Source organism: Micromonospora sp. NPDC000316, assembly GCF_042898885.1.
Taxonomy (GTDB): domain Bacteria; phylum Actinomycetota; class Actinomycetes; order Mycobacteriales; family Micromonosporaceae; genus Micromonospora.
In genome coordinates, this window is sequence record NZ_JBIAZG010000009.1 from 57,672 (window position 1) to 171,736 (window position 114,065).

Annotated in this window: 99 protein-coding genes and 1 pseudogene (2 of these 100 cut by a window edge); 39 read left to right on the forward strand and 61 right to left on the reverse strand. The window is 71.8% G+C overall.

Going from position 1 to position 114,065, the window contains the following annotated elements; genetic code table 11:
* Together ACFY2Q_RS18845 and ACFY2Q_RS18850 are read left to right on the forward strand one after the other, a co-directional pair.
* A protein-coding gene (locus tag ACFY2Q_RS18845; RefSeq protein ID WP_387131739.1) for a GNAT family N-acetyltransferase crosses the window boundary here: on the forward strand, positions 1–218 show its final stretch. The gene continues 268 nt to the left of window position 1, outside the view; the window shows 218 of its 486 coding nt (coding positions 269–486); its start codon lies beyond the left edge, outside the window; it ends in the stop codon at positions 216–218.
* A gap of 514 nt (positions 219–732) precedes the next feature.
* The gene (locus ACFY2Q_RS18850; RefSeq protein WP_387131741.1) at positions 733–1,197 is read left to right on the forward strand and encodes a MarR family winged helix-turn-helix transcriptional regulator; all 465 of its coding nucleotides are present in this window, start codon (positions 733–735) and stop codon (positions 1,195–1,197) included.
* 35 nt (positions 1,198–1,232) lie between these two features.
* Here the strand turns inward: ACFY2Q_RS18850 and ACFY2Q_RS18855 are convergent, their stop codons facing one another.
* The 7 genes from ACFY2Q_RS18855 to ACFY2Q_RS18885 all read right to left on the reverse strand — a co-directional run bounded on the left by ACFY2Q_RS18855 (position 1,233) and on the right by ACFY2Q_RS18885 (position 10,800).
* Positions 1,233–3,566, reverse strand: coding sequence for a beta-L-arabinofuranosidase domain-containing protein (locus tag ACFY2Q_RS18855; protein ID WP_387131743.1), 2,334 nt, complete (start codon positions 3,564–3,566; stop codon positions 1,233–1,235).
* Positions 3,567–3,785: 219 nt separating this feature from the next.
* A complete protein-coding gene (locus ACFY2Q_RS18860; protein WP_387131745.1) occupies positions 3,786–4,286 on the reverse strand; it encodes a DUF1772 domain-containing protein in 501 nt (166 codons plus the stop codon).
* A gap of 34 nt (positions 4,287–4,320) precedes the next feature.
* Positions 4,321–6,159 carry an IucA/IucC family protein gene (locus ACFY2Q_RS18865; protein ID WP_387131746.1) on the reverse strand — a complete coding sequence of 613 codons (1,839 nt, stop codon included), beginning with the start codon at positions 6,157–6,159 and terminating at the stop codon, positions 4,321–4,323.
* Entirely contained in the window at positions 6,156–6,734 is a 579-nt protein-coding gene (locus ACFY2Q_RS18870) for a GNAT family N-acetyltransferase (RefSeq protein WP_387131748.1), read from the reverse strand. The genes ACFY2Q_RS18865 and ACFY2Q_RS18870 overlap by 4 nt, the downstream gene beginning before the upstream one ends.
* Complete coding sequence (locus ACFY2Q_RS18875; RefSeq protein WP_387131749.1) at positions 6,731–8,020, reverse strand: lysine N(6)-hydroxylase/L-ornithine N(5)-oxygenase family protein; 1,290 nt, start codon at positions 8,018–8,020, stop codon at positions 6,731–6,733. The genes ACFY2Q_RS18870 and ACFY2Q_RS18875 overlap by 4 nt, the downstream gene beginning before the upstream one ends.
* A 66-nt stretch (positions 8,021–8,086) precedes the next feature.
* Positions 8,087–9,658: a pyridoxal phosphate-dependent decarboxylase family protein gene (locus ACFY2Q_RS18880; protein ID WP_387131750.1), complete on the reverse strand. Its 1,572-nt coding sequence runs from the start codon at positions 9,656–9,658 to the stop codon at positions 8,087–8,089.
* Positions 9,659–9,768: 110 nt separating this feature from the next.
* Positions 9,769–10,800 carry an ABC transporter substrate-binding protein gene (locus ACFY2Q_RS18885; RefSeq protein WP_387131751.1) on the reverse strand — a complete coding sequence of 344 codons (1,032 nt, stop codon included), beginning with the start codon at positions 10,798–10,800 and terminating at the stop codon, positions 9,769–9,771.
* Positions 10,801–10,957: 157 nt separating this feature from the next.
* On the opposite strand from ACFY2Q_RS18885, the gene ACFY2Q_RS18890 reads away from it, so the two are divergent.
* From ACFY2Q_RS18890 to ACFY2Q_RS18910, 5 genes are read left to right on the forward strand one after another with little or no spacing between them, the layout of a single operon-like run.
* Positions 10,958–11,992, forward strand: coding sequence for a FecCD family ABC transporter permease (locus ACFY2Q_RS18890; RefSeq protein WP_387132082.1), 1,035 nt, complete (start codon positions 10,958–10,960; stop codon positions 11,990–11,992).
* Positions 11,993–12,047: 55 nt separating this feature from the next.
* Complete coding sequence (locus ACFY2Q_RS18895) at positions 12,048–13,076, forward strand: FecCD family ABC transporter permease (protein WP_387131753.1); 1,029 nt, start codon at positions 12,048–12,050, stop codon at positions 13,074–13,076.
* A gap of 29 nt (positions 13,077–13,105) precedes the next feature.
* Positions 13,106–13,927, forward strand: a complete 822-nt coding sequence (locus tag ACFY2Q_RS18900; protein ID WP_387131754.1) for an ABC transporter ATP-binding protein — start codon at positions 13,106–13,108, stop codon at positions 13,925–13,927.
* Complete coding sequence (locus tag ACFY2Q_RS18905; RefSeq protein ID WP_387131756.1) at positions 13,924–15,978, forward strand: penicillin acylase family protein; 2,055 nt, start codon at positions 13,924–13,926, stop codon at positions 15,976–15,978. Before ACFY2Q_RS18900 ends, ACFY2Q_RS18905 begins: the two co-directional genes overlap by 4 nt.
* Positions 15,968–16,582 carry a GNAT family N-acetyltransferase gene (locus ACFY2Q_RS18910; RefSeq protein WP_387131757.1) on the forward strand — a complete coding sequence of 205 codons (615 nt, stop codon included), beginning with the start codon at positions 15,968–15,970 and terminating at the stop codon, positions 16,580–16,582. The genes ACFY2Q_RS18905 and ACFY2Q_RS18910 overlap by 11 nt, the downstream gene beginning before the upstream one ends.
* Before the next feature lie 19 nt (positions 16,583–16,601).
* Here the strand turns inward: ACFY2Q_RS18910 and ACFY2Q_RS18915 are convergent, their stop codons facing one another.
* From ACFY2Q_RS18915 to ACFY2Q_RS18925, 3 genes are read right to left on the reverse strand one after another with little or no spacing between them, the layout of a single operon-like run.
* On the reverse strand, positions 16,602–17,207 hold the full coding sequence (locus ACFY2Q_RS18915; protein WP_387131759.1) for a bifunctional 4-hydroxy-2-oxoglutarate aldolase/2-dehydro-3-deoxy-phosphogluconate aldolase: 606 nt from the start codon (positions 17,205–17,207) through the stop codon (positions 16,602–16,604).
* Positions 17,204–17,947 (reverse strand): IclR family transcriptional regulator, encoded by a 744-nt coding sequence (locus ACFY2Q_RS18920; protein ID WP_387131760.1) that lies wholly within the window; start codon positions 17,945–17,947, stop codon positions 17,204–17,206. The genes ACFY2Q_RS18915 and ACFY2Q_RS18920 overlap by 4 nt, the downstream gene beginning before the upstream one ends.
* Before the next feature lie 3 nt (positions 17,948–17,950).
* Positions 17,951–18,967 carry a sugar kinase gene (locus ACFY2Q_RS18925; RefSeq protein ID WP_387131761.1) on the reverse strand — a complete coding sequence of 339 codons (1,017 nt, stop codon included), beginning with the start codon at positions 18,965–18,967 and terminating at the stop codon, positions 17,951–17,953.
* A 174-nt stretch (positions 18,968–19,141) separates the two neighbouring features.
* Here ACFY2Q_RS18925 and ACFY2Q_RS18930 point away from each other — a divergent pair, with 174 nt between their 5' ends.
* Positions 19,142–20,311, forward strand: coding sequence for a low temperature requirement protein A (locus tag ACFY2Q_RS18930; protein WP_387131762.1), 1,170 nt, complete (start codon positions 19,142–19,144; stop codon positions 20,309–20,311).
* 9 nt (positions 20,312–20,320) lie between these two features.
* On the opposite strand, the gene ACFY2Q_RS18935 is transcribed toward ACFY2Q_RS18930, so the two are convergent.
* Positions 20,321–20,893 (reverse strand): nucleosidase, encoded by a 573-nt coding sequence (locus ACFY2Q_RS18935; RefSeq protein WP_387131763.1) that lies wholly within the window; start codon positions 20,891–20,893, stop codon positions 20,321–20,323.
* A gap of 149 nt (positions 20,894–21,042) precedes the next feature.
* Here ACFY2Q_RS18935 and ACFY2Q_RS18940 point away from each other — a divergent pair, with 149 nt between their 5' ends.
* On the forward strand, positions 21,043–21,474 hold the full coding sequence (locus ACFY2Q_RS18940) for a Rieske (2Fe-2S) protein (RefSeq protein WP_387131765.1): 432 nt from the start codon (positions 21,043–21,045) through the stop codon (positions 21,472–21,474).
* Between the two features lie 17 nt (positions 21,475–21,491).
* On the opposite strand, the gene ACFY2Q_RS18945 is transcribed toward ACFY2Q_RS18940, so the two are convergent.
* The 8 genes from ACFY2Q_RS18945 to ACFY2Q_RS18980 form a co-directional block, all read right to left on the reverse strand.
* Positions 21,492–24,260 (reverse strand): Hsp70 family protein, encoded by a 2,769-nt coding sequence (locus ACFY2Q_RS18945; protein WP_387131766.1) that lies wholly within the window; start codon positions 24,258–24,260, stop codon positions 21,492–21,494.
* A gap of 128 nt (positions 24,261–24,388) precedes the next feature.
* Complete coding sequence (locus ACFY2Q_RS18950; RefSeq protein WP_387131767.1) at positions 24,389–25,096, reverse strand: RibD family protein; 708 nt, start codon at positions 25,094–25,096, stop codon at positions 24,389–24,391.
* The gene (ribA, locus tag ACFY2Q_RS18955; protein WP_387131769.1) at positions 25,093–25,776 is read right to left on the reverse strand and encodes a GTP cyclohydrolase II; all 684 of its coding nucleotides are present in this window, start codon (positions 25,774–25,776) and stop codon (positions 25,093–25,095) included. The genes ACFY2Q_RS18950 and ribA overlap by 4 nt, the downstream gene beginning before the upstream one ends.
* Positions 25,777–25,834: 58 nt before the next feature.
* Positions 25,835–26,773 (reverse strand): lysylphosphatidylglycerol synthase transmembrane domain-containing protein, encoded by a 939-nt coding sequence (locus tag ACFY2Q_RS18960; protein ID WP_387132084.1) that lies wholly within the window; start codon positions 26,771–26,773, stop codon positions 25,835–25,837.
* Positions 26,774–26,837: 64 nt separating this feature from the next.
* Positions 26,838–27,638, reverse strand: coding sequence for a class I SAM-dependent methyltransferase (locus ACFY2Q_RS18965; protein ID WP_387132086.1), 801 nt, complete (start codon positions 27,636–27,638; stop codon positions 26,838–26,840).
* 11 nt (positions 27,639–27,649) lie between these two features.
* A complete protein-coding gene (locus ACFY2Q_RS18970) occupies positions 27,650–28,723 on the reverse strand; it encodes a glycosyltransferase family 4 protein (protein WP_387131770.1) in 1,074 nt (357 codons plus the stop codon).
* Positions 28,720–29,118, reverse strand: coding sequence for a 6-pyruvoyl tetrahydropterin synthase family protein (locus ACFY2Q_RS18975; protein ID WP_387131772.1), 399 nt, complete (start codon positions 29,116–29,118; stop codon positions 28,720–28,722). Before ACFY2Q_RS18975 ends, ACFY2Q_RS18970 begins: the two co-directional genes overlap by 4 nt.
* Positions 29,119–29,121: 3 nt before the next feature.
* The gene (locus tag ACFY2Q_RS18980) at positions 29,122–30,105 is read right to left on the reverse strand and encodes a dehydrogenase (RefSeq protein ID WP_387131773.1); all 984 of its coding nucleotides are present in this window, start codon (positions 30,103–30,105) and stop codon (positions 29,122–29,124) included.
* A gap of 93 nt (positions 30,106–30,198) precedes the next feature.
* Between ACFY2Q_RS18980 and ACFY2Q_RS18985 the strand changes: the two genes are divergently transcribed.
* Together ACFY2Q_RS18985 and ACFY2Q_RS18990 are read left to right on the forward strand one after the other, a co-directional pair.
* On the forward strand, positions 30,199–31,134 hold the full coding sequence (locus ACFY2Q_RS18985) for a CDP-alcohol phosphatidyltransferase family protein (protein WP_387131774.1): 936 nt from the start codon (positions 30,199–30,201) through the stop codon (positions 31,132–31,134).
* Positions 31,131–32,879 carry a sulfatase-like hydrolase/transferase gene (locus ACFY2Q_RS18990; RefSeq protein WP_387131776.1) on the forward strand — a complete coding sequence of 583 codons (1,749 nt, stop codon included), beginning with the start codon at positions 31,131–31,133 and terminating at the stop codon, positions 32,877–32,879. Before ACFY2Q_RS18985 ends, ACFY2Q_RS18990 begins: the two co-directional genes overlap by 4 nt.
* Before the next feature lie 38 nt (positions 32,880–32,917).
* On the opposite strand, the gene ACFY2Q_RS18995 is transcribed toward ACFY2Q_RS18990, so the two are convergent.
* Entirely contained in the window at positions 32,918–33,739 is an 822-nt protein-coding gene (locus ACFY2Q_RS18995) for an NAD-dependent epimerase/dehydratase family protein (protein ID WP_387131778.1), read from the reverse strand.
* Positions 33,740–33,775: 36 nt separating this feature from the next.
* Here ACFY2Q_RS18995 and ACFY2Q_RS19000 point away from each other — a divergent pair.
* Both ACFY2Q_RS19000 and ACFY2Q_RS19005 read left to right on the forward strand, forming a co-directional pair.
* Positions 33,776–33,883 (forward strand): annotated as a pseudogene (locus tag ACFY2Q_RS19000) (sigma factor); the annotation flags it as partial.
* Positions 33,884–34,006: 123 nt separating this feature from the next.
* Entirely contained in the window at positions 34,007–36,712 is a 2,706-nt protein-coding gene (locus ACFY2Q_RS19005; RefSeq protein WP_387131780.1) for a collagen-binding domain-containing protein, read from the forward strand.
* A gap of 86 nt (positions 36,713–36,798) precedes the next feature.
* On the opposite strand, the gene ACFY2Q_RS19010 is transcribed toward ACFY2Q_RS19005, so the two are convergent.
* The gene (locus ACFY2Q_RS19010) at positions 36,799–37,392 is read right to left on the reverse strand and encodes a helix-turn-helix domain-containing protein (protein ID WP_387131782.1); all 594 of its coding nucleotides are present in this window, start codon (positions 37,390–37,392) and stop codon (positions 36,799–36,801) included.
* 75 nt (positions 37,393–37,467) lie between these two features.
* On the opposite strand from ACFY2Q_RS19010, the gene ACFY2Q_RS19015 reads away from it, so the two are divergent.
* Both ACFY2Q_RS19015 and ACFY2Q_RS19020 read left to right on the forward strand, forming a co-directional pair.
* Positions 37,468–39,033: an FAD-dependent oxidoreductase gene (locus ACFY2Q_RS19015; protein WP_387131784.1), complete on the forward strand. Its 1,566-nt coding sequence runs from the start codon at positions 37,468–37,470 to the stop codon at positions 39,031–39,033.
* A 234-nt stretch (positions 39,034–39,267) separates the two neighbouring features.
* Positions 39,268–40,884: a hypothetical protein gene (locus tag ACFY2Q_RS19020; protein WP_387131785.1), complete on the forward strand. Its 1,617-nt coding sequence runs from the start codon at positions 39,268–39,270 to the stop codon at positions 40,882–40,884.
* A gap of 124 nt (positions 40,885–41,008) precedes the next feature.
* Here the strand turns inward: ACFY2Q_RS19020 and ACFY2Q_RS19025 are convergent, their stop codons facing one another.
* Together ACFY2Q_RS19025 and ACFY2Q_RS19030 are read right to left on the reverse strand one after the other, a co-directional pair.
* A complete protein-coding gene (locus tag ACFY2Q_RS19025) occupies positions 41,009–42,397 on the reverse strand; it encodes a hypothetical protein (RefSeq protein ID WP_387131787.1) in 1,389 nt (462 codons plus the stop codon).
* 4 nt (positions 42,398–42,401) lie between these two features.
* A complete protein-coding gene (locus ACFY2Q_RS19030; RefSeq protein ID WP_387131788.1) occupies positions 42,402–42,869 on the reverse strand; it encodes a hypothetical protein in 468 nt (155 codons plus the stop codon).
* A 102-nt stretch (positions 42,870–42,971) separates the two neighbouring features.
* Here ACFY2Q_RS19030 and ACFY2Q_RS19035 point away from each other — a divergent pair, with 102 nt between their 5' ends.
* The gene (locus ACFY2Q_RS19035; protein ID WP_387131791.1) at positions 42,972–43,808 is read left to right on the forward strand and encodes a copper resistance protein CopC; all 837 of its coding nucleotides are present in this window, start codon (positions 42,972–42,974) and stop codon (positions 43,806–43,808) included.
* A gap of 18 nt (positions 43,809–43,826) precedes the next feature.
* Here ACFY2Q_RS19035 and ACFY2Q_RS19040 read toward each other — a convergent pair whose 3' ends face one another.
* Positions 43,827–44,213: a DUF2267 domain-containing protein gene (locus ACFY2Q_RS19040; protein ID WP_387131792.1), complete on the reverse strand. Its 387-nt coding sequence runs from the start codon at positions 44,211–44,213 to the stop codon at positions 43,827–43,829.
* A gap of 168 nt (positions 44,214–44,381) precedes the next feature.
* On the opposite strand from ACFY2Q_RS19040, the gene ACFY2Q_RS19045 reads away from it, so the two are divergent.
* The 3 genes from ACFY2Q_RS19045 to ACFY2Q_RS19055 all read left to right on the forward strand — a co-directional run bounded on the left by ACFY2Q_RS19045 (position 44,382) and on the right by ACFY2Q_RS19055 (position 45,596).
* Positions 44,382–44,714 (forward strand): nuclear transport factor 2 family protein, encoded by a 333-nt coding sequence (locus ACFY2Q_RS19045; protein WP_387131793.1) that lies wholly within the window; start codon positions 44,382–44,384, stop codon positions 44,712–44,714.
* Positions 44,715–44,841: 127 nt separating this feature from the next.
* A complete protein-coding gene (locus ACFY2Q_RS19050; RefSeq protein ID WP_387131795.1) occupies positions 44,842–45,174 on the forward strand; it encodes an STAS domain-containing protein in 333 nt (110 codons plus the stop codon).
* Positions 45,174–45,596 (forward strand): ATP-binding protein, encoded by a 423-nt coding sequence (locus ACFY2Q_RS19055; RefSeq protein WP_387131797.1) that lies wholly within the window; start codon positions 45,174–45,176, stop codon positions 45,594–45,596. The genes ACFY2Q_RS19050 and ACFY2Q_RS19055 overlap by 1 nt, the downstream gene beginning before the upstream one ends.
* Before the next feature lie 10 nt (positions 45,597–45,606).
* Here ACFY2Q_RS19055 and ACFY2Q_RS19060 read toward each other — a convergent pair whose 3' ends face one another.
* Entirely contained in the window at positions 45,607–47,151 is a 1,545-nt protein-coding gene (locus tag ACFY2Q_RS19060; RefSeq protein ID WP_387131798.1) for a PP2C family protein-serine/threonine phosphatase, read from the reverse strand.
* A 119-nt stretch (positions 47,152–47,270) separates the two neighbouring features.
* On the opposite strand from ACFY2Q_RS19060, the gene ACFY2Q_RS19065 reads away from it, so the two are divergent.
* Positions 47,271–47,648, forward strand: a complete 378-nt coding sequence (locus tag ACFY2Q_RS19065; RefSeq protein WP_387131800.1) for a nuclear transport factor 2 family protein — start codon at positions 47,271–47,273, stop codon at positions 47,646–47,648.
* 12 nt (positions 47,649–47,660) lie between these two features.
* On the opposite strand, the gene ACFY2Q_RS19070 is transcribed toward ACFY2Q_RS19065, so the two are convergent.
* From ACFY2Q_RS19070 to ACFY2Q_RS19100, 7 genes are all read right to left on the reverse strand, one after another.
* Entirely contained in the window at positions 47,661–48,146 is a 486-nt protein-coding gene (locus ACFY2Q_RS19070; protein WP_387131803.1) for a molybdenum cofactor biosysynthesis protein, read from the reverse strand.
* Positions 48,147–48,205: 59 nt separating this feature from the next.
* On the reverse strand, positions 48,206–48,901 hold the full coding sequence (urtE, locus tag ACFY2Q_RS19075; protein WP_387131805.1) for an urea ABC transporter ATP-binding subunit UrtE: 696 nt from the start codon (positions 48,899–48,901) through the stop codon (positions 48,206–48,208).
* On the reverse strand, positions 48,898–49,788 hold the full coding sequence (gene urtD / locus ACFY2Q_RS19080) for an urea ABC transporter ATP-binding protein UrtD (protein WP_387131806.1): 891 nt from the start codon (positions 49,786–49,788) through the stop codon (positions 48,898–48,900). The genes urtE and urtD overlap by 4 nt, the downstream gene beginning before the upstream one ends.
* Positions 49,785–50,972 carry an urea ABC transporter permease subunit UrtC gene (urtC, locus tag ACFY2Q_RS19085; protein WP_387131808.1) on the reverse strand — a complete coding sequence of 396 codons (1,188 nt, stop codon included), beginning with the start codon at positions 50,970–50,972 and terminating at the stop codon, positions 49,785–49,787. The genes urtD and urtC overlap by 4 nt, the downstream gene beginning before the upstream one ends.
* Positions 50,969–51,856, reverse strand: coding sequence for an urea ABC transporter permease subunit UrtB (urtB, locus tag ACFY2Q_RS19090; protein ID WP_387131809.1), 888 nt, complete (start codon positions 51,854–51,856; stop codon positions 50,969–50,971). Before urtB ends, urtC begins: the two co-directional genes overlap by 4 nt.
* A gap of 75 nt (positions 51,857–51,931) precedes the next feature.
* Positions 51,932–53,176, reverse strand: coding sequence for an urea ABC transporter substrate-binding protein (gene urtA / locus ACFY2Q_RS19095; protein WP_387131810.1), 1,245 nt, complete (start codon positions 53,174–53,176; stop codon positions 51,932–51,934).
* A 414-nt stretch (positions 53,177–53,590) separates the two neighbouring features.
* Positions 53,591–54,673, reverse strand: coding sequence for a substrate-binding domain-containing protein (locus tag ACFY2Q_RS19100; RefSeq protein ID WP_387131812.1), 1,083 nt, complete (start codon positions 54,671–54,673; stop codon positions 53,591–53,593).
* Between the two features lie 96 nt (positions 54,674–54,769).
* On the opposite strand from ACFY2Q_RS19100, the gene ACFY2Q_RS19105 reads away from it, so the two are divergent.
* The gene (locus tag ACFY2Q_RS19105; RefSeq protein ID WP_387131813.1) at positions 54,770–55,225 is read left to right on the forward strand and encodes a MarR family winged helix-turn-helix transcriptional regulator; all 456 of its coding nucleotides are present in this window, start codon (positions 54,770–54,772) and stop codon (positions 55,223–55,225) included.
* A 738-nt stretch (positions 55,226–55,963) separates the two neighbouring features.
* Here ACFY2Q_RS19105 and ACFY2Q_RS19110 read toward each other — a convergent pair.
* The 6 genes from ACFY2Q_RS19110 to ACFY2Q_RS19135 all read right to left on the reverse strand — a co-directional run bounded on the left by ACFY2Q_RS19110 (position 55,964) and on the right by ACFY2Q_RS19135 (position 60,649).
* Positions 55,964–56,686 carry an urease accessory protein UreD gene (locus ACFY2Q_RS19110; RefSeq protein ID WP_387131814.1) on the reverse strand — a complete coding sequence of 241 codons (723 nt, stop codon included), beginning with the start codon at positions 56,684–56,686 and terminating at the stop codon, positions 55,964–55,966.
* A complete protein-coding gene (gene ureG, locus ACFY2Q_RS19115) occupies positions 56,686–57,357 on the reverse strand; it encodes an urease accessory protein UreG (protein ID WP_387132088.1) in 672 nt (223 codons plus the stop codon). The genes ACFY2Q_RS19110 and ureG overlap by 1 nt, the downstream gene beginning before the upstream one ends.
* A 157-nt stretch (positions 57,358–57,514) precedes the next feature.
* Entirely contained in the window at positions 57,515–58,309 is a 795-nt protein-coding gene (locus tag ACFY2Q_RS19120; RefSeq protein ID WP_387131815.1) for an urease accessory protein UreF, read from the reverse strand.
* The gene (locus ACFY2Q_RS19125) at positions 58,309–60,012 is read right to left on the reverse strand and encodes an urease subunit alpha (protein ID WP_387131817.1); all 1,704 of its coding nucleotides are present in this window, start codon (positions 60,010–60,012) and stop codon (positions 58,309–58,311) included. The genes ACFY2Q_RS19120 and ACFY2Q_RS19125 overlap by 1 nt, the downstream gene beginning before the upstream one ends.
* The gene (locus tag ACFY2Q_RS19130; protein WP_387131818.1) at positions 60,009–60,350 is read right to left on the reverse strand and encodes an urease subunit beta; all 342 of its coding nucleotides are present in this window, start codon (positions 60,348–60,350) and stop codon (positions 60,009–60,011) included. The genes ACFY2Q_RS19125 and ACFY2Q_RS19130 overlap by 4 nt, the downstream gene beginning before the upstream one ends.
* The gene (locus ACFY2Q_RS19135; protein WP_357000165.1) at positions 60,347–60,649 is read right to left on the reverse strand and encodes an urease subunit gamma; all 303 of its coding nucleotides are present in this window, start codon (positions 60,647–60,649) and stop codon (positions 60,347–60,349) included. The genes ACFY2Q_RS19130 and ACFY2Q_RS19135 overlap by 4 nt, the downstream gene beginning before the upstream one ends.
* A 327-nt stretch (positions 60,650–60,976) precedes the next feature.
* On the opposite strand from ACFY2Q_RS19135, the gene ACFY2Q_RS19140 reads away from it, so the two are divergent.
* A complete protein-coding gene (locus ACFY2Q_RS19140; RefSeq protein WP_387131820.1) occupies positions 60,977–61,381 on the forward strand; it encodes a hypothetical protein in 405 nt (134 codons plus the stop codon).
* A gap of 202 nt (positions 61,382–61,583) precedes the next feature.
* Here the strand turns inward: ACFY2Q_RS19140 and ACFY2Q_RS19145 are convergent, their stop codons facing one another.
* On the reverse strand, positions 61,584–62,435 hold the full coding sequence (locus ACFY2Q_RS19145) for an alpha/beta fold hydrolase (RefSeq protein ID WP_387131822.1): 852 nt from the start codon (positions 62,433–62,435) through the stop codon (positions 61,584–61,586).
* Positions 62,436–62,575: 140 nt separating this feature from the next.
* Here ACFY2Q_RS19145 and ACFY2Q_RS19150 point away from each other — a divergent pair, with 140 nt between their 5' ends.
* Complete coding sequence (locus ACFY2Q_RS19150) at positions 62,576–63,442, forward strand: metallophosphoesterase family protein (RefSeq protein ID WP_387131824.1); 867 nt, start codon at positions 62,576–62,578, stop codon at positions 63,440–63,442.
* Between the two features lie 171 nt (positions 63,443–63,613).
* Here the strand turns inward: ACFY2Q_RS19150 and ACFY2Q_RS19155 are convergent, their stop codons facing one another.
* The 9 genes from ACFY2Q_RS19155 to ACFY2Q_RS19195 form a co-directional block, all read right to left on the reverse strand.
* Positions 63,614–66,001 (reverse strand): discoidin domain-containing protein, encoded by a 2,388-nt coding sequence (locus tag ACFY2Q_RS19155; RefSeq protein ID WP_387131826.1) that lies wholly within the window; start codon positions 65,999–66,001, stop codon positions 63,614–63,616.
* Positions 66,002–66,182: 181 nt separating this feature from the next.
* Entirely contained in the window at positions 66,183–68,036 is a 1,854-nt protein-coding gene (locus ACFY2Q_RS19160) for an adenylyl cyclase (RefSeq protein ID WP_387131829.1), read from the reverse strand.
* A 418-nt stretch (positions 68,037–68,454) separates the two neighbouring features.
* Positions 68,455–68,997 carry a hypothetical protein gene (locus ACFY2Q_RS19165; RefSeq protein WP_387131832.1) on the reverse strand — a complete coding sequence of 181 codons (543 nt, stop codon included), beginning with the start codon at positions 68,995–68,997 and terminating at the stop codon, positions 68,455–68,457.
* Positions 68,998–69,092: 95 nt separating this feature from the next.
* Complete coding sequence (locus tag ACFY2Q_RS19170) at positions 69,093–70,967, reverse strand: S9 family peptidase (protein ID WP_387131834.1); 1,875 nt, start codon at positions 70,965–70,967, stop codon at positions 69,093–69,095.
* Positions 70,968–72,746 (reverse strand): N-acetylglutaminylglutamine amidotransferase, encoded by a 1,779-nt coding sequence (locus ACFY2Q_RS19175; RefSeq protein WP_387131836.1) that lies wholly within the window; start codon positions 72,744–72,746, stop codon positions 70,968–70,970.
* Positions 72,747–72,843: 97 nt separating this feature from the next.
* Entirely contained in the window at positions 72,844–75,513 is a 2,670-nt protein-coding gene (locus tag ACFY2Q_RS19180; protein WP_387131838.1) for a glutamate--cysteine ligase, read from the reverse strand.
* Between the two features lie 312 nt (positions 75,514–75,825).
* Entirely contained in the window at positions 75,826–76,308 is a 483-nt protein-coding gene (locus ACFY2Q_RS19185) for an SRPBCC family protein (RefSeq protein WP_387131840.1), read from the reverse strand.
* Positions 76,308–76,655: an ArsR/SmtB family transcription factor gene (locus tag ACFY2Q_RS19190; protein WP_387131842.1), complete on the reverse strand. Its 348-nt coding sequence runs from the start codon at positions 76,653–76,655 to the stop codon at positions 76,308–76,310. The genes ACFY2Q_RS19185 and ACFY2Q_RS19190 overlap by 1 nt, the downstream gene beginning before the upstream one ends.
* A gap of 105 nt (positions 76,656–76,760) precedes the next feature.
* Positions 76,761–77,627, reverse strand: coding sequence for a hypothetical protein (locus tag ACFY2Q_RS19195; protein WP_387131845.1), 867 nt, complete (start codon positions 77,625–77,627; stop codon positions 76,761–76,763).
* A 159-nt stretch (positions 77,628–77,786) separates the two neighbouring features.
* Between ACFY2Q_RS19195 and ACFY2Q_RS19200 the strand changes: the two genes are divergently transcribed.
* Positions 77,787–78,761 (forward strand): aldo/keto reductase, encoded by a 975-nt coding sequence (locus ACFY2Q_RS19200; RefSeq protein WP_387131847.1) that lies wholly within the window; start codon positions 77,787–77,789, stop codon positions 78,759–78,761.
* 67 nt (positions 78,762–78,828) lie between these two features.
* On the opposite strand, the gene ACFY2Q_RS19205 is transcribed toward ACFY2Q_RS19200, so the two are convergent.
* A complete protein-coding gene (locus ACFY2Q_RS19205; protein WP_387131850.1) occupies positions 78,829–79,569 on the reverse strand; it encodes a YqjF family protein in 741 nt (246 codons plus the stop codon).
* A gap of 239 nt (positions 79,570–79,808) precedes the next feature.
* On the opposite strand from ACFY2Q_RS19205, the gene ACFY2Q_RS19210 reads away from it, so the two are divergent.
* From ACFY2Q_RS19210 to ACFY2Q_RS19220, 3 genes are all read left to right on the forward strand, one after another.
* On the forward strand, positions 79,809–80,753 hold the full coding sequence (locus ACFY2Q_RS19210; protein WP_387131852.1) for an RNA polymerase sigma factor: 945 nt from the start codon (positions 79,809–79,811) through the stop codon (positions 80,751–80,753).
* Positions 80,754–80,868: 115 nt separating this feature from the next.
* On the forward strand, positions 80,869–81,753 hold the full coding sequence (locus ACFY2Q_RS19215; RefSeq protein WP_387131854.1) for an alpha/beta fold hydrolase: 885 nt from the start codon (positions 80,869–80,871) through the stop codon (positions 81,751–81,753).
* A 35-nt stretch (positions 81,754–81,788) separates the two neighbouring features.
* Entirely contained in the window at positions 81,789–81,905 is a 117-nt protein-coding gene (locus tag ACFY2Q_RS19220; RefSeq protein ID WP_387131857.1) for a DUF5709 domain-containing protein, read from the forward strand.
* Between the two features lie 61 nt (positions 81,906–81,966).
* Here the strand turns inward: ACFY2Q_RS19220 and ACFY2Q_RS19225 are convergent, their stop codons facing one another.
* Positions 81,967–83,547 carry a DHA2 family efflux MFS transporter permease subunit gene (locus tag ACFY2Q_RS19225; protein ID WP_387131860.1) on the reverse strand — a complete coding sequence of 527 codons (1,581 nt, stop codon included), beginning with the start codon at positions 83,545–83,547 and terminating at the stop codon, positions 81,967–81,969.
* A gap of 551 nt (positions 83,548–84,098) precedes the next feature.
* Here ACFY2Q_RS19225 and ACFY2Q_RS19230 point away from each other — a divergent pair.
* Entirely contained in the window at positions 84,099–85,523 is a 1,425-nt protein-coding gene (locus ACFY2Q_RS19230; RefSeq protein WP_387131862.1) for an aldehyde dehydrogenase family protein, read from the forward strand.
* 397 nt (positions 85,524–85,920) lie between these two features.
* Complete coding sequence (locus ACFY2Q_RS19235) at positions 85,921–86,754, forward strand: helix-turn-helix transcriptional regulator (RefSeq protein WP_387131865.1); 834 nt, start codon at positions 85,921–85,923, stop codon at positions 86,752–86,754.
* On the opposite strand, the gene ACFY2Q_RS19240 is transcribed toward ACFY2Q_RS19235, so the two are convergent.
* Positions 86,732–86,995, reverse strand: coding sequence for a helix-turn-helix transcriptional regulator (locus tag ACFY2Q_RS19240; protein ID WP_387131867.1), 264 nt, complete (start codon positions 86,993–86,995; stop codon positions 86,732–86,734). The two genes, ACFY2Q_RS19235 and ACFY2Q_RS19240, sit on opposite strands and share 23 nt — an antisense overlap.
* A gap of 72 nt (positions 86,996–87,067) precedes the next feature.
* Here ACFY2Q_RS19240 and ACFY2Q_RS19245 point away from each other — a divergent pair, with 72 nt between their 5' ends.
* On the forward strand, positions 87,068–88,681 hold the full coding sequence (locus tag ACFY2Q_RS19245; protein ID WP_387131870.1) for a ricin-type beta-trefoil lectin domain protein: 1,614 nt from the start codon (positions 87,068–87,070) through the stop codon (positions 88,679–88,681).
* A gap of 44 nt (positions 88,682–88,725) precedes the next feature.
* Here the strand turns inward: ACFY2Q_RS19245 and ACFY2Q_RS19250 are convergent, their stop codons facing one another.
* Positions 88,726–91,257: an FtsX-like permease family protein gene (locus ACFY2Q_RS19250; protein ID WP_387131872.1), complete on the reverse strand. Its 2,532-nt coding sequence runs from the start codon at positions 91,255–91,257 to the stop codon at positions 88,726–88,728.
* Positions 91,254–92,012 carry an ABC transporter ATP-binding protein gene (locus ACFY2Q_RS19255; protein ID WP_387131875.1) on the reverse strand — a complete coding sequence of 253 codons (759 nt, stop codon included), beginning with the start codon at positions 92,010–92,012 and terminating at the stop codon, positions 91,254–91,256. Before ACFY2Q_RS19255 ends, ACFY2Q_RS19250 begins: the two co-directional genes overlap by 4 nt.
* Positions 92,013–92,160: 148 nt before the next feature.
* On the opposite strand from ACFY2Q_RS19255, the gene ACFY2Q_RS19260 reads away from it, so the two are divergent.
* The 8 genes from ACFY2Q_RS19260 (at position 92,161) to ACFY2Q_RS19295 (ending at position 101,616) form a co-directional block, all read left to right on the forward strand.
* On the forward strand, positions 92,161–93,360 hold the full coding sequence (locus tag ACFY2Q_RS19260) for a sensor histidine kinase (protein WP_387131878.1): 1,200 nt from the start codon (positions 92,161–92,163) through the stop codon (positions 93,358–93,360).
* Positions 93,357–93,995 (forward strand): response regulator, encoded by a 639-nt coding sequence (locus ACFY2Q_RS19265; RefSeq protein ID WP_387131880.1) that lies wholly within the window; start codon positions 93,357–93,359, stop codon positions 93,993–93,995. Before ACFY2Q_RS19260 ends, ACFY2Q_RS19265 begins: the two co-directional genes overlap by 4 nt.
* A gap of 436 nt (positions 93,996–94,431) precedes the next feature.
* Positions 94,432–95,835 carry a Si-specific NAD(P)(+) transhydrogenase gene (gene sthA, locus ACFY2Q_RS19270; protein ID WP_357000067.1) on the forward strand — a complete coding sequence of 468 codons (1,404 nt, stop codon included), beginning with the start codon at positions 94,432–94,434 and terminating at the stop codon, positions 95,833–95,835.
* Between the two features lie 89 nt (positions 95,836–95,924).
* Positions 95,925–98,672 carry an AAA family ATPase gene (locus tag ACFY2Q_RS19275; protein ID WP_387131882.1) on the forward strand — a complete coding sequence of 916 codons (2,748 nt, stop codon included), beginning with the start codon at positions 95,925–95,927 and terminating at the stop codon, positions 98,670–98,672.
* Between the two features lie 46 nt (positions 98,673–98,718).
* Positions 98,719–99,003 (forward strand): hypothetical protein, encoded by a 285-nt coding sequence (locus tag ACFY2Q_RS19280; protein WP_387131886.1) that lies wholly within the window; start codon positions 98,719–98,721, stop codon positions 99,001–99,003.
* Positions 99,000–99,515, forward strand: coding sequence for a hypothetical protein (locus ACFY2Q_RS19285; protein ID WP_387131889.1), 516 nt, complete (start codon positions 99,000–99,002; stop codon positions 99,513–99,515). The genes ACFY2Q_RS19280 and ACFY2Q_RS19285 overlap by 4 nt, the downstream gene beginning before the upstream one ends.
* 47 nt (positions 99,516–99,562) lie before the next feature.
* Positions 99,563–100,141: a hypothetical protein gene (locus ACFY2Q_RS19290; RefSeq protein ID WP_387131892.1), complete on the forward strand. Its 579-nt coding sequence runs from the start codon at positions 99,563–99,565 to the stop codon at positions 100,139–100,141.
* 17 nt (positions 100,142–100,158) lie between these two features.
* Positions 100,159–101,616 (forward strand): hypothetical protein, encoded by a 1,458-nt coding sequence (locus tag ACFY2Q_RS19295; protein WP_387131894.1) that lies wholly within the window; start codon positions 100,159–100,161, stop codon positions 101,614–101,616.
* Positions 101,617–101,724: 108 nt separating this feature from the next.
* Here the strand turns inward: ACFY2Q_RS19295 and ACFY2Q_RS19300 are convergent, their stop codons facing one another.
* Together ACFY2Q_RS19300 and ACFY2Q_RS19305 are read right to left on the reverse strand one after the other, a co-directional pair.
* Positions 101,725–103,164, reverse strand: coding sequence for an endo-1,4-beta-xylanase (locus ACFY2Q_RS19300; protein WP_387131897.1), 1,440 nt, complete (start codon positions 103,162–103,164; stop codon positions 101,725–101,727).
* A 41-nt stretch (positions 103,165–103,205) separates the two neighbouring features.
* A complete protein-coding gene (locus ACFY2Q_RS19305) occupies positions 103,206–104,582 on the reverse strand; it encodes a PHB depolymerase family esterase (RefSeq protein ID WP_387131899.1) in 1,377 nt (458 codons plus the stop codon).
* A gap of 316 nt (positions 104,583–104,898) precedes the next feature.
* Here ACFY2Q_RS19305 and manD point away from each other — a divergent pair, with 316 nt between their 5' ends.
* A complete protein-coding gene (gene manD / locus ACFY2Q_RS19310; RefSeq protein WP_387131901.1) occupies positions 104,899–106,107 on the forward strand; it encodes a D-mannonate dehydratase ManD in 1,209 nt (402 codons plus the stop codon).
* 16 nt (positions 106,108–106,123) lie between these two features.
* On the opposite strand, the gene ACFY2Q_RS19315 is transcribed toward manD, so the two are convergent.
* The 6 genes from ACFY2Q_RS19315 to ACFY2Q_RS19340 all read right to left on the reverse strand — a co-directional run.
* Positions 106,124–108,220, reverse strand: coding sequence for an alpha-glucuronidase (locus ACFY2Q_RS19315; RefSeq protein ID WP_387131903.1), 2,097 nt, complete (start codon positions 108,218–108,220; stop codon positions 106,124–106,126).
* Positions 108,221–108,252: 32 nt separating this feature from the next.
* Complete coding sequence (locus ACFY2Q_RS19320) at positions 108,253–108,939, reverse strand: DUF624 domain-containing protein (RefSeq protein WP_387131905.1); 687 nt, start codon at positions 108,937–108,939, stop codon at positions 108,253–108,255.
* Positions 108,936–110,477 carry a xylan 1,4-beta-xylosidase gene (locus tag ACFY2Q_RS19325; protein WP_387131908.1) on the reverse strand — a complete coding sequence of 514 codons (1,542 nt, stop codon included), beginning with the start codon at positions 110,475–110,477 and terminating at the stop codon, positions 108,936–108,938. The genes ACFY2Q_RS19320 and ACFY2Q_RS19325 overlap by 4 nt, the downstream gene beginning before the upstream one ends.
* Positions 110,478–110,594: 117 nt before the next feature.
* On the reverse strand, positions 110,595–112,232 hold the full coding sequence (locus ACFY2Q_RS19330) for an extracellular solute-binding protein (protein WP_387131910.1): 1,638 nt from the start codon (positions 112,230–112,232) through the stop codon (positions 110,595–110,597).
* 39 nt (positions 112,233–112,271) lie between these two features.
* Complete coding sequence (locus ACFY2Q_RS19335) at positions 112,272–113,180, reverse strand: carbohydrate ABC transporter permease (RefSeq protein ID WP_387131913.1); 909 nt, start codon at positions 113,178–113,180, stop codon at positions 112,272–112,274.
* Positions 113,177–114,065 carry the 3' portion of an ABC transporter permease gene (locus ACFY2Q_RS19340; RefSeq protein ID WP_387131916.1) on the reverse strand. Its footprint extends 101 nt past the window's final position, so 889 of the gene's 990 nt are visible here — the last part of the coding sequence; its start codon lies beyond the right edge, outside the window — the gene reads right to left on this strand; the stop codon is at positions 113,177–113,179. The genes ACFY2Q_RS19335 and ACFY2Q_RS19340 overlap by 4 nt, the downstream gene beginning before the upstream one ends.

A 114,065-nucleotide genomic window follows, 5' to 3' on the forward strand; every position in this document is an offset into this window, starting at 1 on the left:
GCCAGGGCGTCGGCACCGCGCTGTGCCGCGACGCCCTGACCTGGGCCCGCCACCAGGGGTACGCCGGCATGCAGTTCAACGCCGTGGTCGAGAGCAACCGGTCGGCGGTGGACCTGTACCGGCGGGAGGGCTTCGAGGTGGTCGGCACCGTGCCGGGCGCGTTCCGCCACCCCACTCTCGGCCGGGTCGGCCTGCACGTCATGTACCAGGAGTTCTGACCGGTCCGGCCCCCCTCCGCGCAGCCACCGACGGATCCGGCTTGGGCCTGGGCCTCCTGAGCGCGCGCCCGCGCCCGCGCGAAGCCCTCTGGACCTGATGGACGGCAAGCCCGGCCCGCATGGCAAGCCCGATCCGCATGGCATGCCCGGCCCGTAGACGAATCGGCTGCCCGCCGTACCTACCGAAGACGCTTTGGAGCTGATGTCGTAGACGAATCGGCAGCACGCCGGCACGCCTGAATCGTTTACGACATCAGCTCCAAAGGACGCCAACCACTTGTGGTGCCGCCCGTCGTGACCGGCTGGACTCCTGACAGACCCGAGGGCAGGCAGAGCCAGCAGGACCAGCGGGACGGCCGAGCCAGCGGCGGGACGGCTGGCGCCTTCAGAAGGTCCTTGTCGGTGTGCCGCCGGAACGCTAGCCACTCCTTGACTGGTCAAGCAGATGTCGCTCTCGTGGCTGTGATCACACTGAGCGTGAGCACTTGCTCAAGCAAGCAACTATGCTGGGTCGATGTCCGACCACCGCGCCGAACCTCCGCGACCCCTCGGCCCCGACGAGGAGGCCCTGGTCCGCGCCCTGGGCCAGATGATGAACGTGCTGCCCCGCACGATCGACGCCGACATGACCGGTGACCGGCAGTTACCGCTCACCGAGTACACCGCCCTGATGAACCTCTCCGAGGCGCCGGGCCGGCGGATGCGCATGCACGAACTGGCCTCGGTCTGCCACCTCTCGCTGAGCGGTATGACCCGCACCGTCATCCGGCTGGAGAACCAGGACCTGGTCAAGCGCGAGCGGTGCGAGGAGGACGCCCGAGGCTGGAACGCCGTCCTCACCGACGCGGGCCTGGCCCGCCTGGAGGAGTCCTGGCCGAGCCATCTGGCAGCCGTACGCCGGCGGTTTCTCCGGCACTTCGAGGGCCTCGACCTGGCTCAGTTGGCCCGCGCGTTCGAGCGGGCCGGGTCGGCCGACTGAGCCAGGCCGGGCCTCGACGTGGCCCTGCCCTGCCGTCAGGCGTTGGGCACGAGCCGCCAGCGGTTGTCCGCGCTGCCGTTGTCCGGGTCCTGCACGGCCTGCGCGCCCCAGGCGGTCGAACCGTTCAGGATGCCCAGCAGCTTGCCGCTGTTGACGTTGCGGATCCGGTAGGTGCCGTCCCCGTTGTCCACGAGGGTCCACCTGTGGTCGGCGGTGCCGTTGTCGGCCCACTGCAGGACGCGCGCGTTGTCGGCGGTGGACATGTTCTCCACCCCGAGGACCTTGCCACTGTTGACGTTGCGGAACCGCACCGCGTTGCCGTCGGTCACCACCACCCAGTTGTGGTCGGCGGTGCCGGTGTCACCCCACTGCACGGCGAGCCCACCGTCGGCGGTGGACATGTTCTGGACACCGAGGACCAGGCCTGTGCCGACGTTCACCAGCCGGTGACTGCCGCCGCCGCCGCTGCCCGCGGTGTTCCAGTAGACGGTGTAGTTGTAGCCGTGGGCGTCCTGGAACGGCCCGAGGTTGACTGTCGTCCCGTTCGCGGTGGCGGTGAACGCGAGCGAACTGGTGCTGGTCCGGGCGATGGACGAGACGGCGAGCGCCGGCAGCGCGTTGAGCGTGGTGTTGCCGTAGTTGCCGCAGAGCACGCTCGGCCCGTACGTGACGGCGGCGACTGACGCGTTGTCGTTTGCCGCCCGCATGATCACTCGCATCGGCAGGCGTACGGTGATGGTGTCGCCCGCGGCCCAGGCCCGGGTGATCGTCGCGTAGCTGCCGGGCGTGGTGGTGACCGACTGCGCCACACCGTTGACGCTTATCGTCGCGCCGCTGGTCCACGCCGGAATGCGGACCCGGATGCCCCACGAGCCGCTCATCGTGCCCGACAGGGTGAGCGTGGTGGTGTCACCCACCGGGTAGCTGGTGGTCTGGGTGACCGTGACACCCCGCTGCGACCAGGTCAGCACCGACGGCACGAACAGGTTCACCGTCAGGGTGGTGCCGTTGTAGAAGTAGATGGAGTCCATCAACTTCGTGTTGATCTCCAGGCCGGTGCCCTGGCAACACCAGAACGAGTTGTAGTCGGTGCTCCACGTGCCGCCGCCCCACGCTGGGCCCACACCTCGACGCCCGCCCGGTCGCAGCGGCGTGAAGTAGGTGATGTGGCCGTGGCTGTCGGCCGGGTTCTGCCCTCCGATCAGATGGTTGATCAGGGCACGCTCGTAGAAGTCGAAGTAGTCGGTCCGGTTCGGGTCGAGCAGCCACAGCTCCCGGGTCAGTTTGAGCATGTTGTAGGTGTTGCACTGCTCGCAGGTGTCGTTGCTGAGGTAGCCGGCTATCGCGTTCGGCGCGCGGAAGTGCTCCGCCTGGCTGTTGCCGCCGATGGCGTACGTGTGCGCGCCGACTGTGATGTTCCAGGCGTTGGAGGCGATGTCGCGGTACCGGGTGGTGCCGGTGGCCTTGAACTCCCGGGCCGCGCCCACCCACTTGGGCACCTGCGTGTTGGCGTGCAGCCCGTTGAGCTGGTCCTGGTTGGAGGCCAGGGGGTTGAACACGCTTGCGTGGTCGAACCGCTGGGCGGTGGTGAGCCAGCGCGCGTCGCCGGTCTGCTGGTAGATGTCGGTGAGCACCTCGTTCATGCCGCCGAACTCGGTGCCCAGCATCGACTGCATCTGGCTGGCGCTCAGCCGGCTCGTCCGTGCGTCGACCCAGCCCGCCAGTGCCAGCAGCACCGAGCGCGCCTGCGTGTTGCCCGTGTAGCGCCACACGTCGAGCAGCCCGGCGAGGGTCTTGTGGATGCAGTAGTAGGGCACGTTGCCGTTGGACAGCGTCCGTGCCTCAAGGGCTGCGAAGTCGGACTCCGGGAAACCGGAGAGGTATCCCGTGCCGAATCCGGCAGCGCCGTTGTTCGCCTGGCACTTGGCCAGCTCGGCCACCATGTAGTTCGCCTTGTCCCGGCAGGTGGTGTCGCCAAGCACGGCGTAGCCGTGGGCCCAGGCGGTCAGGAAGTGCCCCTGCATGTGGGTCCGGAAGGGAAAGTTCGGCGCGTCCCAGCCGCCGTTGGTGGCGGCGCCGTTGGTGGACAGCCGGTGGTTGGCACGGAAGTTGTAGAGCAGCCTGTCGACGTCGACGAAGCGCAGGTAGTTGAGGGTCCGGTTCTGGTTGTCCAGCCAGCGGCCGGAGGTCAGTCGCACCTGACCGAGCTCGAAGGGGTACGCCCCGACGCCGAGGTCGGCGCGCGCCGGCGGGACGACGGCAGCGGCGGCGGGGCCAGCGCCCAGGACTGTCCCGCCGGTGGCGGAGATGACGGCGGTGGCGCCGGCGGCTTGCAGCACGCGGCGGCGGCTGATGGGCAGGGGTGACATGGAACCTCCACGGAGAGCGCAACAGGCGACGGAGCACAGCCGGGCGGGACGGGCTCGACAGGGCGGTCGGATACGAGCGTTAGCGCTCACATCCGTGTCCGGCATGTTACGTCTGATGACCGCTTTCATTCAAGACAATGAGTACGGTTTAAGCGTTGATCAGCGCTGTTACCGGCGACGTCGCGCTGGCATCACAGGTGTTATCGATAACACCGCGCCTCAGGCGGGCAGGCTCCCGGCCTCGACCAGAGCCCACGCGAGCAGCCCGAACGCGCCTGTCGACGCGATGGCACGGACCACGTTGCCGCGTACCCAGGGCGTCTCGAAACGCTCTCGGAGCGCCGCCGGGTCGGCGACCCGGTCGACGTCGCCGGCCCCTGCCAGCACGTTGTTGAGCGGGACGTTCACCACTGCGGTGACGCCGAGCACGACCAGGTAGGACAGCAGTCCCGCGACGATCCACGGCAGCACCGCCCGGTGCTCGGCGTCCAGGTGCAGCGCCGCCGCCAGAAGCGTGAACACCAGTGCGCCGCCGAAACAGACGGCGAACCATCCGTTGAGGATCGACTCGTTGATCCGCTGCATCGCGAGCACCACAGTGCGGCCGTCGGTGCGGCGGAGACCCGGCATCACCGCGTAGGCGAAAGCCGCGAAAAGGCCGGCTGTCAGACCTGTGGTGAGGGTGGCGGCGAGCAGACTCGCGGTACGGAGAAGATCCATGTCCCCCACACTGCACCACCCGACGCGGGCGCCATCAGCGGCCTGGTGCGTGGGCAGCCAATGGGTTGGCGAGGGTGCCGACGAACTGGAGCGCTGCCGACGGGTCGGCGAGGTCGATCATCTGCTGGTTGTCGCGCAGTTGCAGCCGGTTGAGGCAGGACAGGGTGAATTCCGGTGCGAACAGGTCGTAGTGGCGGACCCGCTCGGTCAGGTGCGGCACCCGGTCGAAGTAGTCGGACGCGCACGCCGCGACAGCCCGCCAGAAGTCGTCCTGGGGCAGCACCCCTGCCTCGACGAGCACCGCGTTGAGGTGGCGCAGGAAGCAGTCGACAACATCGGTGAAGATGGTCAGCAGCTTGGTGTCGTCGGGCACCTCGACGCGGATCCGCTCGACCGCCTCCGGCAACTCCACCTCGGCACTCATCACCGCGATCTCCTCGGCGATGTCCTTGAAGATCACCCGTTGGACTGTGGACTGCTCGTCGAGGACCAGGATGACGTTCTCGCCGTGCGGCATGAAGGCCAGGTCGTGGGCGTAGAAGCTGTGCAGCAGCGGGGTCAGGTAGGCGTCCAGGTAGCGGCGCAGCCACACCTCGGGCGCCAGCGGCGACCGGGCGATCAGCTCCGCCGCCAGCGAACCGCCGTCGCTGTCGACGTGCAGCAGCGCGGCCATCGTGGTCAGTCGCTGCCCCGGCGCGAGGCCGGGCACCGGGCTCTCCCGCCACAGGGCGGCAAACATCTTGCGGTACGGGGAGGTGCGCTCGGTGGCCGCCTCGTACTGCCGGTGCCGGTAGCCCACCGCGGCCCGCTCCCGGATCACGGTCAGGCCGGTGCCGGTCAGCACCTCGTCGTTCGCGATGAGGTCGGCCAGCCAGTCGTTGATCGCCGGGGTGGCGGCCATGTACGCGGCGGACAGCCCGCGCATAAAGCCCATGTTCAGCACCGACAGCGCCGTCTTGACGTAGTGCCGGCTCGGCTCGGTGACGTTGAAGAACGTACGGATGGACTGCTGGGCGAGGTATTCGTCCGGCCCGGGGCCGAGGTGCACAAGCCGGCGCTGCGCCAGCTCACCGGCGAAGGTGACCGCCAGCTTGTTGAACCACTGCCACGGGTGCGCGGGGATCAGGTGGTAGTCGGCGAGGTCCAGGCCGAGACCGGCCATCGTGGCCGCGAACCGGGCCCGGGTCTGCGGGTCCAGCTCCCCCGCGATCAGCGTGTCGTAGTCGAGGTCGGCGGCGCTGCTGAACGTCGAGTGGTCGCGGTGCGCGGCCAGCCACTCCAGCCGGATCGGCGTAGCGGTTTCCGGGGCGTACCTGTGGTATTCGTCGACGCCGAAGCCGAGCCGGCCGTTGTTGGCAACGAAGCAGGGATGCCCCTCGGTCATCGACGTCTCGATGGTCTGGAAATCCGCCACGGCCAACTCGGCGGCGCTCGGCGCGGCCTGGGCCAGCTTGTACGCGGTGCCCGCCAGCGTGGAGGTGATCTCCTCCAGATAGACCGGCAGCACCCGCGCGGAGAGTCCGAGGGTGTCGCGCAGCTCGACGATCAGGTCCACCGCGTCGGGCGGCAGCGGGGTGCCGTCGCGGTGCCGGGTGATGCTGTCGGCGTCGATCTGCCAGTGCTCCAGAGCGAGCAGCCGGGCCGCGAACCGGTAGGTGACTGTGCCGTCGTCGCTGCGGACCTCGTACCACTGCCTGTCGTCGTGGCCGGGCGCCGGCGCGGGCGTGATCAGCCGTTCGTGGGTGAACTCGGCGAGCGCCTTGCGGACCAGCAGCCGGTTGGCCCGAGCCCAGCGCTGCGGGGTGAGGTGCCCGACCGGGTCGCCGGGGGCGGCGGGCGCGGAGGTCGGGGTGGGGACGGCGGTGGCGGTCACGCCTGGGCTCCTTCGACTGTGGTGACGGCGGCCTGGAACTGGGCTCGGGTGCAGACGCTGAGCAGCGCGTCCTTCTCGGGCTTCGCGACGGTGCCGACGACCTCGAAGCCGACGGCGGCGTTCAGCGCGTGCACGGCGGTGTTGCGCACGTCCGGCTCGACCACCACCCGCCGCGTCGCCGGATCGGCGAACAACCATGCCAGCACTGTGGTGATCACCGCTCGGGTGAAGCCGTGCACCGGAGCGCCAGTGGGTGCGCAGAGGAAGTGCATGCCCACGTCACCCGGCTGAGCGTCGTACAAGCCGACCAGCTCGACGTGCGCTGGGTCGTACCGCTCGGCCAGAAACGCCGGACTCCCCCGCCACAGGCCGAGGTACGCGTCGTGGTGCGGATGCTCGGCGATGCGCCGGTACTCCTCGGCCACGCCGGCCTCGTCGGCGTCCTGCATCAGCCAGAACGCCGCCTTCGGGTGGGTCACCCAGCCGTGCAGCAGTGCGGCGTCGGCCTCCGGATCGAGGGTACGCAGGGCGAACTCGCCGAGCCGCTCGTCGGCGCGGGTGAAGACGACGCTCACGACGACACGCCGGCCGGTGCGCCGAACTCCTGGAAGGTGATGCTCTTCTCGATTGGGTAGTGCTCCCGGCCGAGCAGCTCACGGATGATCCAGGAGTTGCGGTACGGGCCCATGCCCAGGTCGGGCGAGGTGATGCTGTGGGTGTGGGTGCCCGCGTTCTGCAGGAAGATGCCCCGCCCGGTGTGGTCGATGCTGTAGTTGCGGGCCACGTCGAACCGGCCGTGCGCGTCCCAGCGGATCCGGTCGCGCACCGGGGCGAGGAAATCCGGCACCCGGTAGTGGTAGCCGGTGGCCAACACCAACCCCTCGGTGCGCACTGTGAAGTCCCGCTCCTGCTCCACGTGCCGCAACCCCAGGGTGTACGCGCCATCGTGGTGCTCGGCGCTGACCAGCTCGGTGTTTGTCAGCAGCCGGGTGTTCACCGGCCCGTCGACGCTGTGCGCGTAGAGCAGGTCGAAGATGTCGTTGATCAGATCGGCGTTGATGCCCTTGAACAGGCCCTTCTGCTCGGCCTCCAGCCGGTAGCGGGTCTGCTCGGGCAGCGCGTGGAAATAGTCCACGTAGTCCGGTGACGTCATCTCCAACGTCAGCTTGGTGTATTCGAGGGGGAAGAACCGCGGCGAGCGGGTGACCCAGTTGAGCTGGTAGCCGTACCTGTCAAGGTCACCGAGCAGGTCGTGGTAGATCTCGGCGGCGCTCTGCCCGCTGCCCACCACTGTGATGCTGCGCTTGGTGCGCAGCATGTCCCGGTGCTCCAGATAGCGCGAGTTGTGCACCGCGTCGCCGGGCAACCCGTCCACGGCGGCGGGCAGGTGCGGTGGGGTGCCGGTGCCGAGCACCAGGTGCGCGGCGCGGTACTCGACGCTCTCCCCCGTGCCGGTGTCGGCCCGCACGACGTACCGTCCGTCGGCAGGGTCGTACTCCACTGTGGTCACGGACTGGCCGAAGCGCAGGTTCGGCAGCTTGGCAGCCGCCCACCGGCAGTACGCGTCGTACTCGCTGCGCAGCGGATAGAAGCTCTCCCGGATGTAGAACGGGTAGAGCCGGCCGATCTCCTTGAGGTAGTTGAGGAAGGAGTACGGCGAGGTGGGGTCGGCGAGGCTCACCAGGTCGGCGATGAACGGGGTCTGCAGCCGGGCCGACTCCAGCAGCATGCCCGGATGCCAGGCCAGGCTGGGCCGGGCCTCCAGGAACACGCCGTCCAGCTCGTCGATCGGCGCGGTGAGGCAGGCCAGGCCCAGGTTGTAGGGGCCGAGCCCGATGGCGATGAAATCGTGGGTGGACATCCGGGCCTCCCGGCGCGGTTTCGGAGTCACGGGGTCAGGGGACGCGGCGGTTTCGGGGTCACGGCGTCAGCAGACGTGGCAGGTCAGGTCGGCGGCGGTGCGCTCGGCCACGTACCGGCCGGCGTGGCCGGCGATCAGTTCGAGCACGTGGCCCACGTCCGCGACTGTGGTGGCCGGGTTGAGCAGTGTGAACTTCAGGAAGTGCCGGCCGTCGACGCGGGTCCCGGCGACAAGCGCGGCGCCGGACGCGGCAAGCGCCTCCCGGGCGTGCAGGTTTGCCGCGTCGGCGAACTCGCGGCCCAGTCCGGTGGGCAGGTAGCGGAACACCACGGTGCTCAACTCGGAGCGGGTCACCACCTCGAAGCGGGGGTCCTCGCTGATGAGGTGCCAGGCCTCGGCGGCCCGGTCCACCACCTCGTCGAAGAGCGCGCCGAGGGCGTCCGGACCCATCACCCGCAGCGTCAGCCACAGCTTCAGCGCGTCGAAGCGGCGGGTGGTCTGCAGGCTCTTGTCGACCTGGTTGGGGATCTGCTGCTCCACCATCCGCGCCGGGTTGAGGTAGTCGGCGTGGTAGGTGGCGTGCCGCAGCACCCGCCGGTCGCGGACCAGCAGCGCGCTGGAGCTGACCGGCTGGAAGAACGACTTGTGGTAGTCGACGGTCACCGAGTCGGCCCGCTCGATGCCGTCGAGCAGGTGCCGGCGCGTCGGTGACACGAGCAGCCCGCAGCCGTACGCGGCGTCCACGTGCAGCCAGACGCCGGCCGCCGCGCAGATCCCGGCCAGCTCGGCGAGGGGGTCGATGGAGCCGAAGTCGGTGGTGCCGGCGGTGCCGACGACGGCCATCACCACCTGCCCGGCCTGGCGGCACCGGGCGATCTCGTCGCGGACGGCGGCGGGTCGGATCCGCCGCCGCGCGTCGGTGGGCACCGCGATCACCGCGTCCGGGGCGAGGCCGAGCAGCTTTGCCGACTTCTGCACGCTGAAGTGGCCGGCGGTGGACGTGAGCACGCGCAGCCGGGGCAGCAGCTCGGCGCGGGCCGTCGGGGTGGTCGCGGCGGCGCACGCCTCCTCCCGGGCCAGCAGCAGTGCCTGGAGGTTGGACTGGCTGCCACCGCTTGTGAACACGCCGTCGGCGTCCGCGCCGAGGCCGATCCGTGCGGCGGTCCAGTCGATCAGCCGGCGCTCGATGAGGGTGGCGCCCGCGCTCTGGTCCCAGGTGTCCAGGGAGGAGTTGACCGCGCTCAGCACTGCCTCGCCGAGCAGCGCCGGGATGACCACCGGGCAGTTGAGGTGGGCCAGGTAGCGGGGGTGGTGGAACCAGACCGCGTCGCTCAGGTAGACGTCCTCCAACTCGTCGAGGGCTGCCCCCGCGTCGCCAAGCGGCCGGTCCAGGTCGACCCGGTCGACAAGGGGGGCCAGCTCGGCGGGGGCGATGCCGGTGCCGGGCTGCGGCACGGTGGCCACCCGCCGGGCGACCCGGTCGACGCCGTCGGCGATCATCATGCGGTACGTGTCGACCGAACCGTCGTGCAGCAACTGCGCCCGCGCTCCGGCAAGCGTCCCTGCCGGTGTCTCGGCGGCCTCTGGTGTGGCCGGTGCCGGCCGTGTGCTCTCGGCGGGGTACGTCGGCACGGTCACGTGTCCTCCACGTTCTCGACGATGGGCAGCCAGAACCCTCCCCCGGCGCGGTCGCGCGCCGGGGGCCGTGCGGTTACTCGAATGTGTCGCCGGTCAGACGCGCCGTCGCGTCAGCTGACCTTCTTGGCGTTCTTGATCGCGGTGGCCAGGTTCTCCAGCAGGGGCGCGGAGCCGGCGTACGAGAAGCGGGGCACCGCGTCCCACGGGGTCACCTGGTTGGCCTTGACCGCCGGCAGCTGCTGCCAGGTGGGCTTGGCGGCGAGGTCCTTGGGTTGCAGCGCGGTGCTGCGGTTGTCCAGAAGGATCAGGTCGGCCGGGAACTTGCCGGTGTTCTCCCAGCTCAGCGCCTCGAAGTAGTCGCCGGATTCGAGCTTGGTGGGCACCACGATGTCGACGCCCAACTCGGCGAAGTACATCAGGTCGGTGCTCACCTTGGGGTTGGAGACGTAGAACAGGTCGGGGCTGCCGGAGCAGGCCATCACCTTGATGCCGGGGTTGGCCTTGACGGCCTGGCGGACGCTCTCGGCGGCGGCGTCGAAGCGGGCCTTCGCGTCGGTGACCTTCTTGGCGGACAGGTCCGCGCCGAGCGACTCGGCAAGGGCGGCGTACCGCTCGATGGGCTTGGTCATCGGCACCCGGGCGGTGGTGATCGCGACGCTGGGCGCGAGCGGCAGGATCTTGTCCTTGCTCTCGTCCGGCACGTACCAGAGGGCGTCCGGGTCGTACATGTGGGTGACGAGCAGTTCGGGGCGCAGGGCCGCGTACTTCTCCAGGCTGAACTCGCCCCACACGTTGCCGAGGATCTCCACCGACTCGACGTTGAGGTCGCCGGCCTGCGGGTCGGCCGTGCCGTCGGCGCGCTTGGTTTCGCCGAACACGCCGACGATCTGCTTGTCGAGACCGAAATCGACAAGTGCTGCGGCCACCCCGGTGAAGGCCACCACGCGTGCCGGGCGGGCCGCCGCCTCGACCTTCTTGTTGCGGTCGTCAGTGAACGACCAGGGGCCGCTTCCGTTGTCAGTAGCGGGCTTCGCGGCGTCGTCCTTGCCGCAGCCGGCGAGCAGAGCGGCAAGTGTGGCGGCGCCGCCGGCGGCCAGCAGGCCGCGGCGGGTCAGGCGTCGGGCGGACATAGCTTCGGGCATGGTGTCGTCTTTCGATCAAGGGACGGCCGGGGTCGACCGGGACAGCGGGCTTAGGTTAGCCTAACCTCTGACGTTGTCAACAGCGGATCGCCGTGTCGCCACACCCCCGGAGCCCACACTGAACGCCACACCGTCCGTCAGCACCAGGGCACGTTCCGTGCCCGGTTCGGCGGCACCCCCATCCACACCGCAGCCGACGCGGCGCTCCCGCCAGGCGGCTCGCGCGGCAGGCCTGGCCGCCGCCGTGGCACTGCTCGGCGTGATCCTGGTGCTCAGCATCGCGGTCGGCGCCAAGTCCCTGCCGCTTGCCGACGTCTGGGCCGGGCTGCGGGACCACGACGCCGCCGAGTACGCGGTGGTGCACCAGATGCGCCTGCCACGCACGCTGCTCGGGCTGCTCGCCGGCGCGGCGCTCGGGGTGGCCGGCGCGGTGATGCAGGCCCTCACCCGCAACCCCCTGGCCGACCCCGGGCTGCTCGGCATCAACGCAGGCGCGTCCGCCGCCGTCGCGACCGCCGCGTTCCTGGGCGTCACCGCCATCGGCGGGTACGTCTGGTTCGCGCTGGCCGGCGCCGCGGTGGTCACCGCTCTCGTCTACGCCGTCGGCGGCGGACGTGGGGCCACTCCGGCCCGCCTCGCGCTTGCCGGCGCGGCACTCAACGCCACTCTCTACTCGTACGTCAGCGCGGTCATGATGCTGGACACCGCCTCGCTGGACCGGCTGCGGTTCTGGACGGTCGGCTCGCTGGCCAGCGCGGACTCCGCGACAGTGACCCGGGTGGCACCGTTCATCGTGGTCGGTCTGTTCGTCGCCCTCGGCGCAGCCCGCCCGCTGAACGCCCTCGCGCTCGGCGACGACGCGGCCCGCGCCCTGGGCGCCCGGCCCGCACTGATCCGGGTGGCCGTGATCGTCGCGGTCACCCTGCTCTGCGGCGCGGCGACAGCGGCCTGCGGCCCGATCGTCTTCGTCGGGCTGCTCGTCCCCCACCTCGTGCGCGCGCTTACCGGGCCCGACCTGCGCTGGCTCCTGCCGTACTGCGCGGTGCTCGCGCCGGTGCTGCTGCTCGGCGCCGACGTGCTGGGCCGGGTGCTCGGCCGACCCGGTGAACTCCAGGTGGGCATGGTGACAGCGGTGCTGGGCGGCCCGCTCTTCCTCTGGCTGGTCACCCGTTCCCGGGTGGCACACCCATGAGCGGGCTGAACGTTTCGGCGCGGCACGCCAGCGCGGAGCGCAGCGGAGCGGCGACATGACTGTCATCCGTACCCCCGGCGGGTTGTCCCTGCGGTTCCGCCCTCGCGCGCTGGCCATCGGCGCGGGCGCCGCGGTGCTCGCGGCCGGGCTCGGCCTGGTCGCGCTGGGCAGCGGCGACTACCCGATGGGTCCGGCCGACGTGCTGCGCACCCTGGGCGGCGACGGCACCCCCGCCGAGCAGTTCATCGTGAACGAACTGCGACTGCCCCGGCTGGTCACCGCCCTGCTTGTCGGCGCGGCGCTGGCCCTGTCCGGCACGATCTTCCAGTCGCTTGTCCGCAACCCGCTGGGCAGCCCCGACATGCTCGGCTTCACCCAGGGCGCGTCGACAGGCGCGCTCGTGGTGGTCGTCCTCGGCGGCAGCAGCCTGGCCCTGGCCGGCGCGGCGGTCGTCGGCGGGCTCGGCACCGGCCTGCTGATCTACGCGCTCGCCTGGCGACGCGGCGTGCACGGCTTCCGACTCATCCTGGTCGGCATCGGCGTCGCCGCGATCCTCACAGGGGTCAACGGCTATCTGCTGACCCGGGCGCCGCTGATGGACGCAGCCCGCGCGGTGCTCTGGCTCACCGGCAGCCTGGACGGGCGTGGCTGGGCAAACGCCGGGCCGCTGCTTGCCGTCACCGCTGTGCTGGCGCCACTTGTGCTCCTCGCCTGCGGTCCGGCGCTGCGGATGATGGAGTTGGGTGACGACACGGCAGGCGCCCTGGGTGTGCCGGTGCGCCGGCTGCGTCTGGTGCTGCTCGCCGCGGCGGTGCTGCTCGTGTCGTTCGCGGCGGCCGCCGCCGGCCCGGTGTCCTTCCTGGCGCTTGTCGCGCCGCACCTGGCGAAGCGACTCACTCGGGCGCCCGGCCCGAACCTGCTGCCGTCGATGGCCATCGGCGCGGCGTTGATGGTCGGCGCGGACCTGCTGGCCCAGCGCGCGTTCACCGGGCACCAGCTTCCGGTCGGCGTGGTGACCGGAGTGATCGGCGGCGGCTACCTGGTGTGGCTGCTGGCCGTCGAACGCCGGGCGGGTCGGCTGTGAACACCCGCGACGCCCTCGAAGGAGCACCCATGCACGGCAGTTCCCGGCTCGGTGGCACCGGGCTGACGCTCGCCTACGACCGGCGCACCATCGCCGAGGACCTGACCGTGGCGGTGCCCGACCGGTCGTTCACGGTGATCATCGGCCCGAACGCCTGCGGCAAGTCGACGCTGCTCCGCGCGCTGTCGCGGATGCTGCGCCCGAGCGCCGGCACGGTGCTGCTCGACGGCAGGGACATCCACGACCTGCCGGCCCGGAAGGTGGCCCGCACCCTCGGTCTGCTGCCGCAGTCGTCGATCGCGCCGGACGGCATAAGCGTCGCCGAGTTGGTCGCCCGGGGCCGCTACCCCCACCAGGGGCTGCTGCGGCAGTGGTCGCGCGAGGACGAACGGATCGTCGACGAGTCGATGGCCGCGACAGGTGTCGCCGACCTCGCCGACCGGCCCGTCGACGAGCTGTCCGGCGGGCAGCGGCAGCGGGTCTGGATCGCCATGGCACTGGCCCAGCAGACCCCGCTGCTGCTGCTCGACGAGCCGACGACGTACCTCGACATCGCCCACCAGATCGAGATCCTGGACCTCTGCGCCCGGCTGCACGAGGAGCAGGGCCGCACGCTTGTGGCGGTGCTGCACGACCTGAACCACGCCGCCCGCTACGCCACCCACCTGATCGCGATGCGCGACGGCCGGGTGGTGGCCGCCGGCGACCCGCGCACGGTGGTCACGGCCGCCCTGGTGGGCGAGGTGTTCGGGCTGCCCTGCCGGGTGATCGACGACCCGGAGACCGGCACCCCGCTTGTCGTCCCCGCAGGCCGTCGACGGGTCGCCTCGACAGTGCCGGAGCTGGCGTGAGCGAACCGGCCGGGCGATTCCGCGACCGGTGGGGTGTGCCGCACCTGCGCGCCGACGACCCGCTCGCCCTCGCGGCGGCGCAGGGCCGGGTGACCGCGTACGACAGGGCGTGGCAGATCGAGGTGGAACGGCACCGGGCACAGGGCACAAGTGCCGCGTTCCTCGGTGCCGACGCGCTCGGCTGGGACCGCTTCGCCCGGCAGGTTCGGCTCGGCGACACCGCACGCCGCTGCCACGCCGCGCTCGACACGGCGACCGCCGAGTGGGTTGGCGCGTACGTCGACGGGGTGAACGCCGGCCTCGCCGCCGGGGCGGCCCGGGCACCGGAGTTCGCCGCGACCGGGCTGACCCCCGGCCGGTGGGAGCCGTGGACGCCGCTCGCGGTGTGGCTGGGCCACCACGTCCTGTTCGCCGGGTTCCCCGGCAAGCTCTGGCGCGAGCACGTCACGCAGCGGCTCGGGCCGGAGGCCGTCGACCTGTTCGCCACCGACGGGCCGGCCGTCGCCGGCAGCAACGGATGGCTGCTCGACGGCGGCCGCACCGGCACCGGCGCCGCGCTGCTCGCCGGCGACCCGCACCGCTTCATCGAGGACCCCGGCGTCTACCAGCAGATCCACCTGGCCTGCCCGGAGTACGACGTGGTGGGGCTGGCCGTGCCGGGCGTGCCGGGGATCGCGCACTTCGGGCACACAGGCACTGTGGCGTGGGCGATCACCAACGCGATGGCCGACTACCAGGACCTGTACGCCGAGAGGCTGCGCCGGCACGGAACGCGGGTGCGGGCGCTCGGCCCGGACGGCTGGCGCGACGTCCACCACCACGTCGAGACGATCGAGGTGGCCGGGGCGGAGCCGGTGCGTGTCGACGTGGTGGAGACCGACAGGGGTCCGCTCATCGTCGGCGGGCCGGACGACGAGACGGGCATCAGCCTGCGCTATCCGCCTCGGGTCCGGGCCGAGCTGGGCTTCGCCGTGCTGCCGGCGCTGCTGCGCGCCCGTACCGTCTCCGATGTGGACGCGGCGGTGCAGCGCTGGGTGGAGCCGGTGAACGTGGTGCTGGCGGCGGACACCGCGGGAGGGCTGCTGCACCGGGTCGCCGGTGCCGTGCCGGTGCGGCACCCGGACAACGGCCGGCGGGTGGTTCCCGCCTGGGAGGCCGCGCACGCCTGGCGGGGCTGGCACGCCCCGATGCCCCGCACCGAGGTCACCGGCCGCGCGGTGATGGCAAACGAACGAGGGTTGGCGGCCCCGCTCGGGGTGGAGTTCGCCCCGCCGCACCGGGCGCGCCGGATCGGCGAACTGCTAGACGCCGGGCAACGCTGGACGGCCGACCAGATGACCGCGGTGCACACCGACACGTACCTGGGCTCGGCCGGCCCACTGCTGGCAATCCTGCGGGACCTGACCGGGCTCGATCCGGCCGCCGCCGCGCTGCGGGACCGGCTGCTGCACTGGGACCGGCGGATGAACGCCGACAGCACCGACGCCTCCGACTTCGCCACACTGCGGGCCGCCGTCGTCCGCCGGTTCGCCGCCCATCCGACGCTTGCCGCGCTCGCCGAACCGCCCGCGTACCCCGAGGTGTTCGCGCCCTGGCTGGCGCTGACGCCGCGGGTGGGCTACGCGCTGGAGCACCTGCTCGGCGGCACCGCCCTGCCCGGCGTGGACGTGGCGGCGCTGGTCCGGGCGGCGGCCGAGGAGGTCGCGGCCGACGAGCCGGTGCCGTGGGGGGACCTGCACCGGCTGACGCCGTGGCGGGCGCTGCCCGACCCGGCGGCCGGACCCGGCGCCCGGCTCGACGGCGACCACGACTGCGTGCTGGCGACGTCAACCGTGCCCGGCGTGACACACAGGTGCTTCCGGGGGCCCGCAGCGCGTTTCGTGTGGGACCTGGCCCGACGCGACGACAGCCGCTGGGTGGTCCCGCTGGGCGCCAGCGGGGTGCCCGGCGACCCGCACCACGACGACCAGAGCCCGGCGTGGCTGTCCGGTGAGCTGCTGCCGGTGACCACCGACTGGACCCAACTCAGCGAGGAGCCAGATGAGCACTGATGGGCAGCACTACCGGCAGGACGTCCCCGGGTTCGGGGTGGTCACCATCCGGCCGGTGCGACCCGACGAGGACGTCGACCTGCTGCACGGCTGGGTGACGCAGGAACGCGCCCGGTTCTGGGGGATGCTCGACGCGAGCCGCGAGCGGGTGCACGAGATCTACGCGTACCTCGACTCGCTGGACACCCACCACGCGTACCTGGTGCACCGCGACGGTGTGCCTGCCGCGCTGGCGCAGACCTACCAGCCCGAGGCCGACCCGGTCGGCGAGTGCTACGAGGTACGCCCCGGTGACGTCGGTGTCCACCTGCTGATCGGGCCACCCGTCGCGGTCGAGCCGGGCTTCACCGGCGCGCTGTTCGGCGCGATCCTCGACTTCGTCCTGGCCGACCCGACCCGACTGCGCGTCGTGATGGAGCCCGACGCCCGCAACGACCGCATGATCGAGCGCCTGCTGCGCAGCGGGTTCGACCCCGGCCCGCTCATCGACCTACCAAACAAGCGCGCCAAGCTCTTCTTCCTGGCCCGCCCAACCCCCGCGCCGTCGATCTTGCACTTTCGGTCGCCGATGACTCCCGATTCGCGGCTTTCGACCGGGCAGTAACTGCAAGATCGCGGGGGTGTCAGTGCGGTCTTGCCAGCTTGGCTAGCTTGTCTAGCTGAGATTCGTCTGTTAGGGCTGAGCCTACGGCTGTTACCCGTACGCCTGCCTTCAGGAAGTCGGCGGCGTTGCCGGCGTCTAGGCCGCCGGTGGCGACGAAGCGCAACTGCGGCAGCGGGCCGGCCATGGCCTTGAACCAGGCCGGGCCGAGCGAGATGGCCGGGAACGCCTTGAGCCAGGTGAGACCGTGCCGCAACGCCTGCTGCGCCTCGGTCGGCGTGGCCACGCCGGGCAGGTGCGGCAGGCCACGCGCGGCGGCGGCGTCGGCGATCGCGAGGTCCAGGCCGGGCGCGACGGTGAACGCGGCACCCGCGTCGGCCGCCGCCGCGACCTGGTCGACGTCGAGCACGGTGCCGGCGCCGACGATCCGGCCCCGCTCCCGGCCGGCGTCGACGGCGGCCCGCAGCGCCGGCACCGCGTCGGGCGTGGCCACCGGGACCTCCACGACGTCGATGCCGAGATCCCAGGCGCGCTCGGCGAGCCGGACGGTCTCGGCCACCGGAAGGCCGCGCAGGATCGCCATCACCCGGGCACCGCCGAAGATGTGGTCGAAATCCGCAGTGGTCATTGTGCACTCCATCCGAGGTCACGGGAGATCTGCTGGGTGGTGGCCAGCAGCCGGGGCAGCAGGCGGCGCAGGTCGGCGAGGGTGGCGACCACAGTCGGCGCGGTCACCGACACCGCAGCGGTGACCGACCCGCCGGCCTGCCGCACGGGTGCCGCCACGCATGTGACAAGCGCCTCGAACTCGCCGTCGTCGGCGGCCCAGCCCTGCTTCGCGACTGTCGCCAGCTCCGCGCGCAGGGCCGCCGGGTCGCAGATGGTGGCAGGGGTGTACGCACGCAGCTCGGCCCCCTCGACCAGCCGGGTCAGCCGAGACTCCGGGCCGTACGCGAGCACCACCTTGCCCACCCCGCTCGCGTGCAGTGGCGCGGTGCGGCCGATCCGGGAGTACATCCGCACCTGACCACGGGCCTCGATCTTGTCCACGTAGACGAGGTCGTCGTCGACGAGCTGGGCCAGGTGGACGGTGTGCCCGCACTCGCGGCCGAGCGCCGCCAGGTGCGGGTGGGCCACCGCGCGCACGTCCAGGGAGTCCAGTGCCTGCTGGGCGAGATCGATCAACCGCAGCCCGATGGCCCAGCCGCCGTCGCTGCGCCGCGCGAACCCACCCGACTCCAGGGTCTGGAGCAGACGCAGCGCTGTGGACTTGTGCACGCCAAGGTCGGCGGCCACGGCACCGAGCTGGGCGGGCTCACGCGCCAGCAGTTCGAGCACCCGCATCGCCCGGTCGACGCCCTCGGACACGCCTCAGCCCTCCGTCCGCGCGCCGGTCAGGTCCGGCGGTGACCAGGGGCCGCCGAGCAGGCTGTCGAACCACTGCCACGGCGGCACCGGCGCGTTGTCGCCGCTGCTGCCCAGCGCCTGCGCGGCGACCAGGTGACCGAGGCGTAGCCGGCGGACCGGGTCGAGACCGCGCAGCACCCCGGCCAGGTAGCCGGCGGCGAACGCGTCCCCGGCGCCGACCGGCTCCACCACCGCCACGCGGGGCGCCGGGACGAAGACCGGCTCGGCGTCGCGGAACAGGGCCGTGGCGCCCACCGCGCCGTCCTTGACGACAACCGTCTGCGGCCCGGGCAGCAACCGGCGTACGGCCAGCGGGTCGCCGGTGCCCCACAGGGCGTCTGCCTCGTCCTGACCGACGAAGACGAGGTCACTGCGGTCGGCCAGGTCCCGCAGCACCGGCGCGGCCTGCTCGGCCGGCCAGAGCCGGGCCCGGTGGTTGACGTCGAAGCTGACAAGCGCGCCCGGAACCGGCCGGTCGGTGACCGCGTGGGTGACAAGCGCCCGGCACGAGTCGGAGAGCGCCGGGGTGATGCCGGACAGGTGCAGCACCGCCGCGCCGGTCAGCCGAGGATCGGCAAGCGCGTCGGCGTCCATTCGAGAGGCCGCCGAGCCGGCCCGGTAGTAGTGCACGGCGGTGGCCGTCGGGCCGGGGTCCTTGACGTACAGCCCGGTGGGGGCTGTCGGGTCCACTGTCACCAGGTCGACGTGGACGCCGGCGGCGGCGACGTGCCGCACGACGGCCCGGCCGAACGGGTCGTCGCCGACCCGGCTCACCCAGGCCGCGCCGTGCCCCAGCCGGGCCAGGTAGCCGGCCACGTTGGACTCCGCGCCGCCGACCGAGAGGGCGACCCGCTCGGCGTGCTCCAGCGGCTCGCCCGGCGGGGGGCAGAGCACGACCATGGTCTCCCCCACCGTGACCACCTCGACCGGCGGGGAGCCGGCCGGTACGGCCACGTCATCGGGTCGGGGCTCGGTCGGCATGGGGGCACACGTCCTCGCGGAGAGGGTCCGGGGTGCCGCCGAGCCTAGGCCCGTTGCGCTGCCTGAGCAACCGTTGCGCTGATCGCAACGGCCGGGCCTCCGGAATCACCGATCTTGAGACGGGCCGCACCGGTGCCGCCGATAATTTCCCAGGAGACCCGTGGGGAGGCCGGCATGACCACCGGAGACACCCCGGCGCTGGTACGCAACCAGGATGGCTCCACCCGGGCCACCCTGCTGGAACTGCTGTTCGACGTGGTCTTCGTGGCCGCGCTCGCGATCACCTCGAGCTTGATCGCCGAGCACGACTCCTGGCCTGGAATCACGTCGGTGGTGCTGATGCTGACGGCGATCTGGTGGACCTGGTCGGTCACCACCACCACTACCGAGTTCTACGACCCGCAGCAACGCCCCATCCAGGCCATCCTCATGGTGGCCATGATCGGGTCGGTGGGCATGGCGGCCGCCCTGCCCTACGAGTACGGGTTCATCTTCGCGCTGTCCTACGTCGGCACGCACGTGACGCGCGGCATCATCCTGATCACCGCGCTGTCGCGGCTGCGGCACATGCGGGCCCGGGCACGCGCCTTACGATTCCTGTTCTGGTTTCTGGTGTCCGGCGTCTTCTGGATCGGCGGGGCGCTCAGCGGCACGGCGAAATGGCAGCTCTGGACCCTGGCGATGGCCATCGACCTGGCCGCCGGCGCACTGCGGTACCCCACCCCCCGGCTGGGCCGCGTGCCTGTCGAGCAGTACAAGCGGACCACCGAACACCTCGGCGAGCGCTACCAGCAGTTCCTCATCCTGGCCCTCGGCGACATCATCCTGATGCCCGTCCTACAGGTCAGCCGGACCGGGTTCGATCGCCTCCGGGCCGGCGCCCTGCTCTGCGCGTTCGCCACCATGCTGCTGCTCTGGCAGATCTACGTCTTCCGGGCCGGGCAACTGCTGGAGGACAGCCTCAGCGAGCGCCGCCCCGGACGCGTCGCCCCATACACCCACCTGGTGACGTTGATCGGGGTGATCGGCACAGCGTCCGCCTTCCACGTGATCATCGAACACCCGGAGGGACGCACACCTGTGCGGTTGCTGATGCTGATCATCGGCGGGCCGTTGCTGTTCGTGCTCGGCCGCGTCGTGTTCGCGGTGATCGTGGCCCGCCACGTGCCGTGGTGGCGCGCGTCCTGGCAACTGCTACCCCTGCTGACGCTGCCGTGGGCCGGCGGCTGGCCACCTGTGCTTGTCAGCGTCGTCGTGATCCTCGCGCTTGTCGGCCACGTGGTGATCCCCCCTGGCCAGCGGGAAACCATGCCGGGTGTGGGAGTGCCGCGGATCGGCGACTGACCACGCCGGTCAGACGAGGTGTCGACCGGCCCAGTCGGCGAGGTCCCGGGCGCACGCGTCCACCGACTCCCGCCAGGTCCGGGCCGCGCCCTCCCCCGCCTCGTCGCTTACCTGCTTGACCAGCCGGCACGGCACACCCGCCTGCGCCGCCGCCCACGCGATCGCGTACCCCTCCATGTCGACCAGGTCGGCGCGCTGCGCCAACCGGTCCCGGGCGGCGTCGTCGGCCACGAACGTGTCGCCGGTGGCCAGCACCACCCCCTCGGCGGCCAATGCCAACGGCGCCCCGTAGGTCTCACCGGTGAGCGTGCGCAGCAGTGCCGTGTCCAGGTCGTGCTGGAGCACTGAGGCGACCTCGTGGATGCCCGCCAAGCCGGGACGCAGCGCACCGGCCGTACCCAGGTTGATCAGCAGGCTGGGGCGCGGCCCGGCGGCCAGCACCGCCGACACCGCGCTCGCGGCGTTCACCTTGCCCATGCCGGTGAGCAGCACCGGCAGCTCGGGCGGCAGGTAGCGGGCCTCCTCCCCGACGGCGAGCACCACAAGCGGACGATCGGCGCGGACCGTACCCCGAAGAATCACCGGAGCATCGTACGGGCCGCCGCTGAGAGCCGCTTCACGCCCAGCCAACGTCCAGCTTCGTCGCATCTCGCGTCCAGCCGGGTGGGGCAGGCTGGTCCGGCGAGCACGGGACCCCGGCGGTCCGGGCCGCGACGAAAGAGGTGACGACCGTGTACGACGGGCAGGAGTTTCTCCGTGACAAGCGCTGGTGCCTGAGCAGGCGGGCGCTGCTGACCGGGGCGGGCGCGATCGGCGCGGCCGGAGTGCTGAGCGCCTGTGGCACCGGCGACGACTCCCCGCCGCCGGCAGCCGCCGAGCCCGGCAGCGTGCTGGCCAGCACCGGTGACGTGCCGGTCGGCGGCGGCACGCTCGTCGGCGGGGTGCTTGTCGTGCAGCCGGAGGCCGGCACCTTCACCGCGTACGACGCGACATGCCCGCACCAGGGCGTGCGGGTCGGCGCTCCCCGCGACGGGGTGATCACCTGCCCGGCGCACAACTCGACATTCGCCGTCGGCGACGGTGCCCGCCTCGGTGGCCCCGCCACCCGAGGGCTCACCGAGATCCCCGTCCGGGTCGACGGGACGAGCATCGTCCGCGCCTGACCGTTCGCCCCGGCGCGTCAGTCCTCGGTGAAGCGGTACAGCACGAAGTCCTTGTCCGCGCCGCAGGCGATCACCCTGGTGTTCCAGGAACAGGACGCGCTGCGGACGTCCCGCAGCTCGCCCAACTCGTCGAACTCGCCCGACTCGGCCCACACGCCGGCCACGCTTCGGCTGTCCGCCATCGTGCTGGGCGCCTTGGCGAAGACCAGCAGGTTGCCCGCGTCCAGCCGGGCGGCCACGCCGGGACGGTCGCGCAGCGCCAGCGGTTTGCCGGCGGCGTCGAAGAGCGTGACCGTCGGCTTCGGGTACTCCCGCTGCGTCAGCACCTGCTCGCCAAGCGGCACCAGGCCGGTCGTGCCCGGCGCCGACCAGCGGACCGGGGTCTCGCCCTCGGCAGCCGCCACCACCTCGGTGCGCTCGGCGTCGCCGCTCTGCACCTGCACCAGGCAGGCCCGTCGCTCGCCGCAGGCCACCAGACTTTTCGGCCGGTGCTGGTCGTTCGTGGCCCGGTAGAGGACCACCGGGGCGGCGTCGGAGCCCAGGTCGTACGCCAGTAGCTGGAAGCCGCCCTCGTTGCCTGCGACGTAGAGCCGGTCGTCGTGCGCCACCACCAGGTCATCGAGGTCGGCGACGTTATCCCACTGGCGCACGACGTCGCCGGAGGACATGTCGAGCAGCCGCACCGAACGGTCCGCCCCGACCTGCACCAGTCGCTGTCCCTTGCCCGTCCATGGATCACGGGGCGTTCCGTCGAGGAACGCCGGCCCACCGTCGGCCTTGTCGCTGCCCACCGGCCGGACGGCTGTGCGACTGCCGCCGAACCGGTCGCTGGGGTTGGGCCTGGCCCACTTCTCGGTGCCGTCGCCGAGCCGCACGCCGACCAGCCGACTGGCGGCCCGATCCACAAGCACCGCCACGTCGTCGGCGAAGTAGACGTCGTCGTCGCCCCGAATCGACAGGTGCCAGCGCTGCGCGCCCGAGCGGCCGTCGAGGACGGCGAGCGCACGCGGTGTGCTGCTGCCCGAGGCGTTGGCGAGGACCGCGACCGCCCCCGGGACGGCGACCAGCCCCGTCCAACTGTCGGCGGTGACGCCTGTCGGCTGGCGCCACAGTTGGTCGCCGGTACGGGTGTCGACGGCGACCACCTCCAGCCGGTTGTCCGGCAGCGGGTACCCGAGGTAGGCCCGGTCGCCGAGCACCGCCGTCCACATACCGCGCGGCCGCTCCGCCCCGGCCTCGTGCCGCGCCAGCTCGCGCAGCGACCCGAACTCCAGATCCGGGTAGCGGTCCCGGGTCAGGTAGAGCGTCGCCGCGGTGGCGACCCCGGCCAGGGCGAGCACCGCGCCGAGCACCACCCAGCGGGCCCGCCGCCAGGACGTCGCGGCCGACGACGGGGGCGGCGGCGCGCCGCCCGATCCACCGACAAGCGTTCGGGGTACGCCCGCCGGCCCCGGCACGGTCGGCCCCGCCGGTCCCGGCACGGTCGGCCCCGCTGGCCAGCCCGGGCCGGGTTGCGACGGTACGGTCGGCGCGGTGGGCGCGGGTGACGACGGCACGGCCACCACGGGCGGGCCCACCGGCGACGGCGGCCCCGCAGGGGCGGCGGGCGGCGGAGGCGATCCCGCGTACGCCGGTGCGGGCAGCTGTCGACGCAGCGGTAGGTCCGTCAGCGCGCCCTCGGCAACCGGCAGCTCCGGCTGGTCGAGCACCGTCGGCGCCACCCCCAGCTCGGCGTGTAGCAGCCTGGCCACAAGCGGGATCCGCGACGAGCCGCCGACGAGGAACAGCCCGGCGAGCTGGTCGGGGCTGAGCCCGGCGGCACCGATCACCTCCCGTGCCCGGTCCACCGCGCGGCGCAGCAGCGGCGTGGCCACCCGCTCGACGTCCGCCCGGGTCAGCTGCACCGCCTCGGCCACCCCGGGCACCGCCACCGGGGCGACTGTGGACCGGGACAGCGTCTCCTTCGCGCCGCGGACCTCGTCCCACAGTCGGATCTGGTCGCGGCGCTGCTCCGGGCCCGACGGCTCGACCAACCGGGCCCACTGCCCGGCGTGCCGCTGGCCGAGCAGCTCACCGACCCGCCGCACAAGCGCCGCGTCGAGGTCCAGGCCACCCAGGTCGGGCAGGCCGCCGTCGGCGATCACGCTGAAGCCCGAGTCGCCCCACGGGTCGGCGCCCTCGTTGCGCAGGACCGCGACGTCGAGCGTCCCGCCGCCGAAGTCGAACACCGCGATCGCGCCGCCGACCGGCACCGGGCGGTGCAGCACCTGCGCGTAGTAGCGGGCGGCGGCCACCGGCTCGCGCAGCAACCGGGTGCCCGGCGGTGTCGGCCCGGCGAGCGTGTGCTCGGCGGCCTGCGGCCAACCGGCTTGCAGCAGCGCGTCGGCGAGCACCTGCCGCCGCGTCGCGTCCCAGGCCGCCGGGCAGGTGAGCACGGCCGGAGGCAGGAAGCCGACCGTGTTGACCGCGGCCCGACCGACCGCCACCAGCACCGCGGCGAGCAGGTCGGCCGGGAGGTACGAGCGGTCACCGAGCTGCACGGCCGGCTCGTCGACACGGCGCTTCGGGTTCGGCTCGAACCGGGCCGGGTCGGTCTGCGCCAGCCGTCGGGCGTCCCAGCCGGCGTGCAGGGTGCCGTCCGGGTCGGCGTACACGCCGGATGGGCTGACCGGCTGACCGTCCATCAGCAGTGGACGGGTCCGCCCGTCGGGCCAGCGCAACACCGCGACCGTGTTTGACGTACCGAGGTCGACGCCGAGGGCGAAACCCTCGTGCTGGCCTGCCATGTGCCCGATACCTCCGCCGCGACGAGGAAACCCAGCCCCGCATGGTACGCAGCCGACGCCGCTGTCCTGATCACACGGTGCGCAGCGGGGTTCGCCGCCGCAGGCTCGGGGTGCCTCCGGCTGACGGGTCAGCGGTCGGGAAACCGGTCGGAGAGGGCGTAGCGCAGCAGCACCACGTCGCCGATCTGGCGGGTCTCGGCAAGTCGGGCGCGGCGGCCCGGATGCCAGGGGAAGCGCCCCTCACCGACGAACCGGGGCGCCCGGCCGTCACCGACGAAGAACGGGGCGACCACCAGGTGCAACTCGTCAGCGAGACCGGCGGTGAGGAACTGGGCGTGCACCGTCCCGCCACCCTCCACCATCAGCCGACGCACACCCCGGCCCGCCAGATCGGCCAGGATCCACGCCGGGTCGACCGGCTCCCCCGCGTCCACCACTGTCGCCAGCCGACCGAGCCGTTCGGTGGCCTTGTCCACCGCGCCGGTGGCGCAGTAGACGAGCCGGGCCGGGTCGCCTGCGGTGAAGAACCGGGCGGTCGGGTCGAGGTCGCCCCGGGCGGTGAGCGTCACCTTCGTCGGCGAGGCGGGGCGGCCGCACGCCACCCGCTCGGCCCGGCGCGCCGCGGAGCGCACCAGCAGCCGGGGATCGTCGCGGCGGACCGTGGCGGCGCCGACAAGGATCGCGTCACAGGAGGCACGGACCGCGTCGACGCGGTCCAGGTCGTCCTCGTTGGACAGCAGCAGCCGCTTGTCGGAGGCGTCGTCGATGTACCCGTCGATGGAGGCGGCGCAGCTCAGCAGCACGTACGGCCGCGGCGGCGCCGGGAGGGCGCTCACCGGGAGACGGACCGGTCGGGGGACCGGCCTGCCCGCGCCTCCGCCGCCTCGGTCTCGGCCGCCTTCGCCGCCTTCGCCGCCAGGTAGTCGGCGTTGGCCGGGGAGAGGAAGATGCCGGTGGGGACGCGTTCGGTGACCGCGACGCCCAGCCGGGTCAGCTGCTCGGCCTTGTCGGGGTTGTTGCTGAGCAGCCGGATGCGCGGCACGCCGAGGGTGGCGAGCATCTGCGCGGCGGCGCTGTAGTCCCGTTCGTCCTCGCCCCGGCCGAGCGCGACGTTGGCCTGATAGGTGTCGAGCCCGGCGTCCTGGAGGGCGTACGCGTCGAGCTTGGCGTAGAGGCCGATGCCCCGGCCCTCCTGCCGCAGGTACAGCAGGAACCCGCCGGTGTCGGTGATCCGCTGCACCGCCTCGCGCAACTGCGGCCCGCAGTCGCAGCGTTGACTGCCGAACACGTCGCCGGTCAGGCATTCACTGTGCGGGCGGACCAGCGGCGGCTCACCACCGGCGGCGAGCCGGTCCAGCGCGCCGGCCCAGTCACCGAGGCCGAGGGCGAGGTGTTCTCGACCGTCCACCAGGCCCTTGAACGAGAACACGCGGACGGTCGTGGCGTAGCCGTCGGGAAACGCCAGAGGCACCGTGACCTGGGTCCGGATCGTGGCGACCGGGAGCGCTTCGGGCATGGGACTCCTTTGTCCGGCGTCACCGTCCCGCGGCGACGCGTACCGTCTCACCACCGTTTCAACCGCCGCCACCGGCGGCGGCTTCCCGAGCGGTGGTGGGTTTGCGGGCGCGGCGGGCAAGCAGCACGGCGGCGCCGGGCAGGCTGGCCACCAGAACCAGGGCACCGTAGACAGTGGCGGTGGCGATGCCCTCGGCGGCGGTGAGCCCGGCCGCGCCGAACGCCCAGGCGGCGACTCCCTCGCGTGGGCCGAAGCCTGCGACGTTGAGCGGCAGGCCCATGGCGAGCAGGGCGAGCAGGGTCAGCGGCAGCAGCCGCGACAGCGGGGCGTCCGATCCGGCGGTGCGTGCCGCGACCAGGAAGGTCGCCAGGTGACCGGCGACCATGACGGCGGAGGCGACAAGCACGCCGAACCAGGTCCGCCGGGACAACAGGCCGGACCGCACGTCCGCGACGGCCGTCCGCAGCCCTCGGGCCCACCGCGACCGGCCGGTCCGGGGCAGGGCACGCGCCAGCAGCACGACGACAAGTCCGCCCGCCAGCAGCAGCGCGGCGGCGACCGGCAGGTACGACCGCACCGGGGACGGGAACGCCGCGAGCACCACAAGCCCGACGCCCACCAGGACCACCTGGCCGGCGGCCCGCTCCCAGACCACAGCCCGGATGCCCCGGCTCACGTCACCGGCGTCGCGGCCGTGCCGCACCGCCCGGTGGACGTCGCCGAGCACGCCGCCGGGCAGCGTGGCGTTGAGGAACACCGCCCGGTAGCAGTGCGCGACAGCTGTCGCCAGCGGCAGCCGTACGCCGAGACCTCCGGCGACGAGACTCCACCGCCACGCCGCGCAGACAGTGGTGAGGACGCCGATCAGCAGCGCGGCGGTCAGCGCCGGCGCGTCGATCAGCCGCACCCCGGCAAGGAACGGACCGCTGCCCACCTGCCACAGCAGGACGGCGAGCAGACCCACCCCGCCGACCACTCGTGCCCAGGCCCACACCATCGGCGCCGGTCCTCCCTGAAGATCGTCCACTTGCCCTAGTGCACGTACCCAGGGTGCCGGTGGTTCATCCGCCCGCGAGGAGATCCCGGTGCTCGACAAGCACGGCGAGCCGCCCGGCCGTCGCGTCGGCCAGCCGGCGCTCGGCGTACGCCCGCGCCGGGCCGACCAGGTCGGGGCGCTGCTCGCAGGCCGCGCCCAGCCAGCCGCGGAACCACTCGGCGGCCAGGTCGGCCTGTTCCGGGCCGAGCCGCCACGGGCTGGGCCGCTCCCGCACGGCCACGCCCCGGCGGGTGAACGCGGCGGCGGTGGCCGCGACCGCGTCCGGGCCGAGCAGCCGACGGCCGTCGACGGTACGCCGCTGGTGCTCGTTGAACGCGTCCTGCACGACGGCGTCGAGCGGGTCACTCGGGGTGAACCGGACCCGCCCGGTCACCGAGACCGCGAACAGGGTCGGGCGGCCGACGCAGGCGCCCACCACCCGTTCGATCTCCTCGGCGGTCAGCATGTCCAGCAGCGCGGACGCGGTGACCAGCGCGCCGTCGGCCAGGTCGGCGGCGGTCAGCCGGGTGAGGTCACCACATCGGGTGTCCACGGTGACCTGAGCGCCGTCGGCGGCGGCCACCCCGGCCATGCCGTCGGCGGCTCGGGCCAGCAGGTCCGGGTCGCGGTCGTGCAGCACCCAGTGCTGCGGGCCGGGCAGCCGTGCCGCCAGCCAGCGACTCATCGAGCCGGTGCCGCTGCCCAGGTCGTGGATCAGCGTCGGGGCGTCGCCGGTCAGTCGGGGTCGGACGGCGTTGACCAGGTCCTCGGCGCGGGCAGAGGCGTCGGCCGGCTCACGCAGCCGCAGCCAGTCGGCGAACGGCATGGTCTCGACGGTCAACGTGCCACCTCCCGCAGTACGGCGGCCAGTGACGCGATGGTCACCGACCAGTCGGCCAGTGTGTCGCGGCGGGCGAGGGCCGCACTCCGCAACCGGGCCCGCAACGCGTCGTCGCCCAGCCACCAGCTGAGCGCGCCGGCCAGGGGGGCCGGATCGTCCGACGGGACCAGTAGCCCTGGCAGCTCACCCGAGGGCGTACGGCCGAGCGCCTCCGGCAACCCGCCCACCCGGGTGCCCAGCACCGGCAGGCCGCGGGCCAGCGCCTCGGTGACGACCATGCCGTACGTCTCGCCGCGTGACGGCAGCACGAGCAGGTCGGCCGCGGCGTACTCGGCGTCCAGCGCCTCGCCTGTCAACGGGCCGGCGAACCGTACCCGATCACTCAGGCCGGCACCGGCGAGCCGCTCCTGCAGCAGGCGCACAAGCTCGGGCTCCCGGGTGAGCGTGCCGGCGCAGACGAGTGTCCACGACGGGTCGGCGAGGACAGTCAGGGCGTCGACCAGCACGTCGTGCCCCTTGTGGTGGGTGACCGCCGCGACGCAGAGCAGCCGGTCGCCGCGGGCGGAGCCACGGCTGACCGGTGCGGGGGTCACCCCAGGCGGCACGACGTGGACCCGGCGGGCGGTGACCGGGTGACGGGCCAGCAGCCGACGGCGGGTCCACTCGCTTGTGGTCACTACGGCACGGGCGGTGGCCAGCGCGCGGCCCTCGGCCTCGTCCTCGAGCGGCATGTGCACCAGGACGACCAGGCGCAGCCGCTCGGCGTGCGGGGTGAGCAGGTCCGGCACCGTCGAGGCGATCAGACCGTCGAGCAGCACCACGGCGTCGTCCGGCAGGGCGGTGAGCAGCCGGGCCAGCGCCGTCCAGGCTGCCGCGTCGGGGTGCGGCCACGCGCCCGGCACCGAATGCTCGCGCACCGGCCAGCCCTGCTCCCCGAGGCCCGCGCAGACGCGCCTGTCGTAGGTGTTGCCGCCGCTGGGCGTGCCCGGGTCGTCGATGTCGCCGGGCAGGACCACGTGTAGCACGGGGACGGCGGGCCGGTCGTGCGACGCCTGGCCGGCACCCGTCACAGCGACCGTTCGTAGCTGGCCCACGCGACATGTGACTCGTGCAGGGTGACGGTGATGCCGGCCAGCTCGCGTGCTCCGTCGCCCAGCGCGCCGGAGTGCACCCGCTCGGCCAGCCGGTCGGCGACCGTACGCGCCAGCACCTCCGTCGTGGTGTTCACCCCGGCGAACGCCGGCTCGTCGTCGAGGTTGCGGTAGGACAGCTCACCGACCACCACCCGCAACTGCTCGGTGGCCAGGCCGATGTCCACCACGATGCCGTCGGCGTCCAGGTCGGGCCGGCGGAACGTCGCGTCCACCACGAACGTCGCGCCGTGCAGGCGCTGGGCCGGGCCGAACACCTCGCCTCGGAAACTGTGGGCGATCATCATGTGATCTCGAACGGTCACGCTGAACACGTGTCACTCTCCGTCGTCGTAGGTGATGAGATGGCACAGCGCGGGCAACTCGCCAGTGCCCAGTCGGGCGAGCACGTCGGGCAGCTCCGCGAACCGGGACGCGCCGGTGATCAGCGCGTCGAAGGCCGGGTCGTCGAGCAGGTCCAGGGCCAGGGCCAGCCGGTCGGTGTAGCTGCGGCGACCCCGCCGGGCGGGCGCGACCATGCCGACCTGGCTGCTGCGTACGGTAAGCCGGCCGGAGTGGAACGCCCCGCCCAGCGACACCTGCACCGGGCGGTCCCCGTACCAGCTCAGCTCGACAACTGTGCCCTCCGGAGCGAGCAGGTCCAGCGAGCGTTGCAGCCCGGCGGCGGTGGCGCTGGCGTGCACCACCAGGTCCCGGTCACCGGCCGCGTCGTCCGGCCGGGCGAACCCGACGCCGAGCGCCCCGGCCACCCCGGCCCGGCGGGCGTCGGTGTCGACGAGTTCGACGTGCACCCCGGGGAACCGGGCCAGCAGCGCCGCCACGCAGCAGCCGACCATGCCCGCCCCGATGACCGTGACCCGGTCGCCGACCAGCGGCGCGGCGTCCCACAGCGCGTTCACCGCGGTCTCCACGGTGCCGGCGAGCACCGCGCGGGCCGGCGGCACGTCGTCCGGCACCGGCACCACGGCGCTGGCCGGCACGACGTACGCGCTCTGGTGCGGGTGCAGGCAGAACACGGTACGCCCGAGCAGTTCCGGCGGGCCCTGCTCGACCACGCCGACGCTGAGATAGCCGTACTTCACCGGGCCGGGGAAGTCGCCCTCCTGGAACGGGGCGCGCATCGAGGCGTACTGGTCGGGGGGCACCCGGCCGGCGAAGACGAGCGTCTCGGTGCCCCGGCTGACGCCTGAGTAGCGGGCCCGTACCAGCACCTCGTCGGGGCCCGGTTCGGGCAGCGACAGCGGCCGGATCTCCGCCACGCCGGGCTCGCGCACCCAGCAGGCGTACGCCTCGCGGATCACCGTCGCGCACCTCACCTTCGCTCCGGGCCGAACCGAACGGCCGTGTTTTCCGTGTTCCCTGTCGGGGTCGTCGATCATAAACACGGAGGTACGGTGCCCACAGTTCGAAGCGGTCCGGTGATTGGGCTCACCGCCCAACTGGTAGTGCTCGCAGTCCTCGCCGCCACAGTGGGTCTGACAGCGGCCGGCTGGCTGGCCGGGTTGGGCTACGCGGCGGTGACCTGTCTCGCCCTGAGCCGGGGTCTGCGCCGGGCCGGCGCGTCGCGTCTCGGCCCGGCCGACCGGGTGACGCTGACCCGGGCCGTCCTGGTCGGCGCCGTCACCGCTCTGGTGGTGGACTCGTTCGACCGGCCCACGCCGGTGGGGCTGCTGGTCACTGTGACGGCGGTGGCTCTGCTGCTGGACGCGGTGGACGGCCAGGTCGCGCGGCGCACCGGCACGGTGAGCGCGTTGGGTGCGCGCTTCGACATGGAGGTCGACGCGTTCCTCATTCTGGTGCTCAGCGTGTACGTCGCCCCGGCCGCCGGTGGTTGGGTGTTGGCAATCGGCCTGATGCGGTACGTGTTCGTCGCGGCGAGCGCGGTGCTGCCCTGGCTGGGTGGGTCGCTGCCGCCGCGCCTGTGGCGCAAGGTGGTGGCCGCCGCGCAGGGGGTGCTGTTGGCGGTCGCCGCGGCGGGAGTGCTGCCGCGGCCGTGGACCACGCTTGTGCTGGTGGCGGCGCTGGCGCTGCTGATCGAGTCGTTCGGCAGGGACGTGGCCTGGCTGTGGCGACGCCGCTCGACGTCCCGCCGTCAGCCGGCGGCACGTCCCCGGTTCGACACGCCGGTCGCCGTGGCGTTGGATCCCGTGTCGGCCGGGCGGATGGTCACCGGGCGGGCGGGGGCCACGCCACCGGCTCATGCGCCCGGAACCACGCCGGTGGCGCTGCCGACCGGGGGGCAGACCCCTGTCACCGTGCCGCCGTTGCTGCCCGTACCCGCGATGGCCACCCTCTCGGGCGCCACGGTCCCCGCACACTGGACGCGATGATGCGCCTTCCCGACCGGCTGCGCCGGCTGACCGTCCCGCCGCGGCCGCGCCCCGCGCGCACCGGCGACGCCTCCCCGCGTACCCCCGGATTGCCGGCCGGGTCCGACGGCCGTCGCGGCCGGACGCGGCGGGCGCTCGGCGCGGCGCTCGCGGTCCTGCTCGTGTACGGCGTGCTGGTCGGCCCGGACCGGCTCAGTGAGCTGACTCCCGGCGCGTTCGTCCGCATCCCGCTGGAGGGGCTGCTCCTCGCCGCGCTCCTGCTGGCGCTGCCGACGCGGCCCCGGCGGACGGTGGTGGCAGTGGTCGGGCCGGTGCTCGGCCTGCTGGCCGTCGTGAAGCTTGCCGACCTGGGCTTCCGCTCGGCGCTCGACCGGCCGTTCGACCTGGTGCTGGACTGGCTGCTGCTCGACGACGCGTTCGGTTTCGTCAGCGACTCGGCCGGCCGGGCCGGCGCCCTCGGCGCGGCGGTCGGCGTCGTGCTGGTGATCGTCGTGCTGTTGCTTGTGGTGACTGTGGCGCTGCGGCGGTTCGCGGCGCTGCTCGTGGGCCACGAGCGTACGGCGACGCGGGTGGTGGCGGCGCTCACCGTCGCCTGGGTGGCGTGCGCCGTGGTCGGGGTGCGCATCGTGCCCGGCGTGCCGGTGGCCGACGCCGGGGCGACCGCGCTCGTCGGCGCACACGCCCGCCAGGTGGACGACCGGCTGCGCGACAGTGGGCGGTTCACCGCGAAGATCGGCAGCGACCCGTTCCGGGATGTACCGGGTGAGCAGTTGCTGACCGGGCTGCGCGGCAAGGACGTCGTGCTGGCTTTCGTGGAGAGCTACGGTCGTGACGCGGTGGAGAACCCGGAGTTGGCGCCGCAGGTCAACGCGGTCCTGGACGCCGGGACCGAGACGCTGCGCGCGGCCGGGTACGGCAGCCGCAGCGGCTTCCTCACCTCCCCCACGTTCGGCGGCGGCAGCTGGTTGGCGCACGACACCCTGCTGTCCGGGTTGTGGACGGACAACGAGCAGCGGCACCGCGCCCTGCTGGCCAGTGACCGGCTGACCCTCAACGGCGCGTTCCGCAGGGCCGGCTGGCAGACCGTCGGGGTGCTTCCGGCGGCCACCCAGCCGTGGCCGGAGCAGGGCTTCTTCTCCTACGACCGCTACTTCGACGCCGAGGCGCTCGGCTACCGGGGGCCGAACTTCAGTTACGCCCCGATGCCCGACCAGTACACGCTGTCGTTCTTCCAGCGGCAGGTCCGGGCGGGGGCGGACCGCCCGATCATGGCGCAGATCCCGCTGATCTCCAGCCACTCGCCGTGGACGGCGGTGCCTCAGATGATCGGCTGGGACCAGGTGGGCGACGGCTCGATCTACCACAACGACGCCGGCGCGGCCGACGACGGCGAGACCGACGAGCGGGACACCGGGCGGGCTCGCACGGGCTACCGGCAGGCCATCGCCTACTCGCTTCAGACGTTGATCTCCTATGTGCAGACGTACGGGGACGACGACCTGGTGCTGGTGTTCCTCGGTGACCACCAGCCCTCCCCTGTGGTGACCGGCGAAGGCGCGAGCCGGGACGTGCCGATCACCATCGTCGCCCGGGATCAGGCCGTGCTGGACCGGGTGGCGGGCTGGGGCTGGCAGGACGGGTTACGGCCCGGCCCGCAGGCCCCGGTGTGGCCGATGGACACCTTCCGCGACCGTTTCCTGACCACCTTCGGAACGTCGCCGCCGCCGCTCGCCGCGCCGCGCTGACCTGGACTGGACGTCCGGCAGGGCAGTCGCATGCCGCGTCAGGACGGCGGAGGAGGTGCCATGACGTGCCGCAGGGAGTATTCCGGGCTGGTGTAGGCGCCGCCCTGGAATGCGGTGGCGTCGGAGGGCGTCTCCGAACCGGGTACCCACGCCGCATACCTCTCGGCGTCGTCCACCGGCAGGTATCCGAGCTGCTCTCCGGCAGCGGTGTCCCAGAAGGTGCGGGTGTTTCCCGAGACGGCGTAGGCGGTCACGAAGTGCACGTCCGGCGCCGTGATGGCCGCACGGATGAAGCCCACGCCGTCGCGCGGGCTCAACCACGTTGCCAGATAGCGGGGCTCGATCGGCTCGTCCTCGAAACTGCCGATGCGCAGGCACACCACCGAGAGTCCGAACTTGTCGGCGTAGAGGCGGCCGAGTGCTTCGACGGCGACCTTGCTCACCCCGTAGAAACCGTCAGGTCGTACGGGCGCGTCCGGGTCGACGACCTGCCCCACGGGGTAGAACCCGGTGACACGGTTGCTGCTGGCCAGGACGACCCGCCGCACCCCGTGCCGGCGGGCCGCCTCCAGCACGTGGTAGGTGCCCAGCACATTGCTGTCGAGGAGGTCGGCGAACGGTGCCTCATCCGCGAGGCCCGCCAGATGCACCACGGCGTCCGCCCCCTCCAGCGCTTCCACCACCGCGTCGAGGTCCGTCAGATCCAGTTGGATCGCCCGCTCCGTCGGTGCGGTCGGCCGCATGGGGACCCGGTCGACAAGCACGAGCCGGCCGACCTCGCCGCGCAGGTGTTCGCGGACTGTAGAACCGATGCGCCCGGCGGCGCCCGTGACGATGACAGTGCCCAGTTGTACGACCATCCACCCATTGTGGTCCCGTGCACCGACAGGACGTCGATGCACGAGGCGTTCGTCGACCACCGCAACCTGCTCTTCACAGTGGCGTACGAGATGCTCGGCTCGGCCGCCGACGCCGAGGACGTCCTCCAGGAGACATGGCTACGTCGGCTTGTGGCTCCTGCGCCACTGATCCACGGACCAGTCATCAGCTGACATTTGGATCAAACCTGCCAAATACCCGCAAATGCCTCGTTAGGCTCCCCTGGCGCAACTAATACGGGGGTCAGGATGAGAATTTCGTGGCGTGGTGGCCGCAGGTCGCGACTGGCGGCGCTTGTCGCCGTGGGTGGCCTGCTGGCAGTCAGCGGCCCACCGGTGCCGGCACTCGCCGCACCGCGACCGGTAAATCAGGCGGCGGTCGCCGCGGCCATCGGGCCGCTCGATCCGGTCGCCGAGGCGCTCAGCTTCGGTGTGATGACCGAGGGCGACGCGAACCTGGGCAGCGGCGAGAACGAAGGCACAGTGGCCGCCGGCGGTGACCTCACCTTCGGCAACTACCAGGTGGCCGCCGCCACCGCCGGATCGTTCGTCGTCCCCGGAGACGCCAACCCAAGCGCCCTCGTCGTGGGTGGTCGGGTCAACTTCGCCGGGAGTGTGCCCGGCACGCGCCTCCAGGTGCTCAACAACGGGTACGCCAAGGTCGGCGACCTCACCGGCACGTTCGTCCGCAACATCGACAACAACGGCGCGCAGGTCAACACCCGGATCCTCCCGGCGGACAACTATGACGCCTCGCCCCGGGTCGAGCTCGTCACCCGGCAGCCGGTCGACAGCGTCGGGCCGACGTCGCCTGTCAACTTCACCGGGGCGTTCGCCGCCTTCCGGGCCACCTCCAGCGAGTTGGCCACCTGCAACAACACGGTGGTGCTGCGTACGCCCAACGGCGACGTGCTGCCCAGACCGATCCCGCCGGGCAGCAACGCCGTGGTGACCTTGACGCCAGGCGTGACGAACGTGCTCGACCTGAGCGCCGCAGACCTCGCCAACATCGCGGTCCTGACCTTCGCCGACCAGCCCACCGCGAGCACCCCGTTGCTTGTGAACGTGGACACCAGCGGCGTGGGCAACACCTTCGACTGGACCGCACCGAACTTCGCCGGGATCGGCGGGCCGCAGGCGCGCTACATCCTGTTCAACTTCCCGACCGCCACCGCGCTCACCCTCACCCCGCAGTCGGCCACCGTGGAGGGCACGATCTACGCGCCCAACGCCACCTTCACCAAGCGCTCGGCCACCAACGCCGAGGGCACCATCATCACGCGCACGCTGGACCACCTCGGCGGCGAGATCCACTACTTCCCGTTCAGCACCACCCTCTCCTGCCAGGGTGCCAGCTCGGCGGACATCGCCCTGATCAAGTCGACGGCCACGACGGTGATCACCAGAGTCGGCCAGGAGGTGGAGTACATCTTCGAGGTCGTCAACACCGGCGGTGTCCCACTCACCGGCATCACGATCACCGACACGCAGACCCCGCCGTCGTCGAACGCCAACCTCGGCCCGATCACCTGCGCCGCCACCACTCTCGCGCCCGGCGCGCAGACCGAGTGCAGGGCCACCTACACGGTCACGCAGGCGGACCTGGACAACGGCAGCGTCACCGACACGGCCACCGCACAGGGCACCCCGCCGAGCGGTCCCGCTGTCGTCTCCGGACCGGACAGCGAGACGATCCCCGTCGAGGGGCTGACCGCCGACATATCGGTGGTGAAGTCGACCACCACCACGTCCATCACGTCCGTCGGCCAGCAGGTTCCGTACACCTTCCTGGTGGTCAACACCGGCAGCGTCACGCTCAGGAACGTCACGGTCAACGACACAGTGCTGCCGCCGTCCGAGCGTGGCGTGCTCGGGCCGATCACCTGCGGCCCGCAGAACGTCCCGAACGGCACAGTGGTGCTGACACCGGGTGATTCCGTGCAGTGCCGGGCGACCTACACGGTGACCGAGGAGGACTTCGCCGGCTCGTCGCTGCGCGACGTCGCCACCGCCACCGGCACACCGCCGTCCGGCCCGGCGCCGGTCTCGCCGCCGTCCCCGCTGGACATCCCGGTCCCGCATCCGTCGGTCGCCATCGACAAGTCGGTGACGCCCACAGTGGTGTCGGCGGCCGGTGACGTGGTCACCTACCGGTTCGTCGTCAGCAACACCGGCAACACCACGCTCAACTCGGTGACGATCGAGGAGACCGCCTTCTCCGGCACCGGCACGCGCGGGACGATCACCTGCGGCACCCCGCCGGCGGCCAACGGCAGTGTCACCCTCGCGCCCGGCGAAAGCGTCACCTGCACGTCGCGCTACACGGTCACCGCTGCCGACGTCGAGGCCGGACGCATCACGAACACGGCCGTCGCGGTCGGTACGCCGCCGACCACCCCCGGCCAGGAACCGCCAGGCCCGGTCCGCTCCGAGCCGGACTCGTCGGAGGTGACGGCCAGGCCAGGCACCGCTGCGATCACGGTGGTGAAATCGAGCACCACCCACGTGATCACCCGACCTGGCGAGCAGGTGCCGTTCCAGTTCGTGGTCACCAACACCGGGCAGGTGACGCTGACTGACGTGACGGTCACCGACACACTGACCCCGCCGGCGTCGTCGGCAAACCTCGGCCCGATCACCTGCGGCCCGGACCGGACGCCCAACGGGTCCGTCACGCTGGCCGCGGGTGCGGCAGTGACCTGCACGGCGACCTACACGGTCAGCAAGGCCGACATCCGCAACGGCTCGGTACGCAACACAGCGACGGCCACCGGCACACCGCCGCAGGGGCCGGCGCCGGTGTCGCCCGAGTCGACAATCAGCATCCGGGTGAAGGGAATGCTCCCGGTGACCGGTGAGTCCCTTCCGCTCAACTGGATGGGCGCCGGCGTGCTGGCCGTACTGCTGGGCGCGGCCCTGCTGCTGGTGGCCCGGCAGCGCAAGACCCGCGCGTAGCGCGAGGTGATCGCGGGGGTCGGACCGGAGGGGAACCGGTCCGGCCCTCGCGGTCTGTTTCGGCAGCGCCAGCGCCTCGGCCGCGGCTACTGCCCCTCGGCGGCGGCGGGGCGGGCGCGGACGTGCAGCCGCTCCCCCTGCGGCCCGAAGAGGATGAGGCCCTCGGCGGTGCCGGGGCCGGGATTGAGAATGCGGTGCGGGATCCGGGTGTCGAACTCGGCCACCTCCCCCTCGGTGAGCGTCAGGTCGTTCTCGCCGAGCAGCAGGCGCAACCGTCCGGTGAGCACGTAGAGCCACTCGTAGCCCTCGTGGCTCTGCTGGGTCCGGTCCCCGGCGGAGCCGTCCGGCGGGAAGATCACCTTGAACGCTTGGACGCCGCCGGGTCGGCGGGTGAGGGGCAGGAACGTGACGCCGTGCCGGACGATCGGTGTGGGGCGTACCCGTGGGTCGCCGGTGACCGGGGTGTCCACCAACTCGTCGAGCGGCACCTGGTGGGCCCTCGCCAGCGGGAGCAGCAACTCCAGGGTGGGCTTTCGGCTTCCGGACTCCAACCGGGAGAGGGTGCTCACCGAGATGCCGGTCAACTCGGCGAGCTGGGTAAGTGTCGTCCCACGCTTGTGGCGCAGGGCGCGAAGCCGGGGGCCGACAGCGGCCAGCGCGGCTCTGTCCTCGTTTGCCATAACGGCAACGATAGTTGCCGTGGGAGCGACAGCGGCGGATGGTGGAGCCCAGCCGACACACAAGGGGGAACACCTGTGAGCGAGACATACGACGTCGTGGTGGTAGGCGGGGGCGCGGCAGGGCTCAGCGGAGCCCTGGCGCTGAGCCGGGCGCGACGGTCGGTGCTGGTGATCGACGCGGGCGAGCCGCGCAACGCGCCGGCCGACCACGTGCACAACTACCTGGGCAGGGAGGGCACGCCGCCGGCCGAGCTGATCGCGGCCGGGCGTGCCGAGGTGGCCGGGTACGGCGGTCAGTTCCGCGCCGGCCGGGTGGAGGCCGCCACCCGGGACGACGACGGGTTCCAGCTCACCCTCGACGACGGCTCGGTGGTGCGGGCTCGCCGGCTGCTGGTGGCCACCGGGCTGAAGGACGAGCTCCCCGACGTGCCCGGGGTGGCGCAGCGGTGGGGCCGGGACGTGCTGCACTGCCCGTACTGCCACGGCTGGGAGGTCCAGGACCGGCGGATCGGTGTGCTGGCGACCGGGCCGCTTGCCGTCTACCAGGCCGAGACGTGGCGACAGTGGAGCGCCGACGTGCTGCTCCTGCTGCACGACGTCCCGACCCCGGACGAGGAGACGGCCGAGCGGCTCGCCGCACGGGGCATCGCGGTGGTGCCGGGGCCGGTAGCCGCGCTGGAGGTGACCGGGGACGCGCTGACCGGCGTACGCCTCGCCGACGGCCGGGTGGTGGCGCTCGACGCCGTAGTGGTGGGGCCCCGGAGCATCGCCCGCGCCGACCTGCTTGTCGGGCTGGGCCTGGCCCCGGAGGAGGTGACGATCGCCGGGTACGTGGTCGGCACCCAGATCCCGACCGACGCGGCCGGAGCCACGGCGGTGCCGGGCGTGTGGGTGGCGGGCAACGTGGCCGACATCCGCGGCCAGGTGATCACGTCCGCAGCGAACGGCCTGATGACCGGCGCGGCGATAAACGCGGACCTGATCGCCGAGGAGACCCGCGACGCGGTGACCGCGTACCGGCACACGGTCGCCACCGCCTTCGAGGAGCCGGCGTGGGAGGAGCGTTACCTGTCGAGGCCCGCGGTGTGGAGCGGCCGGCCGAACCCCCAACTGGTCACCGAGGCCGCCGACCTGACGCCAGGTCGGGCGCTGGACGTGGGCAGCGGGGAGGGCGCCGACGCGGTGTGGCTGGCCGAGCGGGGTTGGCAGGTGACGGCTGTGGACATCTCGACCACCGCGCTGGCCCGCGCCGCCGAGCACGCCGAGGCCGCAGGTGTCGGTGACCGGGTCGAGTTCACGCATGCCGACCTCCGCGAGAAGCCTCCGGCCGAGCAGGCGTACGACCTGGTGTCGGCGCAGTTCATGCACCTGCCGCCGGAGCCCCGGCGGGAGTTGTTCGCCCGGCTGGCCGCCGCGGTGGCCCCCGGTGGCGTCCTGCTGATCGTCGGGCACCACCCGTCGGACCTGTGGACGTCGGGGCACCGCATCCACATGCCGGAGATGATGTACACCGCCGAGGAGGTGGCCGCGTCGTTGGACCCGGCCCAGTGGGACGTCCTCGCCAGCGAGACCCGCTCTCGGCCCGGTCCGGACCCCGCCACCACCTTCCACGACGCGGTCCTGGTGGCCCGCCGCACCTGACCCCCATCCCCCTCCCCTGTCGATCATAAAGTGGTGGCGCCGGAAAGGCGCTGATCTGCGGCTCTCGTGAGGCACCACAACTCCATGATCGACGGGGTTGGGGCGGGTTTGGAGATCGGGGCCGGGGCAGGCCTTCGCACGGGGCGCGTGCGGCGGTAGCGTTGCGCGACACTCGCGGCCCGCGGGGCGGTGCACCGCCGGCCCCGGCGCCCCCGATCGTACGGAGGATGGTGCATGTCCATCGGCGCTGAGCCGCTCGCAGCACGCGACGACGCGGCCTCGCGGCCGAGCTTCGAGCTCACCCTGCGCGGCTACGACAAACGCCAGGTGGACCGGCACCTGGAGCAGCTCGACGGTCAGATCGCGATGCTCAGCGGCGAGCACGGACGCTCCGCCGTGCGGGTCCGCGAGCTGACCGCCGAAGTGCAGCGACTGCGCGCCGAACTGGCCGAGCTGCACGATCAGCCAGTGCAGGTGGACCGCGCCTCGTTCCAGGACCTGGGCCCGATGGTCGGGGAGATCCTGACCCTCGCCGAGAAGCAGGCCGCCCTCATCACCGAGTCGGCCACCGACCGGGCGAACGAACTGCGCACCGAGGCGGAGCGGATCCTCGCCGACACCCGCGAGCGGGCCGCGCAGGCACGCCACGACCTGTCCGAGGAGGTGGCCGCGCGACGCGCCGAGCAGGAGCAGGCGTACGAGGAGCGGCGCAGCGTGGCCGAGGCCGAGCTGACCACGATCCGGGAGCGCGCGGAGCAACTGCGCGCCGACGGTGAGGCCGCGTACGAACGCGCGCAGCACGAGGCGAAACGCATCACCGAGCAGAGCGCGCAGCAGCTCAACCAGACACGGGTCGCCGCCGACGCCCTGATGAAGTCGGCGCGTACGCAGATCCAGCAGGAGGTCCAGACGGCCCGGGCCAAGAGCCAGCAGGAGATGGCCCAGTGGCAGGCCGGGGTGGAGCGTGAGGTCGCCGAGCGGCGCAGCGCCGCCGAACAGGAGATCGCCGAGCTGAAGGCCGCCGCCCAGGAGGAGCTGGCCGAGCAGCGCAGGTCGACCGAGCAGCAGATCGCGTCGCTGCTTGCCGAGGCGCAGCAGCACGTGACCGACCTGCGTAACCGTGCCGACGAGCAGGCTGCCAGCCACCAGGAGCAGCTCGCCGCGCTGCAACAGGATATCGAGGAGCGACAGCAGGAGTCGGCCCAGCTGCACACCGAGTTGGAGACCGCCGAGCAGCAGCTCGCCGAGATCCGCGCCGAGGGCGAGACCCTGGAGAACGAGCTGTCCCGGATGCAGCAGCGGCTCGTCGAGGTCCGCCGGGACCTCACCGCCGAGGCGACACGACTGGAGGAGGCCCGCCGGGCCGGAGACTCCGCCGAGCGGCACGCCAAGGACGTCCGCGCCCGGGTGCAGCGGGAGGCGAAGCGGGTGGCCGACCTGGCCGCCGCCGCCGTGATGGCCGCCGCCGCTGGTGGCACGGAGACCGCGGAGTACCCGATGGTCGGCGCCCGTTCCCACCCCGGGGCGTCCATCGTCGACAGGCAGACCGCACCTCAGGCCGGTGTCGAACGGCCGAGCCCGGACCGGCCCGCCGACAGCGACCAGACCGACGGCCAGTTCGCTGGCGACGCGTCGCACGCCGACCAGATCGGCGACGACCAGTCGCGCGCCGACCAGGCAGGTGGCGGGGGCGTTTCGCCGGCCGGGCTGGAGACGACCATCGACCACACGGTTGTCGCGGACGAGCCCGACGACGACGCCGACCGGCACGCCCTCCGGGCCGACCCGACGCCGGTGCCGTTCCTGCCCTTCGGGCAGCCGGTCAGCGAGAACGGCGCCGCCCGGCACTGACCTCGACACCTACCGCCGGCCCGGCCCCCGCGACGATCACGCGCGGAGTCGGGCCGGCGGCCGTGTCACAACGGCGATACGCGCCGCCACCCCCGGCCCGCGCCGCAACCGGCGGCCGGCGGTCCTAGCCTGCGTAGAGCAGCAGCAGGCCGGCGACGGTGTAGGCGACCATAAGCGCGAGCAGCGGGAGCTGACCGGCCACCGCTCGCGCCCGGGGAAACAGGTACAGGGCGCGGTCGTGGGCGAGCAGCGTGCCGAGCAGGTGCCCGAGGATGATGACGGTGATCTGCAGACTGGCCACCCCGGACGGGGTGACAAGTGCGGTGTGCGGCTGCCAACCGGCGGTGCCGAACCAGTCGGCACCCGTGTCCCGGGGGTCGGAGAGCAGGGCGACGGTGCGCTGACCCTCCAGGATCAGCAGCGAGTAGTAGTGCGCCACCACGTACCCCACCGCGATCGGCACGATCGAGTGGGCGATCTCCCCGGGGGCCCGCCGCGCCGAGGCCGCACCCTCGGCCGAGGCCGCGCCACTGGGCGAGACCGCGTCACCGCGCGGACCGACCCGGCCGATGTGGGCCGCGGCGGCCACGGCGACGAGGTACGCCACTGCGACCACGCCGATGACAAGCACCAGCCCGGCGCTGCCGGTGACCGCCGGGGACCTGCCGTTCTCCTGGGAGAAGCGCAGCCAGGCCGGCGCGTTGGAGAGACTGTCGAACATCGTCGAGCCGAGCAGCACGATCACCACGGCGACCAGCCCGGGGCGGGGTCGCAACCCGGCGATGCCGTCGAGCGGGTTGCGCCACACCAGCACCCCGTCGGCGGCCCGGCCGATCGGGGCGAGCCGGCCGACAAGCGCGCTGTAGACCTCGAACGGGTCGGCCCGGTCGAACCAGGCCGCGCCGAACAGCACCGCACCGGCGAGCATGACCACTGCGTACCCGGCGAGCCACGCGCCGATCACCGGCAGGGTGGCCCGGTCCGGTGCGACAAGTTCCAGCCAGACGAACGAGAACAGGGTGACGGCGGCGGGCCAGAGACCCAGACCGGGCGGCAGCTCGCGGAAGCCGCGCGCCGGGTCCCGCCTCGCCGCGAGCGCGACGAGCAGGTGCACCGTACGCAGTGGATTGACCGCGCGCCAGACCGGGCCGAACAGCAGCGAGACGGGCACCAGCCCGACCCAGAGCAGCACGTAGAGGGCGCCGGCCGTCGGGTTGTCGGCGGTGTCCGGTCCGGCGAGCAGGCCCACGCAGAACCAGCCGGCGGCTAGCAGCCCCAGCCCGCGCAACACCCCACGGAACGCGGGGGCGTCGACGAGGCGGGCCAACCAGTCCGGCACCTGCCGGCCGCCGCTCGCGTCCCGGTCCAGGCGCGGCTCGCGCCAGAGCGCGCCGAGCGCGACGAACGTGACGACGAGGGTCAGGGTCGCGGCGACAACGAGCTGTGCCAGCGTGATCGGCAGGTCCTGCCGGCCGCCGACGCCGTGCGCCAACAGTTCCGGAGCGCCGTTCATCCGCTCAGCGCACGACGAGCTGGAACAGCACCAGCTCGGTCTCGTGCGTCTCCACCTCGAACAGTCCGGTCTTGTCGGCGCGGAACTGCACGGAGCCGGGGGCGCCGGCCGGCAGCCGGGCGCCCAGGTCATACCCGTGCACGTGCAGTTCGTCGGCCGTGTCCGAGGTGACCGTGATCCGGACCAACTCGCCCTTGCTCACGGTGACCCGGCCGGTCGGCGGGGTGACCCGTCGCTTCGCGATGGTCACGGTGATCTCCCGGTCGACAGTGGGCGTGCTGGCGCTCGGGCTGGGAGTGGGGCTGTCCGCCGCGGTCGGGGTGGCGCCCGGTACGGCGACGGATGTCGGCGCCGCCGAGGGGGCGGCCACGGACGGGTCGTCATCCTGCCCGCACCCGGTGACGAGCAGCGCGGTGAGGAGACCTGTGGCGAGGACGGCGGGGAGACGGGAACCGGGGGCGCGGACGTACACGGGCGGACTCCGAACGACGCGAGGGGACGGGTGTGGAGATGATCGTCGGGGAGGTGAACTCTACGTCTTGTTCGGCGCCGGGGAAATGACCATTATGAACGAATGCGATCGAGGCTGGCCACTGTCTGTCACGTCCTGACCCGTGCCGCCGCGGCGCTTGTCGCGATGCTGGCGGTGACGCTACTGTTGCCCGCCGCTCCGGCATCCGCCCACGGGCAGTTGGCGACCTCCACCCCGCTTACCGGCACTGTGGTCCGGGAGCCGCTGGCCCAGGTCGGGTTGTACTTCACCGAGAAGCCGGCCGCCAACGCGCACTTCACCGTCACCGGCCCGGACGGGAAACGTGTGGACAACGGCTGGTCGTTCGGCGAGCCGAAGCGACTGGACAAGCCGGTCCAGGAGTACTTCATGGTCAACGGTGTCTTCGAGCCGCGGCTCTACCACACCGGCTTCCCCGCCATGGTGGCCGTCGCGCACTGGCCGGCGAAGGGCAGGTACACCGCCACGTACCTCTCCGTCGCCTCGGACGGCGAGGCGGTGCGGGGCAACGTCACGTTCGACTACCAGGGTCCGGGCACGGCGGCTCCGGCCGGTTGGACGGCCCCCACTGACGAGCCGGCCCCCGCCCTGCTCGCGCTGATCGAGGGGACTCCATCGGCGGCCCCCGCGCCCGACGCGACGGGCACCCCCGTGGCCCAGCCGGCGGCGCCGGAGCCGAACGGAGGGCTTCCGCCATGGCTGTTGCCCGCCGCGGTCGTGCTGGTCGTCGGCACGATCATCGCGGTGGCGGCCCGCCGCAAGCCGGCACCGCCCCGGTCCGGCGGGGCCGCCCGCCCGCGAGCGGGAGCGAGCCGCAAACCGGCACAGCGCCGAAACGCCGCCCGTCCCCGAGCGGGAACGAACCGCCGACCGGCTCGCCGCAGTCGCCCGCAGGGCTGACGCGCCACCGCCTGTCGGTCAGGGCCCGTGCGGCAGGGGCTGGGCCAGGGCCCGCAGGTCCGCCGGGAGCTGGGACAGGGCGTCCTCGAACTCCCGGTGCCCGACCACCCGGTGCATCGTCTGGAGCACCGCCCGCACGCCCCGCTCGGCTCCCGGCCGGTCGGTGCCGGCGCGCTCGGCCACCCGCCGCAGGAACTCGTCGTACCCGAACGCCTCGGGCGGTTCGGCGGCCTTGACCAGCAGTGGGCTCAGCTCGGCGGCCAGGTGGGGAGCCAGCGCGGCAGCCTCGCCGCCGCTGAGCCGCTCGGTGAGCGTACGCAGAACGGCCTCGGTCAGCGGGCCTGCCTGCTCCGGCGGGACACCCGCCCGTGCCGCAACCTTGTCGACGAACGTCAGCTCGGCCATCGCCCCGCCCTTCCGTTCCGGAGACACGTGGCTACCCGGGCGCACCCCCGGCAAACCCCGACACGGTTCTGTCGGTTGCTCCCCGCCCCGCCAGTCCCGGCTCGTACGGTGAGGTCGGACCGGGACCACGGCGGCCGCCCACGGCGGCCCGTGCCGCAGGAGGAGCAGATGGCTGTCGACCTGCCCGACGTGATCGACAAGTACTTCCAGGCCACCGCCGACGGCGACATGGACGCGTTCGGCGCCTGCTTCGCGGACACCGCGAGCGTGGCCGACGAGGACCGGCTCTACGACGGCCGTGCCTCGATCCGCTCTTGGGGGGAGCGCACCGCGGCGGCCACCTCGTACACCGCCGAACCGCTGCGTGTCACTCCCCAGGCCGGTGACTCGTACCTGGTCCTCACTCGGGTTTCGGGCGACTTCCCGGGCAGCCCGATCGAGCTGCGGTACCGGTTCACGCTCCGCGGCGACCTGATCGGCGCCCTCGACATCCGCCCGTAGCGACCGGTTGACCGGCTCGAACGACCCGCGCGCGGAACGTCGCCGGACGGACGAAGCGCCCAACCGGCGGTCGGGTGACATGATGTGCCGACAACACCTGTCACGACGAGGAAGGTGCTGCTGTCTCATGGCGCACTTCGAGGCCCGCACGTCCACGGCACCTGGGCGGATCGTGGTGGAGCTGACCGGTGAGTGCGACCTGGCTGCCCAGGGTGAGCTGACCACCGTGTTGTCCGCGGCGGTCCGGGCCGCGCCGGTGGTGGTCGTCGATGTGGGCGGGTTACGGTTCCTCGACTCCACAGGCCTGCACGGCCTGGTGACCGCCCATCAGGCGGCGCGGGCAACGGGCCGGCATCTCTACGCGGTGAACGCCGCCGGGCCCGTCGCCGCCGTTCTGGACATCACGGGCATCGGCAACCTGCTGCGCCCGCCCGCCGACGACCCGCGGTTGGCGGGCTGATGCCGGCCGACCGGCGGGAGACCCGCACCGTGGCCGGGCAGTCGACACCGCCGATCGTCGACACCATGGCGTACGAGGTGGCGACCGACCTGCGGGCGCTGCGCACCTTCGTCACCACCGAGGCTCTGGCCCGGGGCCTGTCGCCGCAGCGGGTGGAGCTGCTGACGCTTGCGGTAAGCGAGTTGGCCACCAACACGTTGCAACACACGAGCGGTGGGGGCCAGGTCCGGCTCTGGGCCGAGGGCGGCCAACTGTTCTGCGACGTGGTCGACCAGGGGCCGCTGCGGACGTTCGGTCGCGGCATGCCCACGGCCGAGGCGGTACGCGGTCGCGGGCTCGCCATCGTCGAGCAGGTCTGCGACGAGGTGGCAGTGTTCAGCGACCCCGAGGGGACAGTGGTGCGGATCCGGCTGGGCATGTGAGCCGGCCCGCTCAGGGCAGCACGCGCACGGCCAGGGTGCAGGTGTCGTCGTCCGGGCTGGGATGGTTCAACAGGTCCCGCAGCCCGGCGAGGGTCTGCTCCCCCGGCGCGGCGGTGACCGTGGAGAGCGTCGCGCGTACCCGCGCCAGCAGGCCCTCGTCGGGCGTCCGTCGCTCCACCAGGCCGTCGGTGTAGAACAGCACCAGGTCGCCGGGGCGCAGGCGCGGGGTGAGCACCGGGTAGGCGGAGTCGTCGTCGGCGCCCAGCAGCAGGCCCGGCGGGCGGTCGAGCGGGCCTGTCGCGCCGTCGCGGGACAGCAGCGGCACCATGTGCCCGGCGCGCCCCCAGCGGAGCACACGGGTCGCCGGGTCGTACACCGCGACGACGGCGGTCCCGGTGATTGCGAGTTGGCCGCAGAGCCGGTTGAGGTGCCCCAGCAGCACCGACGGGTCGCGGATGCCTATCGACAGCCACGCCACCAGGGCGAATCGCAGGTGCGCCATCCCGCTCGCCGCGTCCAGTCCGTGACCGGCGACGTCGCCGACCGCGAGCACGACCTGCCCGTCCGGCAGGGTCTGCGCGTGGTACCAGTCCCCGCCCACCCGCGCGGTGCTCTCTGCCGGCAGGTAGTTGACGATCGCCTCCAGGCCCGCGAGCGGAAACGGCTCGCGGGGCACCGGTTGGATCAGGTTCTGCAACTGGCCGGCGAGCCGGTGCTCGGCCAGCGCGGTCATCTCCCGCGTCCGCAGTTGGTCGCTGAGCTGCTCGATCGCGGTCCGCGAGTCCACCCGAGCGGTCACGTCCTGCACCACGGCGTGGATCTTCAGCGGTACGCCGTTGGCGTCGCGGGAGACGTCGGAGAGGATCCGCAGGTGCCGCACCGAGCCCGCCGCCTGGAACCGGGCCGTCACGTCCGAGGTCGCCCCGCTGTCAAGGGTCTGCCACACCGTCTCGCCGAGGAGGTAGTCGTCCGGGAGCAGGGCAGCGGACTGCTCGGCGCGCGACATCGGGCCGACCGCCGGGTCGCGCTCGAAGATCCGGTACATGCCGGGTGACCACTGGCTGACCCCGCTGGCGAGGTCGTACTCGGCCCAGCCGAGGCTGCCCAGCAACTCGGTGCGCTCCAGTCGACGCCGGTCCTCGTCGAGGCGCTGCCAGGCGACCAGCAGACCACCGAGGACGCGGTGAACGTGGATGTCGAACAGTGAGTCGGCGACGACACCGGCGCGCTTCTCGACGTACCGGAAGTCGGCCAGCCGGCCGGACGACCCGGTGGCGAGCACCTCGAGGTAGAGCCGCCAGAGCGGGCCGTCGACCATTGTCGGGTACAGCTCGCTGAGCCGCGCGCCCACCCGCGCGGTGCCCCTGCCGTAGATGTCGCGGCGCTGCCCGCTGGTGGCGGCGATCCGGAAGTCGACGACCGGCCCGTCGTCGTGTGGCACGGGCAGCAGCCACGTGCAGCCGGCCGGGACGACCGCCAGGATCTCCCGGACGACAGCCTCGATCGGCAGTGCCCCGTCGCCGTCGGGCGCGTCGGCCCCGGCCTGGTCTGCCATGGCGGTCAGCCTAGTCACCGGCGCACCTCCGGCGCGGCGGCGATGCGCACCCATTCGGGCCGGCCGGCTGCCACAATGCGGTCAGCCCGGAGGACGCCGACGAGGAGGGATGGCACACCATGCCGGACAGCGAACGCGAGGCGGAACTGCTCGACGCCGAGCGCACCCTGCAGGCCGCGCAGCGAGCCGGCGACGTCGCCGCCCTCGACCAACTGCTCGTCGACCAACTGATCGCTGTCGGCCCCGACGGCCGCCAGTACACAAAGCAGGAGGACCTGGCCACGCACCGGGACCGCACCTCTGTCATCGAGGACCTGGTGGAGGAGGAGTTGGATCTGCTCGTCGCCGGGTCGACAGGGGTGACGTTCTTCCTCGGCCGGGTCGCCGGTGTCGCCGACGGTGAGCCGTTCACTGCGCGCCTGCGGTACACCCGGACGTGGGTCCACGACGACAGGCACGGATGGCGCGTCCTCGCCGCACACATCAGCGCGGTCTGACCCGCCGGGCCGCTAGCTCGCGGGTGCCCGTTCGACTGTGGCCTCGATCGGGCCGACGCGCAGCAGGCCGTCGTTGAGAGGCGTACAGCGGATGCCACCCGTGGTGCGCAGCGCCTTCCACGCACCGGGGCCGACAGTGACGTCCATCCACGCGCACGGGCGGGCCGCGCGGTTGACCCGCAGGCTGACCGGGCCGTCACCGGAGTCGAGGACGAGCACCTTGCCGATCAGCTCGTCCACCGCGATCCCCGTGGTGAGGACGTTGCGCCGCACCTGCGCCAGGCCGATGCCGTCGGGCAGCGACTCCTGGGCGATCACCGTCACGCTTGCGTCGCGGTGCGCCGGCTTGCCGAAGTAGCGGTCGCCGACGATGCCGAGGCCGGCCCGGATCTGGACGACGTCGACCAGCTCACCGGGCGGGGCCGGTGCCGGGCCGTCGGTGGGCCGGCCCAGGAAGCGATGCACCGGCGAGGCCAGCAACTCGACGATCCGCGACATGGCACGAATTCTACGAACCGGACCTCGCGTCCCGGGTCGGCTCGGGGTTCCCCGCCGGCTCAGACCGCCAGGGCCGCCCGGACCTCCCGTTCCGCGGTGACACCGCCGTCGCCGCGCGAGGTCACCCGGCCGGATTCCAGCACGTGGTAGCGGCTCGCCACCCGCAGCGCGAAACCCAGGTGTTGTTCGACGAGGAGCACGCTGAAGCCGGGTTGCCGGGTCAGCTCGACGATCCGCTCCTGGATCTCCGCGACGACAGACGGCTGGATGCCCTCGGTCGGCTCGTCGAGCATCAGCAGCCGCGGCCGGGTGATCAGCGCGCGGGCGATGGCCAGTTGCTGGCGTTGGCCACCGGAGAGCAGCCCGGCCCGTCGGCGCAGCAGCGCGCGCAGCGCCGGAAAGAGGTCCAGCACCTCCGCCGTCGCCACCGCACCGTCGCGCCGCCCGTCGGCGACGAGGCGTAGGTTCTCCGCCGCCGTCAGGTGTGGGAAGCACTGCTGGCCCTGCGGGACGTACGCCATCCCACGCGCCACCCGCTCGTGCGGGCCGAGCCGGGTGACGTCCTCGCCGTCCAACTCGACCGTGCCGGCGCTGGGGCGCAGCAGGCCGGCGGCGACCCGCAGCAGCGTGCTCTTGCCGGCGCCGTTGTGCCCGAGCACCGCCGCCACCCCGTCCGGCGGGACGGCCAGGTCGACTCCGTGCAGCACCCGACTGCGCCCGTATCCGGCGTGCACCCCACGCAGGGTCAGCATCATGCCTCCAGACCGCTGGTGGCCGACCCGGCGTCGACCGGGTGACCGAGATAGACCTCCTGCACGCGCGGGTCCGCCTGGACCTGCGCCACAGTGCCCTCGCTGAGCACCCGACCGGCGTGCAGCACTGTGACGCTGCGGGCGAACCGGCGCAGGAAGTCCATGTCGTGCTCGATCACGACGACAGTGCGGTCCCGGCTCACCGTCTCCAGCAGGGCGCCGGTGGCGTCGCGTTCCTCGTGGCTCATTCCGGCGACGGGCTCGTCGAGCAGCAGCAGCCGCGCGTCCTGCACCAGCAGCATGCCGATCTCCAGCCACTGCTTCTGGCCGTGCGCGAGCGTCCCGGCGAGCTGGTCGGCCCGCCCGGTGAGCCCGATCGTGTCCAGCGCGGCGGCTACCTCGTCGGGGACGCCGCGCCGGCGACGGGCCAGTGTCGCCCAGCCGCGTCGAGCGCCGGCGGCGATGTCGAGGTTCTGCACCACCGTCAGCTCCTCGAAGACCGTCGACGTCTGGAAGGTCCGTCCGATGCCCAACCGGCTGATCTTGTGCACCGGGCGGCCGAGCAGTTCCTGGTCGCCGAACCGGACCGAGCCGGTGGCCCGGACCAGGCCGGTGACCGCGTCGACGACTGTGGTCTTGCCGGCGCCGTTGGGCCCGATCAGGAACCGGATGTCACCGGCAGGCACCTCCAGCGAGACGCCGTCGACGGCAGTGAACCCGTCGAAGCTGACCCGCAGATCACGGACGGACAACCCGTCCAGCCGGTCGCCGCTCATGGCGTGCTGGCCGGGCATGCCCTCACGGCCCTCGCTGCGCTCGGTGCGTTCGCTCATGCCGTGCCGGCCGGGCATGCCCTCACGGCCCTCGCTGCGCTCGGTGCGTTCGCTCATGCCGCCGGCACCTCCGTCCGCTCCGCGCGGCGCCGGCCGAGCGGCGACCAGCCGCGTCTGCGCTGTCGCGCGCCGCCGTCGCGGCGGCGGGCCAGCGCCCACAGCGACGCCAGGCCGCCGGGCAGGAACGCGACAACCACCACGAACAACAGCCCCTGCAGGTACGTCCAGGTGCCGGGAAACCGTTCGGAGAGGGCGGTACGCGCCCACACCACCGCGACCGCACCCAGCACCGGGCCAAGCAGTGTGGCGCGGCCACCGACAGCGACCCCGATGACGAACTCGATCGACGGGACGATGCCGATCAGCGCCGGCGAGATGATGCCCACCGCCGGCACGAACAGCGCACCGGCGAGCCCCGCCATGCCTGCCGCGACGACGTACGCGACGAGCTTCACCGACGCCGGGTCGTAGCCGAGGAAACGCACCCGCTCCTCGCCGTCGCGGACGGCCACCAACAGTTCGCCGTAGCGGCTGTGGATGAGCTGGCGCGTCAACGCGAGCAGCCCCAACAGGATGCCGGCGATGATGAAGTAGACCATCCGCTGGTTGACCGGGTCGTCCAGGTCGTAGCCGAAGAAGCCCTGGATGTCAGTGAGCCCGTTGGTGCCGCCAGTGGTGCCCTGCTGACCGATCAGCAGGATCACCATGGCGGCGGCGAGGGCCTGGCTGAGGATGGCGAAGTACGCGCCCCGCACCCGGCGACGGAACACGAGCGAGCCGAGCCCGAACGCGACAGCCATCGGCAGCAGCACTGTGGCGGGCAGCGCGAACCACGGGCTGGCGAACGGCCGCCACCACACCGGCAGTTCGTCGAGTTGCCCGTACAGCTGCATGAAGTCGGGCATCCCGCCGGGACCCGCGTCGGCGAGCTTGAGATGCATGGCCATCGCGTAGCCACCGAGGCCGAAGAAGACGCCCTGGCCGAGGGTGAGCATCCCGCCCCGGCCCCAGGCGATCCCGATGCCGACCGCGACCATGGCGACGCAGAGGTACTTGGCGAGCAGCGACAGCCGGAAGTCCGACAGCACAAGCGGTGCCACCGCGAACAGCAGCGCCGCGCCGACCGCGAAGCCCGCCGCCGTCCGCAGCCGTGACCGACCTCCGGGCGGGTTCGGCGGTACGGCGCCGGCGGGTGCCGGCTGCACTGCGGTGTCCGGCGGCGCGGGTGTCACGGCGGTCATGCGAGGCTCCTGGTCCGCAGGGTGAACAGGCCCTGTGGTCGCCACTGGAGGAACGCGACGATCGCCACGAACACGATCACCTTGGCGACGCTGAGGGTGGTCAGGTACTCCCCGGTGGCCTGGAGCACGCCGAGGGCGAAGGCGACGATCACGCTGCCCTTGAGTTGGCCGATCCCGCCGACCACGACGACCAGGAAGGCGTCGATGATCAGGTTGGTGCCCATTGTCGGGCCGATCGGGCCGAGCAGGGTGAGTGCGACACCGGCGAGCCCGGCCAGGCCGGAGCCGATGAAGAAGGTCGTCCGGTCGACGCGGGCGGTGGGGATGCCGGACACGGCTGCGAGGTCGCGGTTCTGCACGACGGCGCGGATCCGGCGGCCGAGCGGGGTGAGCCGCAGCGCCAGGGTGAGCGCCGCGACAGCGGCCAACGCCAGGGCGAGGATGAACAGGCGGTTGTTGGCGACGGTCAGGCCGCCGGGCAGCGCCACGTTGCCGGTGAGCAGTTCCGGCGCGCGGGTCTGCACGTTCGGGCTGCCGAAGACGTCGCGGGCCAACTGTTGCAGCATCAGCGACACACCCCAGGTGACGAGCAGGGTGTCCAGCGGTCGGGCGTAGAGCCGGCGGATCAGCAGGACCTCCAGCAGCACACCCATCGTGCCGGCGACCACGAACGCCACAGGCAACGCGACAAGCAGCGACATGCCCGCGCCGGTGATGCTCTGCTGGAGGACGTACGTGGTGTAGGCGCCGGCCATGATGAACTCGCCGTGCGCCATGTTGATCACGCCCATCTGCCCGAAGGTCAGTGCCAACCCGAGCGCGATGAGCAGCAGCACGGCGCCGATGCTGATGCCTGTGAAGAGTTGACCGAAGAGGACTGTCACAGTGCGTACTCCGAACTGCTTGTCGGGTGGCCCGGGCGGGCCGCGCGGCAACACGCCCCGCCCGGGCCGGCGAGGTCAGCTCAGGCCGCTCGCCCACGGGTAGCTCTTGAGGTACGGGTCCGGCTCCACGGGCTTACCGGAGTTCCACACCTCGGTGATCAGACCGTCGGCGCCGATCTTGCCGATCCGGGCGGTCTTCGCGATGTGCTGCGTCTCCCCGTCGACGGTGACCAGGCCCTCGGGAGCGTCGAAGGTGATCCCGTCGGAGGCAGCACGAACCTTCTCCACGTCGAACGCGCCGGCCTTCTCGACCATCGCCTTCCACAGGTACACGCTGACGTAGGCGGCCTCCATCGGGTCGCTCGTCGGCTTGTCCGCGCCGTACTTCGCCTTGTACGCGGCCACGAACTTCGCGTTGGCGGCGCCGGGCGTGGTCTGGTAGTAGTTCCAGGCCGTCAACTGGCCCTGGAGGTATTGCGTGCCGATGCTCTTGACCTCCTCCTCGGCGATCGACACCGACACCACAGGCATCGCGGCGGCGGTCAGGCCCGCCGACTTGTATTCCTTGAAGAAGGCCACATTGCTGTCACCGTTGAGGGTGTTGAACACGGCTGCGGCACCGGAGGATTTGACCTTGTTGACGATCGTGCCGAACTCGGTCGAGCCCAGGGGCGCATAATCCTCACCCAGGACGTTCATCCCGTTCGCCGCCGCGTACGCCTTGATGATTTTGTTGGCCGTCCGCGGAAAGACATAGTCGCTGCCGAGCAGATAGACCGACTTGACGCCCTGCGCCTTGAGGTAGTCGAGACCGGGAACGATCTGCTGGTTGGTCGTCGCTCCGGTGTAGAAGATGTACGGCGACTGTTCCAGCCCTTCGTACTGCACCGGGTAGAACAGCAGCGCCTTGTTCTTCTCGAACACCGGCTTGACCGCCTTGCGGCTGGCCGACGTCCAGCAGCCGAAGACGGCCGCGACGCGATCCACGGAGACGAGTTTCTCGGCCTTCTCGGCGAAGGTGGGCCAGTCCGACGCACCGTCCTCGCCGACCGGCTGGATTTTCTTGCCGAGGACGCCACCGGCCGCGTTGATCTCCTCAACCGCGAGCATGATGGAGTCGCGGACGGTGACCTCGCTGATCGCCATGGTCCCGGAGAGCGAGTTGAGCAGGCCCACTTTGACGGTGTCGCCGGAGATGTCGGCGGTGACGCCGGTCGCGCCGCCCTCGTCGCTGGTCTTGCTGCCGCACGCGGTCATCGCGGCCGCGGCGACCAAGGTCATGGCACCCGCCAGGATGCGGCGGCCCCGGAATAATGACATCAATTCTCCCTTCGGTGCACGTGAAGTGTCGAATGGACGGTCGGTGCGGTCCGTGGAGCTGGGGAGGGCGATGCCGGGTGCGACGGGTGGACGCCGATCAGGCACCGACTCGGATATGGCACCGAAAGCGTCGACCGGCATCATTGCGATGATGTTTCCCGGTCCTTAATTGACTGTTTCCGCGCTATCGGCGGCGCGCATGCGAAAGCGGCCGACGCCGCGAGTGGAAATCGGCGTCGGCCGTTAAGGAATCCGGAGAATAGCGCGCCACAATGGTCGGCCATCGGATTTTTTCGACGGCGCACGCATTCGTGGTATCCGTCCCCGTGGACCGGATACTTCACACAGGAAGCATCTTAGGTCGGGGGCAGGTACGGCTGTCAAGGGCTCTGCCGCACGGGCGGTGCCATCGCGTCAGAGTTGGGCGAGCACTGTGAAGTCGAGCCCGTCGGCTTCGGCCAGGTAGATCCGCTGGCGCACGTGGCGCCGCCGCAGCCGTAGTCGCCCACGCGGCCCGTGGTAGGCAACCGTGTCGGCGGCCGTCTCGATCGCCCGCACGTCGAGGGTGCGCGCCTGTCCGATGAGGGCGGCGAGCAGCATCACGCCCTCGTAGCAGGACTCCCCCAGGCTGCCCAGCGGTGGGGCCTCCACTCCGAAGCGGCGGGCGAACTCCCCGTGGAAGTCGAGGTTCTCCTGGGTCACCAGGCCGGCGAAGAAACCCGCCGTGCTGTACAGCCGTCTCGTCGCGCCGGCACCGCTGGCCAGCAGCATGTTCTCGTCCATGAGGGTGCTCAGACGCAGACAGCGCTGGTCCAGACCGGACCGGGCGAACGCCCTGTTGAACCGCACCGCGTCCGCGCCGACCAGCAGCATCAGCACCGCGTCGGCCTCGCTGTGTTCGATGCGGCACAGCACCGCGTCGAAGTCGTGCGCCTCCAGCGGCAGGAAGCTCTGCCCCACCACCCGACCGCCGGCACGCAACGCGTACCGCTGCGCGGCCCGCGCGGTGCGCCGCGGCCACACGTAGTCGTTGCCGACCACAAACCAGCGGCGTACGCCCTGCTCCCCGGCGAGCATCCGCATGGCAGGCCACAGTTGGGCGTCCGGTGTCTCGCTGGTCAGGAAGACCCCTTCGGTGCTCTCACCACCCTCGTACAGGGCTGTGTAGACGTAGGGCACCCGGTGCGCGACCCGGGGTGCCAGCGCTTGCCGCACCGACGAGATGTGCCATCCGGTCACTCCCTGCACGGCCCCCACCGACACAAGTGCCTCGACCTCGGCGGCCACCTCGGCCGGCGGGGCGCCGCCGTCGACCGGGATCAGCCGCACCTCCCGACCCAGCACGCCGCCACTCCGGTTGATCTCCTCGACGGCGAGCTGGGCGCAGAGTTCGCAGGTCGGGCCGAACATTCCCGCCGGTCCGCGCAGTGGATACACAAGCGCGATGCCGACCACTGTCGAATCGACGGTGAGCCACGGCGCTGCCAGCGCGGACATGAGCACATGATTGCCCGGCCCACGTCGGAAGACCAGAGTTCGGCACCGACCGGGATGACTCGGTAACATGACGGTGCCACCGGACCAGGGAGATCCATGTCAGACGTGCCCGGGGCGCCAGCCGACCTGCTGCGCTCGCTCACTCGCGCCGAACGGCTGCTCTCCCGCCGCCTGGGTGCTGTCCTCGCCGACGACGGGCTGACAATCGAGGCGTGGCGCGTGCTCTGTCTGCTCGCCGACGGTCAGGGCCACCCGATGAGCGCGGTGGCCGCCGAGGCGTCACTGCCGCCCGGCACCCTCACCAAGCTTGTCGACCAACTCGTCGACCGTAACCTCGTCTTCCGCCGGGTGGACGCGCTGGACCGTCGGCGGATCCGCGCCTACCTGACGGCCCGGGGCCGACGCGAGCACGCGCGCCTCGATCAGCGGGTCCGGGCCAGCCTGGCCGAGCTGGGTCTCCCCGACGCCGCCGACCTGACCAGCCAGCTCGGCACCCTGATCAACCGCCTCGACCCCGCCCTGCACAGCGAGCGCGCGGCCGCTCACCCCTGACCCGGCACGGCCAGCCGCCCGACCACGAGCCACCGCCCATCCCGGGCCGCCGCCCGGCCAACGCCCGCCGCCCGCCGCCCGGCCAACTCCTACCGCCCGCCGCCCGGCCAACTCCTACCGCCCGCCGCCCGGCCAACGCCCGCCGCCTGCCGCCCGGCCAACACCCGCCGCCCGCCGCCTGCCGCCTGCCGCCCGGCCAACGCCTACCGCCTGCCGCCCGGCCAACGCCTACCGCCCGGCCAACGCCTACCGCCTGCCGCCCGCCTCCTGCTGCCGGCCTCCTGCTGCCGGCCGCCGGCCACCGGCCGATGCGGTTCCTTAGGCGTGATTCCGCTGTGGCATCTTGATGCCACAGCGGAATCACGCTTAGACCAACCTGCCCAGACGGGCGCCGACACACCCGGCGGTCATCGCCTCCGGCGAGCGGCCGCGCCGCTGCCGACGCCGATCTTCGTCGACCGGGACCCCGCAGCGACCATCCCTCCGGCAGCCGACGTGAGCCCCACGGGCACCCACACGAGCACGTCGCGGGCCCGCGACGCGGCCAAGCCGGCCGGCCGGCCGACGACAACTCCGCCCGCAACCCGCCAGGACAGCTGTCAGCAGGCCACACCGCCAGCACTCCACCCCCGCCAGCACTCCACCCCGCCAGCACTCCACCCCGCCAGCAAGCCAGCCGCCAGCCGCCAGCCGCCAGCGCGTCGAACGGCTCTGGCGGGTCGGCGTAGCGGTCTGGCGCTAGCCGGTGAGGTGGGTGCGCAGGGTGTGGGCGTCGAGGGCGGTCGCGGTCCACAGTGTCGCCGGCCCGTCGGCGAGGGGCAGCCGAGCGACGGCGCCGTCGGCCCACACCTGTGCTGGCTGTGCAGGGCTCGACGGGTCTACCACCAGCAGCGACCCGGTGGCCGACGCGCCGCCGAGCACCGCGGGGCCAGCCCAGCCGGGGGCGTGCGGCCCGACGGCCAGCGACTGCCGCAGCAGCGGCCGGTCGTCGTAGTCGACACTCGTGTGCACGACGGCGCTGCCGGGCTCCTCACCGAACCGGCCGCAGATCAACTCGTCGCGCCAGCGCAGGCTCGCCTCGGCGGCAAGTTCCACGCGGGACTCGGCGAGGTGCGCGCAGCCGGCCGCCGCGACCAGTTGCTCCGGCAGCCAGTGCAGCGTGGCGCCGGCGTGCACCACCGCCCGTACGACCATCCGGGACACGGCGCCCGGGCGGCCGGGCAGGGCGACCGACGCGGCGACCGTCTGCACACGCACCGCGGCACCGGGCCCCACCTCGATGTCCAACCGGAGGTCGTCGCCTGCGAGGGGGCCGGCGGCGCCTCCCACGACGTACACCGTGGGGGTGCCGTTTCGGGCCGGGGTCTGACGCAGCAGCAGCGGCGTTTCACCGTGCACCTCGACCAGGGCCGTGCCGCCCCGGCCGTCGGCGCGGGCGACCATCCGGGCGGACGCCCGCATCAGGCCGGGCCGGGCGACGCGGCGAGCGGGTGCAGAGCCGCGTGGTGGGCCAGTTCGTGCCGGATCCAGTCGGCGACCCGACCCGCAGTCGGATCGGCCACGATGGACAGGAAGAGGGTCGGCAGGTCGCCGCGTCGGGCGCGGGCGTCCCGGTCCATCACCGCCAGGTCGGCGCCCACCATCGGTGCCAGATCGGTTTTGTTGATCACCAGCAGGTCGGCGGCGGTGACCCCCGGCCCGCCCTTGCGCGGCACCTTGTCACCGCCGGCCACATCCACCACGAAGATCTGCCGGTCGGCAAGGCCCCGGCTGAAGGTCGCTGTCAGGTTGTCGCCGCCGCTCTCCACAAGCACCAGGTCCAGCGGGCCCACCGTCTCGGCCAGTTCGTCCACGGCGTCGAGGTTGGCACCGATGTCGTCGCGGATGGCCGTGTGGGGGCAGCAGCCGGTTTCCACAGCGCGGATGCGCTCCGGGTCCAGCACACCTGCCCGCTTGAGAAAGTCGGCGTCCTCGGTGGTGTAGATGTCGTTGGTCACCACCCCGAGCCGCAGCTCGCCGGCGAAGGCCCGGCAGAGCGCCGCCACCAGGGCGGTCTTGCCGGAGCCGACCGGTCCACCGATGCCGACCCGCAGGGCCCGGCCGGCCCGCGCCAGCGGCGGGTGCGGGTCCACTCCCGGCTCCGGATGGGTGTGCGGAACGGACTCGTCGTGCGGCTCAGCGGTCGGCCCGGCGACGGGCACAGCGGCGTTGGGCACAGCGGCGTTAGGCACTGCGGCGGCGGGCACAGCGGTCGGCCCGGTAGCGGAGACGGCGGCGGGTACAGCGGTGTCAGGACGCAAAGAGACGCACCTCCCAGGTGGCATGCACTTCGGCATGGATGTCGGCGAGCGGAGCGGCGGCGGACGGCAGCCGCTCCGGTGGGTCGTCGGCGGCCCGGGCCGCGTCTGCGGCGGTGCCGTCGCAGACGTCGGCGAGGCCGACAAGCAAAGCCTGGACCTGGTACGGGTCCAGGCCGAGCAGGCGTACGCCGGCACTTGCCGCACCGGTCACCGTGCCGTACGCGGCGATGGTGGCGGTTTCGGTGCGACTCAGCCCGGCGGCGGCGCAGAGCAGCCCGAGGACCAGCGGCTGGTGTGCTCCCCCGGGTGTGCTGGGCAGGTCGGTGAACGCGGCGTCCGGCCAGATCGTCCGACCGGCGCGCAGCAGCGCCCGGCCCTGCCGGCGGGACACCGCGCGCAACGCCGGGGAGGCGGTCCGCGCGTCCAACTCGGCGTCGAGCCGCGCCAGGGTCGCCCGACGGTGGGCCGCCCCGGCCGGGGTCGACGCCGCGCCCGACCCGGCACGCTCCGCAGTCCCGGCACCGTCTGGCGCCACCGCCGTCCCGGCACCGACGCGCTCCACCGTCTCGGCACCGTCGGGCGCCGCCGTCCGGTGTGCCGCCGCCGCGAACGCCGCACCGACGAGCCCGGCGGTGGCCAGGCGACCGAGCAGGAACGCCTCCAACGATGCCAGATCGTCGACCCGGCCGGCGGCCACGGCCGCCTCCAGGCCGCCGGAGTGCGCGTGCGCCCCGGCCGGAAAGCGCCCGTCGGCCAGCAGCAGGACAAGGCTGGACGTGGCCATCAGAACAGGAAGTACCGCTGGGCCATCGGCAGTTGGGGCACCGGGTCCGGTTCCACCACCTGGCCGTCGATCCGGACGGTGAAGGTGTCCGGGTCCACCTCGATCCGGGGCATCGCGTTGTTCTCCGGCAGGTCGGCCTTTCCCCGGGACCGCACGTCGGCGACCGGCACCACCCGACGCCGCACGTCCAGGCGCAGCCCGGCGTCGAGCGCGGCGGGCGCCACGAAGGTCAGGCTGGTGGCTGCCGCGGCGGCACCGTACGCCCCGAACATCGGGCGCGGCAGCATCGGCTGCGGGGTGGGGATCGACGCGTTGGCGTCACCCATCTGGGCGTACGCGATCATGCCGCCCTTGATCACCAGGTGTGGGCGTACCCCGAAGAACGCCGGGTCCCAGAGCACCAGGTCGGCGAGCTTGCCCGGCTCGACGGAGCCGATCTCCCGTTCCAGCCCGTTGGCCATCGCGGCGCAGATGGTGTATTTCGCCACGTATCGTCGGGCCCGGTGGTTGTCCGCCGCACCGTCGCCCGGCAGGGCACCCACCCGTTCCTTCATCACGTGTGCGCTCTGCCAGGTCCGCAGGATCACCTCGCCGACGCGGCCCATCGCCTGCGCGTCGGAGCCGATGATGGAGATCGCCCCGAGGTCGTGCAGCAGGTCCTCGGCGGCCATCGTGGAGGGTCGGATGCGGCTCTCGGCGAAGGCCAGGTCCTCCGGCACGGACGGGTTGAGGTGGTGGCAGACCATCAGCATGTCCAGGTGCTCGGCGAGGGTGTTGCGGGTGTACGGCCGGGTCGGGTTCGTCGACGACGGCAGCACGTTGGGCTCGCCGGCCACGGTGATGATGTCCGGCGCGTGCCCGCCTCCGGCGCCCTCGGTGTGGTACGAGTGGATGGCCCGCCCGCCGATCGCGCGCAGGGTGTCGGCCACGAAGCCGGCCTCGTTGAGGGTGTCGGTGTGGATCGACACCTGGACACCGGAGGCGTCCGCCACCCGCAGGCAGGCGTCGATCGCGGCCGGGGTGGTGCCCCAGTCCTCGTGCAGCTTGAAACCGCCAGCACCGGCCCGCAACTGCTCCCAGAGCGCCTCGGCGGAGACGGTGTTGCCCTTGCCGAGCAGCAGGACGTTTACCGGCAGGGTGTCCAGCGCCTCGTGCATCCGGGCCAGGTGCCACGCGTTCGGGGTGACAGTGGTGGCTCGGGTGCCCTCGGCGGGGCCGGTGCCACCACCGACGAGCGTGGTGATGCCGCTGGCCAGCGCCTCGGTGACGATCTGCGGGCAGATGAAGTGCACGTGGGTGTCGACGGCGCCTGCGGTGAGGATCCGACCGTTGCCGGCGATCACCTCGGTGGCTGGGCCGATGACCAGGTCGGGATGGACGCCGGGCATGGTGTCCGGGTTTCCGGCGCGGCCCAGGGCGACGATCCGGCCGTCGCGTAACCCGACGTCGGCCTTGACCACTCCCCAGTGGTCGAGCACGACGGCGCCGGTGATGACGGTGTCGAGGGCGCCCTCGGCGCGGGTGGCGCGGGACTGCCCCATCGACTCGCGGATCACCTTGCCGCCGCCGAAGACCACCTCGTCGCCGCCGACGCAGTGGTCGGTCTCGACCTCGATGAGCAGGTTCGTGTCGGCGAGGCGGATGCGGTCGCCCGTGGTGGGGCCGTACATGTCGATGTAGCGGTCCCGCCGCACGGCGCTCACCGCGCCAGCCCGTCGGCCGTCGGCGCGTCCGGGTCGAGCCGCCCGGCGCACTCCCCGCGCAGACCCGGCACGACGCGTGCGCCGCCGAGCGGGACGAGGTCCACGCTGCGGTTGACGCCCGGCTCGAACCGGACCGACGTGCCCGCCGGCACGGCGAGCCGCTGCCCCCAGGCCGCCTCCCGGTCGAAGGCCAGCGCCGGGTTGGTCTCGGCGAAGTGGTAGTGCGAGCCCACCTGCACCGGCCGGTCGGCGGTGTTCACCACAAGCAGGGTGGTCACCGGGCGGCCGACGTTGATCTCGACCGGGCCGTCGGCCGGCAGGATCTCCCCGGGGATCACGGGATCGGGTGGTGCACCGTCACGAGCTTGGTGCCGTCCGGGAACGTCGCCTCCACCTGCACCTCCCTCAGCAGCTCGGGGATGCCGTCCTGGACGTCGTCGCGGTCGAGCACGGTCCGGCCGGCCGACATCAGGTCGACCACCGACCGGCCGTCGCGGGCGCCTTCGAGCAGAAACACGGTGATGAGCGCGACGGCTTCGGGGTAGTTGAGTCGCAGGCCGCGCTCGCGGCGGCGGCGGGCGACATCGGCCGCGACGTGGATGAGCAGGCGGTCCTGCTCGTGCGGGCTGAGGAACACGGGATCTCCCGGTGGGATCGGCGCGCCCGGCTCGCCGGCTCCGCGCGGAGCCGCACCGGGCAGCGACACACCCCGGGGTACGAGCTGGAGTCACACGACCGCCAGGCTCGCTGACGACGGGGTGCCCCGGGACTCCACCATCCCGGCCCGCGCGACGAGCACCCGGCGGCTTCCGGTCGGATGCGGACCGCACCGCCCACCGCTTGAGCAGACCGTAGAGGATCGCCATCGGCCGGGGCAACACTTCGTTCCGGATGACGGTGACCCCCGCAATGGTGGGGTACGGGCACTCATCGCGTACGGCGAGGCACAGGGCATGATCACCGGGTGACGACGACCAGAGGTACGCAGAAGCTGCTCGGCGCGTTGTTCCTGGCGGTGGCCACGGTCGGGGTGTGGCTGCTCTGGCTGGGCTGGGACACCAAGGTCACTGTCGACCCGGAGACCAGCTCGACGAGCGGCCCGTACGCGCCGTGGCAGGTGATCGGCTGCGTGCTGACGCTTGTGCTGCTCGCCGGCCTGGCCGGTACGCGGCTGAGCCCGCGGCTCGTCGCCCCGATGATGACCGTCGCCTTCACGGTGGCCTGGTCGTGGCAGGCCGCGTCGAGCGACGACAGCGGGTTGTGGGCGGTCGGCGGGTTCCTGGTGCTCGTCGGCATGGCGGCCGGCAGCACCGTGGTGAGCCTCGCCGGCCGGCGCATCGGCCGAGCGCTGGCCAGCCGGAGCCGCTAGCGCGCCGGCGATCCGGTGGGCGCGCTGCCCGGGCTGGCGGCGGCCGGGGTGCACACCGTGGCCATGCTCGGCACGGCCCTGGCCGTGGCGGTGCTTGTCTACCGCCGGGGTGGAGTGCGGGACGACCCGACCCGCGCTGGCCGTGGGCCAGCGCGGGTCGGACCAAACGGCTACCGCGCCGCAGCGGGGCCGGCCGCGACGGTCAGGCGCGAGCCTTCGCCGGCTGCTTCAGGAAGTCCATGATCGCCTTGTTGACGTCGTTGGCGTTCGTCCACGGGAGACCGTGCGGCGCGCCCTTGAGGGTGACGAGTTGGGCGGTCGGCAACATCGGCGCGAGCCGCTGGCCGGTCACCGGGTAGGGCAGCACGTTGTCCTTGTCGCCCTGGACGATAAGCACCGGCACGTCGATCTTCGGCAGGTCGGGGCGGAAGTCCTCCTGCCAGGCGTCCACGCTGTCGTGGGTGGCCTTGGCCGAGCCCATCGCACCGATCTGCCAGTGCGCCCGGTACGCCTCGTCGCTGACCAGCTTGCCCTTGTTCTCGCTGTAGTTGAAGAACGCGTCGCAGAACTGGGTGAGGTAGGCGAAGCGGTCCTTGATGATGGCGTCCTGGAAGCCCTTGAAGAGGCTTGTGTCCACGCCCTCCGGGTTGTCCTTCGCCTTCGCCAGCATCGGTTGCAGCGGGCTGAGCAGCACGGCCTTGCTCACTCGCTGCGAGCCGTAGTTGGCCAGGTAACGGACGACCTCGCCGGTGCCCATCGAGTGGCCCACCAGGACCGCGTCGCGCAGGTCCAACTCGGTCATCAGGACGTCGAGATCCGCCGCGAAGGTGTTGTAGTCGAACCCGAACGCCGGCTGCGCCGAGTTGCCGAATCCGCGCCGGTCGTAGGTGATGGTCCGATATCCTGCGTTCAACAACGCGTTTGTTTCCTTCTCCCACGTTGCCCCGTTGAACGGGAATCCGTGGATCAACACCACCGGCTGACCGGATCCGTGGTCCTCGTAGTACAGGTCGATGGGCGCGGAGTTTTCGGTCCCTACGGTGATGAAAGGCATGTGTGTCTCCTGCTCCGGATCGGGGCTGTCGGACGCCTTGTGACTTCCCGTCGGGTCGCCGGATATGCGGGCGACCGGATTCGCCCGACAGGGCAGGAACAGGGGTTTTCCGATCGGGTGGCGCCGCCTAGCGTTGGGGCGTGACTCCTTCCCCCCGGCTGCGGGCCGTCAGCGACCTGCACATCGGCTATCCGGAGAACCGCGCGTTCGTCCAGGAACTACGCCCGGAGCACGACGGCGACTGGTTGCTCGTCGCTGGCGACGTGGCCGAGCGGTACGCCGACATCGAGTGGGCGCTCGGGCTGCTGAGCGACCGTTTCGCGAAGGTCGTCTGGGCGCCGGGCAACCACGAGCTGTGGACGCCGCCCAACGACCCGGTGCAGCTGCGCGGCGAGGCGCGCTACCAGGAGTTGGTGCGGCTGTGCCGGCGGCTGGGGGTCGTCACGCCTGAAGATCCGTACCCGGTGTGGGACGGTGTGGGCGGGCCGGCCACGATCGCCCCGCTCTTCGTGCTCTACGACTACACGTTCCGGGTGCCCGAAGCGCGCACCAAGCAGGAGTCGCTGGAGCTTGCGCACGCCGCCGGTGTGGTGTGCACCGACGAGGCGTTGCTGCACCCCGATCCCTACCCGAGCCGCGAGGCGTGGTGCGACGCCCGGGTCACCGAGACCGAGCGTCGGTTGGCCGGGCGCGATCCGGCGCTGCCGACAGTGCTCGTCAACCACTACCCGCTGGTGCGGGAGCCCACCGACGTGCTGTGGTACCCGCAGTTCGCCCAGTGGTGCGGCACGGTCCGCACCCGCGACTGGCACCTGCGCTTCGGTGCGGCCACGATGGTCTACGGGCACCTGCACATTCCTCGGACGACCTTCTATGACGGGGTTCGTTTCGAGGAGGTCTCGCTGGGCTATCCGCGGGAGTGGCGCCGGCGCGGGCCGACGCCCCGCCCGGTACGCACCATCGACCCGGCGGAGGACGTACGCCGGCGCGCATCCATCAGCGGGTAACAGTCCCGCAATCATCGACGTTACTCGCTGCCTCGTGGTCCGACCGATGGGCGCATGAATCTGGATGGCACGTTCGTCGAGTGACTGCTTCGGTTTGAAGGAGCGATCCGGCTGGCCCGCTCGATGAGGTGGCGGCCGCCGGTCGGCGTCCGGCGGCCGCCCTACGTCCGGTCAGCTGGCGTACACCTCCAGTGCCGCGAGTTGCCCAGCCGGCCAGCCGGTGTTGCCGGTGACGGCGATCCGCACGTAGCGGGTCTGGGCGGCGCTGAAGGTCAGCGTCACCTGGTTGCCGGTGGCCGGGTTGAAGGTGCGACCGGCCGCCGCGACGAGCGTGCCGAAGGTGCCCCCGTCGGTGCTGCCCTGCACGGCGAGGGTCTGCGTCCGGGTGGCCCAGGCCGATGACGGCGGCAGCTTCAGCACCACCCGCCCGACTGTGCGCGTCGCGCCCAGGTCGACCTGGACCCACTGCGGGAACGCGTTGTTGGCGCTCTCCCAGTAGCTGTTCGCGTCACCGTCGACGACGTTGCCCGACCCGTAGCTCTGGACGTGGCTGCTCTCGCTTGTGGATCGTCCGTGGGCGAGGTCGGAGTTGGCCGGCGCGTCGGTGGTGACGGTTACCGCGTTCGAGGCCGCCGAGGTGTTGCCGGCGGCGTCGCGCGCGGTGACCGTGAAGGTGTACGAGGTGGACGGGCTGAGCCCGCTCACGGTCGCCGTGGTGCCCGTGACCGTGGTGACCACCGTGCCGCCCTGGCGTACCTGGTAGCCGGTCACCCCGTTGTCGTCGGTGGATCCCGTCCAGGCCAGGGACACGCTGCTCGACGTCCGTCCGGTCACGGTGAGGCCGCTCGGGGCGGACGGCGGGTTGTCCGTGGTGCCGCTGGCGGCGTACACCTCGACCTGGGAGAGCTGGCCCGCCGGCCAGCCGGTGTTACCGGCGATGCTCAGCCGGATGTGGCGGGCCGTGGTGGTCGTCAGCGTGCGGGTGACGGTGTTGCCGGTCGCCGGGTCGAACGTGAACGCGGATGCCCCGGCGATTGTCGAGAAGGAGCTGCCGTCGACGCTGCCCTGCACGGTGATGGTCTGGGTGCGCCCGCCCCAACTGGCGGGCAACCGGAGCACCAGCTTGTTGACCTGGTGGCTGACGCCGAGGTCGACCTGCCACCAGTGCGGGAACGAGCCACCGCCGCTCTCCCAGTAACTGCCGGCGTCGGAGTCCACCGCGTTGGATGCCACGAAGGGGCCGTTCTGGCTGCTCGCCGAGGTGGAGCGGCCGGCGGCGAGGTTCCCGCTGGCTGGCGGTGGCGTGCCGACCATCGGCGGTGTCGGGCGAACGGCGGTGAGCGCGAGCTGCCCCTTGAGCATCCGGCCGCCGTCGGCGGTGATCCGCAGGTAGTAGTCGGAGGAGCAGGCCACGCCGTCCTCGTCGAGCGCCCGGATGTTCGCGCCGGCAGGGGTGGTGGCCTGCGTCTCGGACGTCTTGGCGATCTGGTTGCCCTCGTTGTACTCGTCGAACATGGACACGTAGAGGCCCTGCGAGCCGAGCCGGACCATGTTGTAGATGTGCCGCCAATAGAAGTCGCCGTGCCGGCGGTGCCCCCCGGCGAGGTCACCGGGCATCACGCAGGGCAGGTAGTCGATGCCGCGCGCCGCGCAGTCGGCCATGTCGCCGACGTTGACGTTGTTGTAGTACGAGTCGAGCCCCTCCAGGGTGTCGGTCCGGTAGACCATCCAGGGCGAGATGGCGTTGAACGCGTGGTAGACGTCGAGGAAGCCCGAGCGGGAGTCGTTGATCCCCTGCCGCCACCAGGTCGGCACGCCACCGATGACGTAGCAGCCCTGCGCCTTGAACCAGTTGACGACCTCCAGGCAGGGCCCGGGGGCGAAGGGTCGGCTCGGTTCGCTGAAGCCGAAGCCCCAGATGCAGACAACAGGCTTGCCGTTCTGTCGGGCGTACGCGCTGGACGCGGTGTGCGCGGACATCTTCGTCGTCCAGTCGGTCTTGATGTCCGACTGCATGCTCAACCAGTCGGTGACGTCGTACATGATGTAGAACTTGCGGCCGTACCGCTCGGCGGCGGAGCGCACCTTCTGGGTCATCGCGTCGCGGGTCGGCCCCTCGTCGCCCGTCGGGTTGAACCGCTGCAACGCGGCCGTGTCGCAGCCGTACTCCTGCATCCAGCGGAAGTGGGTGTCCACCGTCTGCTGGTCGTACGAGGAGAAGAGGGTGGCCGGCGAGCCGTTGCCGAGGTTGGGGTACGCGGTGGTGTAGCTGCGGGTGTACTCGCGCATGTCCGGCCAGGACACGATCGTGGTGTTGCTGGGCGAGGGCGGCTGGAACCGGTCGCGGCTCCAGTGCCACCAGCCGCCGATGGGCGCCGAGTCGCCGGGGGCGCTGAACCAGCCCTGGTAGCCGACCGTCACCTTGCCGACCACGTCCCCGGGAGGGCTGGCGGCGTACGCGGGGCTGGCGAGTGTGCTGAGCAACTCGGTGGTGGAGGCGGCGGCGAGGGCGGACCCCGCGAGCACTGACGTGACGAACCTGCGGCGGGTTACCGCCATGACGACCACTCCTTCGGGACGGAAGGCATTGACGGTCATCGTGGCAGCACCCGACGGTGGCCCGCAAGAGTTCGACTGAGCATTGGAATTTGAGGTCAGGAAGGCGGAAGGAGCCGATCGGACAAGCGGCGGGGGCCGGAGCCACACCGGGCTCCGACCCCCGTTCGGTACGCCTGACCCGTCACGGGGTCGGGTACTCCACGATGTAGACCGGGGCACCGACCTTCGTCATGTCGGCAGCCTCGCCGACGCCGTTGACCACGTGGTCGATCGTGCCGGCGCTGAGGTTGACGGTCATGATGTGGTGCAGCTTCACGCCCGGCCTCTTCGGCACCTCGAAGCCGTTCTCGGTGCGGATCGACGGGTTGTTCTGGTTGAAGACGTAGACCCCACCGCCGTACAGGGTGTGGTGGCGCACCCGGTCGCCCACCTTGTAGCCGGCCCACCCCTCGACCCGGCCGTTCATCCAGTCGGCCTGCGTCGGCGGGTCGTACGGCAGCTCGTTCTGGTAGAGGATCGTGGTGCCGTGCTCGCCGTTCCACACGGTGTTGTAGCGCTGGAAGTGCTCCACGAACAGGCCGGTGGCGGTCACGTGGTCGCCGTTGATGACCGCGCCGAAGCGACCGGTGTTGGTGCGCCAGCGGTCGGTGTCACCGTTGACGCCCTCGGTGAAGCCCTCGACGCCATGGTCACCGCGCCAGACCCAGGTGTGGTCGATGAGCACGTTGTCGCTGTTGACCTCCAGCGCGGTGTTGGTCCGGCCGATGTGCGGGCCGCCGACGCGGAAGTACACGTCGGACAGCGTGGTCGGGTTGGTGCGGCTGCTGGCGTTGTGACCGTGCTGACGGCCGACCCGCAGCAGGACCGGCGACTCGACGCGGCCGGCGTCGATGGTGACGCCCGCGACGATCACGCCGGGGACTCCGGCGACGTCCAGCGGGACGGCCCCGTTGACGGCGGTGAGCGTGGCGTGCCCGATACCGAGCACCACCGTGTTGGCGCGGCGGATCTCGATGCTGCGGGCGATGCCGTACACCCCGGGGGTGAGCAGCAGGTGCTTGCCGCGCGCCAGTTGGCTGTTGATGACGCGCACCGGGTCGGACGGCTTGGCGATGAAGAAGTCACCAATGGGGATGGTCCGCCCCGGCGTCATGCCGTCGGCCCAGGAGACACCCCGGCTGTCGCGCTGCGCCGCGGGCACGCGCACGTTGTAGCGGCCCTTGCCGTCGACGTACAGGTAGGGCTTCTCCCGGCTCAGCGGAGTGGTGTCGAGTGTGGTGTACGGCGGGTCGGGGAACGTGGCGTCGTCGGGTGCGCCCTCGACCCCTGCGAAGACCTGGTTCCACACGGCGTTGGACCAGCCGGCGACCTCACTGTTGCGGGTCAGCCACTGCTGCTGGGATCCGTTCGTGGTGGCCGGCAGCCGCGAGTCGGCGATGAATCCGCCGCTGGCGTACTGCGGGCCGGCGGTGCAGTAGTCCATCAGCGACAGCCCGCCGCCGTCGATGTTGAGCCGGCGCATCGACACGGCCTGGGACACGGCCCAGAAGTTTGCCGTGGCCCGACAGTCGTCCTGACCGGCCGCGTTGATGGTGAGCGACAGGTTGGACAGGGTGCGCCAGAAGTTGACGAGCGCGAGGCAGTTGCCGGTGCCGCCGTCGGCGAGGCAGCGGTTGTAGACCTCCAGCTTGCCGTTGACTGTGACGTCGGTGGGTGAGGCGCCCAGGCCGGACACCTCGGTGTAGTAGCCGACCTTGGCCTGCAACGGCTGCCCGGCCGCGCCGTAGGTGCCCGGCTTGAACAGGTAGGCGTGCCGCTCGGTGCCCATCTCGTTGTCGACCTGGCGGGCGTGCGCCGCGTCGAGGGTCCGCTGGATCTCGCCGACCGGCATGGCCGGGTCGAAGATCGTCACGTTGGGGCCGAAGTCGGGTGCGCCGTGCGTGGGGCGACCGGCGCTGGCGGCGGTGCTGGTCATGGTGACGGTGGCGGTCACCAGCAGTGCGAGCAAGAGGGTACGACGGGACGGGGTTGTCATGCGGGTTCGTCCTCTCCGCTGGCCGGACGGACTTCCGGCGCGGCTCGGGGCTGTGAGAGCGCTCTCTCAGCTCGTTTCTACCCGGTGCGACGCCCGCACGCCATGCCCCGGGGCCGGCAACTTCGGCGGGACGCGTGGGAAGCACATACGCCATGCGGCGGTCACCGCGTCGAGCGACGGGTTCGTCGACGACGGTGGCGGCCCTCAGGGGGTGTGTTCGTGTCCTTTGCTCTGCTTCAACGGACGCAACACCTGGCGTCCGGATAGCGGACGCGCCGTGTTGCGTGGGTTGAAGCAGAGCAAAGGACACGACAGGTAGCTGCCCGACCTCGCCAGCCGTACGGCCTCCTGGGTGTCGGCCGTGTTTGGTGACAGCCGGGACTGTGCCGCACTGTGCCGTCCCCGCCTACGATCCGCCTCAGGTGCCGGTGTCCGGAGCGGTCAACGGGATCGGCAACGCCTGCTCGGCCGCCGTGCCGCCGCCGACAGAGTGCGCTGGCGCGGGACGGTCGCCGGTGCGGCTGTGCAGCCGCCCGCGCCCCGCCGGCCCGGCACGGCGGGTCACCTCGACTGTCACCATCTGCACCGGCGGTGGCGGTGCGGTGAAGCGTCCGACACCCCAGCGCACCCAGATCGGGACCCGCCCGGCGTCCGCCTCGGCCCGCAGCTTCTGCACCGTCCGCGCCCGGTCGGTGCGGTCGACCTCCACGACGACAGGCGGGCTGTCCGGGCGGGCGCACGCCACGTCGAGAACGGAGTGCCGCTCCTGCATGGGCGGCGGCAGTGGCAGCACGCTTGGCGCCCGCCGGTAGACCCGCCAACCCTGCGCCTGCCCCCAGCGCGCCACCGAGTCGATGACCCGTGTGGTGACCTCGTCGGCGTCCAGGTCGACGAATGTCAGCTCGGCCAGCCAGCGGCCCAGGTCCGCGGCCAGCCGCTCTCCCTGCGCCGTGACGTCCACCGGCGCAGGATAACGCCTCGGCCAACAGCGCCCACGGGCACGCCGCGACGCCTCAGCCAGCCGCGGCCACGGGCACGCCGGGGCGCCGGGGTGCCTCAGCCGACGACGGTGACGGTGGCGGTGGCGGTCGCGGTCGCGGTGGCGGTCGCGGCGAGGTGCTGGGCCAGCCAGGCGGTGGTGGCCGCGCGGGCCGTCTCGGCGTTGTCGCGGGCCAGGAAGTCGTGGCCCTCACCGGCCAGGACCAGATGCCCGTGCGGGACGCCGCGAGCGGCGAGGGCCTGCGCCACCTGGGCCGACTCGCCGGCCGGCACGTTCGTGTCGTTGGCGCCGTGGATGAGCAGCACCGGCACGTCGAGCTGGTCCAGGTGGGTCATCGGCGACAGGTCCCGCAGCAGGTCGGCGTCGCGCACCGGGTCGCCGTACTTGCTGACGGCGGCGGCGGCGATCCACGGCTCGGTGCCGGCGAAGAACGTCCGGAAGTCGGAGATGCCGCACTCGGCGACCCCGGCGGCGAACAGCCCGGGGAAGTTCACAAGCACCGCGAGGACCAGGTAGCCACCGTAGGAGCGACCCAGGCAGGCCAGCTGACCCGGCCGGGCCACGCCGCTGTCGAGCAGGAAGTCCGCGCACGCCGCCACGTCGGCGATCGCGCCGTACCGGCCGGCGAGGTTGTCGGCGGCGACGAAGGTACGCCCGAAGCCGGACGAGCCGCGCACGTTCGGCGCGAAGACCGCGACGCCCTGCGCGACGAGGGCCTGGAACAGCGGGTTGTAGCAGGGCCGCTCCTGCGCCTCCGGACCGCCGTGCAGGCTGATCGCCGTCGGCCACGGGCCCGGGCCGGGCGGCCGGTAGAGCCAGCCGGACAGCGGCAACCCGTCGCGGGCCCGCAGGTCGACCAACTGCGGCGCGACACCACCACCGCCGGCGCGCGTGGCGGCGGCGTCCGGCCGCAGCGGAAGCGGCGCGGCTGTCGCCGTGTCGACCAACCAGACCTCCCGGGGCTGCACCGGCCCCTGCGCGGTGAGGCAGAGCAGGTCACCTCCGGCGGCGAAGACCGCGCCGTCGAGCACCTCACCCGGGGCGGCGACGGCCCGCTGCACGCCGCCGACCAGGTCGAGCAGGCTCAGCTCACTGCGCCCGCCGTAGGTGTTCCACAGCAGTGCGGCGCGTCGCCGGTCGGCGCTGAGGGCGACGTACTCCAGTTCGGCGTCCGGTCGTCCGGCGAGCCGCACCGGCACCAGCTCATCCCGCGTCAGGTCGACCCGCACCAGCGCGGCAAGTTCACTGAACGCGTCGGTACGCGCCAGCACGCTCGTCCCGTCGGGGCCGAACCAGCCCTGGTCGGTGCTGCCCCGGCCGGTGTCCGGCAGCAGCCGCACCCGGTCGCCGGTAGCCACGTCCAGCAGCTCCAACCAGCGGGCGTTGCGCGGGCCGCGACGCAGCAGGGCGGCGCTGGCATCCGCTGTGACGTCCAGCAAGGTGAGCAGGTCGTCCTCGACAAGCACCCGCCGCTGCCCGGTGCCCGCGTCGATCAGCAGTGCCGTACCCCGATCTGCGGTTTCGGTGACCGCCATCAGCGCGCCGCCGGGCAGCCAGCCGGACAGGGACGCGCTGTGGCGGCCGAAGCCGGCGACCTGCCTGCGGCGCGTACCGTCGGGGCTCAGCACCCACAGTTCGGTGCGGGGCGCTCCGCCGGGGGCGACGACGCAGGCCAGCCACTGCCCGTCCGGCGACCAGCTCACCGCCAGCACCGGCTCGTCGCCGGTCGGCACCGCGACGGCCTCGGTGGCGTCCACGTCGCGGACCCAGACGCCTGGCGTCCCGGCCCGGTCGGACAGGAATGCCACCCGCCGGCCGTCCGGGGAGGGCGCGGGGGCGAAGTCCTCGCCGGTCGGTGGCGACGGCGGCGGCCGGTGACCGGTCGGGAGACCCCGTCGGGTGGCGCGCGGCGCCTCGATCCGTGCGCTCATCTAAACCCCGATCCGCTGCAACCAGAGCTCCAGCAGCCCGAGCTGCCAGAGCGCGTTCGAACCCAACGTGGTCCGCCCGGAGTTCGGGGCGTCCAGCAAGTCCTCCAGGTAGTCCTTGCGGAACAGGCCCCGCTCGCGTGCCGGTCGCGCGGTAAGCGCGTCGCGGACGTCGTCGAGCAGCGGGCCGGAGAGATGCCGGATCGCGGGCACCGGGAAGTAGCCCTTCGGGCGGTCGATCACCTCGTCCGGGACGATGCCCCGGCTCGCCGCCTTCAGCACGCCCTTGCCGCCGTGCGCCAGCTTCAACGACGGTGGGCAGGCGGCGGCCAGCTCGACCACCTCGTGGTCGAGGAACGGCACCCGAGCCTCCAGCCCCCACGCCATAGTCATGTTGTCGACCCGCTTGACCGGGTCGTCGACGAGCATCACCAGGCTGTCCTGGCGCAACGCCGCGTCGAGCGCGGTGTCCGCGCCCGGTGCCCCGAAGTGGGCGGTGACGAACTCCAGGCTGGCGTCGTGGTCGAGCATCCACTCCGGAGCCAGTTGCCCGGCGAGCGCGTCGTGGCGACGATCGAAGAACACCCTGGCGTACGCCTCGACGGCGTCCTCGCGGGCCACGTTCGCCATCGGCGGGTACCAGTCGTAGCCGGCGAAGATCTCGTCGGCACCCTGCCCGGACTGCACCACAGTGATCCGCTGCGACACCTCCTCGGAGAGCAGGTGGAACGCCACACAGTCGTGGCTGACCATCGGCTCGCTCATCGCCTCGATGGCCGCGTGCACGGCCGGCACGAACCGCTCGCCGCCGATGCGGATCTGCTGGTGGTCGGTGCCGAACTCACGGGCCACCAGGTCGGAGTAGTGGAACTCGTCGCCGCTCTCCCCCGCCTTCGCCTCGAACCCGATGCTGAAGGTGGCAAGCCCCGTCTGGCCCTGCTCGGCCAGCAGGGCGACGATCAGGCTGGAGTCGATGCCGCCGGAGAGCAGCACGCCGACCGGAACGTCGGCGACCATCCGGCGACGTACGGCGGTGCGCAGCGCGGACATGATCCGCTCCTGCCACTCGTCCGCGGACATCGGCGGCGCGGCCGCGCGGGTGAACTCCGGCCGCCAGTAGACGGTGTCGGTGCTGCGACCGTCGCTGGTGATCACGCGTACGGTGGCCGGGGGCAGTTTGCGGACGCCGGCCAGGATGGTGCGCGGCGGCGGCACCACCGAGTGGAAGCTCATGTAGTGGTGCAGCGCCACCGGGTCGAGGTCGGTGTCCACGTCGCCGGCCGCCAGCAGCGCCGGCACTGTCGAGGCGAAGCGGACCCGGCCCGGCGTCTCGGCGAGATAGAGCGGTTTGATGCCGAGCCGGTCGCGGGCCAGCACAAGCGTGGACGTGGCCAGCTCGACGAGGGCGAAGGCGAACATCCCGTAGAACCGCTCGACGCACGCCGTCCCCCACCTGTGGTACGCCTTGAGGATCACCTCGGTGTCCGAGGTGGATCGGAAGGCGTAGCCGGCGGCGGTCAGCTCGTCGCGCAGTTCCTGATAGTTGTAGATGCAGCCGTTGAAGACCAGTGCCAGGCCCAGCTCGGAGTCGACCATCGGTTGGGCGCCGGCGTCGGACAGGTCGATGATGCGCAGCCGGCGGTGCACGAGCGCCGCCGGCCCGTGCCGCCACCGGCCTTCGCCGTCCGGGCCCCGGGAGGCGAGGGCGGGGAGCATCCGCTCGACGGCCGCCATGTCCGGGGGCGCCCCGTCGAGGCGGAACTCGCCTCCGATACCGCACATGGCACTCACCTCTCATCGGCTCGGTCGCTCGGGCCGCTGACCGGTCCAGGTTTGGCGGACCGGGTTGCGTCCCGATGACATCTGGGTCAAGCGTGAGTTACGCCGGGATCTGTTCGGCTCCCCCGAGCAGCCAGGTGTCCTTCGACCCACCGCCGCGCGACGAGTTGACGATCATGCTGCCGGCCGGTGCCACACGGGTCAGCGCCACCGGCGCGACCTCGGCGGTGTCGCCGAGAAAGACGAACGCCCGCAGGTCGACGTGCCGGGGGGCGAGGGCGGTGCCGTCGAACACCGGGTGGGTGGTGAGCGCGACCATCTCCTGGGCGATCCACCGGTGCGGCGCGGCGAGGATCTGCTCCCGGACGGCGTTCAACTCCTCCGCCTCGGCGCGCGGACCGATCACCACCCGGTCGCCGCCGTACCCGTCGACCGGCTTGAGCACCAACTCCTCCAGCCGGCCCAACACCTCGGCGCGCTGCTCGGGCAGCCCGCACAGGTACGTCGGCACGTCCGCGAGGAGCGCCTTCTCCCCCAGGTAGTACTCGATGAGCCGGGGCACGTACGCGTACAGCGCCTTGTCGTCGCCGACGCCGTTGCCCAGCGCGTTGGCGAGCGTGAGCCGCCCGGCGTGCACCGCGGCGAGCAGCGGCCAGCCCAGCGGCACCCCGTCGGCGCCCGGCGCGTGCAGCAGCGCCTCCTCGTCCATCCGCAGGTAGATCACGTCAACCGGGCTGCGGCGGCCCTCGCGCACCAGGCACACCCGGCCGTCCTCCACCAGCAGGTCGCTGCTCCCGGTCAGTGGCACGCCCATCTCGTCGGCAAGCAGCCGATGCTCGAACCAGGCCGGGTCGCCGGGGCCGCTGCTGAGCACCACCACGGCGGGGTCGTCGGCACCGGCGGGCGCGGCGGCGACAAGCGCCCGGTGCAGCATCGCGGGGGTCTCGTCGGCGGGCAGCAGGTCGTCGGGCACCGGCAACTCCGGCAGCACCGCCCGGGTCAGCCGGCGGTTCTGCACCGCGTAGCCGAGGCCCGAGGGCACCCGCAGGTTGTCCTCCAGCACGAACCAGCCGCCGGCCGCGTCGCGAACCAGGTCTGTGCCGGACACCTGGACGCGCGTGCCGCGTCGGCCCATGAGCGCGCCGGTGGGACGCAGCCCGGGTGAGGACTCCACCACCCAGGCCGGCACCACCCCGTCGGCCACCACGGCCCGCTCGCCGTAGACGTCGCGCAGGAAGGCGTCGAGCGCGCGGGCGCGCTGCACCAGGCCGGTGCGCAGCGCCCGCCAGTCGTCGGCGGGCACCACACGGGGCACCAGGTCGACAGGGAAGAGCCGGGTGCTCGCCTCGCCAGCCACGCTGAACGTCACCCCGCGTGCCCGCTGCTCCTCGTCGCGGTCGATCTCGCGTTGACGCAGGCCGTCGGCGCCGAGGCCGCGCAGGGCGGCCAGCAGCGGTCGGTACGCCTGCTCCGGCCCGCCCGCAGCGAAGACCTCGTCGGACGAGTCGGTGTACGTGGGAAGGACGGGCAGCGGCGACGCCCCGAGCAGCGGTTCCCGGGCCCGGCCTCGGGTCTCGTCGAGCAGCAGGTCGACCACGTCGGCAAGCCGGCCGCGCCGCTCGTACGCCCGCCGCTGCCGTGCCGCGGAGCTGCCGCGTCGCAGCGCGTACTCGGTCAGCTCGCTTACCTGCTCCCAGTCCCCTGTCGCCTCCAACTGCGGACGCAGGTCGGTCACCAGGCGGCGGACCGCCTCGGCGGCCGGCACCGGCCGAGCCGAGCGGGGCAGGTCGAGCAGGTCACCCTCCAGCCCGGACCGGGCCGCCCGCCACACGGCGGCGCGCAGCACCGGTGGTCGTACGCCTGTGCGCTCGACCCCGGCACGCAGCGCGGCGACCTCCCGTCGGACGAGCGCCCGGAACAGGCCGGTGAGCAGGACGATCGTCTCCACGTCGGAGTTGGCGTCGGTGATCCGCAACTCCACGGTGGGCACGTGCGCCGACGGCCGTACATCGAAATAGATCATGGCGGGGTCGGTGATCGTCTCGGAGGAGATCAGCTCGGCGACAAGCGCCGCGTGGTCCGCCGCACTTGTGACCTCGCCCGGGTCGCCGGCGGTGGGCCAGCGCTGCCACACAAGCGACCGGACGCTGGCGTAGCCGCTGTCCTGGCCCATCCAGTACGGCGAGCTTGTGGACAGGGCGAGCAGGACCGGCAGCCACGGCTGGACCCGGCGGGTGACAGCCACCGCGAGATCCCGGTCGGACACCCCGACGTGCACCTGCGCGCCGCAGATCAGCTGCTCCCGGGCGAGCATCTGGTATTCGTCGAGCATCCGCCGGTAGCGGGAGGTGGGGGTGACGCTCGGGTCGCCGTCGGCGCGCAGCGGCACCGTGCCGGCCGCCACGATGCCCAGCCCGGCCCGGTCGGCGACCTGGACGGCAGTCTGCCGCAGCCGGGTCAGCTCGGCGCGGATCTCGTCCAGGGTGCGGCAGACAGCGGTGTTGGTCTCCACCACACTGCGGTGCAACTCGGCGGTGAACGAGGTGGCCGGAAGCCTGTCGAGCAGCTCCCCCGCGCGGGGCACCAGCTCCCTGGTGTGCAGGTCGACGACGTGGAACTCCTCCTCCACACCGAGGGTGGCCAGATCCGCCGGATCGTCGTCGTCCCGCGGCAGCACCGGGCTGGTTCGGGGTGTGGGCAGCGTCCGGCCGTTGCCGGACCGGCCCACCGGCCCGTCGTACGTCGGCGCGTTCGTGGTGCTGTCGGCCATGGTCACCCCGGTTCGCGTGTCGGTGCTCTCGACTGTCCGACGAGCGTTCCCAGGGCTGGTATCGGGGGTGTTTCCGGTGCGTTAAGGTGACGCACCCGTTCTCTCCGGGCTGGTCAGCGGGGTCAGGGTCTGCGGCCGGGGTCACCTCATGTTCGTCACCACGAAGGGCGCGTGGCCGTGCAGGTAGTTGGTCCACCCGCCGGTCAACCGGAGCGCCGGGGCGGCGGCGCCAGAGCCGACGGTATAGATCGTCAGCTATGCATTCAAGGGCGCGGCCGGATCTCCCGGCCGCCGGGACAGGGTGGTCGGCGCTCAGCGCGCCTTCATGAGATCGACCAGCTGGTCGAGTGCCGCACCCCATCCCTCCTGGAAGCCCATCTCCTCGTGCGACTTCCTCGCCGACGCGTCGGCGTGAATCGCGATGGCCGTGTACTTCGTGCCCGCGCCGTTCGGCTCGATCCGGACCACCGCGGTGAACGGGAAGCCGCCCTCGGCGACCTGCGGGCGGAAACCGGGCCCCAGGCCGGAGGTGAAGACCAGCGTCGAAGGCTCCTCGGCCACCAGGATGCACCCGCTGCTCGGATATTCCTCGCCCTCGGGCGAGCGCATTGTCGTGTCGAACCTGCCGCCCGGCCGCAGGTCGATCTCACAGGCGACTGTCGACCAGGGCTTCGGGGTGAACCACTGCATGAGCAACTCGGGCGTGGTCCAGGCCCGCCAGACCAGCTCCGGCGCCACGTCGACGGTGCGCTCCAGGACGAGATCGAGGTCGGGGTTCACTGTGTAGACGGTCATCACTGTTGCTCCTTCAGGTCGTAGAGAAGTGAGTCGAGTTGGTCGAGGCGTCGGGTCCACCGCGCGCGTTGCGCGGCGAGCCAGGTGTCGAGGCTCTCCAGTGACTGGGGGGCGAGCCGGTAGGTGCGGACCCGGCCCTTCTTCTCCGACGTCACCAGACCGGACTTTTCGAGGACGTGCAGGTGCTGGGTGAACGACGGGAGCGCCATGTCGAACGGACGAGCCAGGTCACTTGTCGTGGCTGGCCCGTGGGTGAGGCGCTCGACGACCTGGCGGCGGGTGGGGTCGGACAACGCGTGGAACACATGGTCGAGAGCGCTGCCCTCCTCGCCCACACGCTTAGCCATGTGCCTAACTATGCCGACGCGCATCACTTAGGTCAAGGCCTAAGTGACGGGCGCGTCGGCGCGTTCGGCCGCACCGACGGCGCGGATCCCCGCTGGCCCGAGAGGTCAGCGCCGCCGCCAGCCCCAGCGGCGCGGGCCGACCGCACCGACCGACGGCCCCTTCTCCCGGGCCACCATCTCGGCCGCCGCCCGCAACTTCTCGGCCGGCTGCTCACCGGCCGACCCCAGCGACTCCACAAGCCGATCGCCGAGCGCCAGCACCACCGCCGCCCGGTCGAAGTCGCGGATCAGCGCCAGGCACTGCGCGTACACCCCATAGGTGTTTGCCAACTCCCAGAGGCCGAGCGGCCGCAGTGGGTCGAGCAACGCCTGGCGCAGTTCACAGGCCCGCGACGCGGCGAGCGTCGCCTCGCGGAGGCTGTCGCCCGGCGCGGGCCGCGTGACGGCCCGGTGCAGCAACGCGACAGCCTGGTTGTGGTACGCGGCGCCCATCGCCTCCCTGGTGCGCGGGCCGGCGGACGGTGGAGACCCGACCGCGGTCAGACCCACCACCACAGCACGCTCCAGCAGGTCGATCCGCGTGGCGGGCTGACCGGCGGCGTACGAGACCTCCGCCAGATCCACCAGCGCGGTGATCAACTCGGCGAGGGCGTCGTCCCGGGGCGACGCCGTCACGTCCCCGCCGCCGGCGGCCACCGCGTCGTTCACCCGCTCGAAGAGGGCGACCGCCTCACCGCCGGGCGCCATCCCGTCGGCGGCCCTGCCTCGTGCGGACAGCAGCATCCCGTACCTCCACAGCGCCCGCGCCAACTGCTGCTGGTCGCGGCGGGCCACCGGCCCCGGCCCGCGCACGGCCTCCCGGTACGCCTCGATCACCCGCACCCACAGCCGGTCCGCCTCCACCGAGGTGTCCTGCCGCGCCGAGTGCTCCCGTGCCTGCTCGAAGAGTCGCTCCCGCTCGTCCGGCCCCATCTCCCGCACCGCCCTTCGCGGTAGCCCACAAGCACACCACCCGCCAGAGGCAGTGACCGTCATCGATTCTATGCGGGGTGCGAGGGCTGTCCCGGCCGGAGCAGCCGCCGGTCGCCGTGCTCTCAGTCGACGGCCAGGCGCCGGCCGTACCGTAGGGGCATGCGAACCACCACGCTTGGCAGTGCGGGGCCCGAGGTCGGCGTCATCGGTCTCGGCTGCATGGGCATGAGCCACGGCTACGACATCACCGGCCCCCGCGACGACGACACGTCGATCGCCGTGATCCGACAGGCACTGGACCTGGGCGCCACGCTCATCGACACGTCCGACGTGTACGGGCCGTACACCAACGAGGAGCTTGTCGGCCGGGCGCTCGCCGGCGGCCACCGGGAGCGGGCCGTCCTGGCCACCAAGGTCGGCCTGGTGACCACTCCGGCCGCCGGCCCAGGTGAGGCACCGAAGACCGGCAACGACGGCCGGCCGGAGCACGTCCGCGCGTCCATCGACGCCAGCCTGCGCCGGCTCGGCACCGACCACGTCGACCTCTACCAACTGCACCGCGTCGACCCGCAGGTGCCCATCGAGGAGACCTGGGGCGCGATGGCGGAGGTCGTCGCGGCGGGCAAGGCACGGCAGATCGGGCTGTCCGAGGTGACCGTGGAGCAGATCGTGCGGGCTCAGACGGTGCACCCGGTGGCTTCGGTGCAGTCCGAGCTGTCGCTGTGGACCCGTGACCCGTTGACCGAGGTGCTGCCCTACTGCGAGCAGCAGGGCATCGCGTTCCTGCCGTTCTCGCCGCTGGGTCGGGGTTTCCTCACCGGCCGCTTCACGTCCTTCGACGACCTGCCCGCCGACGACTTCCGCCGTGGCCTGCCGCGTTTCCAGCAGGACGCGCTGCGCGCCAACCTGGCCATCGTGGCCCGGGTCCGCGAGGTCGCCGACCAGGCCGGGGTCACCCCCGCGCAGGTCGCCCTCGCCTGGGTGCTCGCCCAGGGCGATCAGGTCATTCCGATCCCCGGCACGAAGACGCCGAAGTACCTGGAGGACAACTGCGCGGCCGGTGAGGTGCGGCTCAGCGCGGACGCGCTTACCGACCTCGACGCCCTGCCCGCGCCCCAGGGCGGCCGCTACTGACCATCGCAGCCCGGTCCCGGCTGGTCGCGGGTCACAGTGATCCGCGGCCAGCCCGACCCGGCCGTCGTCAGCCAGGCCGTGCGACTGTCGGCGGGCCGAACCGCACCCCGACACCTGGGGAATACAGCACGCTGACCGGCGGCCCGTCCGGTGCCGGCAGCCCGGCGGCGGTGACCAGCTCGTCGTTCAGGTACAGCAGCTCGGCGCGGTGCAGCGGCCACTGCGGGTGCCAGTTCGGCAGGTGCAGGGTGCGCCCGTACGCGCGGGTGTACAGCCCCCAGCGAGCGGTGACGAAGTGCTCAAGCGGCGTCGGCTCGGCGATCCGCTCCCCCACCCGGACCACCATGCGGCTCGTCGTACCCGCCGGGCCGGGCCAGCGCCGCCGGCACCGGTAGGTGAGCCGGTCACCGTCGCGGGTCAACCGCATCGAGGACCAGAGGTACGGCAGACGCAGCGTCGCCCGGGCGACAAGCACCGGCACGAGGCGGGACGCGTCCAGCGAGCGGAACACCACAGCCCGCCGGCCGGTGTCGTCGACCGAGTAGAGCCGGACGTTTGTCTCCCAGAACGTGCCGAAGTACGGCACAGCCGGCCCGCGACCGAGGCCCAGCCCCACCATCCGGAAGCCGATCAGGCCGACGTAGCTGACGCCGTCCACAGTGTCCGGGCGGGTGCCGGCGGGCAGCAGCGGCGCGACCACCTCCGGGGCCACTGCCCAGTGCAGGAAGGTGAGGTCCTCCCAGCGCTGCCGCAGGATCGCCCCGGTGAACGTCTGTCGAGGCGCGCAGTCGACCGGTTGGATGTCCACGGCTCCCATCCTGACTCAGGCGGTCGACGGGGACGGCCTCAGGCGTGCGGGCCGACGCTCACCGTGCCCACGGTCAGCGAGGCGTCGGAGGCGAGGACCTGCGTGAGTTACCGACCGGTTCCGCCGGCCCGGGCTGCGGCACAACCACTCGCCGTAGGCTGGTACGGGCGGCGCGGCCCGAGCAAATCGCCTAAAACGCCACCAATAGGGTGCCTGGGGACGTGCAGGAGGACATCACCGTGACGCAGGGTGACGCAGAACTTGTGGTGCTCGCGCAAGCAGGCGACGCTGCGGCGCTCGGTGCGCTACTGGCCCGCCACGAAGCCGCCATGCGGGCCGTCGCGCTGAGCGTCCTCGGATACGGGCCGGACGCCGAGGACGCGGTCCAGGACGCCATGGTGGTGGCGTTGCAGCGCGTAGGCGAGGTCCGCGACCCGAACGCCGTCGGCCCGTGGCTGCGTGCCATCGTCCGCAACAACAGTCGGACGACGCTGCGCCGAGCCCGGCCGGTCCCGGTCGCCGAGCCGGAGTGGTTCGCCGGCCCCTCCGATACACCCACCCCGGAGGAGGCACTTGACCGGGGCGCGATGCGCGACTGGGTGTGGCACGCCATCGGGCAGTTGTCCCCGACCGACCGGCTCGTCACCATGCTGCGGTATTTCAGCGATGCCTCGTCGTACGAGCAGATCGCGGCCGTCTGCGGCGTTCCGGTCGGCACCGTCCGCAGCCGCCTCAACCACGCCCGCCGTGCCCTCGCCGGCGGTCTGCGAACGGCGGCGACGGCGGCACACGCCGATGTCACCGCGTCGAACGACGCCCGGTGGCGCGAGGGCCGCGACGTGGTCACCCTGGCGATGAACGGCGACTTCGACAAGGTGGTCCGCGAGAGCTGGTGGGCGAACGCCGAGATGATCGTGCCGGGTGGCCCGCGCGGCGGCCCTGAGCTGGCAGTCGCGGGCATGGCCAGTGACCTGGCCGCCGGAGTACGCACGCGGCTGCGCAACGTCGTGGCAAGCGGCGACGTGCTGATCTGGGAAACCGACCTGATCAGCCCGCCCGACGACCCGGAGCACTGCCCACCCGGGGCGCTGTGGTTGCAGATGTTGCGCAAGGGACGGGTGCGTCAACTCACCCTCTTCCACCCCGTCGCGGCTCGGGAGATCCGCCAGCCGGCGCCTGCCTGAAAAGAATTCTCCATCCGAGCGAACTCTTCCGTCGACAGACGCATCTGGTCTGTGCGTCATTCACCAGTCGCCGTGCCGGCACGCGCCGCGCGGGTCTCGGATCGGGAGATCGTCCATGGGTTCCATCAGCCACGACGTCAGCGCCCTCGCACCCGGCGCCCACACGTTCACCGTCGACGGGGTGCGGCAGGCCTACCACGTCGCCGGCACCGGCCCGGTGTGCGTGGCGCACTCCGGCGGCCCCGGCATCGAATGGGCCTACCTGCGGACGCCGAGCCTCGAAGAGCACTTCACGATGGTGTACGTCGAGCCGGTCGGCACCGGCGCCTCGGGACGGCTCGACAACGCCGACGACTACCGCCTCGACACGTACGTCCGGTTCCTCGACGCCGTCGTCGAGCACCTCGGGGCACCCCGGGTGTACCTGCTCGGGCACTCGCACGGCGGTTTCGTCGTCCAGCAGTACGCGCTGACACACCCGCTCCGGGTCGCCGGCCTCGCCCTGTACGACACCTCACCCGTCACCGGCGCCGAGTTCTGGGCCGAGGCGATGGACGCTCTCGCCGCGTACCCGCAGCGGCACCCGGACCTGCCGGAGGCGGCGGCGATCCCGGCTGCCTTCGGGCAGATCGGCGCCGCCACCGACGACGAGACGTTGGGCGCCGCGCTGCGCGCGGCAGTGCCTGCCTACTTCGCGGACTTCTGGGGCCGGCGGGACGAGTTCACCCCGTTCCAGGCCGCCGTGCGGATCTCGGCGGCACCGGCGGGCGCGCAGGACCCGACGCCCTTCGACGTGCGCGACAAGCTCGGCGAGATCACTGTGCCCGTCGTGGTGATCGTGGGTGCGTACGACTTCATCTGCGGCCCCCGCTGGGCCGAGCAACTGCACGCGGGACTCAAGGACTCACGGCTCGTGCTGCTGGAGAACAGCGGTCACTTCGGGCACATCGAGCAGCCCGCGGAGTTCACCGCAGCCGTGGTGGAGCTGTTGGAGCGCTGACGCGCCGCGCCTGGTCGCCTACGACGAAGGCGTCCGTGAGGAAGCCGGTGGCGTGGGACGCCGGGATCGGCGCTGGTGCCGCCAGCGCGGAGGAAGCCGCGTTCCCCGTGGTGGAGGACCCGGACGGGCCCGGCGACGGCCCGCCGCGCTGAGGTCGACCCACGCCCGCCGCGCTCGCCACCGCAGGGGTGCCGGGCGCGGCGGGCGGGGCGCTCAGTGGATGACGACCGGGGTCTTGACCTGCTCCCCCTGCTGCCCGTCGAGCTCGGCCCGTTGACGCCTGCGCGGCAACAGGGCGGCGGGGATGAACGTGACAAGGACCAACGCGAACGCGACCCAGAACGTGGTCGCGAACGACTTGGCCGCGAAGTCGAGCCCACGCTCGATGATCGACGGGTCGACAGGCATCTGCTGGAGCAGTTCCGGCCGCTGCTGGGCGGCGATGGCCAACCCGGCCTCGGTGACCGGCTTACCGCTCGGGTCGACCATGCCGGGAATCGGCCGGGAGCCGTTCAGCTCGTTGGTGAGGATCACCGACATGACCGCGGCGCCGACCGACCCGCCGATCTGCTGGAGGATGTTGACAAGCGTGGAGCCGCGCGCCACCTCCTGAGCCTGCAACGTCCGCAGCGCCGACGTCATGATCGGCATCATCGTGCCGCCCATGCCCAGGCCCATCACGAACAGCGACCCGCCGAGCAGCCAGTACGAGGTGTGCGGGTCGACCTGGGTGAAGCCGAAGAACCCGACGACGATGAGCGCCAGCGCGAACGGGACCGTACGCCCGATCGGCACCCGGTCGGCGAGCGTGCCGGCGATCGGCATGGTGAGCATCGCGCCGATCCCCTGGGGAGCGATAAGCAGACCGGCGGCCAGCGTGGACTCGCCGCGCACCTGCAGGAAGTAGCTCGGGAACAGCAGGCCGGCACCCATGAACGCGATGATGAACACGAACAGCGTGATCGACGCGATGGAGAGGTTGCGGTTGCTGAACAGCCGCAGGTCGAGCAGGGGGTGACGGGGCTTGAACGAGTAGAGCACGAACGCCACCACGAGCGCGCCGCCGACGAGCATCGGTGCCCACACCTTGGTCTCGCTGAACGTGCCGGCCTCCGGCAGCGACGAGACGCCGTAGAGGAAGAGGGCGAGACCCGGCGAGAGCATGAGCATGCCGATGAAGTCGAACGACTCCGACGGCTCCGGAGCGTCCTTCGGAAGCGCCATCTGCGCGTAGATCAGCGCGACGACGCCGATCGGCAGGTTGATCAGGAAGATCCAGTGCCAGCTCGCGGTGTCGATGAGCCAGCCACCGAGAATCGGGCCGGTGATCGGGCCGAGCAGCATCGGGATGCCGAGGACGGCCATCAGCCGGCCGATCCGGTGCGGGCCCGCCGCGCGGGTCATGATGGTCATGCCCAGCGGCATGAGCATGCCGCCGCCGAGGCCCTGCAGGACGCGGTAGCCGATCAGCTCACCGATCGTGTCGGCCGTGGCGCAGAGCCCTGATCCGATCGTGAACAGGGCCAGCGCCACCATGTAGAGCCGCTTGGTGCCGAATCGGTCCGCCGCCCACCCGCTGAGCGGGATCACGGTGGCGAGCGCCAGTGTGTAAGCGGTCATCGTCCACGCGACGCGGGCGTAGGACGCGTCGAACTCGCTCTGGAATGTGGGTAGCGCGACGCTGACCACCGTCACGTCGAGGATCGACATGATCGCGCCAAGGACGACGACGCCCGCCACCTTGAGCACCGCGGCGTCGAGTTTGTCCGATGTCGCGAGGGATTGCTGTGTCACAAACTCTCCTGAGGTCGGTTGAGCACGCGTCTGGACGGCGGTGGCGGCGGTGCCGCGCCTACCAGGCGCGGAGCGCGACGTCCCGAGGTGACGACGCGCGCAGGAAGACTAACCGCCAGTTGTGACGGTTCGCCGCTGGGTTTCGGGACGCCGACCGGCGACGAAACCGTTCGGCCGCCCGATTACGGCCGATCGTCGGCGTGTCGATCAGCCAGCGGGCGACACACGTCACGCGGCGAGGCAGTGTGGAGGGTGGACCCCTCAAACGGTGACGACCGGGACGGCGGCGGTCAATGCTCAATCGTGCCCGATGTCGCCGGCGGCGGGCGCGGCAGGTGCTCCTCGCGCGGCCGCCAGCACCTTCCCCATCGACGTCGCGGGAGCCGGGAGGCGTTCGACCCGGTTGCCGACGCCGGGACCCGCCAGGACGCCGGCACCGCCGCCGCCGCATCGTCCTCGCGCTCTGACCGGGCCGGGCCCCAGCCAAGGACTGCGAGACCCTGGATAGAGCGCACCTGGTTGGGGTGCCGGGCCGGTGCGACGGTCGGTCCATGACAACTTCCACCTACGCCGTCACCGGCCACTGGATCGGTGGCAAGACCGTCGCCGGCTCCGCTGGCACCCTTCCCGTCGTGAACCCCGCCACCGGCGAGGTCGTCGCCGAGACCCCGGCCGGCACCGCCGATGACGTCGACAGTGCCGTCGCGGTCGCCCGGGCAGCCTTCCCCGCCTGGGCGGCGACCACGCCGCAGCACCGGGCGGACGTACTGCGCCGCCTCGGCGCGGGCCTCGCCGCCCGCACGGAGGAGATCGCCCAGGCGATCACCGCCGAGATGGGCTCTCCGATCGGGATGTCCCGGACCGCCCAGGTCGGTTTCCCCGCCGCCGTGGTCGAGTCGGTTGCCGGTCTGGCCGAGGGCTTCGCGTGGACCGAGGAGGTCGGCAACTCGCTGATCGTCCGTGAGCCGATCGGTGTGGTCGGTGCGATCACACCGTGGAACTTCCCGTTGCAGCAGATCGTCTCCAAGCTGGCGCCGTCGCTGCTCGCCGGCAACACGATTGTCTTCAAGCCGTCCGAGAACGCCCCGCTGACCGCGCGGCTCCTCGCCGATGCGGCCGCCGAGGCCGGCGTACCGGCCGGTGTGTTCAACATCGTCTACGGCACCGGGGCGGTCGTCGGCGAGGCGATCTCCGCCCACCCGGACATCGACATGATTTCCTTCACCGGCTCCACCCGGGCCGGGCAGCGGATCTCAGCGGTGGCCGCGGCGACCGTCAAGCGGGTCGCGCTGGAGCTGGGCGGCAAGGGCGCGAACATCATCCTGGACGACGCCGACCTGCCGACGGCGGTCACCACAGGCGTGCTGATGGCGTTCGCCAACGGCGGTCAGGTCTGCGGCGCGTGGCCGAGGATGCTGGTGCCCGCCTCCCGCCAGGACGAGGTCGTCGAGTTGGCCGTCCAGGCGGCGAAGCAGTACACAGTCGGCGACCCGACCGACGAGGCCACCCGGATCGGTCCGATGGCCTCCGAGGCCCACCGGCAGAAGGTAGTCGGGTACATCGAGCGGGGCAGCGCCGACGGCGCCCGGCTGGTGTTCGGCGGGCCCGACCGGCCGGAGGGCCTGACGAACGGCGCCTACGTCCGGCCGACGATCTTCGCCGACGTCGACCCGTCCTCCGCGATCGCTCAGGAGGAGATCTTCGGGCCGGTGCTGACGATCATCCCGTACGCCGACGAGGAGGAGGCCGTGGCCATCGCCAACGGCACCCTGTACGGCCTGACCAGCGGTGTCTTCGGCGAGCCGGAGCACGCCCTTGCCGTGGCGCGGCGGCTGCGCGTGGGCCAGGTCGACGTGAACGCCGGGCACTGGAACCCGCTCGCGCCATTCGGCGGCTACAAGCAGTCCGGCAACGGCCGCGAATTCGGCCGCTTCGGCCTGGAGGAGTTTCTGGAGACCAAGTCCATCCAGCGCTGACCGCCCGGTCGGCCGGGTTCGTGTTCTCAGCGACCCCGTCCCGCCGTCGAACGTGGGACGCTGCCACGGCCGGGTCCGATCGGTCCAGCATTCGGTCCAAGCGTCCCGCCGGTCGGGAACGCGGCGATGATCGACTCGGGTTCCATGAAGTCGGGGTGTCAACACGGCTGCGACACCCCGACTTCAGCGAACCCGTGTTGATCTCGGCCTGCCGACGCCTGCCCACTGGCCACGCCTGCCCCGCAGGGACCGCAGGACCGCAGGACCGCAGGACCGCAGGACCGCAGGACCTCAGGCCCCAGGAGCGCGCTCTTGGGGCAGGCGGAACACCGTCCCCGGGCTCGCCTGTTGCAGTGAACGGTCCGGCCCCAGCCGGCACGAGTGAATCGGAGACACCGTGGACCGCGCCCAACTGGCCAGTTTCCTGCGCACCCGACGGGAGGCGCTCCAGCCCGAGGACGTGGGGCTGCCCCGGGGGCCGCGTCGGCGTACCGGTGGGCTGCGGCGCGAAGAAGTCGCCACGTTGAGCGGGATGTCCACCGACTACTACAGCCGGTTGGAGCAGCAGCGGGGGCCGCACCCGTCGGAGCAGATGCTCGCCGCCCTGGCCCGTGGTCTGCGGCTCTCGCTGGCCGAGCGCGACCACCTGTTCCAGATCGCCGGCCACGCGATCCCCCACCGGGCTGTGCGGGCCGACCACGTCAACCCGGGGATGATGCGCATCCTCGACCGGATGCACGACACCCCGGCCCAGGTGGTGAACCACCTCGGCGAGACCCTGGCGCAGACCGCGCCGGCCGTCGCCCTGCTCGGCGACGAGACCCGGTACGCCGGGTTGGCGCGCAGCGCCCACCACCGCTGGTTCACCGACCCGACCGCGCGGCAGCTGCACCCGGAGGAGGATCACCGGACGCGGAGCCGCCTGCTCGTGGCGGACCTGCGGGCGTCGTACACCCGTGACGGGCGCGGCTCGCGGGCGGCCGCCCTCGTCGACGACCTGCTGGCCAGGAGCCCGGAGTTCGCGCAGCTGTGGCGGGAGCATCCCGTGCCTACCGGCTACTGCCCGTCGAAGCACTTCCTGCACCCGGAGGTCGGGGCGTTGGAGCTGCACTGCCAGACCCTGGTGGACCCCGACCAGTCCCAGACGCTGCTGGTCTTCACCGCCGTGCCCGGCTCGGAGAGCGACGAGAAGCTGCGGCTGCTCGCCGTCATCGGCGGCCAGCTCGTCTGATCCCGGTGACCGGCCCGCCGAGGTAGCGGGCCGGGCTGACGCCCAGGTACCGCCGGAAGTGGCGGGTCAGATGCGCCTGGTCGAAGAATCCGGCCGCGACGGCGGCGTCGGCAGGTCGCTGCCCGGCCAGGAGCAGGCGACGGACCAGTTCGACCCGGCGGCCGGTCAGGTACGAGTGCGGTGGCACGCCGTGCACGTCTGTGAACGTCCGAACAAGGTGGGTCGGGTGGGGCAAAGGCATTGATATCGATGGGTGCGACTGTAATGATTAACACACTTTACAGTTGGCTTCGCCCGCCGGAAGGACCCCGACATGGCGCGACGATTGGCCGGGCCCGCACCCCGCCGCACCCGCATCAGGTTCGCCTCCGCACTCGCCGCGACAGTGCTCGCCGTACCGACAGGCCTGTTCGTCGGCGCCTCCCCCGCGACGGCCGCCGCGACCGGCGCGATCACGGGGTACGGCGGCAAGTGCGTCGACGTGGCGGCGGCGAACCCGGCGAACAGCACGCCGGTCCAGCTCTACACCTGCAACGGCTCGACGGCGCAGCAGTGGACGGTGGGCGACGACGGCACCATCCGGGCGCTTGGCAAATGCCTCGACATCGCCGCCGCCAGCACCGCCAACGGCGCCCGCGTGCAGATCTACGACTGCAACGGCACCGGCGCGCAGCAGTGGTCGGCAAGCGCCGGGCAGCTGATCAACCCTGCCTCCGGCAAGTGCCTCGACGCGACAGGCCCCAGCTCCGCCGACGGGACGCCACTACAGATCTGGAGCTGCACCGGCACCGCCAACCAGACCTGGACGCCACCGACCGGCGGCGGCACCCCACCGCCGTCCTCGGGCGGCTTCACCCACCCCGGCGTGCTGGTGAGCCGGGGCCAGCTCGACTTCGTCCGAGGGCGGGTGCAGGCCGGCGCACAACCGTGGGCGGCGGCCTACAACCAGATGATGAGCAGCAGGTACGCCTCGTTGTCGCGTGCCCCGGCGCCCCGCGCGGTCGTCGAGTGCGGGTCCTACTCCAACCCGAACAACGGCTGCACCGACGAGCGTGAGGACGCGATCGCCGCGTACACCGACGCGCTCGCCTGGTACGTCACCGGCGACGCCCGGTACGCGCAGAAGTCGATCCAGATCATGGACGCGTGGTCCGCGACGATCGCCTCGCACACCGGCAGCAACGCGCCGTTGCAGACCGGCTGGGCCGCCTCGGTCTGGCCCCGGGCCGCCGAGATCATCAAGTACACGTACACCGGCTGGCCCAACGCCAACCGGTTCGCCACCATGCTGCGCACCGTCTACCTGCCGGTCGTGCGCAACGGGTCGAACAGCAACGGCAACTGGGAACTGACGATGATGGAGGCCGCGATCGGCATCGCCGTCTTCCTGGAGGACCGCACCGCCTACGACGCGGCGGTCACCCGCTTCCTCAACCGCGCCCGGGCCTTCGTCTACCTGCCCAGCGACGGCGCACTGCCGTACACAGTGCCCGGCAGCGGCCTGGACACCAGCGCCGAGATCATCGGCTACTGGCAGGGCCAGTCCACATTCGTCGCCGGCCTCGCGCAGGAGACCTGCCGGGACTTCGTCCACACCGGATACGGGATCTCCGCCATCTCGCACGTCGCGGAGACCTCCCGGATCCAGGGACGGGACCTGTACCCCCAGGTCGGTGAGCGGTTGCGGCAGGCGCTCGGCTTCCACTCGCGCTACCAACTGGGCGAGGCGCCGCCCTCCTGGCTCTGCGGCGGCAGCCTCACCCGTGGCCTCGGCCCGATCACCGAGGTCGGCTTCAACGCGATGAGCAACCGGTTGGGCAACGTCATGACCAACACGCAGACCCTCACGCTGCAGCAGCGACCGGCCGGCACCAACAACCTCTTCGTCGCGTGGGAGACGCTCACCCACGCCGCCAACCCCAACTGAGTACGAGCGTGGGCCGGCGTCGCGACGCCGGCCCACGCTCGTGGTCAGCCGTCCACCCCGAGCGCCACCACAGGGCTCACCCGCGACGCCCGCCGGGCCGGCAGGACCCCAGCCAGCGCGGTCAGCACGACAAGCGTCACGAACAGCCCGACCAGTGGCAGCACCGGCACGGTGAGCGGTGCGTCGATCCCGAGGGACTGGACCGCTATCCAGGCGTACGGGACGCCGAGCAGCAGACCGATCGTCGCGCCGAGCACCCCGTAGAGGCCGGACTCGACGGTAAGCATCGTGCGCAGGCCGGCCCGGGACAGGCCGATCGCACGGAGCAGCCCGGATTCACGCACCCGTTCGACCACCGAGAGCGCCGTCGTCGAGGCCACGCCGACGACAGCGATCAGCACGGTCAGGCTGACCAGACCGACAGCGATCCACACCAGGCTGCGCACCACCTCGTCGTTGCGGTCCCGCTCGTCGGCGAGCACCACGAGGCCCACGCCGTCGCTGTCGCCGATCGCGGCCCGCAGCGCCCGCACGCCTGCGGTGCGACCGTCCTCACCGGCCCCGGCCGCGTCGGCCAGCAGACCTGTGTACGCGGCCGGCACGCCGAGCCGGTCCAGATCAGCCGGGTCGATGAGAACGCCCGCGTGCAGCGGGCCGGCACCGGGCAGGACCGCCGCCACCCGTACGTCGACCCTGCGCGCGCCGACGCCGAGGGCGACGGTGTCGCCGGCCCGCAGACCGGTGTCCTGGGCAACCCAGTTGTTGAGCACGATCCGGCCGGGGCCACGGTCGGCGAGCGTGCCCTCGGCGACGTCCAGGTCACCGCTTGTCGGCAACGCCGTCAGGTCCAGGTCGTTGGCCGGATATCCGGACTCGACGTCGCCCAACTTGTCTGCGCCGCGCATCAGCCTGACGTCGTCGACCTGCCGGTACGGCACGACACGGGCCAGCGTGCCACGCGCCGCCTCGGCCCGGGTCACGACATCCGCCGGCAGCGTGCCACCGCTGCTGGTGACCTCGAAGTCTGTCGGTGCCGAGAGCGCCATCTCGCGGTCGGTGAGGACCTGGAGCGACGCGCCGCCGATCACCACCCCGGAGATCAGGGTCACGCCGAGCGCGACCACGACGGAGACCGCGGCGGCCCGGCGCGGCGCCCCGCCGATCCCGCCGACCGACATCCGCCCGAGCGGCCCGAGCTGCCGCAGCGGCCAACCCACCACGGCCAGCACCGGACGCACCAGCAGCGGCCCGAGGGCCACAAGCGCGAAGAACGCCAGTGTGCCCGAGCCGACCAGCATGAGCAGGGGCAACAGCGGGTCGTACGTCGTCTGCTCCGGCTTCGGCAACTGACGGATCGTCCCGACGGCCGCGAGGACCGCGCCCGCGGCCAGGAGCAGCCCCAACAGCAGGCGCAGCACTCCGATTCCGCGCCGGCCGGCGGTAGTGCTCGCCGTCCGCAGCGCCTCCAGCGGGGAGACACGGGCCGCCGAGAGTGCCGGTGCCAGGACGGCGAGCACTGTGAGCACGACGGCCCCGAGCACCACCGCGACCGCCGCCGCCAGCCGGGGGGCCGGCGACGAGACGGCGTGGCCGGCCGAGCGCAGGATCGCCGGCACCGCGTACCCGAGGGCGAGGGCACTGCCGACCCCGACGACGCCGGAGACGAGCCCGGTCAGGGCGCCCTCGGCGGTCATCGCCCTGGCCAGGGTGCCCCGGCTCGCGCCTACCGCGCGCAGCAGCGCGAGCTGACGCATCCGCTGGGCGAAGACGATGCGGAAGGTGGAGGTGACCACCAGAGCCGCCGCGACGACCGCGATCGAGACAAACACGCCGACCAGAATGAAGAGCGTCCCGACCTGCTCGGCCGCCGCGTTGGCCTCCGCCTGGCGTACCTCGTCGCCGGAGCGGACCGGCTGGTCGGCGACGGCCGCGGTCACCCGCTGGTGGACGGCGTCCGTCGACTCGCCGGGGGCGACCCGGACATCCACGCGATCCACGGTGTTCAGGCGTGCCCACGAGGTCACGGCGCTGTCGGGGGCGTACGCATCGTAGCCGGAATCGGCGTTGGTGTCCACGATGCCTGTCACGACGAGGCGGGCGGGCGCGGTGAGTTCACCGCCCTCGCCGCTGACGGTGCTGCCGACGGAGAGCCCCACCCGCTGGGCGGTACGGGGGGTGATCGCGATCTCGCCGGGCTGGTCCGGGTAGCTGCCCTCGACGACCCTGACGGTGCTGAGCGGGCCGGCGCCCGGATCGGACTGCAGGTTGAGGTAGCCCTTGTCGACGGACACCCCGATCGACACCCGGCCGACCGCCTCGGCCACACCGGCCACGGCGCGGATCCGCCCCAGCTCCGTCACGGTGGGTGGAGTCTGTTCCTGGCTGCCGATCACCAGGTCGGTGGCGGCCGGGGTGCCACTCAGGTTGTCCCGCACCGTTCGTTCGGTGATCCCCTGCACCAGCACGGTGCCGAAGACGACGAACGACGCGACAAGGACCGCCAGGCCGGTCAGGATCAGACGGCCGGGCCGCCGGGCGGCGGCGCTCGTCTGGGTACGCAGCACTGTCGCCCTCATGCGCGGGCCGCCAGATCACGCAGCGCGTCGGTGACCGACACCTGGTCCGGCTTGTCGATCTCGCCGGCGACCCGGCCGTCGGCGAGCAGCACCACCCGGTCGGCGTACGCGGCGGCGATCGGGTCGTGGGTGACCATGACGACTGTCTGGCCGAGGTCGCGTACCGAGTCGCGCAGGATGGTGAGCACCTCCGCGCCGGAGCGGGAGTCGAGGTTGCCGGTCGGCTCGTCGGCGAAGACCACCTCGGGCCGCGCCACAAGCGCCCGGGCCAGCGCGACCCGCTGCTGCTGACCCCCGGAGAGTTCGCTCGGCCGGTGGCCCAGCCGCTGACCGAGCCCGAGCACGTCGACCAGGTGCGCGAGGAGATCGGCGTCGGGCTGTCGGCCAGCGAGATCCAGCGGCAGGGTGATGTTCTGCGCCGCCGTGAGCTGCGGAAGCAGGTTGAAAGACTGGAAGACGAAACCGATCCGCTCCCGGCGTACCCGGGTCAGCACCCGGTCGGACTGGCCCGTGAGTTCCGTCCCGCCGAGCAGGACGCGGCCGGACGTGGCCGTGTCGAGGCCGGCGAGGCAGTGCATGAGTGTCGACTTGCCGGACCCGGACGAACCCATGATCGCGGTGAACTCGGCCCGGCCGAAGCCGACCGAGACCCCGTCCAGGGCACGGACGGCGGTGTCGCCGCTGCCGTACACCTTCACCAGGTCGACTGCGGCGACCGCGGCGTGGCTTGTCGCCGGCGGGGCGTGGGTTGTCATCGTTCCTCCAGTGGCGCTGCGATGTGACCCGGAAAGCGTCGCCGCCACCGGCGGGTGCGCGCATCGGTCCGGGGCCCGGTATCGGCGGGGTCGGGTCTGCCTTTCGGCTGATCTGCCATCTCTGCCCGGGTGGCTACGCTGGGTCATCATGAGCGCGCCGGATCTTCGACGTTTGTGGGTACGCCTGGCCCAAGCCGCAGGGCTGGTGGCCTTTGGCCTGCTCGCCCTCTTCGACTTCGCGTCCAGCACGCAGGACCTCTCCAGAGTCACCGCTCTCCTGCTCCTGCCGGTGCCGATGGGGCTCGCGGTGGCGACGGTCCCGCTCTGGCTGCCTGTGCACCGGCTGGGTTCCCGCCGGCTGCCGCTGGCCGCGCTGACACTCGCCACCGCCTCACTGGCCGTGACCGCAACGATGGTGGTCCTCACCGGGGGCGGCATCCTGCTCGCCCGCAGCTGGGGGCTCGCCGAGTCGGCCGGCCTGATCGGGGTGGTCTTCGTGGTGAGCCGTTGGGGCGCGCCCCGGCTCGCCCTGTGGGCGGCCGTCGCCGCCGGGCTCGCCGTCGCGACGATGCCGCTGCGCCTCGGCACCGAAAGCCTGCCCGTGATCTTCGGCCTGCTCCAGGCGCTCGCGGCGGCCGGCGCCGCGGGTGTGGGGCTCTACCTGCGGGTGATCGCCGCCGGCCGGGCCCGTGCGATCGCCCTGGTCAGGGCCGAGCAGCGCGCGGAGTTCGCCCGTGACCTGCACGACTTCATCGCCCACCACGTGACAGGCATCGTGGTGCAGGCGCAGGGTGCGCGGTTCGTCGCCGAGCAGGACCCGCGACGGGTGATCGTCGCCCTGGAGCAGATCGAACGGGCCGGCGCCGAGACGATGGCCTCGATGCGGAGAATGGTGGGGATCCTGCGGAACCCGGACGCACCGCCGGACGCGCCGCTGGCCCCGCTGGCCGGGGTGACCGACCTGGCGCCGCTGCTGTCCGGGTTCAACGGCACGGCGAGCGCGCCGGCACGACTGCACGTCGATGGTGACCTGGAAGGACTGCCGGTGGAGGTGTCGACCTCGGCGTACCGGGTGGTGATGGAGGGGCTTACCAACACCCGCCAGCACGCCCCGGATGCGCGATCGGTGGACGTGTCCGTGCGCCGTACACCGGACTGGTTGCTGGTCCGGGTGGCCGACGACGGCGCAACCCCCCGCACGGCGCCGGGCCGCGGGCACGGTTTCGGCCTGCTCGGCCTCACCGAGCGGGTGCGCGCCCTCGGCGGCACGATCACCGCCGGGCCCGGTGTCGCCGGCGGCTGGGTGCTCGATGCCGCGTTCCCGCTGCGTACGGCGGTGACCAGGTGATCCGCGTGCTGATCGCCGACGACCAGGCGATGGTCCGGACCGGCTTCGGCATGATCATCGGGGCGCAGTCGGACATGGAGGTGGTCGGCGAAGCCGCCGACGGTGTCGTCGCCGTCGAGATGGCCCGGCGGCTGCGCCCGGACGTGGTGCTGCTGGACATCCGGATGCCCCGACTCGACGGCCTGGAGGCGCTGCGGCTGCTCGCCGGGCCGGGCGTCGCCGACCCGATCCGGGTCGTCGTGGTGACGACATTCGACCTCGACGAGTACGTGCACACGGCGCTCTCCAACGGCGCCTGCGGCTTCCTGCTCAAGGACTCCGGCCCGGCGCTGCTTGTTGAGGCGGTCCGCGCGGCCGTGTCCGGCGACGCGCTGATCAGCCCGTCGATCACGGTACGGCTGCTGGAGCACCTCAGCCCGCCCGCCTCCACACACGACGACGCCGGGCTGTCGCCCCGCGAACTCGACGTCGTGAAACTTGTCGCCCGGGGTCTGACCAACGCCGAGATCGCCGCCCGGCTCTTCATCGCCGTCGGCACGGTCAAGACCCACCTGGCCAGCGTGCAGATGAAACTCCCGGCCCGAAACCGGGTTGAGATCGCCGCCTGGGCGTGGGAGCGCCGCCTCGTGAGCTAGATCGAGGTCCGCCAGCCCGGGCGGCCCCTCACGAACACGCTTCCGGGCGTTCCCTCACGAATACCCCACGCGGTCGTTCCCTCACGAATACCCGGCACGCGGGCCCTCACGAATGCCCCCCGCCCGGGGATGAGGTCAGGTGCGGATCCTTTGGAGCTGATGTCGTAAACGATTCAGCCGCATTGCCCGGGCTCGCCGACGTGAACCCTGCCTGCCTCCGTCGGGCGATGTCGCAAACGATTCAGCTCCAAAGGGCTGCGACCACACCGCATCCACCAGCGGCCGGACCATCCGACCGACGGCTCGTCCCGGGTGTCGTGAGCGAGCCGGGCGCGACCCGGGCGCGTAGCGGGAGACAGCCGCGAGCAGCCGCGGGCGGCGGATGAGTGGCGTTCGGCTCTGGCGCCGTCGCCGACATCTTGGGACGCTTGCGGTCGTGTATGACTACGACCTGTTGGTGCTGGGCTCCGGACCCAGTGGTCAGAAGGCCGCGATCGCCGCCGCCAAGCTCGGCAGGCGGGTCGGCATCGTGGACCGCCGCGACATGATCGGTGGGGTGTGCATCAACACCGGCACCGTCCCCTCCAAGACACTGCGCGAGGCAGTGCTCTATCTGACCGGGCTGAGCCAGCGGGATCTCTACGGCAGCAGTTACCGGGTCAAGGAGGAGATCACGGTCAGCGACCTGGCCGCGCGGACCCAGCACGTGATCACCCGACAGACCGACGTCATCCGCAACCAGCTCGCCCGCAACCGGGTCGCGATGATCACCGGGACCGGGCGTTTCGCGGACGCCCACTCGATCTGGGTGGACGCCGGTTCGGGGCGCGAGTCCAAGGTGACATTCGACAAGGCCATCATCGCGGCGGGCACCCGCCCGGCCCGGCCGGACAGTGTCGACTTCGACGACCGGACCATCGTGGACTCCGACGGCGTGATCAACCTCCAGGCCGTACCCCGCAGCATGGTGGTGGTCGGTGCCGGTGTGATCGGCATGGAGTACGCGTCGATGTTCGCCGCGCTCGGCACCAAGGTGACAGTCGTGGAGCGCCGTGACCGGATGCTCGACTTCTGCGACGAGGAGGTCGTCGAGTCGCTCAAATACCACCTGCGCGACCTGTCCGTCGCGTTCCGCTTCGGCGAGGAGGTCGCCGCGGTGGAGAAGCACCAGACCGCGGCGCTGTGCATCCTCAAGAGCGGCAAGAAGATCGTCGCGGACACGGTGATGTACTCGGCCGGCCGGCAGGGCCAGACCGACGACCTGGCTCTGGAGGCGGCCGGGCTGGAGGCGGACCGACGTGGCCGGATCGCTGTCGACGCCAACTACCGCACCCCCGTCGACAACATCTACGCGGTCGGCGACGTGATCGGCTTTCCGGCGCTGGCGTCCACCTCGATGGAGCAGGGCCGGCTGGCCGCGCAGCACGCCTGCGGCGAGCCGATCCGCGAGATGCACGGCCTTCAGCCGATCGGCATCTACACCATCCCCGAGATCAGCTTCGTCGGGCAGACCGAGGCGCAGCTCACCGACTCGTCGACGCCGTTCGAGGTGGGCATCGCGCGCTATCGCGAGCTGGCTCGTGGCCAGATCGTGGGCGACTCGTACGGAATGTTGAAGTTGCTCGTGTCCCCCGACGACGGCCGGCTGCTCGGCGTGCACGTGTTCGGCACCGCCGCCACCGAGATCGTCCACATCGGGCAGGCCGTGATCGGCTGTGGTGGCACTATCGACTATCTGGTGGACGCGGTGTTCAACTACCCCACCCTGGCCGAGGCGTACAAGGTGGCAGCCCTGGACGCCTCCAACAAGATCCGCAACATCACTCGCATCGACGGCTAGTCTCTGCCGGTCGGCCGGGCCTGCGGACCACCCCCTGTCACCCGTTGGCGGGATGCCCCGACGACGGTCTCCGATGCCAGAATTTCCCCATGCGACACACCATCGTCGGGCGGGACGAGGTGTTCGACCGGGCCTGGCAGCAACTGGGCCGCCCCGGGCCGGTGCTGGTGGAGGGGCCGGCCGGCATCGGCAAATCCGAACTCTGGCGGGCGCTTGTCGGGCGGGCCGGGCAGTCGGGTTGGCTGGTGCTGAGCTGCGCGCCCACCGAGGCAGAGGCGGAGCTTCCGTACGCCGCCCTTGCCGACCTGCTGCGCCCGCTCGCCGACCGGGTCGCCGCGCTGCCCGAGCCGCAGCGGACCGCAGCGGAGGTGGTGCTCCTCTCCGGCGACGTCCGGGAGGCCGTCGACGTACGGGTGGTCGGGGCGGCGACTCGCTCCCTGTTGGAAGCCGCGGCGCAGGAGACCCACCCGGCGACGCTTGTGGCAGTGGACGACGCGCCGTGGCTGGACCGGCCGAGCGAACGCGCGTTGCGGTACGCGCTGCGCCGCGTGGCGGGCCTGAGCGTGCTCGTGAGTCGCCGACGCGGTCGGGGCGACCCCGAGACCGTGCCGCTCGGGCTCGACGAGGGCCGCGACGGCAGCCGGCTCGACCGGGTGGAGTTGCCGCCGCTGGACGTGGGCGCACTGCACCACGTCCTGCGCGACCATCTCGGCGTCACGCTCACCCGGCCGATGCTGGTGCGGGTGGCGCGGGAGGCCGACGGCAATCCGCTGCTGACCATCGAGGTGGTCCGCGCCATGCAACGCCTGCCACGCCACCCCTCGCCCGGCGACGACCTGCCGGTGGCCGCGTCCATGCACCACCTGCTCGCGGACGTCGTCGCCGGGCTGTCCCCCGCCAGCCGTGACGCGGTCCGACTGGCCGCGCTGCTGACAGTGCCCACGCTTGTCGACCTGACAGCGGCGGGGGTGTCCGCCGCGGCGCTCGACGCGCCGGAGGAGGCGGGGCTGATCGTCGTGACGCCGACGGGCGTGCGGTTCACGCACCCGGTGCACGCCGCCGCCGTACGGGCCGGGATTCCGCCGGGGGTACGCCGCCGACTGCACCGCCGGCTGGCCGACCTGGTGGCCGACCCGGACGAGCGGGCCCGGCACCTGGCACTGTGCACGACGGAACCGGACCCCTCGGTCGCGGACACGCTCGCCGCCGCTGCCGACAGGTGGCACAGCAGGGGCGCGCCCGACCTCGCCGCCGACCTGCACGACCGCGCCGGCCAGCTCACCCCCGCCGACGATCGGGTGCGGCTGGGCCAGCGGCGACTCGCCGCGGCCCGCTGCCGGCTCGACAGCGGTGACCTGCCGGCGGCCCGGCAGGCGGTCGAGGCGGTGGCTGCCGACTTCTCCGGTGACCTACGGGCCGAGTCGCTGCTGCTGCGTGCCGTCGTCGCCTGGTCCACCGGCGAGGCCGGCCAGGCGGCTGTCGAGTTCGGCACCCGGGCCCTGGCGGCGGCCCGGCCCGACTCGGCCCTGGCCGGTCGCATCCACGCCCACCTGGCCGTCTTCAACGACCACACCGAGCCGGCACGGGCGCACGCCCAGGCCGCCGCCACGCTGTTGGACGGCCGCGACGACGAACACGACCTGCTCGCGGCCGCGCTGGTCCTGCTCTTCTTCCAGGAGGTGCGCCTCGGCCGACCGCCCCGCACCGACCTGCTGGAACGGGCTCTCGCCCTGGAGGGCGACGAGCCGGCGTGGCTGGCGAGCACGGTGCCGGCGATCTGGTGGAAGTCGATTGACGACGCGGAGCGGGCCCGCCGTCGACTCCACCAGATGCTCGGTCGGGCCGAGGCTCGCGGCGACGAGCCCCTGCAACACGAGTTGCTGTCGCACCTGGGTGAGGCCGAGTTGCTGGCCGGGCGGTGGGACGAGGCCGAACGGCACATCGCCGCCGCGCGGGACCTCGGTGACCAACTCGGCAGCGGTCTGGTCGCCGAGACCTGGCTGGCCGCCCTGCTCGACGCAAACCGGGGCCGGCTCGCCGAGGCGGCCCGGGTGGCCGAGTCCGGCCTGCGGCTCGCCGAGGAACTGGACGACGACTGGTGCCGACGCATCCACAAGCAGTTGGCCGGGTTCGTGGCCCTGTCGGCCGGCCGGATGGCGGAGGCCGCCGCCGCCTTCACCGCGCTGGCCGCAGCGCTCGACGCACAGGGTCTGGTGGAGCCGCTGTCGATGCGCTTCGAACCGGACTGGATCGAGGCGTGTGTCGGCGCGGGTGACCTCGACCGCGCTACGGCGGTGCTGCACCGGTTGGACGCCCGGCACCGCCGACTGCCACGACCCTGGACGACACTTGGCACCGCGCGGGCTCGCGTACTGCTGGACAGCGCCACCGGCCGTGATCCCGGCCCGGCGCTCGACGCGTTGGCGGCGGCGCGTGACTCCGTACCGCCGCATGTGCTTCCACTTGATCGCGCACGCTGCCTGTTCGTGGCCGGGATGGCGCACCGGCGGTCGCGCCGCAAGCTGCCGGCGCGGCAGGCGCTGGAGACAGCGGTGGCGGAGTTCAGCGCGATAGGCGCTGCGGCGTTCGCCGAGCGGGCCCGGGCGGAGCTGGCTCGCGTCGGAGGTCGCGCTGCGACACCTCGGCACCTCACCCCCACCGAGGATCGGGTGGCCCGGCTGGCGGCGCGCGGGCGGACCAACCGCGCCATCGCCGACGAGTTGTTCGTCAGCCCGAAGACCGTCGAGGCCAATCTGGCCCGCGTGTACCGCAAGCTCGGCATCTCCACCCGCGCCGAGCTGGGTGCGGCGATGACCAGGGCCGACGCGCAAACATAGGGAAACGCCCGATTCCTCGCCGGCCGCCGCGGCCTAGCGTCAGGTCATGGCCAATCACCTGTTCGTCCTGGAGCAGTACGACAGCTCCTCCGAGGCGGGCACGGCCGCACCGCAGATCACCACGCCGGGCTGTCGGCTGGTCGCCGCCATCCGGTTGCCCACAGACGATGTCGTGATCGCACTGGTCGAGGGCCCCGACGCGGAGGTGGTGGCCGCAGCGGCCGCCGAGAGCGCGTGGCGGGTCGACCGGCTGATCCCGGCCCGGTGGATCCGTCCACCTCAGCTCAGCTCCACCAACCCGGACCTCCCCCGACAGGTGAAGGAAGCATGACTGTGCGCCGACTGATCGCACCCCTGTGGTGCTCGCTGCTGCTGATTCCGCTCGTCGCCTGCGGCCCCGACGACTTCGGCGACGCCGATCCCGCCGCCGGGGCCGGCGTCGAGGTCGACGGCGACCTGCCCACCGGGTCCCGGCCCGCGTGCCCGTTCACCGCGGCCCAGATCTCCGACTTCGTCGGTCAGCCCATGAAGGACGAGGGCAACTGCGCGTTCGGTGACGGCAAGGGCGTCGCCTCGGTCACCATCACGACCGCGTCGCCGCTCGCCGGCGAGAGCACCTACGCCTACCAGCGCAAGAACGCCGCAGAGGTCTACCGGGAGGTGAAGGACGTCGACAAGGGACGCAAGGCGTACCTCGCGTTCAAGGACATCGAGGGTGAGGCAGTCGTGGTCAGCGACAAGGGCAGCTACACCGTGATCCTCAGCAGCTTCGAGCGGATCAGTGCCAAGCCCGGCGGCTACGAACCGACGCTGCGCGCTGTGCTCGACGCCCTGCCGCTGTGATGCACAGCCACGACCGGACGGCCCTCAGAACAGGAAGTGGAGCCACGATGACCCACCTCGGAACCGGCATGCGGCGGCGCGTTCACCTCCTGGCTGCTGTGGCCGCCGCGTCGACGCTCGCCGCGCTCGGCGGCTGCGGGATGGTCGGCGGCAACGACAACGGCGGTACCCCGGCGGCCGGCCCGAGCGCGGCGGCGACGCCCGGGGGCGACCCGGCCGCAGTGCCGTCGGCGGAGGCGCCGCCGGCCGCGACGAAGATCGACGCCTGCACACTTGTGACAAAGGGCGAGGCCGAGAAGCTTGCCGGCACTCCACTTCAGGACCCCCTGGAGAAGCCGGGAGATCGGGACACCTGCACCTACACGGGACCGGTCACCGGCCCGACCGCACAGGTGGAGGTGTACGTCGGTGACGGGGCGAAGAAGTTCCTCGACATCGACCGCGAACTCGGGCACACGTTCACACCGATCAGCGGTGCGGGTGACGAGGCGTACGCCGAGGACGGCACCGTCTTCGTCAACAAGGGCGGGGTGTGGGCGTGCGTCCGGCTGGTCCGCACCGACGACCCGGCGACCTATCGCGCGGCTCTGGAGAACGCGGCCCGTACTGTCGCCGGCCGCCTGTGACCGGCGGGGGCCGCGACGTGCCGGCACTCGGGTCGTGGCGTCGCCGGACGACCGCCGCGCTGCTCACGGTGGCCCTGCTGCTTCTGGCGGCCTGCGAGCGGGGCGCGGCGGGGCCGGAACCGCCCGACAGGACGGGCGGGGACCAGCGGTACGGGGCGGCGCCCGCGCCGGACTCGAAGGTGACCTACCAGCCCGACGTGGTGTTCGTGGGCGGCGGCAGCGGGTCGGTGCGCGGGCTCTCCGAGGACGCGTTGACCTGGCGCATCGACCCCAAGGCCAGCGGAGCCGACAAGCTCGCCCGGGGAAAGGTCATGTTCCTCACCGGGCGGGCGGTGGGCCGGGTGCTCGACGTGCGCCGCGACTCCGGCGACCTGGCGGTGCTCCTGGGGCCTGTGGACATCACCGACGTGATTCGTGACGGCACCTTCGCCGGCGACAGCCCGGTGTCGCTGGAGAACCCGACACGGTTCGACGCCGGCACGCCGTTCTGGAGTGAGTACGACGCCGACGGCGGCGGCGCGGGCGGCAGCGCGGGGTCGCTGAGACCTGTGGCGACTGTCGTCGGGGCTCGGCAGGCGGATGGGGCGGCCGCCTTGGGCGTGACCCGACGGGCGAGTGCGCTGGGCGGGCAGCGCATCGCCGGGTTCGATATCAAGCCGGTCTGTTGCAAGAACGGCGTCGGCGCGCAGTTCAACTATGACGATGGTGGACTCCGCATCGAGGGCACCGTGCAGTTGATGATGAAAAGCCCGAAGGCCACGTTCCATCTGGAGATCCGGGGGGCCACGGTCCAGCGGGCGGAGCTGTCGATCTCGGGGTTGGCGGCGCTGCGGATCGAGATCGCGGGTGCCACCGACCGGGGGCAGAACATCAACAAGCGCATCCCGATCCCGCTGGACTTCAGCGTGCCGGTGGGCCAGGTCCTCGGGGTGCCGTTCTCCATCACCGCCACGCAGCTCGTCGGGCTGCAGACGGCCTTCAGCGCGAAGGACGGCAACATCAAGGCGAGCGGCGAGTGGTCGCTGGGCGGCTCGGTCGGGTTCGGGTACGCCAACGGCGAGTTCGGCGTCACCGAGCCGTGGGGCCTCAACGTCCGCAACAGCATCACCGACTCGATCTACGGCCCGTCGGTAGGTGTGAACGGGATCATCGTCCACTACCAGGCGGCCTTCCGGGCGGGTCTGGGCGCGTTCGGCTTCACCGCCGGGCTGTACGCCACGGTCACCGCCACGGTCGGGCTGACGGTCGGGTCCGCGCTGGGTGCGCCACTCGCGCTCTGCCGCAGCACCCAACTCGGCATCTTCCTGGACTACGGCGTCGGCTACAGCATCCCCGCCGGTCTGGCGAAGGCGATAAACGTGTTCCTGCGGTTGATCAACGCCGGAACGATCGCGGCAAAGGGTGGGATCGGCCAGGTCGACAACGTGTTCAACAAACTTGACGTCCAGCCGGACAGGAAGATCTGCCGCGACTGACGGACGCCGCACCGGCCCCGCACCGATCCGTGCGGGGCCGGTGCGGGCGAGGGCCGTGCCGGCCGGTGCGGAGTGCGACCCTCCGCACCGGCCGGTGTCACGTCAGCCTCACGCGCAGGTCGCGCTCAGGTTGCCGGCGGTGCCGGTGCCCTGGAAGCCGAACTCGATGGTCTGCCCAGCGCCGACCTGACTGTTGTAGTCGACGTTCGTGAAGCGGACCGTGCCGCTGTTACCACTGCGGTTGGCGCTCCAGGCGTTGGTGACCGCGGCGTCCGACGGCAACGTGATAGTCGTCGCCCAGGTGTTGAGTGCCGACGATCCCGCCGTCACCCGTACGTTGGCCACGAAACCGCCCGGCCACTGGTTCACCGACACCGTGGCGCTGCAGGAACCGGTGGGCGGCGGAGTGGTCGGCGGAGGCGTGGTGGGCGGCGGAGTGGTGGGCGGCGGGGTCGTGGGCGGCGGGGTGGTCGGCGGAGGCGTGGTGGGCGGCGGGGTGGTGGGCGGCGGGGTGGTGGGCGGCGGGGTGGTGCCGCCGGCGTTCAGCGCGGCCAGGACCGCGTCGTACGCCGCCTTCTTCGCGCCACCACTCGTGAACAGCAGAGGGCTCTGCTCGGAGCGCCACGAGTCGCTGTCGCGGATGCCCCACACCGTGATCCCGTTGCAACGCGGCACCGCGAGGCAGTCCTCGACAACCGCCCGGTAGGTGTTCGCCGGCGCGTTCTGGATGTCCAGCTCCGTGATCTGGACGTCCACACCGAGCGCCGCGAAACTCGACAACGTGGTGCGGTAGTTGCTCACGTACGGCGAGTCGTTGTTGAAGTGCGACTGGAAGCCCACGCAGTCGATCGGCACGCCACGGGACTTGAAGTCCCGCACCATGTTGTAGACGGCCTGCGTCTTGGCGTGCGTCCAGTTGTCGGTGTTGTAGTCGTTGTAGCAGAGCTTCGCGCCCGGATCGGCGGCGCGAGCGGCCCGGAACGCGGCCTCGATCCAGTCGTTTCCGGTGCGCTGGAGGTTCGAGTCACGACGGGCACCCGAGCTGCCGTCGGCGAACGCCTCGTTCACGACGTCCCAGGACGCGATCTTGCCCCGGTAGTAGCTAGCCACACCCGTGACGTGGTTGAGCATCGCCTGCCGCAACGCGCTGCCGCCCATGCTCGACATCCAGCCCGGCTGCTGCTGGTGCCACGCGAGGGTGTGCCCCCGCACACTCATGCCCTGGCTGCGCGCGTGGTTGACGATCCGGTCGGCGTTGGTGAAGTTGAACTGACCCTGCTGCGGCTCAGTCGCGTCGATCTTCATCTCGTTCTCGGGCGTCACCGAGTTGAACTCACGATTGAGGATCGTCGTGTAGTTGCCGTCGGAGAGCCTGTTGGCGGCCACCGCCGTACCGAAGTAGCGACCCTTCTCGGCGGCGGACGCGCCGAGCGTCGTCCCGGCGCTCGCCGTGCCGGGCAGGAACATCGCCATGCTGGCGGCGAGGGCACCCGCGCCGGTCAGCGCGAGGGCGGCTCTCGTTGCCGCCCTCCATTTCGCGTTTCTCATCGTGCGACTCCGTTTCTGAACTGGTGGTGTGGAGAGGTGGGTCAGGAGACCGAACAGGTCGCCCCGTTGAGGGCGAAGGAGGCGGGTTTGCCGGTGCCGCCGGTGTGGGTGGCCTGGAAGCCGATCTCGACGGACGCGTTCGGCGCGATGGTGGCGTTGTACGAGACGTTGCGGGCGGTCACCGCGCCGCTCGCCGGGGTGTACTGCGCGTTCCAGCCGTTGGTGATGGTCTGGCCGGTGGGCAGCGTGAAGGTCAGCGCCCATCCGTTCACCGGCGTGGTGCCGGTGTTGGTGATGGCGACGCTTGCGGTGAGACCGGTGTTCCAGGCGTTGACCGTGTAACCGACCCGGCAGGCGCCCGCGTTCGGAGGCGGCGTGGTCGGAGGCGGCGGCGTGGTCGGTGGAGGCGTGGTCGGTGGAGGCGTCGTCGGCGGTGGGGTCGTCGGCGGCGGCGTGGTGGGCGGTGGGGTGGTGGGCGGTGGGGTGGTCGGCGGCGGCGTGGAGCCGTCCAGGCCGAAGAAGCGGATCACCTGCGCGGCGTCGACAGGCAGGTTGTGCGAGACGCCCTGCATGCTTATCGCCTCGACCGGCGCCATCGGGCCGCTGCTGCCGTACCGGGTGCGTGTGTAACCGGACTGCGGCGAGTCGGTGTACGTCGGGGTCTGGCTCAGCCCGTGCACGTTCGTCCACTGCTTGACCTGCTCACCGAAGTTCGGGTAGCGCAGCGTCTCGTCGTTGGTGCCGTGCCAGATCTGCATCCGCGGCCGCTGGCCTGTGTAGCCGGGGTACGCCGCGCGGACGAGGTCCCCCCACTGCTGGGCTGTCCTGATGAGCTGGCCGTTGGCACACTCGCTGTTCCACTCCGAGCTGCCGCCGGTGGCGAAGCAGCCGAAGGGGACGCCCGCGAACGACGCGCCCGCCGCGAACACGTCCGGGTAGTCGCCGAGCATGACGTTCGTCATCATCGCGCCGGACGAGGTGCCGGTGACGAAGATCCGGGCCGGGTCGACGGCGTACCGCTGCCGCACGTAGTCGACCATCGACATGAGCCCGACCGGGTCGCTGCCCCCGCCTCGGCGCAGCGCCTGTGGCGAGGCCACGTCCCAGCAGCGGCTGCTGCGGGTCGCCGACGGGTAGATCACGATGAACCCGTACCTGTCGGCGAGCGACGCGTACTGGGTGCCGGAGTGGAACGCCGGGCCCGTACCGGTGCAGTAGTGCAGCGCGAGCAGGACCGGCGGTCGGGATGCCACCCGGTCGGGGACGTACAGGTGCATCTGGAGGTTTGTGGGGTTGGTGCCGAAGCCGGTCACCTGGGTGAGCGTCGCTGCGGACGCGGGAGCGGCGAACATCAGCGCGGCCGCGGCCAGTGTCACGACCGCCATGACGACGCCGAGCATCCTTGTCTTCAGTGTCATCGTTCGCGATTCCTCGGGAGAATGGCGCATGGAAGGGGGTGAGTCGAGGACTGCCCTTCGCCCGACCGTGACCGCGGCTCGCGTGACCAACGTCAGCTTCAATCGAGCACACTCGATTGTCAAGGATTCCGGAAACCTTTCGGCGCAACGGATCGCGGGCGACCTGCGCACGAGGGCGGCACCGTCACGTCGGCCACCGCAGCCCTACGAGTGGCTATTATCGGGACGTTCCCGATAAGCACTTTGTGCTTCTCCCCACCCCTCGCGCCACCCCCTGCGGCGTCCACAGCCGACCCGTGGGCCCGAAGGAGATCGAGTGAAGATCGTCGACGCCCGGGTCATCGTGACCTGTCCGGGCCGAAACTTCGTCACCCTCAAGATCGTCACGGATGAGGGCGTCACAGGCGTCGGAGACGCCACCCTCAACGGCCGGGAACTGGCCGTCGCGTCGTACCTGCGCGACCACGTGGCACCGCTGCTGATCGGCCGGGACCCGGCGCGGATCGAGGACACCTGGCAGTACCTGTACCAGGGCGCGTACTGGCGGCGCGGCCCGGTCACCATGAGCGCGATCGCGGCTGTGGACACCGCCCTGTGGGACATCAAGGGAAAGGTCGCCGGCCTCCCGGTCTACCAACTGCTCGGCGGCCGGTCCCGCGAGGGCGTCACCGTGTACGGCCACGCCAACGGCGAGTCCGTCGAGGAGGTGCTCGTGGAGGTCGCCCGCTACCTGGACCTCGGCTACCGGGCGGTGCGGGTGCAGTGCGGCGTGCCCGGCCTGCCCCAGACGTACGGGGTGAGCGCCGACAAGCTCTTCTACGAGCCGGCCGACGCGGCGCTGCCCAGCGAGGCCACCTGGTCCACCGCCCGCTACCTGACGCACGTGCCGACGGTGTTCGCCCGGGTCCGCGACGAGTTCGGCCCCACCCTGCGGCTGCTGCACGACGTGCACCACCGGCTCACCCCGATCGAGGCGGCCCGGCTCGGCCGCAGTCTGGAGCCGTACGCGCTGACCTGGATGGAGGATCCGGTCCCCGCCGACCTCCAGGAGGGCTTCCGGCTGATCCGGCAGCACACCACCACCCCGATCGCCGTGGGAGAGGTCTTCAACAGCGTCTTCGACGCCGCCCAGCTCATCCGGGAACAGCTCATCGACTACATCCGGGCCACTGTCGTGCATGCCGGTGGCATCACCCACCTGCGCCGGATCTTCGACCTCGCGGCGCTGCACCACGTGCGCAGCGGCTCGCACGGCGCCACCGACCTCTCGCCGATCTGCATGGCCGCCGCGCTGCAACTCGACATCTCGATCCCCAACTTCGGTCTCCAGGAATACATGCGGCACACGCCCGAGACCGACGAGGTGTTCCCCCACGGCTACCACTACGCCGGCGGCTACCTCCACCCCGCCGAGACGCCCGGCCTCGGTGTCGACATCGACGAGGAGGCGGCGGCCCGATATCCGTACGCCCCGGCGTACCTGCCGGTGAACCGGCTGGAGGACGGCACGGTGCACCCCTGGTGAGCCCGGGTCGGTCGGTTCAGTAGATGCGCCGACCCCGCGCGTCCGGCACCCCGGACTTGCGCAGGAAGTACGCGTTGATCTGATCGCGCCACTCGGTGGCGGACCGCACCTGCTCGTCGAGTCGCTCCGCCACCCGCTCGTACACGGCCGGGTCGATCATCCCGTTCAGTGTCTGCCAGCGCCGTCGCATCGCCTCCACCTCCTCGACCCCCGCGAAGTGGGTGTCGTAGATGTGCTGGATGACAGTGGACCCGCTGTGCAGGACGTGGGTGTACGGGACGTGGTGGAAGAAGAGCAGCAGCTCGTCCGGGCACCCCTCGGGCGACTCGTACACGTCGGCCCAGTACGGCGGGTACTGGCCGGCGAAGCCGGTGCCCGACGCGCGGCTGCGGTCCACGCCGACGCCGTCACGGTCGGCGAAGTGGTAGGTGCCCCACCGCGAATACTCGTACCCGTCGACGTCGGGGCCGTAGTGGTCACCCGGGTGGACCATGAAGCCGACGCCCAGCGGGGCGGTGTACCGCTCGTAGGTGCGCCAGGAGTCGTCCATGATCTCGTGCAGGGTCCGCCGCACCAGCTCCGGGTCGGCGGTCGCCGACGGTGGGAACGTCAGCGTCATCCACTCGTCGAGGACGGCCCGGGGGTCCAGCCGGGGATCCCAGGCGAGCCGACCGAACGTGTACAGGTTGGCCTGCGCCAACGGGTGCCCGGTCCAGAACGGGTCGTCGCCGGTGTTGGCCACGGCGACCAGGCCGCCGCCGTCGGCCACCTCGCCGGTCACCACGTCGGCGATCGTCCGCCCGCCGGGACCCCAGGGGGCGAACCGCAGCACCTCGCTCCACCACGGGCCGAGGTGGCAGATGTGCCGCTGCTGACCTGTGTACTCCTGCGTGACCTGCACCTCCACGGCGAGCCGGGTGGCGGGCATCGCGGCGAGCACCGGAGAGACCGGCTCGCGCACCTGGAAGTCCACAGGGCCGTACTTCACCTGCACGACCACGTTGGTGCGGAACCGCCCGTCGAGCGGGGTGAAGTGGTCGTACGCGGCCCGCGCCCGGTCGGTGGACCGGTCCCGCCAGTCCTGGTGGTGGTTGTAGACGAACGCCCGCCAGTGCACCACTCCCCCGTGCGGGGCGAGGGCCTCGGCGAGCAGGTTCGCACCGTCGGCGTGGTCCCGGCCGTAGGTGAACGGGCCGGGCTGCCCCTCGGAGTCCGCCTTCACCACATAGCCGCCGAAATCTCCGATGCGCTCGTACACCGCCCGGGTCGTGGCGGCCCACCACGCCCGCACTGCCACGTCGGCCGGGTCGGCGGTGGTCAGGCCGCCGAGGACCATCGGCGCGGCGAAGGTGACCGACAGGTGCACCCGGATGCCGTACGGGCGCAGGACGTCCGCGATCTCGGCGACGTCACCGATCCGGTCGGTGAGCAGCCGCGCCTCCGTCCGCGCCACGTTCACGTTGTTCACCGAGATCGCGTTGATGCCACTGGCCGCCAACAGCCGCCCGTACGCCCGGATGCGGGACAGGTCGCCGCGCGGAAGGCCGTCACGCCAGAAGATCGAGCCGCCCGAGTACCCCCGTTCGACCTGGCCCATCACCGGGTGCACCGCCACGTTGTCCCAGTGGTTCAGCATCCGGCGGCGCAGCGCGGGCCGGTGCAGCTCCGGCGGGCGAGCCGGATCGAACGCCGCCGCGCAGAGCCGGACCACGTGGAACAGCCCGTACAGCAGGCCGGCGGGCGCGTCGGCGAGCACGACAGTCACGTCGCCGGCCCGCGCCAGCAGGAATCCCTCGTCGCCGAGTGTCCGGCCGTCCTCGGTGAGCGCCGCCTCGCCCGCCGCCCGCGCCGCCCGCGCAGTCGAGCTGGGTAGCTCGCCCGCGCCGCGCAGCGTCAGCACCAGGTCGACGTCCACGTCCCAGGACGGGGAGTGCCACACCCGCCCGCCGTAGCGTGCGCAGGCGCGCGCCACCTCGTCGAGGACTGTGCCGACGAGCGGTCCGTCGCCGTGCACCAGAACGCGGCGTGCGCCGAGCGACCGGAACGCCTCCGGCGGCAGCCAGGCGGCGTGCACGCGCGGCCCCTCGACGTCCGGCGGGTCCGCCACGAACATTGGCTCCTCCAACCTCACGGACTCCGGTGCGCTCACGGGGTGAACTCCTCGCGGATCAGTCGGACCATCGGATCGCCGACCCGCAGCAGCGCCAGGACCGCTATCGAACCGAGCATCGCCAGGACCACCTCGGAGAGGACCGCGGTGATCCCGGCCGCCGCGGCCAGCAGCAGGGCGTTGCCGACTGTGACACCGGGGGTACGCACCAGGAAGTGCACGGCCAACCGGAGTACGTCGCGGGTGCGGAAGTCGAACAGCGAGGTGATCACCAGGGCGTTCGCCGCGCAGAGCGTCACCGCCACCCCGATCAGGATCAGCGGAACCGCCCACCAGGTCGCGAGGCCTACCGTGTCGCGGTAGGCGAGGTTCACGGCGAGCACGGTCAGCCACAGCAGCGTCGGCACCCAGACGCGCAGCACGCCGCGCAGATTGGCCCGGTACCCGCGCCAGAACAGGGCGGCCGGCCGCAGGTCGGTCAGGTCGGGGCGCTGGTGCCGCAGGGCGTACAGGGCGGCCGAGAGCGCGGGGCCGACCGGCAGCAGGAGGGCCGCGGCCAGCGGCAGGTTGCTGGGGTCGCGGCCCAGCAGCAGCAACGGGAGCAGGCCGGGCAGTGTGGTGAGCAGGAGCAGCAGCTCGACGACGAGCAGGACGTAGACGTGGGAGGCGATCCGCGACAGTGGCCCGTCGCCGAGCTGTCGCCAGGCGTGGGCGGCGCTCACGGTTGCCCCGCCCGGTCGCTCCCGACCGGAAGTCCGAGCAGGCGGTCGGCGTTCCACCACTGCGGTGTCTCGTCCACCACGGCGCTCACCTCGACGAGGGTGACCTCGTGCCGGCTGAGGGTGAGGTCCACCTCGACCCGGCCGGCGGTGACCGGCAGGCCGCGGTGGGTCCGGGCCGGTTCGGCGGCCTCGCGCAGCGCGTCGAGCTGTCGGACGCGAGGTGAGCGGGGTCGGCCCATCTCGGCCCAGGCCGCCCACGCGTTGCCCGCCTCCTCGCTCACCGACGAGCGGAGCAGGAACGCCGACGTCGTGCCGGGCAGGCCGAGCGGGATCGACAGGGCCAGCGGGTGCCGGTCTGGCACCGGTGACAGCCCGGTGACGTCCACCGGCGCCCACGCCAGCACGGCGATCCGACCGTCGGCGTGGCGGGTGACCAGGTGGTCGTCCCCACGGGCCAGGACCTCGTCGCCGAGACGGGCCATGAAGGCGTACAGGTGGTAGGTGGGTTTCTTGATCTGGCGGTGGGTGAGCAGGCCGAACCCGCCGTGGAACAGCGCTGTCGGCACCCCCTCCTCCTCGAACATGTCGCTGAAGGTCCAGTAGGAGAAGGAGTCGACCAGGTCGCCGCCGGCGGCCAGCACGGGTGCGAGGTAGGCGGCGTGGAACGCGGTGTCGTGGATCGGGTTGTCCGTGCGGTAGGACGAGTTGAACTCGGTGATGTGCACAGGCAACTCCGCAAGCGGGGTGCCGGCCAGGTGTCGACGCGGCGCGGCGAACTGGGTGAGCAGGTCCGCCGCCGGGGCGAGGGTCTGGTGGGTGCCGAACGGCACGTGCTGGGCCGGCCCCGAGGTGTACGCGTGCCGGCTGACGAAGTCGACAGGCACCTGCCGGTCGGTGACGAACTCGGCGAACGGCACCAGCCAGTCGTCCGCCCCAGGGGAGATCGCCGGGCCGCCGACCTGCAACGACGCGTCGACGTCCTTGACGGCTTGTGCGCTCACCTCGTACAGGCGGTGGTAGGCGTCGCGGTCCGCGCCCTGCCAGAAGGGCACCAGGTTCGGCTCGTTCCACACCTCGATCGGCCAGCCGCGCACCTCGTCGAGGCCGTACCTGTCGACCAGGTGCGCGACAGTGGCGCGGACCAGGTCCGCCCATTCGGTGTGGGACCGGGGTGGCGTGACGTTGCCCCGCCACCAGAACACCGTCTGATCGCCCGAGGCGAGGCCGGACGGCATGAACCCCAGCTCCACGAACGGGCGGATGCCCAGATCGAGGTATGCGTCGACGACCTGGTCGACGTACGTGAACGAGTGGTGCACCCGGCGCTGGCCGTCGTGCTCGTACGGGCGGTGCACGCCGACGCCGTCGCTGAGCAGCCCGTGCCCGCGGATGTGGCGGAACCCGATGTCGGACTGGATGAGCGCCAGCGAGTCCTGGTAGTCACGGCGCAGGGCCAACTCGAAACGGCCGGTGCCGACACAGCGCCGCCAGGCGTCGGTGAGCCGGCCGGTGGGCTGGTCGGGAACGGTGATGCGCATTGCTGTCCTCTGGTCGTCCCGGCCGGCGGCGGGCTGGGCACGCGCACCGCGCTGGCCGGTGGTCGCCGGGAAGTCCGGCCGGGCCGCGATCAGGCACCCGACCGGACTCCCCGCTGATCAGCCGTTGCTCTTCTGGAACCGCTCGTACGCCTTGTTGACCGTGTCGATGTACTGGTCGGCGTTCTTGGCCTTCAGCTCGGCCACGTACGCGTCCCACTCGCTCAGCGGCCGCTGACCCAGGGCGAACTTCAGCGTGTTCTGCGAGACGAAGTCCTTCAGCGGCGTCTCCCAGAGCGACACCTGCTCGCGCTCCTCGTCGGTCAGCGGAGCGGGCGGGGCCACCTCCCTCGGGGTGCGCGCGTCCATCACCTTCTGGAACTCCAGCTCCTCCGGGGAGAAGAACCCGCGGACCAGGTCGGGGCTGCCGCCGTAGGCGAAGACGCCGTTCTGGAAGCCGAAGTCCTTCTGCAGGTGCTTGGGCGCCTTCGGGTTGAGGCCGAGGAAGTCGACGCCGGGGTTGAGCGTGCGCTTCCCGGACGCGTCCTTGGTGAACGTGGTGCCCTCGACGCCCCAGCGGGCGAACTCCAGGCCGGCGTCCGAATACCACAGCCAGTCGATGAACTGCATCATTGCCACGAAGTTCTTGCTCTCCCGGGCCTTCGTGGAGATCATGATGCCGTTCTCCAGGCGGGAGAAGGGGTTGATCTCGCCGGCCGGGCCGACCGGCAGTGGAATCTTGGCCATCTTCGCGTTCGGCAGGGTCTTGGCCAGGTCGGGCCGGTGGTTGTTGACAAGCGTCTGCGCGTTGCCGGTGACCACGAAGGACTTGCCGTTGGCGAGCTTCTGGCGGGCCTGGTCGTCGGTCTGGGTGAAGCTCTCCGGGTCGAGCAGACCCTCGGCGACGAGCTTGTGCAGGTACGTGAGCATCTGCTTGTACTGCTCGGACCCCCCGGTGTAGGTGAACTTCTTCGCCGCCGGATCCCAGGTGGCGTGTTGGTAGTCCCAACCGGCCCGCGTGCCGAAGGACGCGCTGAGGATGTTCAGCAGGGCGCCGGTCGGTGTGGGCTTACTGAACAGGTCGGAGTACGGGTAGACGTTCGGGTACTTCGCCTTCATCGCCTTGAGCACCGTGTACAGGTCGTCCCAGGTCTTCGGGACCGGGAGGTTCAACTCCTCCATGATGTCGGTGCGCACCAGCACCGTGTAGTCCTGCGTGGGCTTCTCGTGCAGGCCCGGCAGCAGGTAGAACTTGCCGTCGGACTGCCGCAGGTTGTCGATCTCCGGCTGCAGGTTCCACTTGGCGATCTTGTCCTTGAGGTTGGGCATCAGATCCAGGTAGTCGCTCACCGGAAGGATCGCCCCGGAGGACACGAACGGGTCCTCCTGCGGGTGGTACGTCTTGGGAATGATCAGCGGAGCGTCCCCGGCGCCGATGAGCAGGCTGCGCTTCTGCTCGTAGTCGCTCAGCGGTACGGCGACCGGATCGATCGTGACGTTCGTCCGCTTGGTCAACTCCGACCAGAACAGCCAGTCTTCCTTGAGCGGATAAAACGTGTGGTTGTTGTAGAGGGTCGAGAAGGAGAGCGCCTCGGTGGCCTTGAACTGGTCGCCGACACCGTAGTTCGCCATCGCGCCGGCACGGTTCTCCGAGAGGTCCGTCGACTCGCCGGGGTCCTCGGAGCATGCGGTGGTCAAGCTGAGCGCGAGCAGACCCGCGGTGGCTAACGCCACGCGGCGCCACGTCTGGTGGAGCATGGCTGGTCCTTTCGGTGGTGTGGTGGGGGGTTCGGCGGCTCAGCCCTTTACCGCGCCGAGCATCACGCCGCGGACGAAGTACCGTTGGACGAAGGGGTAGACCGCCAGGATGGGCAGGGTGGTGAGCACGATCGTCACGGCTTGGAAGGTCGCCGCCGCCTGGACCTTGTCGGCGTCGGCGGCGGCCGACTCGGCGCTGGTGGCGCCCGCGATGAGGTTGCGCAAATAGACGGTGACCGGGAGCAGGTCCTGCCGGTCGAAGTAGAGGAACGCGCTGAACCACGAGTTCCAGAAGGCGACCGCGTAGAAGAGCACCATCGTCGCGATGATCGCCTTCGACAGCGGCAGCACGATGCGCAGCAGGATGCCGTACGTGTTGAGCCCGTCGACCGCCGCGGCCTCCTCCAACTCGGTCGGCAGGCTCTCGAAGAACGCCTTCATGACCAGCAGGTTGAACACGCTTATGGCGTTGGGGATCACCACGGCCCAGATGGTGTTCTTCATGCCGAGGCTTGTGACAAGCACGTAGTTGGGGATCAGGCCGCCGGAGAAGAACATGGTGAACAGCGCGATGCCGACGAGGAGGCCACGCCCCTTGAGCTGCGGCTTCGACAGCACGTACGCGTAGCAGGTGGTCAGGACGATCGAGATGATCGTGGCGACCACCGTGTACACGACGGTGTTGCGGTAGTTCGTCCAGAACATCGCATCCGACATGACCAGCTTGTATGCGGTCACGTCGAACCCGCGCGGGACCAGGGTCACCTTCCCCGCGATGATGTACGCCTCGTCGCTGAGCGAACGGGCCACGATGGTGAGGAACGGATACAGCGTCACGATCACCACGCCGGTCAGGACCACCGCGTTGACGGTCCGGAAGATCCGGTAGCCACGGCTGTCCACCGGCCCGCGTGTCGTCGGGGCGTCCGCCTTCGTACCGAGGATCACCACAGGCTCGTCCCCACCGTGCGACGGGAGATGAGGTTCGCCGACAGGACCAGCACCAGCCCGATCACCGCCTCGAAGAGGCCGATCGCGGCGGCGTAGCTGAAGTTGCTGGACTGGAAGCCCATCCGGAACAGGTACGTGGAGATCACGTCCGCGGTCGGGTAGGTCAGCGGGTTGTAGAGCAGCAGGATCTTCTCGAACCCGACCGCCATGAAGCTGCCGATGTTGAGGATCAGCAGCGTCACCATCGTCGGCCGGATCCCGGGCAGTGTCACGTGCCAGGTCTGCCGCAGCCGGTTGGCGCCGTCGATCCGGGCCGCCTCGTAGAGGTCCTCGTCGATAGTGGTGAGCGCCGCGAGGTAGAGGATGGTGCCCCAGCCGACGGTCTGCCAGACCTCCGAGGAGACGTAGATGGTGCGGAACCACTCGGGCTGTTGCAGGAACGCCACCGCGTCGCCACCGACCAGCCGGACGAGTTGGTTGGCGGTGCCGTCGATCGAGGTCAGCTGCATGACCATCGCCGCCACGATCACGATCGACAGGAAGTGCGGCAGGTAGGACACCGACTGGACGAACCGTTTGAACCGCCGGGCACGTACCTCGTTGAGCAGCAGCGCCAGCACGATCGGCAGGGGGAAGCAGAACAGCAGGGTCAGCGTCCCGAGCACGAGCGTGTTGGTGAAGACCTCCCAGAACGTCGGGTCGGTGAAGAACATCCGGAAGTACCGCAGCCCGACCCAGTACTCGCCGAAGATGCTGCCGCCCGGCTTGAACCGGCGGAACGCGATGACGTTTCCGATCATCGGCAGATACCGGAAGACAAGGAAGAACAGCAGCGGCAGGACGGCGAGCGAGTAGAGCTGCCAGTCCCTGCGCAGCGCCTGC

What these genes read in the sequence shown, in the direction of transcription:
- ACFY2Q_RS18960 (WP_387132084.1), bottom strand. Translation starts at nt 26,773, where the DNA reads ATGGTGTGGGCCTGGGCACGAGTGGTCGGCGGGGTGGGTCTGCTCGCC.
- ACFY2Q_RS19305 (WP_387131899.1), bottom strand. Translation starts at nt 104,582, where the DNA reads ATGACACTGAAGACAAGGATGCTCGGCGTCGTCATGGCGGTCGTGACA.
- ACFY2Q_RS19020 (WP_387131785.1), top strand. Translation starts at nt 39,268, where the DNA reads ATGTCCATCGGCGCTGAGCCGCTCGCAGCACGCGACGACGCGGCCTCG.
- ACFY2Q_RS18915 (WP_387131759.1), bottom strand. Translation starts at nt 17,207, where the DNA reads ATGACCACTGCGGATTTCGACCACATCTTCGGCGGTGCCCGGGTGATG.
- ACFY2Q_RS19110 (WP_387131814.1), bottom strand. Translation starts at nt 56,686, where the DNA reads ATGCGGGCGTCCGCCCGGATGGTCGCCCGCGCCGACGGCCGGGGCGGC.
- ACFY2Q_RS19175 (WP_387131836.1), bottom strand. Translation starts at nt 72,746, where the DNA reads ATGTGCGGTATCGGAGGCGAGTTCCGCCTCGACGGGGCGCCCCCGGAC.
- ACFY2Q_RS19300 (WP_387131897.1), bottom strand. Translation starts at nt 103,164, where the DNA reads ATGAGAAACGCGAAATGGAGGGCGGCAACGAGAGCCGCCCTCGCGCTG.
- ACFY2Q_RS19105 (WP_387131813.1), top strand. Translation starts at nt 54,770, where the DNA reads ATGTCAGACGTGCCCGGGGCGCCAGCCGACCTGCTGCGCTCGCTCACT.
- ACFY2Q_RS19240 (WP_387131867.1), bottom strand. Translation starts at nt 86,995, where the DNA reads ATGCCTTTGCCCCACCCGACCCACCTTGTTCGGACGTTCACAGACGTG.
- ACFY2Q_RS18860 (WP_387131745.1), bottom strand. Translation starts at nt 4,286, where the DNA reads ATGGATCTTCTCCGTACCGCGAGTCTGCTCGCCGCCACCCTCACCACA.
- ACFY2Q_RS18900 (WP_387131754.1), top strand. Translation starts at nt 13,106, where the DNA reads ATGCACGGCAGTTCCCGGCTCGGTGGCACCGGGCTGACGCTCGCCTAC.
- urtD (WP_387131806.1), bottom strand. Translation starts at nt 49,788, where the DNA reads ATGAGCGAACGCACCGAGCGCAGCGAGGGCCGTGAGGGCATGCCCGGC.
- ACFY2Q_RS19170 (WP_387131834.1), bottom strand. Translation starts at nt 70,967, where the DNA reads ATGAGCGCACGGATCGAGGCGCCGCGCGCCACCCGACGGGGTCTCCCG.
- ACFY2Q_RS18875 (WP_387131749.1), bottom strand. Translation starts at nt 8,020, where the DNA reads ATGTCCACCCACGATTTCATCGCCATCGGGCTCGGCCCCTACAACCTG.
- ACFY2Q_RS19035 (WP_387131791.1), top strand. Translation starts at nt 42,972, where the DNA reads ATGCGATCGAGGCTGGCCACTGTCTGTCACGTCCTGACCCGTGCCGCC.
- ACFY2Q_RS19050 (WP_387131795.1), top strand. Translation starts at nt 44,842, where the DNA reads ATGGCGCACTTCGAGGCCCGCACGTCCACGGCACCTGGGCGGATCGTG.
- ACFY2Q_RS19230 (WP_387131862.1), top strand. Translation starts at nt 84,099, where the DNA reads ATGACAACTTCCACCTACGCCGTCACCGGCCACTGGATCGGTGGCAAG.
- ACFY2Q_RS18990 (WP_387131776.1), top strand. Translation starts at nt 31,131, where the DNA reads ATGATGCGCCTTCCCGACCGGCTGCGCCGGCTGACCGTCCCGCCGCGG.
- ACFY2Q_RS19245 (WP_387131870.1), top strand. Translation starts at nt 87,068, where the DNA reads ATGGCGCGACGATTGGCCGGGCCCGCACCCCGCCGCACCCGCATCAGG.
- ACFY2Q_RS18945 (WP_387131766.1), bottom strand. Translation starts at nt 24,260, where the DNA reads ATGGCAGGCCAGCACGAGGGTTTCGCCCTCGGCGTCGACCTCGGTACG.
- ACFY2Q_RS19315 (WP_387131903.1), bottom strand. Translation starts at nt 108,220, where the DNA reads ATGTTCGTGGCGGACCCGCCGGACGTCGAGGGGCCGCGCGTGCACGCC.
- ACFY2Q_RS19280 (WP_387131886.1), top strand. Translation starts at nt 98,719, where the DNA reads ATGGCCAATCACCTGTTCGTCCTGGAGCAGTACGACAGCTCCTCCGAG.
- ribA (WP_387131769.1), bottom strand. Translation starts at nt 25,776, where the DNA reads ATGCCCGAAGCGCTCCCGGTCGCCACGATCCGGACCCAGGTCACGGTG.
- urtA (WP_387131810.1), bottom strand. Translation starts at nt 53,176, where the DNA reads ATGTCATTATTCCGGGGCCGCCGCATCCTGGCGGGTGCCATGACCTTG.
- ACFY2Q_RS19070 (WP_387131803.1), bottom strand. Translation starts at nt 48,146, where the DNA reads ATGTCGCGGATCGTCGAGTTGCTGGCCTCGCCGGTGCATCGCTTCCTG.
- ACFY2Q_RS18930 (WP_387131762.1), top strand. Translation starts at nt 19,142, where the DNA reads ATGACCACCGGAGACACCCCGGCGCTGGTACGCAACCAGGATGGCTCC.
- ACFY2Q_RS19330 (WP_387131910.1), bottom strand. Translation starts at nt 112,232, where the DNA reads ATGCTCCACCAGACGTGGCGCCGCGTGGCGTTAGCCACCGCGGGTCTG.
- ACFY2Q_RS18885 (WP_387131751.1), bottom strand. Translation starts at nt 10,800, where the DNA reads ATGCCCGAAGCTATGTCCGCCCGACGCCTGACCCGCCGCGGCCTGCTG.
- ACFY2Q_RS19255 (WP_387131875.1), bottom strand. Translation starts at nt 92,012, where the DNA reads ATGACAACCCACGCCCCGCCGGCGACAAGCCACGCCGCGGTCGCCGCA.
- ACFY2Q_RS19275 (WP_387131882.1), top strand. Translation starts at nt 95,925, where the DNA reads ATGCGACACACCATCGTCGGGCGGGACGAGGTGTTCGACCGGGCCTGG.
- ACFY2Q_RS19065 (WP_387131800.1), top strand. Translation starts at nt 47,271, where the DNA reads ATGCCGGACAGCGAACGCGAGGCGGAACTGCTCGACGCCGAGCGCACC.
- ACFY2Q_RS19200 (WP_387131847.1), top strand. Translation starts at nt 77,787, where the DNA reads ATGCGAACCACCACGCTTGGCAGTGCGGGGCCCGAGGTCGGCGTCATC.
- ACFY2Q_RS19120 (WP_387131815.1), bottom strand. Translation starts at nt 58,309, where the DNA reads ATGGCCACGTCCAGCCTTGTCCTGCTGCTGGCCGACGGGCGCTTTCCG.
- ACFY2Q_RS18995 (WP_387131778.1), bottom strand. Translation starts at nt 33,739, where the DNA reads ATGGTCGTACAACTGGGCACTGTCATCGTCACGGGCGCCGCCGGGCGC.
- ACFY2Q_RS19010 (WP_387131782.1), bottom strand. Translation starts at nt 37,392, where the DNA reads ATGGCAAACGAGGACAGAGCCGCGCTGGCCGCTGTCGGCCCCCGGCTT.
- ACFY2Q_RS19055 (WP_387131797.1), top strand. Translation starts at nt 45,174, where the DNA reads ATGCCGGCCGACCGGCGGGAGACCCGCACCGTGGCCGGGCAGTCGACA.
- ACFY2Q_RS18895 (WP_387131753.1), top strand. Translation starts at nt 12,048, where the DNA reads ATGACTGTCATCCGTACCCCCGGCGGGTTGTCCCTGCGGTTCCGCCCT.
- ACFY2Q_RS19250 (WP_387131872.1), bottom strand. Translation starts at nt 91,257, where the DNA reads ATGAGGGCGACAGTGCTGCGTACCCAGACGAGCGCCGCCGCCCGGCGG.
- urtC (WP_387131808.1), bottom strand. Translation starts at nt 50,972, where the DNA reads ATGACCGCCGTGACACCCGCGCCGCCGGACACCGCAGTGCAGCCGGCA.
- urtE (WP_387131805.1), bottom strand. Translation starts at nt 48,901, where the DNA reads ATGATGCTGACCCTGCGTGGGGTGCACGCCGGATACGGGCGCAGTCGG.
- ACFY2Q_RS19005 (WP_387131780.1), top strand. Translation starts at nt 34,007, where the DNA reads ATGAGAATTTCGTGGCGTGGTGGCCGCAGGTCGCGACTGGCGGCGCTT.
- ACFY2Q_RS19180 (WP_387131838.1), bottom strand. Translation starts at nt 75,513, where the DNA reads ATGGCCGACAGCACCACGAACGCGCCGACGTACGACGGGCCGGTGGGC.
- ACFY2Q_RS19260 (WP_387131878.1), top strand. Translation starts at nt 92,161, where the DNA reads ATGAGCGCGCCGGATCTTCGACGTTTGTGGGTACGCCTGGCCCAAGCC.
- ACFY2Q_RS19145 (WP_387131822.1), bottom strand. Translation starts at nt 62,435, where the DNA reads ATGCCTTTCATCACCGTAGGGACCGAAAACTCCGCGCCCATCGACCTG.
- ACFY2Q_RS18925 (WP_387131761.1), bottom strand. Translation starts at nt 18,967, where the DNA reads ATGCCGACCGAGCCCCGACCCGATGACGTGGCCGTACCGGCCGGCTCC.
- ACFY2Q_RS19290 (WP_387131892.1), top strand. Translation starts at nt 99,563, where the DNA reads ATGACCCACCTCGGAACCGGCATGCGGCGGCGCGTTCACCTCCTGGCT.
- ACFY2Q_RS19045 (WP_387131793.1), top strand. Translation starts at nt 44,382, where the DNA reads ATGGCTGTCGACCTGCCCGACGTGATCGACAAGTACTTCCAGGCCACC.
- ACFY2Q_RS18850 (WP_387131741.1), top strand. Translation starts at nt 733, where the DNA reads ATGTCCGACCACCGCGCCGAACCTCCGCGACCCCTCGGCCCCGACGAG.
- ACFY2Q_RS19060 (WP_387131798.1), bottom strand. Translation starts at nt 47,151, where the DNA reads ATGGCAGACCAGGCCGGGGCCGACGCGCCCGACGGCGACGGGGCACTG.
- ACFY2Q_RS19040 (WP_387131792.1), bottom strand. Translation starts at nt 44,213, where the DNA reads ATGGCCGAGCTGACGTTCGTCGACAAGGTTGCGGCACGGGCGGGTGTC.
- ACFY2Q_RS18855 (WP_387131743.1), bottom strand. Translation starts at nt 3,566, where the DNA reads ATGTCACCCCTGCCCATCAGCCGCCGCCGCGTGCTGCAAGCCGCCGGC.
- ACFY2Q_RS18910 (WP_387131757.1), top strand. Translation starts at nt 15,968, where the DNA reads ATGAGCACTGATGGGCAGCACTACCGGCAGGACGTCCCCGGGTTCGGG.
- ACFY2Q_RS19325 (WP_387131908.1), bottom strand. Translation starts at nt 110,477, where the DNA reads ATGCGCATCACCGTTCCCGACCAGCCCACCGGCCGGCTCACCGACGCC.
- ACFY2Q_RS19100 (WP_387131812.1), bottom strand. Translation starts at nt 54,673, where the DNA reads ATGTCCGCGCTGGCAGCGCCGTGGCTCACCGTCGATTCGACAGTGGTC.
- ACFY2Q_RS19160 (WP_387131829.1), bottom strand. Translation starts at nt 68,036, where the DNA reads ATGACAACCCCGTCCCGTCGTACCCTCTTGCTCGCACTGCTGGTGACC.
- ACFY2Q_RS19285 (WP_387131889.1), top strand. Translation starts at nt 99,000, where the DNA reads ATGACTGTGCGCCGACTGATCGCACCCCTGTGGTGCTCGCTGCTGCTG.
- ACFY2Q_RS19185 (WP_387131840.1), bottom strand. Translation starts at nt 76,308, where the DNA reads ATGACCGTCTACACAGTGAACCCCGACCTCGATCTCGTCCTGGAGCGC.
- ACFY2Q_RS19025 (WP_387131787.1), bottom strand. Translation starts at nt 42,397, where the DNA reads ATGAACGGCGCTCCGGAACTGTTGGCGCACGGCGTCGGCGGCCGGCAG.
- ACFY2Q_RS19155 (WP_387131826.1), bottom strand. Translation starts at nt 66,001, where the DNA reads ATGGCGGTAACCCGCCGCAGGTTCGTCACGTCAGTGCTCGCGGGGTCC.
- ACFY2Q_RS19190 (WP_387131842.1), bottom strand. Translation starts at nt 76,655, where the DNA reads ATGGCTAAGCGTGTGGGCGAGGAGGGCAGCGCTCTCGACCATGTGTTC.
- ACFY2Q_RS19215 (WP_387131854.1), top strand. Translation starts at nt 80,869, where the DNA reads ATGGGTTCCATCAGCCACGACGTCAGCGCCCTCGCACCCGGCGCCCAC.
- ACFY2Q_RS19195 (WP_387131845.1), bottom strand. Translation starts at nt 77,627, where the DNA reads ATGGGGCCGGACGAGCGGGAGCGACTCTTCGAGCAGGCACGGGAGCAC.
- ACFY2Q_RS18965 (WP_387132086.1), bottom strand. Translation starts at nt 27,638, where the DNA reads ATGCCGTTCGCCGACTGGCTGCGGCTGCGTGAGCCGGCCGACGCCTCT.